We start from the raw sequence: 115,343 nt of genomic DNA, 5'->3' as shown, positions 1-115,343 counted from the left end.
GATTCCATCAAGCAATTTACAGGATTTGATATTACAGGAAAAAGCGAAGCCGAAATAAGAAAAGCTGCAGTAGATATAGGCATTGAAGTAGATGACACCATGGGCAAAGGCAAATTGATTGATGAAATTTTTGGTGAAAAATGCGAAGGCAACTACATACAGCCAACTTTCATTACCGATTACCCAAAGGAAATGAGCCCATTGTGTAAAGAACACCGTGATAATCCTGAATTGACTGAGCGTTTTGAACTTATGGTTTGTGGCAAGGAAATAGCAAATGCATATTCTGAATTAAACGACCCCATTGATCAACGTGAACGTTTTGAACATCAGTTAAAATTGGCGGCTAAAGGTGATGACGAGGCAACCGAATTTATTGACTATGATTTTTTACGAGCTTTGGAGTACGGTATGCCCCCAACTTCTGGGATGGGGATTGGTATGGACCGATTAATTATGTTTTTAACCAATAACCAATCTATTCAGGAAGTGCTGTTCTTTCCTCAAATGCGTCCAGAGAAAAAGGTTGTGGCTGTTAGCGAGGATGCCAAAGCCGTTTTTGAAATCTTAAAAAAAGCTGAAAAACTTGGACTTGACGATTTAAAAAACCAGTCAGGTTTATCAAATAAAAAATGGGACAAGACCATTAAGGAACTTACCAAAAGCAATTTAGCAAAAGTCGAAAAGACTGATGACGGACTTTTTGTCGGCGTAGTTTAGACTTTATTTATTCTGATTTTTCAGAAAGAAACGATATAAAAGGAATCGCTAAAATGCGGTTCCTTTTTTATTTCAAGGAATTTTCTATCCCATTTCGATATGTTTCAAATTCAATCAGGTTATTATGACCAGCACCTTCCACAGTTATAAATTTAGCTTGTGTTTTAGGGGCGACCTCAAACAATTTTTTGGCTGAATTAAAAGGAACAATATCATCATTCGTTCCATGAACCATCGTTATGGGGCAACTTACGTTCTTTACAAACTTAAACGTTGGAAATTTATATTTAAGCAGCATTTCAACAGGTAAAAAAGGAAATCGAGACTTCCCTACATCGACCATGCTGTAATAGGGCGATTCCAAGATAAGTTGTTTTGGTTTGTTTTTTGAAGCCAAATAAGTGGCTATTCCAGTTCCCAATGAACGTCCGTAGAGTGTTATTTCAGGTTCATCGTAATGTTTCAATAAGTAATCGTAGAACAACTGGGCATCATTATAAAAAGCCTTTTCACTTAACTTGCCAGTGCTTTTACCATAGGATCTGTAATCCATAATCAAAACGTCATACTTCTTTTCAACAAAAAATTCAGCTATTGTTCCCCAACGTGATAAATCGCCTGCATTGCCATGAAAATATAGTATTATACCTTTTGGGTTTTCAATCTTAAAATGAAGGGCATTCAGTTTTGCACCATCACTGGTCTCAAAATTCAATTCTTCAAAATTATAATTGAACTCAAATTGATAATTCTGTTCTAAGGTTGTGGGCAAAAACAATATTTTTTCCTGAAGAAAATACAATGATGCTGTTATCATAAAATAAATACCGAATAATACAAAAATTAGCCTTTTAAGCTTTCGCTTTAGTGGCTTTGGAGCTGTGTTTGACATGAATACTAGTGGTTGACAAATCGATATTTTGAGGTTTTGAATTAAGTATATCATGAATCATTTCATGGTAAGATTCAAAATTATTTAAATTTTTATGGCCACCCCCAATAACCGTATGCAGTTTTGTGAGTTTCGGATTGATTTTGGATAATTTTAAACTTGTTTTATACGGAATTAATTTATCGTTGGTTCCGTGGATGATATGAATGGGGCATTGCACATACTTGAGCCACTTGTATGTTGGAAGCGGATATTTTAACAAAACCGAAAGCGGCATAAATGGGGCATAACGTGCCGTAACTTTGGTCATGCTATAGTAAGGTGCATCTAAAATGAGCATTTTTGGATTGTTCATCGAGGCCAACTTTGCAGCAAAACCCGAACCTAAAGAACGACCATATAAAATAACACGGTCTTCGGTGGTTCGTTCTTTTATTCTGTTGTACACCTGCTGCAAATCGCGCTTAATGGCTTTTTGGGAGCGCTTACCCGTACTTTTTCCAAAACCTCTGTAATCAACCATCAGAACATTGTAATTATGGCGCGTAAAATCTACTGCAAATTTACCCCATCCTCTAATGCTTTTTGAATTTCCCTTCAGGTACAAAACAATACCCTTGGGTTCTCCCTTCGGTTTAAAAAGGAGTCCGTTAATAACCGCACCATCCCGGGTTTCCAAATTATACTCTTTGGTATCTTGGTTTTCGTAATAGAACTCAAAATCTTTTGGAAGCTTTTCAGGCTTAAATAACATATAGTCCTGCAAATAATACAAAGCCACACTTATTGCTATATAGGCAATCAATAAAACCCAAACAATATGTAACCAATACGGCATGTTAAAAACCTGTTAGAACACTAAGTTACAACAAAAGTTGAAAACAATTTTGGGAAGCTATAAAACAAAAAAAGCCATCCTTAGCAGGCTGGCTTTTTTTAAACAAACTAAACTTTAACTTTTTTGCACAATAATGAGAATATTGTGCTTAACTAAACTAACTATACAAAGAGACACAATATTTCTCATGTATAAAATTAATTTTGAAATATTTAACACTCACAGGAACAGTTTTATAACTTCATTAAGAGACGTTTATTAGAAGTGTTAATTTTTTAAGAATACAACGTAGCCAAAACTTAAATTTCTACTTTTGTGCGATGCTAAAAAAACTGTTTGTACTTTTTATTTGTTCAATCTACATAAATGGTTTCGCTCAAGAAAAAGATAGCCTATCTTATAAAAACGGCATAAGCAACCCAAGTCTTTTGGCAACACACCATTTTGGTATTTTCAGTTCAAGAATAAATGCTAATTTTAAATATTTACCATACAAAAAACCAAGGTTCAGCATTGATTACTCCAGCGGGAACAACTTCCATCCGTTTGTTGAGGCACATTACCCAAAAGATCCCGAGATAAGAGAACGACTCAGTCAAACCATATGGCACGACCGCCAGTTTACCTTTTTAGATCAAGAAACCACGCCAGCAGATTACATGAATATTTTAGTTGACGCAGTTATTAAGGAGTTTAGGTTAAATTTTGAAATCCCCATAAACAAAAGGCACGAACTAACTTTAAATTTCAGGTCTTATTTAATTACCAAAGGGAAATATCCTTTTTCATTTTTTACCGCCGACGAAAGCATCGAGTGGTTCCACTCCAATGTTGCTGGAGGTGAAGACCCTTATGGACGGCGTTATTATGGTCTAAACCAAGTTAACTTTAGATATCTCGACCGAAATGGAAACACCCTTGAACTGAGGCAGAACAATTTCTTTTTGGGCGGTATTGAGTTAAGCCATTATTACTACCCGCAACTTGCAATAAATGACTCCAAAAATATATTCATCAATTTTGGAAGCCATTTGGGGCTAAATACATCAAGATTCAATTCTTCCATGGATTTTGGTTTATCTGCCAATGCCATTAAAAAGATTGATCTAAAAAACAAATATGAACTCAATGTAGCCTTGGGAGCCAATGTTTTGAGAAAAAATATAGTCAATTTTAAAGAGGTTATAGATTTGGGAAACAACTCTTATTTGGGCACTTTTGAAACCAATTTAGAGATTACAAAATATACCAAAAAAGGCAATTATAATGCTTTTGGGGTAAACTTTCAGGCACAAAGCCGTTACAACAAAAAGGAAGAATTCGGGTATTTTAGGCTTTTAGGTAAATGGCGAGAAATCAATGGCGGTTGGCAAAACGGTGTTTACACCTTATATAGCACAATACAAAACTGGAATTTCGTTTACACCTATGGCAAACCCAATTTTCAGTTTTCCATTTATATAAAGGAAGATTTTGAAGTCAACAACGCCCCAGATTTCCAAACGGGCATCAGCATAAAATTACCTATTGTAAAGTAGCTTCTATAATCTCTTCATTACCATAAACGTTAACATCTAGTTAAAAGCTAATGGCCTTTAAACCTTTTCAAGTTTTTAAAGTCCTATTGGTATAAATCAAAAATATCAAAAAATGAAAAAGCTTTTAATTATTGCAATTGCTTTGGTTAGCATTCAAGGAATTGCACAGGAAGAGAAGAAACCACCAATGGCCAAAGACAAAATGCAACGTATGCAGGATTTAACCCCTGAGGAGGCTGCCACGTTACAAACAAAAAGAATGACTTTGCACTTAGATTTGAGCAAGTCGCAACAAGATGAGATTTACAAAATCAATTTGGACAATGCCACCAAACGAAAAGAAATGATGACAGCGTGGAAAGCCAAAAAGGAAAGTGGTGATATGGAAAAACCTTCAAAAGAAGAACGTCTTCAAAGAGAAAATGCGAGATTGGACCATCAGATTGCAGTGAAGGCAAAAATGAAGAAGATTTTGAATGATGACCAATATGCAAAGTGGGAAAAGAGTCAAGCAAGGATGGGTATGAAAGGAAATGAAAAAAAGCAAGAGTTAAGAAAAACGATGCGCAAAAAAAATATGCAAAAAGAGTAAAGTTGACTGATTTTAGTTTAGTTTGTTGATGAAAAGCGCATTTCTGAATTTTGAAATGCGCTTTTTTTATAAACTTTTAGCAACCCTTCTTACAGCAGCTATCGTAAAATCTAAATCCTGATAAGTTAAAGCATCTGTAATAAACCAAGTTTCAAATGCGCTTGGTGCAATATAAACACCTTCATTAAGCATCCCGTGAAAAAACTTTTTAAAGGTCTCATTGTTCCCTCTCGCTGCGGTATCAAAATCTATAACTTCAGCTTCATCAAAATACACCGAAATCATTGAACCTGTCTGATTGATGGTGTGTACCACCTTATTTTCATTTAAAACCTTAGCAATACCTTTATGCAGATATTCCGTTTTTTCAGCTAAACGATTAAAAATTTTGGCATCGTTGTCCAACTCCGTCAACATGGCCAAACCAGCTGCCATGGCCAAGGGATTTCCACTTAAAGTCCCTGCTTGGTAAACAGGTCCTAAGGGTGCCAAATGATTCATAATTTCATTTCTAGCCGCAAAAGCTCCAACCGGCAAACCGCCACCGATTACCTTTCCAAAGCAAACAATATCTGCATTTATCTTAAAAAGTTCTTGTGCCCCTCCCTTGGCTAATCGGAAACCTGTCATAACCTCATCAAAAACCAACAAAATATTGTTGGTATCGCAGAGCGCTCTTAAGTTTTGCAAAAAGCCTTCCTTTGGTGGAATACAGCCCATATTTCCTGCTACAGGCTCAATAATAATACAAGCAATTTCGTTTTTGTTGGCTTCAATTAATTCCTTTACATTATCAATATCATTATACTTAGCCAATAAGGTGTCCTTTGCCGTACCTTGGGTTACTCCCGGGCTATTGGGCGTTCCAAAGGTACTAGCACCACTTCCAGCTTGAATTAAAAACGAATCGGAATGCCCATGGTAGCAACCAGCAAACTTGATGATTTTATCCTTTCCTGTAAAACCGCGTGCCAAACGCACTGCACTCATACAGGCTTCTGTCCCCGAATTCACAAATCGAATTTTATCAATGTTCGGCACCATAGAAACTGCCAATTCGGCAATTTGGGTTTCAATTTCAGTGGGCATACCAAACGAAGTTCCTTTTTTGGCTTTTTCAATTACAGCATCCACGACCGATTTATGGGCATGGCCTAAAATCATCGGCCCCCAAGAATTGATATAGTCAATTAACCGATTATCATCTTCATCATATAAATAGGCACCTTTTGCTTCTTTTACAAAAATTGGAGTACCGCCAACACCTTTAAAGGCCCTTACGGGTGAATTTACCCCTCCGGGAATAACTTTTTCAGCTTCTGCAAACAATGCACTGCTTCTTTTATAAATCATTTTTTAATTGTTTGATACCGGTTTAACAACTAACACTTGCCCAATGCTAAGTGCCGTATCATTTAAACCATTTATGTTTTGAAGTTCTTTTACCGTGGTATTATATCTTTTTGAAATGGAATACAATGTATCTCCTTTAGAAACGGTGTAGGTAACAAATGCGTTCTCTACAACTTGAGGTTCATATTTTGTGTAAGAATCACCCAAAACGGCTTTGTCGTATTCATGCAAGTTGTAGCGTTCAATCAGGTCAATTAATTTTTGCGGATATTTTCTATCGGTAGCATAACCAGCCTCTTTCAATCCTTTTGCCCAACCTTTGTAATCTTCTTTCTTTAAAAGAAAAAGACCTGAATATCGCTTTCGTTCTGTTAAAAACAACGAATGGTCCCTGAAGGAATATTTAGCATCTTTATATTTTCGGAAGCATTCTTGTTTTTTATCATCGTCGTGATAGATTTTAGCCCCGGTCCACTCATGGCATTTTATGCCAAAATGGTTATTGGCTTCAACCGAAAGACGCCCACTTCCCGAGGCTGACTCCAATATCCCTTGGGCCAAGGTAATGCTGGCTGGGATTCCGTATAAAACCATTTCATTTTGGGCAACTTCTTTGTAATTATCAATATAGCGTTCAGTGTTACTAGCATAAACTTTTGGGGCTTCTTCTATAACTTCCTTTTGCTTATCAGTTCTATCTATTACTATCTGTCTTTCAGTGTCGTTACCTTTTTTGGTCACAATAGCCTTTTTAGATTTACAACTAAAAAGAAGACATCCAACACATAATAATACTATTATTCTGTTCATTAATTTGTGGTAATTATTGGTAAATTTTTCTTCTTCAAAAGAGCGTTCATACCTTCAATGCCTTGCAAACCTCCGGTATGAATGGCCAGTATTTTTGACCCTTTTGGAAAATATCCTTTTTTGGCCAAATCAAAGATTCCGAAAAGCATTTTTCCTGTGTAAACAGGATCTAGCTGTATATTATAATCGGCTTTGAATTGATTAATAAACGTGACTAAATCTTCATTTATTTTGGCATATCCCCCAAAATGATAGTCGGCAATCAATTTCCAATTGCTCTTGGTTACAAATTTACTAATATCTTGTTGTAAAAAGTTTCCTTTCAAAGCAGGAAAACCCAAAACTTGTTGACTAGGTTTTGAACAATTTATAAGTCCTGAAATGGTACCACCGGTTCCAACGGAACAACACACATAATCGAATTGCTTATCCTCATGCGTTAAAATTTCTTCGCAACCCTTTATAGCCAGAGGATTTGTTCCGCCTTCAGGAATTAAGTAAAAGTCTCCAAATTCTTCTTTTAACCTAGACAAAAAATCTTCCGAGGTTTTGTTTCGATATTCATCGCGCGAAACAAACTTAAACTGCATGCCATTTTGCTGGGCAAAACGCAACGTACTGTTTTCATTAATTTTATTCTTTAGCTCTTCACCTCTAATAATTCCAATCGTATGAAAACCAAACCTTTTTCCAGCAGAGGCCACAGCAGCAATATGGTTGGAAAATGCACCACCGAATGTTAGCAAGGTTTTAAAACATTCTTTTTTTGCTTCCTGTAAATTATACTTAAGCTTTCGGTATTTGTTGCCAGAAACGAACGGATGAATTTGGTCTTCCCTTTTTATAAATAGCTCAACTCCAAATTTCTTAGGTAATGCCAAATGCTTATTGATGCTATTTTCGAGTTTGAAATCCATTGCCACGAAGATAACCCAAAAATGCCCAAAATGATCTTTTGACTAGATACCCTGAATCCTTTTCATTGGCATAAGCTTCCCTCTCAAAAGAAATATTCCGATATGCAAAATGCCAATTTTTGTATTGTGCCAATCGCCAAAAAAATTCAATACCATAAAACAGATAAAAGGGAATAATCAACAACTCAATTTGCTGACGTAAATGGAGTTTTTCATGGTTAATCAATACTTTATCTTCCCTAAGTTGTTCATGCTTCAAAAAAACAAACGGAAAAATTGTCATTCCCATATAACCTCTGGGGACTAAATATTTAGAGACGAAAATCATATAAATTGAAAATCAAAAATCAATCCAATTTACTTTATATTTGCTTATATATGAAAAAAATTGTCCCGATTGAAGAAGGTGATTATTACATAACGCCCGAAGGTTACCGCTGTTTTACGGAACAGTATCATTTAAAACGTGGCTATTGTTGCGAAAGTGGTTGCAGACACTGCCCCTATGGATACGATAAAAGAACAAACAGTATAAAAAGTTAACTCCACCCATTTTTACCAGACCTTGGTACGATTATTGCTGCTTTTATTTAGTGAAAACGTATAAGAAAAAGCCTTTTTTGTCCTTAAAAAATTCATTCTAAGAACCATTAATTTTATTTGCTATGAAAAATTTTTTAAAAACCGTTCCAATTTTGGCATTACTAATTGTTGCTACTTCATGCAGTTCAATTAGAGTGGCTGCCGATTACGATAAAAATGCAACCTTTAACGATTATAAAACGTTCGCTTTTTTTAAAACGGGAATTGACAAGGCCGAAATTAGCGACCTTGACAAACGCCGTATTTTAAGAGCCATTGAAGCTGAACTTTTGGCCAAAGGCTATACTAAATCTGAAAATCCAGACTTATTAGTGAGTTTGTTTACCAAATCGCAACAACGTGTTGATGTTTACAACAATGCCTGGGGCTATGGTGCCTGGGGTTGGGGCGGATGGGGCCCATGGGGTGGCTACGGACCTGGCTGGGGTTGGGGCTGGAACCAACCAACTACATCGGTAAGCACACAAGGCACTCTTTACATTGACCTTATTGATGCCAATAAAAAGGAATTGGTATGGCAAGGCATGGGTACAGGCTACTTAAGTAAAAACATGGAGAAAAAAGAAGCACGCATCAAGGAATTTGTTGCCGAAATTATGGCGAAATATCCTCCTGGAGCACAACAATAAAATTTTAAAAGCAGCTTAAAGTTGCTTTTTTTTATGGAAAATATGGTTTTGCGTGGCCATTGTCAACTAGCCATTGGTTAACTTCCAGTCCGTCTTCCAAAATTATATTTGCCAAATATCGGCCGTATTTGCCCTGTTTATCTTTGTAAGAACGGATAGTGACTTCTTTGTCTAAAACCATTTCCCTTAAAATATCCCTGACTTTTATACCTTCTTCTTTTTCTGCTCCCCTTAATTCGGGCGTATCAATGCCATACAAACGAAGTTTCATTTCTTGAAAATGCAGAAAACCTAAATCTACAACGGCGGTTACTGTATCGCCATCGTAAACATCAATAATTTTTGCCTTATAATTGTACATAATTCACTTTTTAATTGTTCGTTTCTCTATTTATTAAATATACACAAATACTTAATCAATTTTAATATTATCCTATTTCGAACCATATTTTTAAATAATTCTTTGAAAAACAAAACATTTTATAAATATTCCGTATTTTTACTTATCACCTAAAGCAAATTTTGTCATGCCCGAGCATATAGAATCTAACCACATTTTAAATCGCCTACCCAAACACCTGAAGCAGTTTATTAAGCCACAGAATTACAAGTTATATTCCGCAATTGACCAAGCTGTTTGGCGGTATGTTATGCGGAAAAATGTCGATTTTTTAAGTACCGTGGCTCATAAATCGTATGTGGAAGGGTTGAAAAAAACAGGTATTTCTATAGACCACATTCCCAATATGTACGGCATGAACCGTATTTTGAAAGATATTGGTTGGGCAGCCGTGGCCGTTGATGGCTTTATTCCGCCCAATGCCTTTATGGAATTTCAGGCCTATAACGTTTTGGTCATTGCCAGCGATATTAGACAGTTAGAACACATTGAATACACTCCCGCCCCAGATATTATCCACGAGGGTGCCGGCCATGCACCGATAATTGCCAACCCCGAATATGCCGAATATTTAAGACGTTTTGGTGAAATTGGATGTAAAGCTATTTCCTCTGCCAAAGACTACGAACTTTATGAAGCTGTAAGGCATCTTTCCATTATAAAAGAAGCACCCAACACGAAAGAAGAAGACATTGCTTTCGCCGAAAAAAAAGTAGAAGAGCTTCAGCAAAATATGGGTAGTCCTAGTGAAATGGCACTCATAAGAAATCTACATTGGTGGACGGTTGAATATGGATTAATTGGCACCATTGATAATCCTGAAATTTACGGCGCCGGCCTTCTTTCTTCAATTGGGGAAAGTGCTCGGTGTTTGACGGATGACGTTAAAAAATTACCATACACAATTGATGCAGCCTATCAAGATTTTGACATCACCAAACCACAACCCCAACTTTATGTTACGCCCGATTTTGCCCTTTTAAGTTTGGTTTTGGAAGAATTTGCCAATAATATGGCTCTGCGTAAAGGTGGGCTCTCTGGAATTAACAAACTCATTGAATCTGAAGCTTTGGGTACGGTGGAATTGAGCACAGGTCTTCAAATTTCGGGTATATTTAAAGAGGTCATTGAAAATGAGGGGAACCCAATTTATATTCAAAGTGCGGGTAAAACGGCGTTGGCTTACAGAGAAAAGGAACTTGTTGGTCACGGAACCAATACCCATCCAAAAGGATTTGGTTCGCCAATTGGAAAACTGAAAGGCATCAATTTGGCTATTGAAGATATGAGTCCACGTGATTTAAGCGCTTACAACATTTACGAAGAAAAACAAGTTACTTTGGAGTTTGAAGGCGGTATTACGGTTTCAGGAGAAATCATTACAGGAAAACGCAATCTTCAAGGAAAAATAATTCTCATCAGCTTTAGCAATTGCACCGTAAGACACAACGAAACTATTTTGTTTAAACCTGAATGGGGCGATTACGATATGGCGATTGGCAAAGAAATTGTTTCAGCGTTTGCGGGCCCTGCAGATTTGAACAGTTTTGATTTAATGACCCATAAAATATCATCTCAAACCATTCATATGGAAAAATCAGGTGAGCGATTGGAACTCGAAACTTTATATCAACAAATTCGCGATTACAGAGAAGGTAAAAATCGAACAATATCAAGAACAAAAGTTTTGGAACAGCTTATTGAAAAACACCCAAACGACTGGCTTTTATCTGTTGAACTCTATGAGCTGGCCTATAAAGGGGACGAAAAAATGCTATGCGATAACATTTTAAAGCATTTGGAGACCATTAAGCAAAACAGACCTGAGGTTGGAAGATTGATTGATGATGGATTGGCTATAGTTAACTCAAAAGTAAAGGCTTAAAATTTATTTAAACCGCTTTAATGTTTCTTTCGTGAACTTACTCAAAACAAGTTTTCCGCTAATCTCGGCACGTTCTGCCAACAATTCGTCCCAATGTTGGGCATCTTTCCAAAATACTTTTTTCATTTCGGCAAGCGCTTCTGGATTATAACCAGATAACTTTTCAGTTAAATCTTTAACCGCTGTATCCAGTGCTTCGGTAGTTTCAAATATTTCCGAAAACAACCCCCTTTCTTTTCCGTATTCCGCAGAGAAAAAAGTTTCAGAATTTATGGTCATTTGTGACATTGAATTGGGACCCATTTTTCTGGATACCGCTGGCTCAATAACAAACGGACCTATGCCTATGCTCAATTCACTCAATTTTATTGAGGCATATTTATTGGCTAAACAATAATCTGTCGCTGCCGCTAAACCAACACCTCCACCAACGGCTTTACCCTGAACCCTCCCAACAATCAATTTTGGACATTTACGCATTGCATTTATTACATTAGCAAAACCCATAAAAAATTGTTTTCCTGTTTCGGCATCTTCAATGGCAATGAGCTCATTAAAACTGGCACCAGCACAAAATGTTCTGTCACCCCCACTTTTTAAGACAATTACTTTGATTTTGTCATCGGTTCCAGCACTAACGATTGTTTGTTCCAACTGGCTTAAAACATCACTGGGCATAGAATTCCTATTGGGATGAAAGAATTCAACATAACCAACTTTATTTTCAACTTTAAGCGTAACGTAAGGGGTTTCCATTTTTTGGCAGCCATTATTTAAGGGATGAATATACGTAAATTTTCAATGTACTTTAATGCAACTTATGTTACCGATGCTTTAAAATTTATTCGATTAATTTGCCGAAAAATTATTAATGGGATTATTAGATTTTTTATTTGGAAACAAAAATAATATGATAAAAGAATATCAAAACAGAGGCGCCATCATTATAGATGTTCGTACTCCAGGAGAATACAGCCAAGGAGCCATTAAGGGTTCAAAAAACATTCCGTTACAAAACATCAATTCAAAAATTGAGACTATTAAAAGTTTTAAAAAACCTGTAATTACATGTTGCGCTAGCGGTATGCGCTCTGGAAATGCGGCATCAATTTTAAAAAGTAATGGTATAGAGGCAGTAAACGGTGGCGGCTGGGTTAGCCTAAAAAACCAACTATAGCTTCAAGCCATCCAAAGATTCACGGGTATTTATAGGCTGGTTGTTGTACTGCAAGGTCCATCCCAACGAATTTGTGAGGATATAGAATTTTGACAGCTCACTAACCAAACGGTTTTTGGCGTTTTTCTTTAAATCTGAAGCCTCAATCTTTTTTTGCAACGATATCTTAACTTTGGCTTTGATATCGTTGTAATCTTTGGCTTCAAAAGGATTTAAAAAATCTGCTTGTATATCATAATACTCAAAATCTGGACTAATCTTTATCTCTTCCTCAGGTATATTTAAAATAGTGAGCGTTTTGTTGGCTTCGTCTATTTCGAAGTCAATTTTACTTAAATCATAAGCAATGGTTACATCGGCATTGACTACAACCAATGCTTTTTTCTCAGAAGTGAAATAATCTCCAAAAATTTCCTTTGAGTTTTTATAATTGAATACATCACTGAAATGTCCCTCCGTAACAACAAGTTTTCCAACATTGCTTATTTGCTCCTGAATTAGTGCACTGCTCTCCTGAAGGGTTATCTTATCTTCACGCTTATCGCCACAATACTTGAAAGTGAACAGAACAATTAGGGTAATTACAACACCAAAAAGAATTTTTCGCATACGCTAATTTAGAAATATTTTGAAAGGCTATTGCTATTTATCCTGTTAGAAATTTATTAAAGGTAGATGAAAAATGATTCAAATTGAGCCTATATAAAACAAAAAAACATTAGTTTACTTCGACATATGAAGCCTAACTAATGTAAATTAAATATTCAAAACTAATTCGTTGTAAAATTAATAATGAAGCCCCTTTAGGACATTATCCTGAAGTTACGAAATCATTAAATTAAATTGTTCTTTTTAGCTTTTTGGACGGCTTCCAACTTATTGTGTACTTGAAGCTTTTTATAAATATTTTCTATGTGCTTCCTTACCGTTCCGACCGAAAGAATAAGATTGTCTGCAATTAAATTATAGCTCAATCCTTTACTCAACTGCTCCAAAACCTCAACTTCACGTGTTGTAAGTTTTACATCATCTTTCTCTTTTGTGTCTTCAATTTCCAACGGATTCCTAAGCAACTTTAGTGTTTTTAGAGCAATTGACGGATTCATAGCGGCACCTCCATTTAAGGTTTCTAAAATTCCTGTATGTAAATCCTTTGCGTTAACCTCTTTAAGCAAATAACCATCAGCCCCAGCTTTTATGGCGTTGAAAATGTTTTCGTCATTATCAAAAACAGTTAGCATGATAATTTTAATGTGCGGATATTTTTGTTTTATTTTTTCTGTTGCCTCTATACCGTCCATAACTGGCATTTCAATATCCATTAAAATAACATCGACATTATGATCGGCCTCAAGTTTTTCCAAAAGTCCAGAGCCATTCATGGCCGCAAATTTTAAATTTAGGTCATCAAAAAAAGATAATTTTTCGGCCACTACGTTTACCAAAAATGTATTATCGTCTGCTATGGCTATTTTAATATTCATGTGAATTCTTTCATTTAACAAAGTAGCAAAATAGTTGTTCCCATATCTAAATTACTCTCAATTGTTATTTCGGCACCAATATCTTCGGCCCGCTTTTTTATGTTTTTAAGGCCGTTGCCTTGTGTTACAACCTGTGTATTAAAACCTTTACCGTCGTCGGTAACCTTAAATAGTATTCCTTTTTCCACTTTGTTAATATCAATTTCCACCAAAGAAGGTTCGGCATACTTAATGGCATTGTGGATAGCTTCTTGAAGAATTCTATAAATATTCATGCCTTGTACCGAAGTGAATTCAAAATCCTTTGAAATAGCATCATCTGTATTGAATTCAAATTTTATTTTTTGTGAAGACAAATCAGCCTTATCAATAAAATTAGAAATTCTGGCTTGTAAATCTTCCAAAGTGATTTCATCTTTATTCATTGCCCAAATGGTATCGCGCAATTCATATATGGTTTCTTTAGTGAAAGCACCGATATCTGTCAATTTGCTCGTTAGTTTTTCGTTGGCAATTTTAAATCCGTATTGCAAATTTTCTATCGAGGATATAATAAAAGTGAGCTGTGCCCCGATATTGTCATGCAAATCGCGTGAAATTCTAATACGTTGATCATGCAACCTGTTTTGGGTTTCAATTTTGGCCAATGCTATTTTTAACTCACTGTCCTTTTGCAATTGTTTGTTTTTAAGTTTTTGTTGCTTGTAGATCAAATAGCCAAGCAGCGACAACACCGAGACCAATATGCCCAAACCTATTAATTGGGTATTTTTTCTTGCTAGGTTTAATTCTTTTTCAGCCAATTCAGCCCGCTGGGTTTGAATCTCTGTTTCCTTGAGTTCGTTTTGGTATTGGGCTTCGAGTTGGTCAACGTTCTTTTTTACTTCTGAAGATGAGATTGAATCATTCACTTTGTGGTATTCCTCATAATAACCCAGCGCCTTTTCAAAGTTTTGTTGTTCTTTACTCAGTAAACTCAAAATGAGTAACACTTCTTTTTTTACATAAAGATTTTGGCTTTCCCCAGCCATCTTCAATGCCTCTAACAATTGCTGTTTTGCCAGATTAAATTGCTTGTTGTACCTGTATGCATCCCCTAAGTTTGTTCTGGCTACCATCTCTTTATCATAATCTTTTGATGCAACGGCTAGTTCCAAGGCCTTTTGGCCATAGGCAATACTACTTTCATAATTTTTTAATGTGCTTTCAACCAACGCCAAATTAACGTAGGCATTATTCTTGCCCCTAAGGTAGCCAGAAGAAACGCTTAATTTTAGGGCTTCTTGAAAATATTCCCTTGCCTTTAACAGCATAGAGGAATCTTTTAGTTTATCGCCCATGGCACGCTGATTGGCCCCCAAATTTAAATAGCTGCCAATGATATCTATTGGATTGCCTTCTTCCTTTTTTATTAAAAGCGATTTTAGCAAATACTCGTCTGCCTTTTCCAGTTCATCTAAATCTTTATAAACCAAACCAATATTGTTGTAAGATTTAGCCAAGCCAATTCTGTCATTCAATTCTTCGGCTATCTTTGCAGATTTTATATGCATCTCCAGTGCAGCTTTATAATTTCCCATAAACGACATACATATTGCAATGTTGTTATAGCTTCTGGACTTGGCATCCAAATTGGCTTCTTTTTCGGCTATAGCCAAGGCTTTCCTAAATTCATTGGCTGCTAAGTTGTATTCCGATTTGTGAAAGAGCAAAATTCCCTTGTTATTGTATAGTGACTTTTGTAGTTCCTGATTCTTTATAAATTCAAGGCTTTTTTCTGAAACGTCAAAATAGTAATCGGCCGAGTCAATCATAGTTTTATCAGTAAAAGCTTTTGCCATACCCAAATACCCTTTTAATAAAAGGGTATCGTTATTTATGATTTTAGCATTTTTAATGACTCGACGGAAGATTTGTAAAGAAGAATCTAAGTTGGTGCTCAAATATTCGATTCCTATTTTATAAAGAATATCATTTTTGGAATTTATGCCCTTAGTGGAATTATACTCGATTTGTAAACTATCAATGCTCTTTAAACTGTTTTGAGAGAAGATTAAATAGCTACACGTTAAAAAGATGATGGTCAATACCCTCTTCTTCATATAATTTTATTAAGGTATAATTATCAATTTTTGAACTGCCAACAAATCCTTGGTGATTTTAAAAAGCCTTTTCAATAGTAAAGCAGTTAAATTATCAAACACTTGAACTTTTTGACTGTTCAATTTAAGTTTTTGTGTTTGCACTTCCAAATCCTTCATTAAAATAGAATGTTCTTTGTCTGCTTTCCGTTTAAATGACATCATGTTAAAAAAAACCTTAACCGAAAAACACACCAGAATCAATGCCAACAAATGCAACCCGTTAATAAGCAAAATATCAAACTCCATTTTTGATTTTTCAATTCAATATCAATAATCCTAAAAGTAAAAAACACCAATAGCAAATAGGTTTTTGCATATTGGTGCCTTTTGATATGAACTGATTAATAGCAGGATTAAATTTAAACCAATATGTTGAACCTCAACTAAATTTTCGACAAAATGTTATAAAAAAAGATTAAGCGCAGTAGTGTTAATACCACACTTAATCATAAAAAATCTCAACAACAAGATTTATTTATTTAAATCGAAAGCGCTTATGTTATTTCCTTTGTCTTTGAAATAAAGAAAACCTGCAATATCGTCAACTTCGTACATAGGATCTTTATCTTTAATTACAATTTCGTTCAATGTTTTTCCTGAATCTTTATCTACTTTAACCAGTGCAACTCCATCATCTACTTTGGTTAAAATAAACGCAGAATTTGCCGTAGCCTTAGTAGCTTTAAAACGTTTTGCCATTTCCTGAAATCCTGCATCGGCAACATTGGCCCAACTTTCAGCTTGTTGTTCGTGATATTGAACCGAACTATTATAAGATGGAACACCCGCACCTTTCATATATCCGGCAGACGCTGAGTGGGAAATAGATGCCGAAGCCGATGCTAATGTCAATGCACCAACTATGGCAAGCCCAAAAGCACTTTTGCCCGGTGCACGATGGTACACATGCCAATTAGAGTCTCCTTGAAAGCCTAACATTTCTAAATTTTGTGAAGCGGTTAACAATATTCCATTATCCCTCACTTCAATTCCTGTTGGATCTTCTTTACCTTCAAATTTGGTTTTTCCAGCAATTAAATTGTACTCTCCAGTATTTCCATTCACTTCGTAAACACCATCCTTACAGGTAATAAGGAACCTGTCTCGAACTTTATCGTAAGTGGAAGCTATTGCTTCAGAATTCTTGTATTTAATGGCTTTGCCAAAAACCGATTCGCCGCTTGACATATCAATAATATCAGCATCAGTTTCAGATATATAAAGAAGCCCCGTTGGTACAGTTGCCATGATTTGTATTGCTGGTCCTGTATTTAATGGTTTTCTCCAACGTGGTGTACCGTCAAAGCCAATTTTATTGATGCCTCCATCCGAAACTCCAAAAAGAATACCATCATCCTCAACATAAAAATGATTGATGATGCCTTTGGTTTTTGGCGATTTATCCCATAGGTCGGCACCTGTATTCAAATCCAAAAGATATACTTTTGAGGTTCCTGAGCCTTTAAGTTTGCTCATAAGTTTACTTCCACCACTTAAAATATTGGTTACAATAGCCAATCCCTTATCCGTAAACTCTACCGTTGAAATAACTCCTTTTATTTTATTGCCGTCTGGCCACATGTCTGCACCGGTCTCAGCATTTATTTTATGAACTACTGTGTTGTCTCCCTTTGTTTGAAATGCATAAATCTCCTTAGAGTCTTCATTTGCAGCAATATTTGAGGCATTCTTTATGTCTGCCGTCCACTTAACAACACCTGTGCTTATTGAATAGCACTCAACATTTTTCATGCCTGGAATAACAATATTATCGCCCAAAATATCGGGCTCACCAACCATAGGATTTGCAGCTTTCCGCTCAAAAATATTTACGAGTTTTCCTGTTTTTAAATCATATAGACCAACTCCTCCTGTATACTTATTTCCTTCTTCCTTATGCATTCCATTAACTACAAACATCATCTCAGGCCCTAAGAAATACCTGCTGGTTACTCCGTTTTGCCAATTTTCTTCCTTTGAATCGAAAACAATCTTACCTTTTACTACATCAACAACAACGGTATGCATAAAAATACCGCGTGGCTTAATGATTACATAAGGTGTACCTGGAACAAACTCAAGGTTTTCCTCTTTAACTTTTTTAAGTCGCTCAAGCTTAAAAGACACTTCATGGCTATTGGGTCTTATTCCGGCCAATGCCTCTCCTGTTGATGCCAATAAAGTTCCAGATTCATGCAGTATTAGCCATTTTACTTGTCCATCAAAAGCATATTGGTAGTCTGGTGTAGTTTTTTGGGACCATCCTGCGTGGGCCAATAACATTATAGTTATCAGCATCACTATTTTTTTTAAATCTATCATTGTTGAATATTTTTATTTTGAATTAAGATTCAAGTTTAAACACTTAATTCTTTAATTATGTTGCGGTTTGTATTTCTAGATTAAATGCGCCTGAAGTGACATTTTTAATGGATTGGTCTCCATTTACATTTTTGCAGGTGAATGAAAAAGTCCCCTTAAGATTGGTAGCGGTTTCTTCATCAATGGTAATTGAACCTGCCAGTGTAGCATCAAAAGGCGCTTGCCATATTTCGGTTGTTGAAGCCATTGGATTACTTAAGTTCACAGCCGTTTCGGTGTAAGATGCTGTATTGGTAACCGCTACATTCGCCCCGGTAAACTCATAAGTTCCTGTACCAGTGTATCCAAAAATGGTCATGGCAAATGCGTTGCCATCACTATTAGATGCAATGATTACTAAATTCTTGACTGAGCCTGCATTTACAAGTGTTGCCGATGACGAAATCTCCATGGATTGATAAGATTTCCCGTCAACGGTTGCAGTTAAAGTCCCAGCGGCAGCAGTAGCGTCTCCTCCCCCTCCGTCATCACTTTTTGAACATGATGACCATGTTAGCAATGAACCCATCATTAAGACTAACACAATTCGTTTTAAATTTCTCATTGTTGAAATATTTGTTGATTAATAGTCCAACAAAGCTCAAACAATAAACAAATGGAATCAATACGATGAATTACGTATTTTTAAAACACAATTTGTGGGAATTGTCTTTGGATTTCTAATTTTTTAGCCTGCAAATTTTGAAGAAAGGCTTGGTGTACTGAGGAATTTACATTGAATGGTTTGTGCTGAAGCCCTTTTTGTATTGTATCAACTTCTTCCATAATTTTTAATGTTTTGGAAGACATCCAAACCTGCAGAAATCTTTCCCAAATATAATTTACTGCCGTTTGGTTGGGATGAATCATATCCTCTGAATAGAAACGGTAATCGCGAAGTTCGTCCATAACAATTTCATAGGAAGGGAAATAATGTGAATTACGATTGCCATTTGACGATTCTTGATTCAAAACTCGGTGAATGGCTGTTATTAAATGCGATTTGCTTTGTGTGTTTTCAACAAAGCCATCCTTTAAATGCCGTACAGGTGAAACTGTAAAAATTATGGTCGCTTCTGGATTGACACCTTTTATTGAATCAATAATGCCTTGCAAAGATTCGGCAACTTCTTCAACAGACAACAACTCTTTAGAAAATTGTTTTTGGGGAACTTTATGGCAATTGGCTACAATGGTACCAGATTCAATAAAACGGTAAACCCAGGACGTACCCAGTGTAATAATGATATGCGTTGCCTTTTGTATCCCTTTATTAGTCAGCGCAATTTGGTTATTTAATTCATTAAATAAGTCATCTTTTAAAGACGAACTCAGTCTTGAATGCGCGTCAAAACAATGCCATTGCTCGTTATGAAAAAAAATGTCCTTTTCTGAATATTTTTTCCCTTCAATAGCATAGGAAATCAAATTTTGGATGGCTTTAGGATGAAAAAGAATACCAAACGGATTTTGAAGATTTTGAAACTTAAAATAGTTTAGCTTACCTCCAATATTTTCCGTAAAGCACGACCCAAAGAGCAACACATTAGAATTGTAGTCTATTAAATGTTCAGACTGTTTTTCTAACGGTATTTGGGTTTGGAGTTTCATTTTGGTTTCTCGCTAAGACGCAGTGGCGCAAAGCAAAATCATAAATTGTTCACTATTCTTTTTATTCCATTCTTAATTAATACTTCATTAAAATTAATTAATAAACCTAATCTTAAATCTGTAATTTTCAAGTATGTTAATAATTGTTTTGAATGAACAGGTTCGATTTTTTGGATTGATTTAATCTCGATAATAACTTTATTTTCAACGATTAAATCTGCTCTAAAACCAAGCTCCATCTTAAGGTCTTTATAAAAAACCGGAAGCCCAAGTTGGCACTTAACATCCAACCCTTCTTGTTTAAGCTCATAAAACAAAACTTCTTCGTAAACAGATTCTAGCAGTCCTGGACCAAGTTCAACATGAATCCGATAACATTTATCAACAATAATAGTTGCCAGTTCATTTTCGGTCATATTCTTTGCGATTTTGCGTCTTCGCGAGATTATTTAATATAAGTGAGAGCCGCTTCTAATGCCACATCAATACCATCAGGATTTTTACCACCCGCAGTCGCAAAAAATGGTTGGCCGCCACCACCACCTTGGATTAGCTTGCCTAACTCCCTCACCACTTGCCCTGCATTCAAACCTTTTTCAGCAACCAATCCTTTTGAAATGTAACAGGTTAAAAGCGCCTTTCCATCTTGTTCACTTCCGAACAACAAAAACAAATTATTAAACTGGCTGCCCAGTTCAAAAGCGACATCTTTTAATCCTACAGCATCTAAATCTAATTTTTTGGCCAAAAATTGAACACCGTTAATTTCAGTCAACTCACTTTTAAGTTCACCTTTAATATTTTTAGCTTTATCTTTTAAAAGGCTCTCAATTTGCTTTTTTAAATTGGCGTTTTCTTCCTGTAAATTTTGAAGTGCCTTAACAGGTTCTTTTGCATTGTTGAGCAAATCTTTCATCTCAAAATACGCTCGGTTATTTTCAAAATAAAAGTCTTTAACGGCATCATTGGTTATAGCCTCTATACGTCGAATACCTGCCGCAACGGCGCCTTCTGAAACAATTTTAAAATGCCAAATATCTGAAGTGTTCTTAACATGTGTACCCCCACAAAGCTCGATTGATTTTCCAAAACGGATAGCCCGAACAGTATCGCCATACTTTTCACCAAATAAACTCATAGCACCTTCGGCAATAGCTTCTTCTTTTGGAATATTTCGCTTTTCTTCCAAAGGTAATTTCCCTTCAATCCTTCGGTTTACAAAATCCTCAACATCGCGCAATTCTTCAACTGTCAATTTTGAAAAATGCGAAAAATCAAAACGTAAATGTCGAGCATTTACCGCACTACCTTTTTGTTCCACATGAGTTCCTAAAACTTCCCGTAAAGCTTGGTGCAACAAATGTGTTGCCGTATGGTTGCATTCAGTTCTGTAACGAACTTTGGCATCAACCACCGCCTTAAATGTTTCGTTGATATGGTTTGGTAACTCTTTTGAAAAATGGATAATCACGTTATTTTCCTTTTTGGTGTCCAGAATGTAGATTACACCGCCATGACTATCTTCCAAATAACCTTTGTCTCCCACTTGGCCACCACCTTCGGGGTAAAATGGGGTGATGTTGAATACCAATTGGTACATATCTCCATCCTTTTTGGAAGTCACTTTTCGGTACCGAGTTATTTTAACTTTGGCCTCAAGCGTGTCATAGCCCACAAATTCTTCCTCAAAATCTTCGCTTAAAACCGTCCAATCGTCCGTGCTCATTTCACTGGCAGCTCGAGAACGATCTTTTTGTTTTTGAAGTTCTTCCTTAAATCCCTTTTCGTCAAGCTTCATTCCCTTTTCGGAAAGAATCAAAGCCGTTAAGTCTATGGGGAAACCATAAGTGTCATACAGTTCGAAAGCCTTTTCACCAGAAACAATATCACCTTTTGTTTCTTCAACAATACCATTTAAAAGCACTAAACCTTGATCTAAAGTTCTTAAAAAGGATTGTTCCTCTTCTTTAATGACACTTTCAACCAATACTTTTTGGGTTTTTATTTCTGGGAAAGCTTGTCCCATTTTCTCGCTCAACACATCAACCAATCTGTAAATAAATGGTTCCTTTTTGTCCAAAAAGGTAAATCCGTAACGCACGGCGCGACGTAAAATTCGGCGTATTACATAGCCAGCTCCTGTATTGCTTGGCAATTGCCCGTCTGCAATGGAAAACGCCACGGCACGAACATGATCGGCAATAACGCGAATGGCAACATCGGTCTTTTCATTTTTGCCGTAATTCTTGTTGGTAATAGTTTCAATCTCTCTAATTAATGGCGTAAAAACATCGGTGTCGTAATTGGATTGCACCCCTTGTAATACCATACATAAACGTTCAAAACCCATTCCGGTGTCTATATGCTTATTGGGCAAAACCTCAAGGCTTCCATTTGCTTTTCGATTGTATTGCATAAAAACCAGGTTCCATATTTCCACAACTTGTGGATGGTCTTTGTTTACCAAATCCTTTCCTGGAGTTTTGGCTTTTTCTTCTTTAGAACGGATATCAACATGTATTTCACTACATGGCCCGCATGGTCCTTGATCGCCCATTTCCCAGAAATTGTCTTTTTTGTTTCCTTTTAAAATGCGGTCTTCTGAAATGTATTTTTTCCAAATCTCAAAAGCCTCGGTATCCATGCCTAATTTGTCATCTTCACTTCCCTCAAAAACAGACACGTACAGAATATCTTTATCAATGCCAAAAACCTCTGTTAGCAATTCCCAAGCCCAAGCAATGGCTTCTTCCTTAAAGTAATCGCCAAAGCTCCAGTTCCCTAACATTTCAAAAAGCGTATGGTGGTAGGTATCGTAGCCAACCTCTTCTAAATCGTTATGTTTACCCGAAACACGCAAACACTTTTGACTATCAGTCAATCTGTTACTTTTTGGTTGCGCATTGCCTAAAAAATACTCCTTAAACGGCGCCATGCCTGAGTTTACGAACATTAACGTTGGGTCGTCCTTTAAAACCATGGGGGCTGATGGCACGATGGTATGCTTTTTATCTTCAAAAAAACTTAAAAACTTAGAACGGATGTCTTGAGACTTCATAAAATATAAAATATTCTCTTTTCGGTTATTTGGCTCTAATTACAAAACAATTTTTATCTTTACTCACCCTAATTTTGAATAACCAAACCAATTTCTATAATATTTTATTGGTTTGTTCGTTTTTTACAAAATTCGCGTTTTGCAACTAAAGTTTTCAAAGCGCAAAAATAGTATAATTTAAGAAATGAGTAAGGTAAAATATTACTACGATCCTGAAACACTTTCATACCGGAAGATTGAACGCAAAAAAAGAACAACTTTTAAGTATGCCTCTTTCTTTATTTTAGCTTCAGGACTTTTTGCCTTTATCTTTGTTTTTATTGCAGGCCAATATATAGAATCACCAAAGGAACGGGCTATGAAAAGAGAGTTGGAAAATGCCAAATTGCAATTTGAACTGCTCAACAAAAAAATGGATCAGGCCGAGGCTGTTTTGGCGAATGTAGCTGAGCGAGATAACAACATTTACCGAGTTTACTTTGAAGCAAACCCAATTCCGGAAGAACAACGTAGAGCTGGGTTTGGCGGTATTAACCGCTATAAAAGCTTAGAAGGCTTTGACAATTCTAAATTAATTATTGAAAGCAACAAGCGTTTGGATATTTTACAAAAACAAATAGTTGTTCAATCCAAGTCTCTAGATGAAATCGCCGTATTAGCTGCAGAAAAAGAAAAACTGTTGGCGGCCATTCCTGCCATTCAACCCGTAAGCAACGAAGACTTAACGCGCATGGCATCTGGCTACGGTATGCGATCGGATCCCTTTACAAAAGCAAGAAAAATGCATTGGGGTATGGATTTTACAGCACCGCGCGGAACTCCTGTTTATGCCAGTGGCGATGGTGTTGTTGTTAGAGCAGATAACCGTGCAACGGGTTACGGAAACCACATTCGCATTGACCATGGTTATGGCTACACTAGCTTGTACGCCCATTTATACAAGTATAATGTGAGAAAGAACCAAAAGGTAAGAAGGGGTGACCTTATTGGCTTTGTAGGAAGCACAGGACGGTCTGAAGCACCACATTTGCATTATGAGATTTTTAAGGATGACAACCGCATCAACCCAATTAATTTCTACTACGGAAGTTTAACAGCAGAAGAATTCAACAAACTACTGGAGCATGCTTCTCTTGAAAACCAATCTTTAGACTAATGCACATAGAATTACCAGAAAAACGATATTATAGCATTGGTGAAGTTGCCAAGGCCTTTGGAGTTAACACCTCATTAATTCGCTTTTGGGAAAAGGAATTTGATGTGCTAAAGCCTAAAAAGAACGCTAAAGGAAACCGAAAATTCACTCCAGAAGACATCAAAAACCTTAAGTTCATTTACCATCTTGTAAAAGAACGCGGTTTTACTTTAGAAGGTGCAAAAACACATTTAAAGGAAGAAAAAAAACAAGCCCTTAGCAATTTTGAAATCGTCAGCAAACTCGAGGAGATAAAAAACCAACTTATCAAAATAAAGGAACATCTTTAATCTTTGAAAAAAAATGTTTTTAAAACGTAACTTTTCAAAAAAGAATGTGTCTTATAGATAACTTTTAAAAACATCTTTAAACTAAATTATCATGAAGAAATTTTTACCATGGATTATCGTAGCCATAGTGGTCTTCGGAATCTATTCTTGGGGAAAAGGATTTAACAATACAGCTGTAGAATATGAAGCCAATGCAAAAACCGCTTGGAGCAATGTAGAAAGTGCCTATCAACGCCGCGCCGATTTAATACCAAACTTGGTGGCTACCGTTAAAGGTTATGCCGCGCATGAAAAAGAGACTTTGGAAGGTGTTATCAATGCACGCGCCCAAGCCACCAAAACCACAATTGATGTGAATGATTTAACGCCTGAAAAAATGGCGCAATTCCAGCAAGCACAACAAGGTCTAAGCGGTGCTTTGTCAAGGTTATTGGTTACCGTAGAACGCTACCCAGATTTAAAAGCTGATAAAAGCTTTCAAGAACTACAATCGCAACTTGAAGGCACTGAAAATAGAATTAACGTAGAGCGCAATCGCTACAACGACGCAGTTAACACATACGATATTTACACTACAAAATTCCCAGGAAAATTGTTGGCTGGCCTATTTGGTTTTGAAGAAATGGCCAGATTTAAAAGTGCTCCAGGCAGTGAAAATGTACCAAAAGTAGAATTTTAAATGTCTAAAATTGAAGATTTTTTAACTAAGGGCGAAGAACAAGAAATTGTTGAGGCCATAAGGCAAGCCGAGTTAAATACATCTGGTGAAATACGCGTGCATCTTGAAAAAACAGCCAAAGGCGATGCCACAAATCGTGCTTTGGAAGTCTTTCATTTTCTAAAAATGGACAATACCAAACTCCAAAACGGAGTGTTGATTTACGTTGCCGTTGAAGATAAAACCTTTGTAATTTATGGTGATGAAGGCATCAACAATGTGGTTCCAAAGGATTTTTGGAACAGCACCAAAGATGTTATCCAAGCACATTTTAAAAAAGGCCACTTTAAAAAAGGCTTAATTGAAGGCATTTTAAAATCTGGCGAGCAACTTAGAGCACACTTTCCATATTTGGATTCAGACACCAACGAACTATCAAACGAAATTTCTAAAGGATAAGTTTTATCATGGAGTTTTCAGTCTTCAGTTTTCAATCGCAGTATAAATCTTATAAAAGACTTGTTCTTTCTTTGTTCGTTGGTTTTTTGTTTTTAAACGTTTCCTATGGGCAGTTTGAAATTCCAGAAAAGCCAAGTTTTCAAACCAGTGTTTATGATTATGTTAGCTTGCTTTCTTCTTCGCAAAAAAATAGCTTAGAGCAAAAATTAGTAAAATATTCAGATACGACGTCAACCCAAATTGTTGTCGCCATTATTAATTCCACAAACGGTGAAAACATAAATTTTCTTGGAGCGGAATGGGGCCAAGCTTGGGGCATTGGGCAAGAAAAAGAAGACAACGGTATTTTAATTTTATTGGCCAAAAACGATAGAAGAATTGCCATAAACACGGGCTATGGCATTGAACATTTATTGACCGACGCCTTATCAAAACGTATTATTGAACGTGACATTATTCCGTATTTTAAACAAGGGAATTATTATGGCGGATTAAATAGAGGTGCTGATGCCATTTTTGAGGTTTTAAATGGTGAGTATAAAGGCACGCGTCAGTCCAGCAAAAACGATTTTCCTGTTGGGCTGATTTTCATACTGATTTTTATTTTTATCATCATCCTTATATCCATTTCAAAAAATAGGCGTGGCGGTGGTGGCAATCGTGGCCATCGCTCTGCGGGACAAGATTTGTTGGAAGCCATTATTTTAAGCAATATGGGACGCGGCAGTTACAGACGTGGTTCATCTGGTTGGGGCGGAAGCTCTGGCGGAGGTGGATGGACATCGGGTGGCGGTGGTTTCGGAGGCGGCTTTGGTGGAGGCGGCTTTGGCGGTGGAGGTGCTTCAGGTGGTTGGTAAAATTTATTTCTATCCAAAAAAATATACCCTTAACGGGTTGTTGGCAATAATTATGATTAAATGAGAAACTTCCTTGTATTATTAATGCTTTTTACTTTCAATAAACTGATTTCACAGGAAGTAATTGGTATGAAAGAAGTTTACATCGATAACAATTTGGTATATAAAGTCACTGATGACGGACTCTTTACAGGAATCGCTCAAGTAAAGCGGACAAATGGACACCTAGTTTATGAGGAAGAATTTAAAAATGGTGTTATTTTATTTAGCTACTTATATTTTAATGGAAAAGAAAAAAGACTTTCCTCCAAAACTAAATTCAATCCAAACAAACCCTATGTACTTTCAAAACGATATGAATATGATCTTCAGGGCGATATTTTTGAAATTTTCACTTACAATGATAATGGAATAAAAATACTGAAAGAACAATATACAAACGGGAAAATTTCCTATAGCTGTCAATATCTGGATAAGAAAAAAAACGGAATAGAATTAGGTTATCGGGACGGTGGTGAAAAAATGACTTTTCGTTGTGAGTACATTAATGGAAAAAAGAACGGAATAGAATATTGTCTTAAAGAGGATGGAACGGAAATCAGAAAACAATACAAACTTGGAAAAAGAATAAAATAACTATTGTCAACACCGTTTAAAAACAATTTCTTGGTTCCTACCTACTAGGAAAATCCTATGGATATTCCTATGGGTCGTTCCAATTTTATAAAGTTAGTCGCTTGTAAAATCGGCTAAACTTACTCAAACACGATAGCGTTGTAAAAAAACACCTCCCTAGCCCTCCTCAAGGAGGGAATAGCTACCTCGTAAAACGCCCAGTTACATTACCATCCAAAATTCTTGTAACTTCTTCAGTCGTTGCATAATTAACGTCGCCAACATAAGTATGTTTTAAAGCGCAGGCTGCACTGGCAAATTGCATGGATTTAAAATCGTCATAATTTTGCAAGCCATAAATCAATCCGGCTGCAAAGGCATCACCAGTACCAATGCGGTCTACAATATGGGTAATATCAAAATCCTCGGTTTCCCTAAACTCTTTACCATTCCACATCCTCGCCCTGATTTTATGCCAAGACGAATTGATGGATGTCCTTATTTTATCAAAAACCTTATCGATGGTCGGAAACGCTTCCATAAGTTTTTTACTGGCCTCAACAAATTCTTCATTTGTGTAGCCATAATTGGTATCTAAAACCTCATTAATTTCATTTATGCCACCTATAAAAACCGTTGAGCAATGCAGTAGTTCTGTTAAGGCCTCTCGAGGATTTGCACCGTACTTCCATAAACCACTTCTATAGGTCGGGTCTGCCGATACTTCCATACCTTTTTCCCTTGCCAATTTCAAGCCCGCCTTTAAGGTATCAAAAGCACCTTGGGTCAATGCCGGCGTAATCCCCGTCCAATGAAACCAACTACCTTTTCTAAGCGCCCTTTCCCAATCAACCATATTTGGCTTTATTTCAGAAAATGCTGAATGTGCCCGATTATATGAAATAGAACTTGGGCGCATCACGGCACCAACCTCCAAAAAATAAACACCTAATGGGTTTTTGGAGCGCACAATGGCCGTGGTATCCAAATCAAATTTATTGAGATAAGCTATGGCCGTATCTCCAATAAAATCATCCGAAATAGCCGTGATGTGCTTTACATTACCCCCAAAATTGGATATGGAAAGCCCCACGTTAACTTCAGTTCCTCCAAAATAAAATTCTAAGGTATTGGCTTGTATGAATTTTTTGTTTCCGAAAGGCGACAAGCGCATTAGCACTTCCCCAAAGGTTATAATCTGGCTCATATCTTGGTTGTTTGCGAATAAAAATAACCAATATACTCGATAATTAAACTATATTTTAAAATGATTTTCTTGTGAAGACGTTACTTCTTCCTCATATAAACACTCACCGGAACACCTGTAAAATCGAAATTCTCGCGAAGCTTGTTTTCCAGAAAACGCTTGTAAGGGTCTTTAACGTATTGTGGCAAATTACAAAAGAAAGCAAATTGTGGCTGTGGTGTAGGCAATTGCATGATGTACTTTATTTTAACAAACTTGCCTTTGTATGCTGGCGGCGGATAGTTTTCAATTAATGGCAAAAACACCTCGTTAAGCGTACTTGTTTTAATTTTTTTGGTTCGGTTTTTATAGACCTCAACTGCGGTTTCTATGGCTTTGTAAATACGTTGTTTGGTCAACGCCGAAATAAATACAATAGGTACATCAGTAAATGGTTCCATTTGTTTTCTGATTGCTTTTTCATAATCTTTAACCGATTTGTGGTCTTTCTCCACCAAATCCCATTTGTTAACCAAAACCACGACACCCTTCCTATTACGCTCAGCCAGCCAGAAAATGTTTTGCACCTGTCCGTCAAAACCTCTATTGGCATCTAAAACCAGTAAACACACATCGCAGTGTTCAATGGCACGAATACTGCGCATTACAGAGTAAAACTCTAAATCTTCTTTTACCTTCGACTTCTTTCTTATTCCCGCGGTATCAACCAAATTAAATTCAAACCCAAAACGGTTATATTTGGTATCAATGGAATCACGTGTAGTTCCAGCAATGTCGGTTACAATATATCTATCCTCACCTATTAAGGCATTTATAAAAGATGACTTTCCAGCGTTGGGGCGACCAACCACGGCAAATCTTGGTAACTCTTCTTCAACTACCTCTTCTTTTTCAGGCAAGGCTTCAACCAAAGCATCCAACAAATCGCCCGTACCGCTTCCATTTATACTGGCAATGGTGAAATATTCACCCAATCCCAATGCATAAAACTCTACGGCATCTTCGGCACGTTTGGCATTATCAACTTTGTTTACCACCAAAAAAACAGGTTTCTTAACTTTTCTAAGCAATTTAGCCACATCCTCGTCCATTCCGGTAACGCCAGATTCAACATCTACCATAAAAATTATGGCATCAGCCTCTTCTATCGCAATTTCAACCTGCTTATCAATTTCAGCTTCAAAAACATCATCGCTTCCCAATACATAGCCACCAGTATCTATTAAGGAAAACTCCTTTCCATTCCAATCGGTCTTTCCGTAATGACGGTCTCTAGTAACTCCACTTACGGCATCAACAATCGCTTCCCTACGTCGAATGAGACGATTGAAAAACGTTGATTTACCCACATTTGGCCTTCCTACTATAGCTACAATATTGCTCATGATATTTAATTAATGGTTTTTGGATAAGCTGACTGTCAACACGCTTACCTGAAAACTTGTGCAAAAATAGCAAATATCCTAATGCACCGTCCTTTTTATGAAGAATAATAAAATACCCAGAATTTTGAATAAAAAATAGTAATTTACTATCCTAAAACTAAATTAATGGCATTACCAAATGATATTGTTTTAAGGCCGCGCTTTAAGTTTGAACTCCCAAGAAGTAATGAAGCGGTTTTAAAGGACTTTGAGGAAGCCAAAACTGCACAATCTGATTTTATTGTTAGTAGAATTGACGACCATGTTTTTATAAAATTCCCGAAGGCAAAACAGCATTTTTGGTCACCACAATTGCATTTGGAAATTAATGAAGTAACCAAAGAATCTTGCATGCTTCATGGTTTGTTTGGTCCAAACCCAACTGTCTGGACACTTTTTATGTTCCTTCACTTTATTGTAGCCCTTGTTTTTGTGGCATTTGGCATTTGGGCATACTCAAATTGGTCTTTAAAACAAAGTTATGCCGTGCAATTGAGCGTTATGTTTTTGATGGTCGTTATCTGGATTGCATTATATTTTGCGGGAAGCATTGGCAAAGCATCCAGTAAAAAAGATATGCTTGAATTGAATGATTTTATGAATGGTGTTTTAGACAGAAAAGATTAATTGTTATACCCAAAACGTTTCAGCTGGTTTTGGTTGCTGCGCCAATTTTTGTTCACTTTTACATAAAGCTCAATGTGGATTTGTTTTCCAAAGAAGGTTTCCAAGTCTTTTCTGGCCTCAATTCCAACACGTTTTAACGCGCTGCCTTTGTGGCCAATAATAATCCCTTTTTGGGTTTCACGCTCTACCATTATTACCGTTCGCACCCTTATAATTTTTTCTTCCTCTAAAAACTCTTCAGTTTCAACCTCAACGGCATAAGGTATTTCTTTTTTATAATGAAGAAGGATTTTTTCGCGAATGGTTTCATTTATAAAAAAACGTTCTGGTTTATCTGTCAGTTGGTCTTTTGGATAAAACGGAGGTGATTCAGGAAGCAAATCAAGAATACGGTTAAACACTTCTTTTACGTTAAAACCTGTTAACGCCGAAATTGGAAAAATCTCGGCATTGGGAACTTTCTCTGCCCAAAGCTGAACTTGCTCTTCCAATTGCTCTTGATTGGATTTATCCATTTTATTCAACAACAATAAAATAGGAATTTTGGAACTGGTTATTTTATTAAAAAAGGCTTCGTCCTTCAGTTCTTGCTCACCAATTTCAACCATGTACAATAAAACATCAGCATCCTCAAAGGCGGATTTCACAAAATCCATCATGGATTCCTGCAATTCGTAAGCCGGTTTTATAATACCCGGCGTGTCGCTTAAAACCACTTGAAAATCATCTCCATTTACAATGCCCAAAATTCTATGGCGTGTGGTCTGTGCCTTTGAAGTGATAATGGAAAGTTTTTCACCCACAAAGGCATTCATTAAGGTTGACTTGCCCACGTTTGGGTTGCCTATAATATTTACAAAACCTGCTTTATGGCTCATTTACTTGATTTTACTTGCTGCAAATTTACAACTTGAAAAACTTATTCTTCCATAAAAATTGAAAACAAAAAAAGCAGAAAGATAAACTTCCTGCTTTTAAACTCATTTAATATATGGTATGTTACTTAACTTCTAAAAGTTCAACATCAAAAACTAATGTTGCGTAAGGCTTAATAACACCGCCCGGTCTTGGATTGGCACCATAAGCCAAATCCTGAGGAATAAAGAACTTGTATTTTGCGCCTTCTTTCATTAATTGCAAACCTTCTGTCCATCCCTTAATAACTTGGTTTACGCCAAACTCTGTAGGCTCACCTCTATCAACGGAGCTATCAAACACAGTACCGTCCAATAAAGTGCCATGATAATGTACTTTTACTTTAGAAGTTGCAGTTGGTTGTGCCCCTGTTCCTTCTTTTAAAACGATGTACTGCAAACCGCTTTCGGTAGTCTGAACGCCATCTTTTGTTTTGTTTTCAGCTAAGAATTTTTCGCCTTCTGCTTTATTTTTTTCACCTTCTTCTTTTCTTTTTGCCATTTCTTCCTGTTGTTTCTTTTGGAAGTACGCCCTAACTAATTGTTGTGCCTTAGCTTGGTCAATTTGAAGGTTTGTAGAATCAGAACCATTTATAAAACCTTGAATGAATAAATCGTTATCAAACTCATCAAAGCTCCTTTTAACATTATTAGCCACATCTAAACCGATAGCATAACTTACAGAATCCAACTCAGTTTTTAATGGTTCGTTCGATACGCCATTTTTGTTACATGATACCATAATCAGTACGAACGCCACTAGACTTAAAAATTTCATTATTTTCATTTTTTGAATTATTGTTTTTATAAAGTTGTTTTTTTCGCGATGCCAAATGTAACAAATTTAAAGTGAGTAAAAAAAGGAAAACCTTCCCGAATCCCGAGAAGGTTTTTAAGTTTAACAAGTTTTTAACGAAGGAATCTGATTAAAAACCTCTAACCTTTTTAACAATAGCCAAAGCATCTTTTACATCCTGCTCCAGTTTTGCATAATCTTTATTGGCAATGATTTCTTTTGAAATCAATTGAGAGCCCATACCAACACAAGTTGCACCAGCATCAAACCAACCTTTTAGGTTAGCTTCGTCTGGAGAAACCCCTCCGGTAGGCATAATGCTTGTCCAAGGTTGTGGCCCTTTAATACCTTTAATGAATTTTGGGCCGTATAAGTCACCAGGGAATAATTTAACAATTTCGCAACCCAATTCCTCGGCTCGTGCTATTTCTGTTAAACTTCCACAACCAGGAGACCAAAGTACTTTTTTACGGTTACAAGCTATTGCAATATCTTCCCTTAAAACAGGCGTAACGATAAAGTTTGCACCCAAAGCCATATAAAGTGAAGCCGCTGCACCATCAGTAACAGAACCAACACCCATTATCATACCAGGAAGTTCCTTTATGGCGTATTTTGTTAATTCCCCAAAAACTTCATGGGCAAAATCGCCGCGCGCGGTAAACTCCATTAATCTGGCGCCACCATCGTAACATGCCTTTAATACTTTTTTGCTTAAGTCAATATCTCCGTGGAAAAACAAAGGAATCATTCCTGTATCTTTCATAGCCTGAGCTACTTCTAATCTTGAAAATTGTGCCATTTTATATAAATGTTTATTTGTTGAATTGCTTATTTGTTGAACTGTAAACTGGCTTAACGACTTAACATCTCAACAACTAAACTATTAAATTTTTATCTAGCCACACGACCAGAAGCGTCGCCACCCATTAATTTTTCAACCTCGGCAACAGTTACCAAGTTAGCATCACCTTTTATGGTGTGTTTCAAGCAAGATGCGGCAACGGCAAAATCCAATGCATTTTGGTCATCTTCAGGATATTTCAATAATCCGTAGATTAAACCTCCCATGAATGAATCTCCACCACCTACTCTATCAACGATGTCTGTGATTTGATACTGACGGGTTTCATACATTTTCTTTCCATCATATAAAACACCCGCCCAAGTATTATGTGAAGCAGAGATAGAACCTCTTAAAGTTGTAATTACTTTTTTAGCTCTTGGGAATTTTTCCATCATTTGCTTACAAACTGACAAAAATGCTTCAGCTTTTACATCGTGTCCATGCGTTTGAACCGCAAGGCCTTCCGGTTTAATACCAAAGTGCATTTCCGCATCTTCTTCGTTACCCAAAACCACATCACAATATGATGTTAGTTCGGTCATTATTTGTTCTCTTTTTGCTGCATCGCAATATTTCCAAAGTTTTGCACGATAATTTAAGTCGGTTGAAATCGTAACACCCTTCTTGCTAGCCACTTTAACAGCTTCCAAGCAAACATCGGCTGAGCTTTGTGAAATAGCTGGCGTAATACCTGTCCAGTGAAACCACTCAACACCTTCAAAAATCTCTTCCCAATCAATCATACCAGATTGGATGGTAGACATTGAAGAATAAGCCCTATCATATACTACTTTACTACCTCTTGACACCGCACCAGTTTCTAAGAAATAAATACCAAGGCGATCACCACCCCAAACAATTTTATCTACACCAACGCCTCTTTTGCGCATTTCCATCATAGCACATTCACCTATATCGTTTTTAGGCAAACGCGTTACGAAGTCTACAGGCACACCATAATTGGCCAATGACACGGCAACGTTAGATTCTCCACCACCATAAACAACATCAAAATTGTCGGCTTGAGAAAATCTTAAAAATCCTTGAGGAGCCAAACGAAGCATAATCTCCCCAAAAGTTACTACTTTTTTCATCTTTTGAATTGTATTTAGTTTTAAATATTTTTAACTGGTTAAACGATTAAGCATATAGTTGAACAAAAATCAAAACCACACAAAGTATTTGATATTAAATAGGTTTTGATTATAAAATTTATCGCCCTATATTTGTTTAAACGATTAAGCAAAGATATAAAAAAATTGAATATTAAAAGAAAAACAACCATAAAAGATATTGCCAACGTCTTAAATATTTCTACTGCCGCGGTTTCTAAGGCTTTAAATGATGACTCACGTATCAGCGAAAAGACCAAGCAAGCGGTAAGACAGGTTGCCAAAAACCTGAATTATCAGCCCAACCATCTTGCTAGTGCCTTACGAAAAGGGAAAAGCAACTTGGTTGGGGTTATTGTGCCCCGAACCAACAGCCACTTTTTTTCTTCGGTTATTCAAAATATTGAGGAAGTGCTCAATAAAGAAGGGTACAATATTGTTATGACTCAGTCCAACGAGTCCTATAAAAAGGAATGCGATAATATTGATACGCTCCTATTCACGCAAGTTGATGGTATTATAGCTTCCATGGCGAATGAAACAATAGATTTGACCTACTATGAAAAAATTAAATCCAAAGGCATTCCTTTAATTTTATTTGACCGTGGTGAAAATGACCTCAACGTAGATTATATAGGCATAAACGATTACGACAGCAGTCAAATGATAGTTGAACATTTGGTCAAACAAGGATGCAAAAGAATTGCACACATAGGCGGTTATAGGCATACCCGAATTTTTAACAACAGAATAAGAGGCTACATTGACGCACTAAAAAAACACAATCTGCCACTCGACAACGAATTGCTCATTGAGAGTAGCCTGACCATTGAAGATGGCCGCAAAAAAATGACACAACTTTTGAGCTTGGAAACCAGACCAGATGCTGTTTACATAGCTAGTGACTACGCTGCTTTAGGTGCCTTGCAAATACTAAATGAGCAAAACATAAAAATTCCACAAGACATGGCTTTGGTAGGCTTTGGCAATGAGCCATTTACTTCAATGGTTACACCAAGCATTACCAGCGTAAACCAACATAGTGAAGAAATTGGAAAACAGGCTGCACTGAAATTTTTAGATTACACCAAAGAACCTGTTATTAAGCAATCTTTGAACAAAATTATCTTAGAAGCCGAATTAGTTGTTCGGGATTCTTCAAATATTGAAAAGGTTGAATAACGTTTACAGTTTTTCCAATAACATTAAGTTGTATGGGGAACTAATTTCTATTCTCCCATTTTGAACAGTTGAAGTTAAATCAGAATATGCATCACGTATTTCTTCTCCTTCCTTAAATACTTTCGAAACGTCAATAACCTTATTTCCCTTTTGGAGGTTTAAACCTATAATAACATTATCATCTAAACCGTTTTTTGAAAAGCTTCGAGAAAACACATAAGGATTCTCGGTTAACATTTGATGTATCCCTGCTCCAATTGAAGGATGATTTGCACGGAACTGCCCAAGTTTCTGCCAATGGGCCAAAATTTCAATCGTTTTGTCATTGTTTGCTATGGCATCCCAATTCATAAATGAACGCAACGTGGCATCACCTTCAGTATCTTCAATCACCAATGAACGTGCAGACTCATCACCGTAATAAACTTGGGATGTTCCGGGGCACAACAATAACTTTATTGCTGTTTCATAAGGTTTTTTACGAGCAGCATCAAATGGTTCGCCATCGTCATGGGAGCTTAAATAGTTTAACACGCCATAACCTTTTAATTCTGAATTCAAGATATCTGAATATTTCTTAAACATGCCTTCTATAGGTTGCTGGGCAGCATTCCATTTTATTTCAAAATTTATCAAACCCTGAAAAGCATCGTCAAAATAGTTCACCTTTTTATCTCCAAAATCAAAAGCCTTTCCTGCAGAAATGTTATAATTGTAAACCTCACCAACCAAATAAAAATTGTTATCATCCAAAACCTTTTCTGGGTTGTTCTTTTTGTAATTAGCAAAGGCAAAATCACATTGGTCTTTAAATTCTTGCCAAACATAGGGCTCTGTATGTTTCACTGTATCCACCCGATAGCCATCAATACCAAATTCTGTTATATAATCGGTTAGCCATTTCATGATGTAAAATCTTGGTGCCCTTGGGTAATTTGTTCGTTCAAAAAAAGCATCTAACTCGGCAATTTCTTGTTCGTATCGTCCTTCTTTCTTCCATTTTTCAATCAACTGCGGAGGTAAGTCAACAGGCTCATTACTTTCAGTCTTGATATCCGGAAGGTTTTTCACCAATGTACAGGTAACTGTGGATTCAAAAGAACTATAATCGCATTGTGGTTGGGTTCGCACCCATGTTTCTGGCCATACCGTATCATCATCAGTTACAGGCCCTGTATGGTTTATAACGGCATCCAATAAAATTCGAATACCATGTTTATGGGCTGTTTCAACTAATTCTAGCAGGTCTTCGTTTGTCCCAAAATTTGGATCTATAGCCGTCCAATCACTAGCCCAATATCCGTGAAAACCATAACTCATACCAGTGCCCTCATCTGTGCCCCCATGAATCTGTTCTACAATTGGGGTCATCCAAATGGCATTTATTCCTAAACCGGTAAAATAACCGTCTTTAATTTTTTGGGTTACACCTTTTATGTCACCTCCTTCAAAGCCACGAAGTTTGCCTGTTTCCCCAGTTCTGTTAAAATTTACATCGTTTGTTTTATCTCCATTGTAAAATCTATCTACTAGCAAAAAATATACATTGACTCCTTCCCATACAAAAGGGGTTCCCGTTTGTTTTGTCATTTCTTTTACTTCTTTTTCCTTGCAACTAAAAAAGAAGATAGCCAGTACCAAAAGCAGAAAGATTCTTCGCATGTTATTGAATTCTTAAAATGAAGGATTCCAATGGTTTTAATTGCATTTGAAGGCTGCCAACATTGTTTTCAACAAGTAATTGACCTAAGAATTGATGATACAACTGATCTTCAACTTGGTAAGTTCCATTGGTCATTCCCCATGACTCGATAATGATTTGGGGAATTTGCAGATTAAATTGTTGATGATTTACAGCATCAAAATTTGAAGCAATAATTAACTTTTCAGCTTCACTACAACGCACAAAGGAAAACACTTTGTCACCGTAATGTTCTGTATTTTTGCGGTTGAATAAATGGATATCTTGATATTTCCCTGCCAATGCAGAACTAGAAATAGTAAAGTTCAATAACCGTTTATAAAAATCCCTCAATTCCTTTTCGGATTCGGATAATTGACCACCGTCAAATTTCTTGTTGTTTACCCAACGCTGATGTGCCGGTACACCAACATAATCAAAAATGGAGGTTCTAGTGGGCGAACCAAAACCTGCATCTTCTGAACCGTCCTCCCCTACTTCCTGTCCAAAATAAATCATGGTCGGTGCTGTTGTTAAGGTAGCTGAAACCACCATAGCCGGCTTTCCTTTTTCAGCGTTCCCAGCAAAATCTGGACTTGCCAAACGCTGCTCGTCATGGTTTTCAAGAAAGTGCAGCATATGGTGTTCAATATCTTTAAGTTCGTCAAGAATAGGTGGAATATTATCTGTTTTACCGTTGCCCTGAATGATGTGCTTTATGGTATCGTATAATTGGACTTTATCATAGAGATAATCCATTTTGCCTTTTTTGATATAATCTCGGTACAAAGCCGGATTGTAAACCTCGGCCAACAAAAAGGCATCTGGGTTTTTCATTTTTATTGAAGAATTCATGAAACTCCAAAACTCCACGGGCACCATTTCTGCCATATCATAACGAAAACCATCAACCCCTTTATCTAACCAATACAAAGCAATATCGCGAAATTTTATCCATGAATTTGGAACTGGTTTATCTTGCCAAAACTCAAAATGCTTCTTATAGTTTTCATTTTCAAATCCATCTAGCAATTCATCAAAATCCTTACTGCCTTCAGGAGAAATACCGTAATTCACTTTAACAGTTTCGTACCAATCATTAAAATTTGGTTGCGATAAGCGCGACCCATTACCCGTCCATTTTGCAGGAGCTTCATCAAAATTCCCATCAGCCAACGGATTTTTTTCTCCTCCAAGGGGCACATAACCCCCTTCCCAATGAGGCACTTTAAAGGATTCGTCTGGGTTGTAATAGAAATTATTATTTACGTTGTAGGCGACGGAAGTATCATCATCCTCTCCAAAATCCCTCACCCCTTCAGGTTTGGAAATACTTTTATAATTTCGGGCCACATGATTGGGCACGATATCAATAATTACTTTCAAACCTATTTTGTGGGAGCGTTCAATTAAAGCCTCAAATTCCTCTAAACGGTTTTCAACATTTACTGCCAAATCTGGATTAACATTGTAATAATCCTTGACGGCATAAGGTGAACCGGCACGTCCCTTTACAACATCGGGGTCATCATTTGAAATGCCATATTTTGTATAATCGGTAATAACATTATGGTGCGGCACACCTGTGTACCAAATGTGGGTAACACCTAAATCCTTGATTTCCTCTAAAGCCCTATCTGTAAAGTCGTTAAACTTACCCACGCCATTTTCTTCAATGGTTCCCCAAGGTTTGTTGGTGGTATTTGTGTTTCCAAACAAGCGTGTAAACACTTGATAAACCACTAATTTCCCTTGAACTTTCTCTGTATTTTCTACAGTAGTTTTTGCTTCCTTTTTCCGCTGCCCACAACTAATAAAAAACATAAATAATCCGATAGTAATTATGATTGATTTTAAGTTAACGCCCATTAGCCATTTCCTTTTGTCGTTAGAATAACACTGCCTTTATCCTTTAATGAAAATGAACCTTTCCAAGTTTGGCTTTCTCCATTTATGATATCGTGCACTATTTTTCCATCGAGACCAATTTCTTTGAATCTACTTAAATCCAACTCAATTGGAACGTTATTTTTATTCATTATTTGAATGACAGTTTCATCATCAAAAATCCTGAACAACACATAAACGCCATTTTCTGGTGCAAAGTGAATGGTTTTACCTTCATGAATGGCTTGACTGTTTTTTCTATAATTCAGTATTTTTTTGAGGAACAACTGCATGTCTTTCTGCTCCAAGCTCAAGCCTTTACCCGTAAATGCATTTATGACATCACCTTCCCAGCCCCCAGGAAAATCTGTACGTACCAGACCGTGGTCTCCAGGGTTATCAAAATCGTTCATCAAAATTTCGGTACCATAGTAAATTTGTGGAATACGGGGCATTGTCAAAATATAGCTCAAGGCCATTTTGGTATTTTCAATATTGCCGTGTAATTGGGTAAATATGCGACTCATATCATGATTATCGGGAAAAACCATAATGTCCTTGGGGCTTGCATAAGCAAAATCGTTGGCCAAACCTCTATAAATCCCTATTAGGCCGGAGTCCCAAGATTCTTCATCATTCAGGCCTTTTACAATAGTTTCCTGCATTGCGAAATCCATGGGCGATTTCAAGTTGGAGTTATAGCCATCCCTATTGATATGCCCTTGCTGCCAATAGGCGATTAGCAATGGATTGGTCGTCCATTCTTCTCCAACAATACTGAAGTTTGGATATTCATTCATAATTGCTCCCGCCCATTTACTCATAAAATTTTTATCAGGATACGGGTAGGTGTCTTGCCTTATACCTCCAAGTTTAGCTGTTTCAATCCACCAAATACTGTTCTGGATGGTATACTTAGCCATGAATGGATTTCTTTGGTTTAAGTCTGGCATGGCCGAAACAAACCAACCTTCGCTCATGGCATTTTTATCTAATTGAGATGCATAAATATCTTGGTTTGTAGTGCGTCTGTGGTTTGTGGTAATACTTTTGCTACCATCCCAATTCTCAATGTTTTCAACATAACTGTCTTGATGGTTTATCCAATCTTTAAACGGCAAATCTTTCATCCACCAATGCTCTACACCACAATGGTTGGCCACTTGGTCCATGATTAATTTCATGCCCCTTTCAGACAATTTTTTAGACAAAGCCACATACTCTTCCAAAGTTCCATATCTCGGGTCAATTTCATAATAATCGGTAATGGCATATCCATGATATGAACTTTGGGGCATATCGTTTGTAAGCAGTGGACAAGGCCAAACTGCCGTAAAACCTAAATCTTCAATGTAATTTAAATGATTTGAAATACCCTCAATATCGCCACCGTGCCTGGCATAGTCATCTGTTCTATCAATGGATTTTTCCTTTAAATTTTCAACAATGTCATTCTCAGGATTTCCGTTTGCGAACCTATCTGGAGTTATTAAATAAATAACATCGCTACTGTCAAAACCCTTGTAATCTTCAGATGGCCTGTCCCTAGATTTTAACTCGTAGGTATACGCCAAATCATCTTCACCTTCCTTTTTAAAAATGATATTGAATTTACCTGCAATTGCGGTTTCTGACACGTTTAAATCGATGAACAAATAATTCGGGCTATCCGCTTTATGAACATTTACTACGGAAACACCTTCATATGAAATTTCAGGAGTCCATTCAGAAATGTTGGGATGTTTCACCATCAACTGCAATTCTGAATCCTTGAAACCAACCCACCAATTTGGTGGCTCAACACGTTGAATGTCGTATTTTTCGACTATTGAAGTTTTAGCATCAAACCCGTCGTTCATAGTGCTTTGTTTTTTGCAAGATAAATTTAACGTAATTACAAACACCAAAGCAATTAAAATGAAAGGTTTGGCATGTTTTTGTTGTTTTAAATAATCCATAATTGGTTTACTTTATTTAATTTCTTCAATACTAACGGCATACCCTCCGCCCGGAACAGATAATTGCACTAATTTTGATTTATTGGTTACGTTTTTGGTTTTAATAGTATAAGCCTGCGGATTGGTTTTATAATGGGCGTCTTTGGCATCGGCATAAATAGTGGCTTTATATTTTTTACCCGGTTCTAAAAAGCTCAATTTAATAGTTGAAGTTCTGGCATCAAGACCATTAACATTACCTATAAACCAATTGTTTGCACCTTTTTCTTTACGTGCCACCGTAATGTAACGGCCTGGCTCTGCCTCTAAATAAATACTTTCATCCCAATCTATGGCAACATCTATTATAAACTGAAAAGCATCTAAAAATCGATTGTAATTTTCTGGCAAATCAGCTGCCATTTGTAAAGGACTATACATGGTAACGTAGAGTGCCAACTGATTGGCAATGGTGCTGTTTACGTGGGAGTTATTATCCGGATTAAGTTTGCTAATGTCCATTTCAAAAACACCAGGGGTATAATCCATTGGACCACCAATTAAACGTGTAAAAGGCAAAAGCGTAACATGGTTTGGTTTTGAACCACCAAAAGCTTGAAATTCGGTACCTCTTGCCGATTCATTACCAATTAAATTTGGGTAAGTTCTGCAAATACCTGTTGGCCTCACTGCCTCATGGGCATTGACCATCACTTGATAATCGGCTGCCTTTTCTATGGCATATTGGTAGTGGTTTACAATCCATTGGCTATAATGATGTTCACCTCGAGGTAAAATATTCCCAACATAGCCACTTTTTACGGCATCATATCCGTTATCTTTCATGAATTGATAGGCCTTGTCCATGTGGCGCTCATAATTCCGTATAGAACCTGAAGTTTCATGGTGCATAATCATTTTTACCCCGTTGGATTTTGCATATTCATGTATTTCTTCCACATCAAAATCCGGGTAAGGCGTTACAAAATCAAACACATAATCTTTTGATTGCCCAAACCAATCTTCCCAACCTTCATTCCAACCTTCAACAAGCACACCATCAAAACCATGTTTTGCCGCAAAATCAATATATTCTTTTACGTGTGCTGTGTTTGCTGCATGCTTTCCGTTGGGTTTAACTTCCGAGAAATCTGTTTTTCCAAGTTGAACAGCAGGCAAATCATCTGTGTAAGCCCAAGAACTTTTACCGGTAATCATTTCCCACCAAACACCGACATATTTCACTGGTTTTATCCATGAAGTGTCTTCAATTTCACAGGGGTCATTTAAGTTCAACGTTATTTTCGAAGCAAGAATATCGCGGGCATCATCGCTAACAATAATCGTTCTCCAAGGTGTTTTGCAAGGAGCTTGCATATAGCCCTTGTCGCCTATGGCGTCTGGGGTTAAATGTGATTCAAAAATGAAATTTTCATCATCTAAATTAAGGTGCATACATGAATAATCAATAAGAGCCGCTTCATGTAAATTGATGTAAAGCCCATCATCTGTTTTCATCATCAGTGCCGTTTGAACACCCGTTGGAGAAAATTGTTCTTGCGACGCATTATCGGTTACAGCAGAATCAAATTTTTCTCGTATTTTAGATAATTTTGATTCTGTATAATCGTATTCCTGTGTATCGTAATCTCCTGGAATCCAAAAAGCTGTGTGGTTCCCCGTCATGGCAAATTGTGTTTTTTCCTCTTTAATCACAAAATACACAAGGTTTTCTTGGGTGGGAAATTCGTAGCGAAAACCTAAGCCATCGTTAAACAACCTAAAACAAATTAAAATTTTCCGTTCTGTTTCATTTTGTGTTAAGGTAACCGCCAATTCATTGTAACGGTTTCTTATTTCCTTCTGTTCTCCCCAAACGGGTTGCCAAGTTGAATCAAATGAAGTTGTTTCCGTACTTGAAATGGCGAAATCATCCATTAGTGACTTTTCATCGTCTTTAAGTATAAATCCTAATCGGCTAGATTTTATAACGGGTTTGCTTTTATATGACAAATTATAGGTTGGTACACCATTGGCCTCCAATGAAAACTGCATCATTAACTCGCCATTAGGAGATTTCAATTCTTGGGCGTTTCCAATAAATATGGAAAAAATAATCGCTATTGATAAAATAAATAATCTCATTCTAATTAGATTTTGTTAAACAGTTATCAAACTATTTGGGGTTATGGTTACGGGTAAATTATTCACCAATATTTGTAGTTCGGCATTACCTTCCAATTCAAACTTGGTATCATTTTGGCACACTTCTACCTTTAAAATTTGATTTCTAAAATTGACCTTAAACGAATAAGCATCCCATTGTTTTGGTATTTTGGGCTTAAACGACAATTTGTTGTCCTTAACACGCATACCTCCAAATCCTTCAACTATACTCATCCAAGTGCCAGCCATCGAAGTAATGTGTAGTCCTTCATGAACTTCTTTGTTATAATCGTCCAAATCTAAACGAGAGGTACGCAAATAGAACTTATAAGCTTGCCCCATCTTACCTAATTTTGCTGCTTGGATACTGTGTACACATGGTGATAATGAGCTTTCATGAACCGTAAAAGGCTCATAAAAATCAAAATGGCGTTCTAGTTGTTCTTCTGTAAAATGGTCTTCAAAAAAGTAGAAACCCTGTAAAACATCGGCCTGTTTAATGTAGGGTGATCGCAAAATATGATCCCAACTCCATTTTTGATTGATTGGGCGTTGGCTTTTATCTAAATCGGCCACGGTAATCAGTTCTTTATCTAAAAATCCGTCTTGCTGAAGATATACATTATGTTTTTCTGAAAACGGAAAATACATGTTGTCTGCTACTGCCTTCCACTCTGCCAATTCTAAAGTTGATAGCTTGACTTTATTCATAATTCTAGTAAAATCTGAAGCATATTCTTCTTCAACTTTACCGATATTTTCAAGTGCATAATTAATACACCATTGTGCTAAATAATTGGTGTACCAGTTATTATTCACGTTATTTTCATATTCATTTGGCCCCGTAACACCTAAAATAACATACTTATTTTTGGCTGTTGAAAAATTGGCTCGCTGATGCCAAAAACGAGCAATTCCGATTAAAACTTCGAGTCCTTTTTCAGGAATATAACTGTAATCACCTGTGTATCGACAATAGTTATAAATTGCAAAAGCAATGGCACCATTTCTATGTATTTCTTCAAAAGTGATTTCCCACTCGTTATGGCATTCTTCGCCATTCATGGTTACCATTGGGTAAAGGGCGGCACCATTTTTAAACCCTAATTTTTGAGCATTTTCAATAGCCTTTTCCAAATGATTGTATCTGTATTCCAAAAGGGTTCTTGCCACATTTTGGTCTTTGGTAGCCATATAAAACGGAATGCAATAGGCCTCGGTATCCCAATAAGTGCTTCCACCGTATTTTTCACCTGTAAACCCTTTAGGACCAATATTTAATCGAGAATCTCGGCCTAAATAGGTTTGGTTTAATTGGAAAATATTAAAACGGATACCTTGTTGTGCCTTAACGTCTCCAGAAATTGTAATATCAGACATGCTCCATATCAAATCCCAAGCTTTCTTTTGGTCTTCCAACAATGCATTGAAGCCTTTATTGGTTACCAATTTCAAAACCGCTTTTGCCGCAGTAACCAACTTAGATTTTTCATGGTTTCTATCTACAACATAACCTCCAAACTTATGGATGGTATAGGTTTCATTTTGTTTTACTTTATGCTTGTAGTAAAACGAAGCATAAGTTGCATCAGCCTTAAATTTAGGATCAATGACTAATGATTTTTCATCAATATAAATTTTGGATTCCATGAATGTACACGTATGAAAATCGGTTTTCATAGTTTTAGCCTCAATAAACGCTTGATGATTTTTATGGCTTACATTTCTTGTATCCCAAAACTTATCATCCCAATTGGTATCTTCGTTGGTAATTCCAGAATCTAAATACGGCTGAAAGGTAATTTCGGCATTTTCACTTAAAGGTTTGATTTGATATTGAATAGCGCCAACCTCATCTAAATCCAAGCTTAAAAAACGTTTGGCATTTACCTCAACCGTAATTCCATTTTTTAATGTGGCTATGAAACTTCTGGACAACCAACCTTCTTTCATGTTAAGCTCTCGCCTAAAATTTTCTACTTTTTTACACGTAAATAAATCGAGTTGTTCGCCGTTTATTTCAACGTTAATTCCTATCCAATTTGGTGCATTAAGCACTTTAGCAAAATACTCTGGATAGCCATTTTTCCACCAACCCACGCGGGTTTTATCTGGATAATAGACCCCTGCAATATAACTTCCTTGAAAGGTATCGCCAGAATAGAGTTCTTCAAAATTTGCACGTTGCCCCATGGCTCCGTTTCCTAAGCTGAATAAACTTTCTGATGATTTTACGCGTTTGGGATTGAACCCTTCTTCTATGATGGACCAGTTATCTGGTTTTATATAATCTTGATTCATATTTTTAAAGATATGAGAGCGTAGATTGCCTGCTTCAATTTGAGCGTTACGGCTCTATGAGCGAACTATTCATCTAAACCCTATGTTTCTTTTTGTTCTTTTCTGAAATTAATTTTTTGATGAAATCGGAAGTTACTTCCGTTAAATTTTCAAAATTGTAATCTGCCTCATGAAGTGTTTCTTCGTTGCCAATTCCTATAGATGTCATATTAGCTCTATTGGCGGCTTCAATACCTGCAATGGCATCTTCAAATACAATACAATTTTCTTGTGGAATATTTAACTTTTTAGCGCCGATTAAAAACACCTCGGGGTCTGGTTTCGCTTTTGAAACACTGTTGCCATCCACTATTCCAGCAAATCGTTCAAAAATCCCTACCTGTTTCAAAATAAGTGGGGCGTTTTTGCTGGCAGAACCCAACACATACTTTATTCCTAGACTGTCTAATGTATCAAGTAATTCTAGGGCTCCAGGCAAGATTTCATCAGCTTTCATTTTTGTAATAAATCCCAAATATTCTTCGTTTTTGGTTACGAGATATTCTTGTTTTTTTTCTTCGGAAAGCTTTATGTTTCCAATTTCCAATAAAATCTCCAATGACCTTACGCGACTCACACCTTTTAGCAGTTCGTTGTGTTTTTCAGTAAACTCAAAACCTAATTTATCGGCAAGATTTTTCCATGCCAAATAATGGTATTTTGCGGTATCGACTATAACACCATCCAAATCGAATATAACTCCTGTTTTCTGCATAGTTTTAAGATTGAATGATGTCATCAACATCTTTGACTTTATTAACTAAAGCTGCTGCGACAAGAAAACTTACACCACTTAATACCAATGCAAATATGGCTTGATTGCCATAAGCATATTTTACAAGTGGACCACCTATTAATGCATTGATTATTTGAGGTATTACAATGAAGAAATTGAAAATACCCATGTAAACCCCCATCTTTTTTGGCGAAATAGACCCTGCCAATATAGCATACGGCATAGCCAGAATACTAGCCCATGCAATGCCCACGCCAATCATAGAAACGATTAGCCAATCCTTATCGGGCATAATGTAAATGGATAAGAGCCCCAAACCACCAATGATAAGGGATATGGAATGTGTTTTCTTTCTGCCAATTCTTTGGGCAATATAAGGCAAAGCGAATGCGTAAATGGCCGACACCAAATTATAAACCCCAAAGAGAATGCCTATCCAATCACCTGCATCTTGATACATCGTGCTACTGCTATCTGTGTGGGATAGTCCATAAGTATGTTGCGCAATTGCAGGAGTGGCAAACACCCACATGCCAAACAAACCAAACCAAGAAAAGAATTGCACCCAGGCTAATTGTCGCATGGTTGTTGGCATTTTTTTGAAGTCTTCAAAAACATCCAGCAAACTAGATTCCTTGTTTTCAACAACCACATCTATATCAACAGATTTGGCCTTTTCTTTTTCAATTAGGGCCAATTCCTCTGGAGAATATTCTTTGGTTGTTAATACTGTTATTAAAATTGAAACAATTAAAACAGCTGCGCCAATAATGAACGATAAAATTAAATTAAATGGAATGGCTCCCTCTGAAGTTTGATTTGAAACGCCGAACCAATTGGTTAAGGCATATGGCAACCACGATCCAATTACGGCACCAAAACCAATGAGTGCTGTTTGTACGCTGAACCCTAAGGTTCTCTGGTCAGTTCTCAAATTGTCACCAACCAAAGCTCTGAATGGTTCCATCGCCACATTAAATGAGGCATCCATAATCATGAGCATTCCTGCACCCACCCACAAAGGTGGTAAAAATGCCGTGAAAATATCGGCTTGGGGCATTAACACCAGACCTACAGAGGCCAGTATGGCACCCACCAAAAAATAAGGTTTTCTTCTTCCGAAACGTCCCCAAGTATTATCACTGTAATGCCCAATAATAGGTTGAACAATCAACCCCATTAATGGTGCAATAATCCAGAACCAAGACAGTTCGTGAACGTCTGCTCCGAAAATTTGAAGTATCCTACTTGCGTTGGCATTTTGAAGGGCGAACCCCATTTGGATTCCTAGAAATCCAAAACTCATGTTCCAGATTTGCCAGAAACTTAATCTACGCTTTTCCATGAAATAGTATGTTTAGTTAATACTATTTGATAAGCGGTAAATACTTATCAAAACTTATGTGAGAAGTGAAAATATAAGTTTTGATTTCGCATCAAAGATATAAAAGAATTTTGGTTTTCCTAATAAATTTTTTTTAACGAAATTATTTAGTTGATTCTCTCTCAATAATTTCGGTCTCTATAACGACCTTTATGAAGTCACTTTTTTTATCGTTGTTTGTAAAGTATTGCTCGCTTTCGGCATCTTCAGCATCCAATCTGTCTATGAGTAAATTCGCGGCTTGTTCACCCATTTTTTGGCCATGCTGACTCACGGTAGTTAAACTAGGTGTAGCGTGTTTTGAAAGCACTCCATCTGTAAAACCTATGACCTGAATATCGTCGGGAACATGCATGCCCAATTTCTTGGCTACTTTCATTGCGGTTACGGCATATAATTCATTAACCGCAAAAACACCATCTATTTGCGGATTTGTTTGAAAGAATTGAGCAATTTCTGTCTCGAGAATCTCTAAATGATTTTCAACATTTAAGCTGTCGTCAATTTTTAAAATCAAATTGGAATCAGGCACAAAACCATTGGTTTCAAGGGCTTCAAGATACCCCTGTGTTCTCAATTTACCAACACTAACATAATCCATGGTGGTAATGAGTGCTATGTTTTTGCAATTATTTTCAATAAGCTTTTTTACGGCTTTAACGGCTCCATTAAAATCATCAACTATTACCTTATCGCACTCCACTTCACTTACAACCCTGTCAAACATCACAATGGGCATACCTTGGCTTATGGTGGCATGAAAATGATGGTAATCTTGCTTTAGCAAAGTTTCTTTGGAAATGGAGAGAATAAACCCGTCAATACTGCCATTGGCAAGCATTTCCATGTTGATTATTTCCTTGGCAAAGGATTCGTTGGACAACCCTACAATAACATTGTATCCCCTTCTATTGGCTACCCGTTCTATACCGCGAATTACGGTTGAAAAAAAATGGTGTACAATCTCGGGTATTAAAATACCGATAGTTTTTGTTTTTCGGTTCTTTAAGCTAAGGGCAATATTATTGGGCTTGTAGTTGTAAAGCTTAGCAAAGGCCTGTATTTTTTGGGTTGTATCCTCGCTAATTTCTTTGCTCCCACTCAGCGCTTTTGAAACCGTTGAAACCGAGACATCTAATTCCTTGGCAATTTGTTTTAATGTTATCTTCTTCTTCATCGCTAAAAATTCATTGTAAAGTAACAATTATTTGCATGTTTTTAAAACGATGGTAAAATATTTTTCCATACACCAAGTCATGTGTTTTTGCCAATATCCAGTCCAAATATTAAAAATTTATCAACACGAAAACGTTTTCGTTAAATATTTCGTAATTTAAAATTATTTCTTAACATTTTCTTTACATACGTTTGATGCGAGAAGTGAAAATATAACTAAACAATTTAATTCATTATTCAACAAAATTATATGAAAACAACTACTAAAAGTTTACTGTTTTTCCTGCTGATTTTGCCCGTTTTAACATTTGGGCAAAACAGTTTAAAAGGAACAGTAACAGAACAATCAACTTCTATACCGCTTCCGGGAGTAAATGTAGTTATTAAAGGTACCACAACAGGTACAGCTACAGATTTTGACGGGCAATACGTAATTGAAGTTAACAATGGTGATGTTCTTGTATTCACCTATGTAGGTTACCAAGCGCAAGAAATAACATATACCGGACAAGCTACGCTAGACATTCAATTAAGTGAAGACGCAGCGCAACTTGAAGAAATTGTGATTATTGGTTACGGTAGCGTTAAGAAGGAGGACTTAACCGGATCGGTTGACGTTGTATCTTCTGAAGATTTTAACCAAGGTGCCGTGGTATCGCCAGATCAATTACTTCAAGGTAAAGCGGCTGGTGTGAGGATTACAAGTGCTGGTGGACAGCCAGATGCCGCCCCAAACATTAGAATTAGAGGTGGTTCTTCATTATCCGGAAACAACTCTCCTTTAATTGTAATAGATGGCGTACCATTAGATAATGGTGGTGTTGCTGGTGTTGGCAACCCTTTGAGCTTAATAAACCCTAATGATATTGAAAGCTTTAGTGTGCTCAAAGATGCTTCTGCAACTGCTATTTATGGTTCAAGGGCGTCAAATGGTGTACTTATCATCACCACCAAAAAAGGAACTTCTGGCGAGGCTAAATTTAATTTTTCGGCCAGAACCTCATTAAGTAACATTAGTTCAAGGAATCAAATTGAAATCATGGATGGCGATACTTTTGTAAAATTCGCGCAAATGTATTACCCAGATGACCTCGCTGCATTGGGTGTACCTGTAGGTTCAGTAAACACTAATGAACCCAGTAGAACTATTACAGTTCAAGATAAAGACGGAAATTCTGTTCAACGCCAGATATACAATTCAGATTGGCAAGATGCCATTTACAGAACGGCCATTACTAAAGATTACAATTTTGGGGTAAGAGCTAATTTGTTCGAGAAAATCCCATTTAGAGCCTCTGTTGGGTACAACAATACCGAAGGTGTTGTAAAAACCAATGACTATGAAAGAATTACGGCGTCTTTGAGGTTATCTCCAAAACTCTTTGACGACCATTTAAAAGTGGATTTGAATGCTAAAGCTACTTCTGTAGACAAAAACGCCATAGATGATGGCGCTGCTATTGGTGGCGCAGTTTCAATGGATCCAACAAAGCCTATTTATGATAGCAACTCAATTTTTGGTGGCTACTACCAACAATTACGTGGAGCAGGTGAAGCCAATAGCCCAAATGCAAAAGCAGGATCCAGCAACCCATTGGCCGTGCTTCTGCAACGCTCAAGACCAGAAAAAGTTAAACGTTTATTAGGTAACCTGGAACTTGATTACAAATTTCATTTTTTACCTGAATTAAGAGCAGTAGTGAACTTGGGCTTAGAGGCCTCAAGAGCTGAAATTGAAGAACGATTTGCAGAAAACTCAGTAAACTCCTATACTCTGGTTCCAGACCCCAGTCAACCAAAAGGGACTTACATTTTCAATCCAGGAAAAAGTTTTGGTGAAAGACAACATATTACCAATACTACCATGGAGTCTTATTTAGCCTATAGAAAAGAGTTTGACCAATCGTTCCTCAATAACTTTGATATTCAGGCAGGTTATTCATACCAAAACTTTAAGAACGATGGCAATAAAGACGAATATGAAAACGACCCAGTAACTGGGGTTAGAATTCCGAATATTGACCCTTTAAATCCAAACAACAGATATTTCAACTCTTTAAATCTTCAATCGTTTTTTGGAAGGGCAAACATAAACTTAGGGAACAAATATCTATTAACTGCTTCCTTTAGAGCTGATGGCTCCTCATTCTTTACAGAAGAAAACCGCTGGGGATATTTCCCTTCAGCCGCAGTAGCTTGGAAAGTTAAAGAAGAAAGTTTTCTTCAAGATGTAAACTTTGTTAACGACTTTAAAATAAGACTTGGTTGGGGTGAAACAGGCCAACAGGATATTTCTGGACAAGTAGGTTTTTATCCATCAATTCCACTTTTTGAAATTGGTTCCCCTGAAAGTCAGTACATTTCTGGAGTAAATCTATACAATGCTAAGGAGTTCAACCCCGATTTAACCTGGGAGAAAACCACGACTTATAATGCCGGTGTAGATTTTGACTTTTTCGCCAATAGTGTCTTCTCAGGTTCCTTTGATATTTTTAAAAGAGAAACCACCGACTTGTTGGTACTAACCAACGTACCACCAGGACAAGCACTTAGTGATCGTGTTATACAAAACGTAGGTTCAACAGAAAGTAAGGGTTTTGAATTGAATTTAAATTTAAACCCAGTTCAAAATCAAAACTTCAATTTATCTTTAAATGGAAATTTATCGTATAACTATACTGAAGTTACAGACTTAAGTGGTGTAGAACAAATTACAGTTACCGATGATGCAGCCCGTCTAGACACAGGAACGGGAAACTTCCTTTTAAGGCATGCTATCGGAAGACAAGCTAATTCAGCTTACGTACTAAAACAAGTTTATGATACAGATGGGAAACCCATTTTAGGTTCTTTTGTTGATTTAAACGGTGATGGAAGAATTAATGAAGATGACAGATACTATAAAGCTATTCAGCCTAACTGGACTTTTGGATTTGGCTTTAATATGGACTATAAAAACTGGAACTTATCAGCCAGTTTCAGAGGCCAATTAGATGGATATATCTATAACTCCAGGAAATTAACACATGGCGAAATACAAAATGCCAAATCCTTGGACGGAACGTTCTTTAACAACACGTTAAACTTCTTTACAGGAGCTGCAGACCCTGTATTCACCAATATTTTAGACCCTGTTCAATATTCCGATTATTTTTTGGAAGGAGCATCATTTTTACGATGCGAGAATATTGTATTGGCCCATACACTTTCCAATGTTATTAAAAACGCAACGCTAAAAATTTATGGAGCCATCAACAATCCTTTCTTGATAACCAATTATTCAGGACAAGACCCAGAAAACTTTTGGGGCATAGACAAAAACTTTTATCCAAGAGCAACCGTTTATAACTTAGGTGTAAATATTGACTTTTAAACTATGAAAATGATGAAAAATAATATATTAAAATTTCTATTAGGTTTGGTGGTTTTAGGCACCCTAAATATTGGATGTACCAAAGATTTAGATACCGAGCCTTTAATCGAACTGTCTTTGGATGAACTTTTATCCCAAGACCCAAAAGCTGTAGAAGGAATTCTTTCACGCCTTTATGGATCTTTTGCCCTATCTGGGGCAGATGGAGCTGGAAGTTCTGACATTAGCGACGATGCGGGAGAATCTCCTTTTTTAAGAGGAATTATAAACTTACAGGATTTTGCTGCCGACGGCATGAAAAACCGTTGGGGAGATAATGGTTTAGACCAATTAACCACAACAAGCAATTGGACTTCTGAGAACAAATTCTTCAGATACCTGTACAACAGAATCTTCTTTACCATTCCTCAGTGTAACAACATGCTTTCCATTCTACCTAATGTAGATGTTGAAAACAAAGAGGTTATTACGTCTGAAGTACGATTTATCAGAGCTTTAGCAAATTTCTATTTGATTGATGTATTTGGTAAAGGGGTTTTGGCCACTGAAGAAAATTTTGGTCAAACTGAATCGCTTCCAGAAGCTTCAAGACAACAGCTTTTTGACTTTGTGGAATCTGAACTCCTAGCAATCGAACCTCTTTTACTGGACACAAACACCTATGGAAGAGCCACTAAAAGTGCAGCGCAAATGCTTCTAGCAAAACTTTACTTGAATGCAGAAGTTTACACAGGAACGCCAAGATACGCAGATGCAGCCACTTACGCCAGCAAAGTAATAAACGAAGGACCTTACAGCTTGGCAGACGATTTTGTAAGCATCTTTTCAGCGGATAACGACACATCGCCTGAAATTATTTTCCCTTTAATAGCTGATGCTCAAGTGAGTCAAAGTTACGGTAATACTACCTATATCATAAATGGGAATTTATCCGACGACACTATGAACCCAGCAGATTTTGGAAATCCTGGAGGTGGTACAAATGCCTGGGGTGGACATAGAGCCACAAAAGCATGGTATGGTCTATACGGTGATTTGAATACGTCAACCGATGACCGAGCTAAGTTATTCTGGACTGAAGGACACAACTATGAAATGGAAGATTATAAAACATGGACAGATGGTTATCCATCCATAAAATTCAGAAACACAAATTTTACTGGAACCTCTTTAATCTCAAGTTTTGTTAACACAGACTTCCCATTATTCAGGTTGGCAGACGCCTATTTAATGTATGCCGAATGCGCCATTAATAATGCAGCTGGAACAGACAAGAATATTGCCTTACGATATATTAATGATGTAAGAGGAAGATCTAATGCCACATTAATTCAAATGTCGGATATTGAGCCAATGGCAACTGGTCTAAAATTTATAATTGATGAACGAGGGAGAGAATTAAACCTTGAAGGCCATAGACGTACAGACTTAATACGTTTTGGTATGTTTACAGGAAGCTCCTATTTATGGCCTTGGAAAGGTGGCGTAAAAAACGGAGCGTCAATTCCTGCCACTTACAATGTTTATCCTATTCCTTCATCGGCCTTACAAGCCAACCCCAACTTAACGCAAAACCCTGGTTATTAAAAAACTAATTATCACTATTATGAAAAATATAAAAATTTTATCGTTACTATTAATTGCCGTAATCGGCCTTGTATCTTGCGAGCAAGATGACGAACTGGTATTTACCGCGGCTCCTGTTGGCGAATTCAATTTTGTCAATTCATTTCTTCCGAAATATGTATTAACACCACAAACAGCATCAAATATTGCTGAACGCTTTGTTTTTAATTCAGCTAACTTTGACGTACCGACAAATATCAATTACCAGCTACAATATTCCGTAATTGGTGATTTTACAGATGTGGAAAATGTAGGCGGTCAAGTATCTTCAACGGAAATCGCTTTAACAGTAGCTGAATTTTTAGGTATTGCCACTGATGCAGGTTTAGATAACGACCCCAACTCAGCAGAACCAAACGCAGGCACATTTTCCTTCAGAGTTAGAGCATATCCAGGTGATCCGAGTTCTACCACAGAACAGTTTTCGCCAACAGTTACCCTTTCAGTAGAACTTCCGAATATCGTTGTAGGTGGTGGTGCTTTTGAAGTATCCTCATGGGGTGTTGTAGGATCTGGTTACAATAACTGGGGTGATTTTGCTGATGCCAAATTTTACACTACAGGAACACCTGGTGTAATTGTTTCTTATGTGAATTTAGTTGATGGAGAAATTAAATTTAGAGAAAACAATACTTGGGTTGGTGATTTAGGTGATGCCAATCTGGATGGTATTTTGGATGCAGACCCAGAAAATAACATTGCAGTTACTGCCGGAGATTATAAAATTACCATAAATACCAACGACAATTCTTATTCAATAGAACCATTCTCTTGGGGTATTGTTGGAAATGGTTATAATAATTGGGGCGGAGCTGGTATAGATGCAAAACTATATTACGACCATACCACCGATACTTTCAAAGCCAGCGTTAAACTTTTTAATGGGTTCATAAAATTCAGACCTTTAAATACATGGTCAGGAGATATGGGTGATGCTAATCTTGATGGTATTTTGGACACTGATTCCGACAACAATATTCCCGTAACTGAAGGACATTATTTAGTTACAGTCGATTTCAAAGATAACAGCTATACTATTGAAGAGGCCACTGTATGGGGAGCTGTAGGGTCTGGATTTAATAATTGGGGCAATAATAGTTGGGACCATGACGGAGATGCAGGAACACCTGACGTACCTGTTTCTGATGCAGCTCTAACAGAGATTCAACCAGGCGTTTGGTTCGCAGAAAATATCACTTTGGTTGATGGCCAAATTAAGTTTAGACCAAACAATACGTGGAATGGCGACTATGGTGATGCAAACGGCGACAATATTCTAGACCAAGATGCAGATAACAATATTGACGTTACTGCTGGGAACTATGTAGTGAGCATCGATTTTAACGACCCATCTGGACCTGTATATTACTTAGGAAAAAGATAATTTGTCCATCCAAAATACAAGTACAACACTTGTAGTAATATAAATTTAACAAAGAGGTTGTATTGCTAAATAATACAGCCTCTTTTATTAAAATTTCTATGAAAATTAACCCAAAGTAACTCTTGATTTAACAGAGATACTTGATGGTAAAGAACATTTTCTTTAAAAAAATAGTCAAATGAAAAGAATTACTGCACTACTCTTGTTTTTGTCCACAATGTATATTAGTGCCCAAAAACAAGACGTAACTTATAGCATATCTCCCAACCCCTTTCAGCAAACCGATAACATTACCATAACTTTTGATGGAGACTCCATTGACGAAACTGCCTGGGGCGTTACGGACAACAAACTCTATCTTTGGGCATGGTCGTACGATACTAATCTAGCCAACCAACAAGATTGCCCTACCAATGGCTCCTGGACAGACTCAAACATTGCCAATGAATTGCATTACGAGAACAATGAATATTCCATTACTTTTAAACCTACCGAGTTTTTCATCAGAAATGATATTGGCAGAATTGGATTTCTTATAAAAGCCAAAGATGGCTCGGGCAACAAACAATCTGAAGATTATCTTGTAGATGTTGGTCTTTTTCAAGTAACATTAACATCACCTGCAAATCCAATCTCCATTTTAAATTCAGGAGATAACTTAAACATCTCAGCTTCAAACACCGGTGGTATTGCTGATTATACTCTAAAAGCCAACGGCAACACCATTAACACACAATCGGGCATTGAATCCTATAACTACACAGACACCAATATAACCGAGAACAAAAACTACACTCTTGAAACCACTATTTCAGGTGAAACAAAAACAAAAACATTTCGGGCAATAATTGATCCTGGCAGCAGCTTTGATATTATGCCACAAACCTATCTTGACGGGATAACTTATGATGAAAGTGACCCCACAACAGCCACACTGGTTTTGTATGCTCCAGGCAAAGATTTTGTATATGTAGCCGGTAGCTTCAACAACTACCAACCCGATGCAAGCTATGCCATGAAAAGGGATCCATCAAGAAATAATAAATTTTGGTTAACCCTAACCGGCTTGACCTCTGGCCAAATAGAAACCTATCAATATTGGGCGGTTGACAAAACACCTATGGCTAATTCACCAGCTTTGGTAAAAACGGCCGATCCTTATTCAACTTTGGTGTTATCACCATACGATGACCCTTGGATACCCGCTTCTTCCTACCCCAATCTGCCAACATATCCCCAAGGTCAAGAACGTGAGGTTACCGTATTGCAAACCAACAAACCAGAATACAATTGGCAAGTCACAAACTTTTCAAAACCTAAAAAAGAAGATCTTGTTATATATGAGGTTTTGATTCGTGATTTTGATGCAGATAGAAACTTTCAAGACCTTATCGACAAAATAGATTACTTTAAAAATCTAAATGTTAATGCCATTGAACTCATGCCTATTATGGAATTTGAGGGTAACGAAAGTTGGGGTTACAATACGGCCTTCCACATGGCATTGGACAAATTTTATGGCACCGAAGACAAGTTAAAAGAATTGGTAGATGTTTACCATCAAAATGGTATTGCAGTAATTTTGGATCTGGCACTAAACCATGCATTTGGAAGAAACCCAATGGTACGGTTATGGATGAACGACCCCGATGGCGATGGCTGGGGCGATCCAAGTTCGGAAAACCCGTATTTCAATACAAGTGCTAAGCATACCTACAGCGTTGGCTCAGACTTTAACCACTCCAACTCATTTACTAAAGTTTATGCGAAACGTGTTGTCAAACATTGGATTGAAGAATTCAATATCGATGGCTTTAGATGGGATTTAACTAAAGGGTTTACGCAAAACTGCCAAAACAACGAAGGCTGCACCAACGATTATAATGCAGATAGGGTTGCCATCCTAAAAGATTACGCGGATTATAGCTGGAGTTTGGATGCTGACCATTATGTTATTTTTGAACACCTCGGTACAGGATGGGATAACAACAACGACGGAAAAACATCATTAGATGAAGAAATAGAATGGGCCGATTACCGAGTTGATGAAGGTAAAGGAATTATGATGTGGAGCGAAATGTGGAATTCCTATAAGAATTTATCACAAGGAAAAACAGAAGATTGCAATAATCCACCAAATGCTAGAGACTTGAATATAGACAGAATGGGACATCTTTCGCATGGATTTACAGAAAAACGTTCTTTAGGTTATCCAGAAAGTCATGATAAAGACCGTATAATGTATGAAATGACAGAATATGGCGGATTAGATTGTTCGGGTTTCAGTTTAAACAACTCATTAACCAGAATGTCTGCTATTGGAGCTGTTTCTATTCCAATTCCAGGGCCAAAAATGATTTGGCATTTTGCAGATTTAGGCATGGATAATTCCATTTGGTTGTGTTCTGATGGGGTAACAGTGAATTCAGATTATGATGGTAATGATGATGGTGATTGTAAATTAAGCACAAAACCACAGCCGCAATGGTCTGAGAACTGGCTTGGAGATACTAATAGAAGACAAATTTATGATGATTGGTCTAGGCTAATTCAGTTAAAAATCCAGGAACCCGTATTTGAAGGCAATTATACTATTGAATCTGGTACATTAACACCCAAGATTTATGTTTTTGATGATGAACTATCATCTTCAACGCTAAAAAATGTAGTTATATTGGCAAACTTTGATTTTACGGATCAAAATATAGCACCAAACTTTCCGTACGCTGGGACGTGGTACGATTTAATGGACGAAACAGGAAACTCAACCATCGACGGTTCTACAACTTCAATTAATTTACCTTCAGGAGAGTTTAGAATTTATGGAAATCAAGTATCTACGTTATCGATAAAAAATCTCTCCGATAATAAAATCGGGGTTTACCCAAATCCGGTTAGAAATAGTTTTAAAATTAGCTCGAATGTTAACCTTGTTGAAGTGTATAGCATTACGGGTAAATTGCTTAAAAGCTTTAAAGGTAATTTTCAAAAAGACCAAAATTTTGATATTTCAGAATTGCCGAAAAGTATGTACTTAGTAAAAATAATGTCTAACTTAACAGAACAAAAGGTTATTAAACTCGTTAAGTTCTGATTAAGTAGTTTAGTTTGTTTAGAATGTTTAATAGCTGAGATGACAAGAAATCTCAGCTATTATCTTTTATTTTTGCGCTTTCAATAAAATTTAAAATAGTTAAAACCATTTCCAATATACTTATTTTCCAATTTTTAAGTGTGTTGATTTTTGGCTGCAAAAAGAACACCAAAGAGCTCAATAACAGAGCTGTTGAAAAAACAATGAAATAGCTGCTCCATTAGATATATTCTAGGTAAAATCCCTGTCAACAGGAACATGTGATAAAAGACAGCCCATTATTGTGCAATGTACCCTATTGCACCGGTTTCAGGATATCTGCCAAAACGGGGAACAAAATTTGATTCCACCCCAAACCATGTTGGATTTAGAATTGTTGCTAAACTTGGTATGATCAGCTAATAGCCAACAACATTTAGAACTACTCAGATAAAGGAATAGAAAGTTCCCAATCCCAAGTTTGATTAAGTCGTCTAGAAGTAAGTATCAATTCTTTAACAATAAAACTATTACTGTAAGGCTGTTTTTTAAATAACTCAAGGCAGTCATCCAGCATAGCTTTATTTTTAACTTTTGAAATTGTCATGTGCGGCGATTTTGAAATAAATATTTTTGGAACCACATCATTAAGTTCTTCGTTAAACAACGCACTGGTTTTATGAAAAAACTCACTTATGTCCTTGCTGTTATCAATCTCCAAAAGAAGCACATGTGCATTATAAAATGCATTAATCCCTAAAATATCAACAGTGAAATATTTTTCTTTTGAGAGTTTAGTAACAATATTGACCAACCTTTCTTCATATTTTGTTTCCATTCTAAAAAGCGCCATGGTAACATGTGGTTTAGAACTAGAATATTGATACTTTCCAAAAATATCCCTAAACTTCCCCTTCAACCCCAACACATGTTCATAAATAGGATTAGGCGGTACAATTCTTAAGGTGTATTCCCGGATTAATTGTTTCATTTTAATGTAAAAAATAATAAATACACTAAAAAAAACAACCATTTATTTTCTTTATTAAAGGTCAATAATATCACAAAAAATGCATACCTTAAATTACAATTTATAACGATGCACGAGCACCAAATATGAAACCTACTATAGCGCATCCCATCTTCATATTCTTATACCTTTTGGTTAAAGTTCCTCTTATGGCACAGACAATGCCCATGGTATATACGCCAGGACCAGCGAATCTAAATCCTGAGACTTTAGCCCAGATTTATTTTCTAAGAGAAGAGGGTGACGAATTTCCTGAAAATTGGTTGGCCGTAATTATTAACGATGATGCGGGGTTTTGTGTAAAAGCAAAGATGAATCACATTTATCGGGTACACACAAAACTTACGGGACCCACCCGATTACGAACAAAAATTAAAGATATTACCAAGGAGGTTATATTAGATCTGCAACCGAGTACAGATTACTATATAACCTTAAAACCTATACGCCAAACCGACCAAAGGATTGCTGGCCAAATAGCAGAACTGGAGCCTATCGAAGGCCTTAGGCGCTTACAAGCCTACAATAGCAACATACAAGACCGCTATTGCATTGTTCCCATGAATGGCAATCATGATTTTCGGGAAAACACCTGGAACGACACCATACATTGGTACGCCGGAAAAACACACGATTATCATTTTAAACCTTTACCCTCTTGGGAATTACTGTTACGAGACAAACAAAAAGTTGCCCTAGCTTTTAGAAATCCATTAATCTCCAGCACTTATTCTGAGGCCGCAGGTATTATGCCTTTGTCTTTAAAAAAATGCGCAAACATTGAAGCTTTTGAAAACTATTGCCAAACCGAGTTTATTGGTACCATATTAGACCAACAGCAGGACATTAATATCAATACAAGCTTAGTTCCTGTATCTTTGCCCGACGATATTAGCTATGCTCGAATGATTACAATAGAAAACCAGAACACCAGCACCATGCTCCCAAAAACACCTCTTTTAAACATGCGCTCTTGCTACATCGTTTTTTTCTGGATTGACCAAAAAGGCAAAGGATACACCGCAACCCTATACCTATCTGAACGTGGTCTTGCTGAAGAATTACACCCTATAGATACCTTAAAAAAACGTCTGCTTTGGGTGTGGGATAGTTTTAAATTGGTAAAGACAAATAAACATTAAAACAATAAGTTTTTGCTTAGATATGATTTTTCAGTTCACCAAATACCAAACTATCTATATTGTTCAATTGACTTTATAAAAAATAAGATAATATAATACCTCTTTGTGGTAATAATACTAACACGAAAAAGAATTTAGAAAATACTTTTATACCAATTTCTGGAATATGTAAACGAATAAAAATGAACAAGTCATTAATCAAACTTATTATACTAAGCAATTTAACAATAGCAACAGGACAAACAAAAACCGGTTACCCAATAACTCCAGTTCCTTTTACTTCTGTTAAAGTAAATGATGCCTTTTGGGGGCAACGTATTGAAGCTAGTAGAGAAACCACAATTCCCCTTGCTTTTGGAAAATGTGAAGAGACTGGCCGTTACGACAATTTCTTGATGGCAGCCAACCCCAGTGATAAACACAAAGCTGAGGGTTTTACTTTTGACGATACAGATGTTTATAAGACAATAGAGGGGGCAAGTTATTCAATGCAAACCCATCCCAATAGAAAATTAGAAAAATATATAGATAGCCTTATAAAGATTGTTGAAAAAGCACAAGAGCCCGATGGCTATCTGTACACGTTCAGAACCATGAACCCCAATCATGCACATGACTGGGCTGGAGATAAGCGTTGGGTAAAAGAGGAAGAATTAAGCCATGAATTGTACAATTTAGGCCATCTAGTTGAAGGCGCCGTTGCCCACTTTCAATCAACAGAAAAAAGAAATTTGCTTGATATAGCTATTGATTTCGCTGATTGTGCCATACGAGAAATTGGTAACGAACCAGGGCAAATTATGGTTGTCCCTGGGCATCAAATCACAGAAATGGCACTTGCAAAACTTTCAGTGGTAACTGGGGATAAAAAATATCTTGATTTCGCTAAATTATTATTAGATGAGCGTGGACAAACACATATAAAAAGTGAATACAGCCAATCACACAAGCCTGTTTTGGAGCAAGATGAGGCTGTGGGCCACGCTGTTAGGGCCGCCTATATGTATTCTGGTATGGCTGATGTTGCAGCACTGACAGGTGATGAAGGCTATATTCATGCTATAGATAAAATATGGGACAATATTGTATCAAAAAAACTGTACATAACTGGAGGAATAGGTGCAACGGGGCATGGAGAAGCTTTTGGAAAAAATTACGAATTACCAAATATGTCTGCATATTGTGAAACCTGTGCCGCCATTGGTAACGTATATTTAAACTACCGTTTATTTCTTCTTCATGGAGATGCAAAGTACTATGATGTTTTAGAGCGCACCCTTTATAACGGACTTATTTCTGGCGTATCGTTGGATGGCGGAAGCTTTTTCTACCCAAATCCTTTAGAGTCCATAGGTCAACACCAGCGACAAGCTTGGTTCGGTTGTGCCTGTTGTCCATCAAACATTAGTCGTTTTATTCCATCTGTACCAGGTTATATTTATGCTGTTGATGAAAATAATGTTTACATCAACTTATTTATGGCAAATGAATCAACCTTAAAACTAAACGGAAAATCGTTAAAAATTATTCAAAAAACTAATTACCCATGGAGTGGCAACGTTGCTATTGATGTTTCTACTGAACGAAAACAAGATTTCATTCTTAAAATAAGAGTACCTGGATGGCTTCAAAACGAAGTGGTTCCATCAAATCTATACAGTTACTCCGATAAAAAAGATTTAAAATTTTATGTAAAAGTCAACGGAAAAGAAGTTTTATCAAAAATTAATAAAGGGTATTTTAACATTAGCAGAACTTGGAAGAAAGGTGATAAAGTAGAAATTAATTTTGAAATGGAACCTCGAACTGTAAAAGCCCATTCTGCTGTTGAAAATGATAGGGGCAAGGTTTCTATTGAATGCGGGCCTCTTGTGTATTGTGCCGAGTGGCCAGATAATAATTTTGATATTTTTAGTATCATCTTAAATAAGAAACCTGAGTTTGAAATGGAATCCAAAAAAGATTTACTCTATGGCATAAACATGATTCATACCGGCGCACAAACGTTAAGCTACAGTGAAGACGGTAAAATTGTGGCCAAAGATGTAACCTTAAACATGATTCCTTATTATGCCTGGGCACACCGTGGCAGTGGAGATATGGCTGTTTGGTTGCCTATAGAATTAAACGCAACAAAACCAGCTATGGCTCCTTCTCTTGCTTCGGAAAGCAAAGTAGAAGCATCTCATAAAGTTAAACCAATTGTTGCTATTAATGACGGCTTAATACCACTTGACGCAGAAGATAGATCAATTCCCTATTACCACTGGTGGCCTAAAGAGGGAACTACAGAGTGGATTTCTTATACTTTCGACTCTAAAAAAACAGTAAGTCGTTCTACGGTTTATTGGTACGACGACAAACCTTGGGGTGGCTGTCAAGTGCCAGATTATTGGAAAATATATTACAAAGATTCTAATGATCAATGGCAACCAGTTGAAAATACTACAACCTATACAACCGAGAAAGGGCTACCAAATGAAGTGGTTTTTAAAACTGTAGAAACAACTGCCATAAAAATGGAAATTAAATTGGCCGAGAAAACTGCAGCTGGGATATTTGAATGGGAGATAGAATAACCAACATTTATAATGAACTCCTAAAATCTATGCAATCTGTAATGCGAAGGTGTAACTCCTTTTATTTGTTTAAACTTACGGTTAAAATTAGCTGTATTATGAAAGCCACATAGCTCTGAAATCGTAGAAATTGAATAGTCAGGTTTATTGAAGATGAGTTTGCATGCATTTTCAATTCTTATTTCTATTAAAAACTGAAAAAACGTTTTGTTAGTTCGCTTTTTAAAATATCTACAAAATGCATTTTTACTCATGTTGGCTATTTCAGAAATTTTTTCTAATGTTATGGGCTCCATATAATTTTCCATAGTGTAGTTAAAAACATCTTTCATTCGCTTTCCTTCATCATCAGTGTATTTCTTTTTGTAAACAAAAGATGATAAAGGAGATTTTTCCGCCTTAGTAATGTAATCTATTATCTTTAATAAGGTACTTATCCGTTGTACCTTATTTTGGCTCTTTAGCTTTAAAAATTGCTTAATAAGCTTTTTCTTTCTTGTTAATATCTTCATTCCATACTCTGATTCCTTAAAAAACCCATCAAAACTTTTTAGATCTGGCAAAGAAAAAAAATCCTTACCAAAGGAATTTCTATTAAAAAATAAAGTGTAAACAATTGTCTGTTCAGAAAAATTTAAATCTGTTCTGAAGACATGGGGCACATCACTACCTAAAACTAATATGTCACCAGGATAAAAATCGTTTACCGTGTCTCCAACTATTAGCGTTCCTGCTCCTTGTTCCACATAGCTAATTTGTATCTCATTATGTTGGTGAAGCTGGTTATACAACACTCTTAATCGGTCCTCTTGATATACCAGCGCTTCATTTTCTGGTTTTGGAATTTTAAAGGGAAGTACTTTCATATGCTAATAATTTTGCTAATATTATTAAATATTTTAGAATAAACCTTTTTAGAGGATAATATAATATTATTATAAGCTAATAATTGAACAGATGTAAGACAAAACATGGACTACTTTTGTACATATGCAAATTTAAAAACTATGATAAAATGGGAAGGCATAATGCCCGCAATGACAACTAAGTTTACGAGCGATGACACTTTAGACCTTGTAATGTTTGAAAAAAATATTAAACTCCAGATTGATGCAGGTGTACATGGAATAATTCTTGGCGGCACATTAGGTGAAGCAAGTACGCTTACCCATGAGGAAAAGGAAATTTTAATTAAAGAAACTTTATCGACTGTTGAAGGTAAGGTTCCCGTAATAATTAACATTGCAGAACAAAGTACTAAAGAGGCGATTAAAGTTGCCCAACACGCCGAAGCAATTGGTGCCGATGGTTTAATGATACTGCCTCCTATGCGGTATAAAGCAACAGATTACGAAACGGTGACTTATTTTGCTGAAATAGCAAAGAGTACCTTGCTACCAATAATGCTTTATAACAATCCTATTGATTATAAAATAATGATAACTTTAGATATGCTCGAAGAGTTAGCAAATCATAAGAATATTCAGGCCGTAAAAGAATCCACAAGAGATATTACAAATATTATTCGCATTAAAAATCGTTTTGGCGACCGTTTTAAAGTATTTACAGGTGTAGACACTTTAGGCCTAGAAAGTTTAGTGACTGGTGCTGATGGCTGGGTAGCTGGTTTAGTTTGTGCCTACCCTGCGGAAACTGTCGCTATTTACAATCTAGTTAAATCAGGTAGAATCAATGAAGCACTCGAAATTTATAAATGGTTTATGCCGTTGTTGGAACTTGATGTTAGTCCACAATTGGTGCAAAACATTAAATTAGCAGAAGTTGCCACGGGTATTGGTACAGAAAATGTAAGAGCTCCAAGATTACCATTACAAGGTGCAGAAAGAGAACGCGTTTTAAAAGTAATAGAAACAGCAATGGCCTCCAGACCTACGTTGCCAGACTATAAAAATATTTACGCATAAAAATGACATGATTACAGGCAAAAACCATATTGGGAACAAACTCAGTGCTAAAGGAACAATTAGCCATAAGACAATAAACCCTAAATTAAACATTCAAAACAAAACAGCATTTATTGAGGCTACTTCAGAAGAAATTGAGGAGGCTGTTACTTTAGCTAATGATGCGTTCAGGATTTACAGGAAAGTATCTGGGGAGAAAAAAGCTAAATTTTTAAATGCGATAGCCGAAGAAATTTTAGCACTGGACCAAGAGTTAATAGATACCTATACCATGGAATCTGGTTTACCTGAAGGGAGAGCAATAGGTGAACGAGGCCGAACAATCATGCAATTAAAATCGTTCGCAAATTTATTGGCTAACGAAGATTGGAAAGGCAATACCTTTGATTTGGCTATACCTGACCGAAAACCGTTCCCTAAAGCAGATATAAGAAAAACAGTAATTCCTATTGGCCCCGTTGTTGTATTTGGGGCAAGTAATTTTCCACTAGCTTTTTCAACAGCCGGTGGAGATACGGCTAGTGCACTCGCGGCCGGTTGTCCTGTTATTGTTAAAGCTCACGAAATGCATGCTGCAACCTCAGAGTTGGTAGCTTCTGCCATAATAAAAGCGGCGCAAAAAACAGGAATGCCAAATGGTGTGTTTTCACATCTTTCTGGTCGTGGCCCTGTAGTGGGTTCAGCATTAGTAAGCCATCCAAAAATAAAAGGAGTTGGTTTTACGGGAAGTATAGGTGCCGGTCGTTCTATTTTTAATTTAGCATCACAACGACCAGAACCTATACCGGTTTATGCAGAAATGGGTAGCGTAAACCCAGTTATAATAACTCCTAATGCTATAGCAAGTAGAAGCGAAGCTATTGCCAGTAGCTATGCCAGTTCCATAACATTGGGCTCAGGTCAATTTTGCACAAATCCTGGTTTGATTTTGACGATAGAAGATGAAAACACCGAAGAGTTTATTAAAACTCTAGCTGAAAAAACAGTGGGCATAGAAGCACAATGTATGTTGCATCCAAACATCAAGTTTGGCTTTGCAAAAAGCAGTGAAAGTGTTGTTTCCCAACCAGGTGTTACTACTGTTGCCAAACTTAAGGAAGAATTAAACAATAACTTTGCGGCATCCCAAATAGCTACCGTTTCAGGAACTGATTTTTTAGCAAATCCAAAAATTCATCAAGAAGTCTTTGGCCCTTTTTCAATTGTTGTGACAAGTAAAGACCAAAATCAATTAATTGAGATAATTGAAGTGTTAGAAGGTCAGTTAACAGGAACCATAATAGCCGAGAATAAAGACATTGAAACCCTATCTGATGTTGTTGAAGCATTAACCAATCGTGTTGGTCGTATTATTTTTAATGGCGTTCCAACTGGGGTTGAAGTCTGCCCAGCTATGCATCATGGCGGTCCGTACCCAGCTTCAACAGATGCAAAATTCACATCGGTTGGAACTGACGCCATTAAGCGTTGGGTGAGACCAATTAGTTATCAGTCATTTCCTTTGGAAATGCTTCCAAAAGGATTGCAAAAATAATATCTTACAAGTCCTAAATGCTAAAATTAATTAATGGCTAGAAAAACCTTTTTTTGTGTTGATGCACATACTTGTGGAAATCCTGTTCGCGTTGTTGCAGGTGGTGGACCCAATTTAGTGGGAGATTCAATGAGTGAAAAACGCCAGCATTTCCTTAAGGAGTTCGACTGGATTCGTAAAGGGTTGATGTTTGAGCCTCGGGGACACGATATGATGAGCGGGAGCTTACTTTATCCGCCTGCCAATCCAGAAAACGATTTTGGCATTCTGTTTATTGAAACTTCGGGTTGTTTGCCCATGTGTGGTCATGGTACCATAGGCACCATAACGATTGCCATTGAAGAAGGCCTAATTACTCCTAAATCGCCTGGTAAAATTAAAATGGAAGCACCTGCTGGTTTGGTTGAAATTGAATATCAACAAACCGGAAAGAAGGTAGATTGGGTAAAATTGGTTAACGTAAAATCATATTTGGCAGCGAAAAATTTAACGATTGATTGTCCAGAACTTGGCGAACTTAATTTCGATGTATCCTACGGTGGAAACTTTTATGCTATTGTAGATCCGCAAGAAAACTTTAGTGGTGTACATGACTTCACGGCAAGTAAAATTATTCAATACTCACAGGTTATCCGAAATCGAATAAATAAAAAATACCCCGACATGTTCATACATCCTGAAAACGATTCGATTAGGGATGTAAGCCATATATTGTGGACGGGAAACCCTATTGACCCAACATCATCAGGAAGAAATGCTGTTTTTTATGGTGAAAAGGCTATTGATCGGTCGCCATGTGGCACAGGCACTTCGGCTCGAATGGCCCAACTTTATGCTAAAGGAAAACTGAAACTTGGTGAACCCTATATTCATGAAAGTTTTATAGGCAGTAAATTCACTGGTAAAGTTGAAAAAGAAACAACGCTTAAAAACAAAAAAGCAATTATACCCAGCATACAAGGTTGGGCACAAGTAACTGGCTACAATAATATTATTATTGACGACGATGACCCATATGCCCATGGGTTTCAAGTTATTTGATACTCAAAAATATAAATATTGAATGAAAAAGGTAATTGTAATTGGAGGAGGAATCTCAGGTATGTGTAGTGCCTATTACCTTTTAAGAGAAGGATGTCAGGTTACGGTTATTGACAAAAGTAATTTATCAACTGGGGCATCATTTATTAATGCTGGGTATTTGTCGCCAAGCCATTTCATTCCGTTGGCCGCGCCAGGCATCATTACACAAAGTTTAAAATGGATGCTGAATAGTTCCAGTCCATTATATATAAAACCAAGAATCGATTTCGACTTTTTTAAATGGGCGTTGTATTTAAAAAAATCCGCAACTAAAAAAAATGTTGAAAGATTATCGCCTGTTTTAAAGGAATTAAATTTAAAAAGCCAAACCCTTTTTGAGGAAATGATTGATGATTTGGACTTTAAATTCCATTACGAAAAAAAAGGCGTTCTTATGGCTTATACAGAGACTGAAAGCGAAAAACACGAACTGGAAATAGCACATTGGGCCAAAGAAGAAGGTTTGGAGGTTGACTGTTTAAATAAAGATGAACTAAGCAAAATTCAACCCGTTTTATCAGACCATGTTATCGGAGCAGTCCATTACAAATGCGACTCCCACATGACTCCAAATAATTTCATTAGGGACTTGCGGACTTGGCTGGAAAAGAATGGTGTTATTTTTAAATCAAATCAAGAAGTATTAGATTTTTCAATAAAGAACAATAAAATTGTTTCAGTAATAACAGAACATGACGTTTACAACGCCGATGATTTTGTGCTCGCTAGTGGTTGTTGGACATCACCTTTAGCCTCCAAGCTAAATTTGAACATCCCAATTCAAGGAGGTAAGGGTTACAGCATGGATGTCCATAGGCCAACAGGCATTACCATACCTGCCATTTTGGTTGAAGCCAGAGCTGCCGTTACACCAATGGATGGTTTCACTCGTTTTGCAGGTACTATGGAATTTTCAGGAAACAATACCATAGTTAGAAAGGAGCGCGTTGAAGCTATTGCTAAAGCAGTAAAAAAATATTATAAAGATTTAGAAATTAATGAACAAGAACGCGCTGCCGCTACTTCGGGATTGAGACCTGTTTCTCCTGATGGTGTGCCATTTATCGGTAAAACCAATAAATACGCTAACTTAACAATCGCTGCAGGACACGCCATGTTGGGTTGGAGTTTGGGACCTATAACCGGAAAACTGGTTGCAGAGCAAATTTGCAATAAAAAATCATCGATAAGCTTAACCCCCATTTCTCCAAATCGTTTCAAAAAATAACAAAAACATATTGCATTGATGAAGAGGGATAAACTGTCCATTTATTTAGCGCTAGCCTTTTATTTGTCCAGTGTACTGGCTGTGTTTGCCCAAAGTGGCAATCAAATCTTGGATGGTATTGGAGAAACTGGATTAATTGCTCGATATGTGTTTGAAGGGAATTTAAAAGATTGGTCTAGAAACAATTTACATGCTGAAATAAAAGATGGTTCCCCTGAGTTTATAGAAGACACATTATTTAAAAAAGCACTTGCATTAAATGCTGGCAACAATACCTACATTTCTTTACCCGGCCAAACTTTAAATAGCATAGAATCATTGAGCGTTACAGGGTGGATTTTTTTTAAGTCTGATGCAGATAATCAATTTGTTTTAGATTTTGGAAAAGACAGCAGTTCACATGTTTCTTTAAAAACGACGGAAGACGGAACAGGTATTCAATCTGAAATTGTATCAGAAACAAAAGGTGTCTTTAAAACGGTATCAAAAAGTTTAAAGCCCAATGCATGGAATCATGTTGCTTTGGTTATTGATGTTTCTTCCGAAACCCTCATAACATACATCAATGGAAAACATGCAGCAGAAACCAAGTTGGATGACTTTGAATTGGAAAAGATCTTCAACACTCCAAATGGTAAAAATGAGTTATACATTGGCAAATCGTTAGCATCAAACATTGGAAATCTTGATGCAAGCTTGTATGATTTTCGTTTATACCGTATTCCGTTGAGCAATAGCCAAATCGATAATATCTTTCACAACTCATTGGGGCAAGAAAATCAAGTTAACGAACGCCATGAAGAAAACAACGATTTACAAGAATTTGCAGAAGATGAGCCTCAACTATACAATCAATATCTAACACGTGTTCCTGATATTGAAGTTGAAACCGTTGTTGGGTTTTTGCCACGTTTACCACGGACACTTGATGGAATATATATTAATGGCATTAATGGTCCAAAAGTACGAGTGATTTGGCCAGCGCCAATTGACAACAATGTGGTTTTACAACCAGGGAAATATACTGTATCTGGAACTATTGTTGGTTCAAAAATAGTACCCAAAGCGATTGTTACAGTTAAAACTGATAGTCCATCAATCACACCAAGTAAACTGCTTGAAACATTTAATTTGGATGCTGTTTCATTGGATTTAGATAGTCATGGCCACCAATCAAAGTTTATTGAAAACCGAGATAAATTTATCAAAACACTAGCTGAAACAAATCCCGATGATTTCCTGTACATGTTTAGAAATGCCTTCGGGCAAAAGCAACCAAAAGGCGCTAAACCATTAGGCGTTTGGGACACCCAAGAAACCAAATTACGTGGACACGCCACCGGGCATTATCTTACCGCCATTGCCCAAGCTTATGCAAGCACAGGTTATGATGAATTACTCCATATAAATTTTGGCAATAAAATGGAGCACATGGTCAATACACTCCATAAATTATATCAAATGTCAGGACACCCTAGGGAAGCAGGGGACAATTGTGTATCAGATCCTTCAGCCGTGCCCCCTGGCCCAGATAAAGCAAATTATGATTCAGATTTGAGTGAGGATGGTATCCGTACCGACTATTGGAATTGGGGTAAAGGATTTATTAGTGCCTATCCTCCCGATCAATTTGTCATGCTGGAACAAGGGGCAACTTATGGTGGACAAAAAAACCAAGTCTGGGCACCATACTACACATTACATAAAATCCTAGCTGGTTTGATGGACATCTATGAAGCAAGTGGCAATAAGAAAGCTCTTGAAATTGCAAAAGGAATGGGTGATTGGGTTCATGTACGTTTAAGCCTGTTACCAACAAAAACACTAATCCATATGTGGAATAGTTACATTGCTGGAGAATTTGGCGGGATGAACGAAGCCATGGCAAGATTATTCAGAATAACAAATGATTCTAAATACTTAGAAACAGCGAAACTATTTGACAATATAAATGTATTCTTTGGCGATGCAAACCACAATCATGGATTAGCTAAAAATGTAGATACTTTTCGTGGATTGCACGCCAACCAGCACATACCTCAAATTATTGGGGCTCTGGAGATTTATCGTGATTCAAATGCTTCTGAATACTACCGAATAGCAGATAATTTTTGGTATAAAACCGTAAATGACTATATGTACAGCATTGGGGGCGTGGCAGGCGCACGTAATCCTGCTAATGCAGAATGTTTTATTAGTCAGCCAGCAACTCTTTATGAAAATGGGTTTTCGGCTAGTGGACAAAATGAAACCTGTGCAACATATAATATGCTCAAACTAACTAGAGGTTTGTTTCTTTTTGAGCAATCGACTGATTTAATGGACTATTATGAGCGTGGTCTCTATAACCATATTCTAGCTTCGGTTGCAGAGGATAGCCCAGCAAACACTTATCACGTACCATTAAGACCAGGCTCAGTAAAACATTTTGGCAATCCAGATATGAAAGGGTTTACATGTTGCAATGGCACTTCACTTGAGAGCAATACAATGCTGCAGAATTCCATTTACTTTAAAAGCTCTGATAACAAGACATTGTATGTAAATCTATTTATACCCTCAACACTAAAATGGACTGAAAAGAAGGTAAGCATAACCCAAACCACTACTTTTCCAAATGAGGATTACACTAAATTAACCGTAAAAGGAAAGGGAAAATTTAATATCAATGTGCGTGTACCTACTTGGGCGTCCAAGGGTTTTTTTGTAACCATTAATGGCAAGAAAGAAAAAGTAAATGCCAAACCAGGAAGCTATATAAAATTAAGCCGTAAATGGAAAAACGGAGACACCATTGAACTTCGCATGCCCTTTCAGTTTCACTTAGAACCTGTTATGGATCAGCAAAATATAGCTAGTTTGTTTTATGGCCCGATTTTATTGGCCTCCCAAGAACCTGAACCGCGAAAAGAATGGCGTAAATTAACTTTTGATGTTAGTGATATAAGCAAATCTATTGAGGGTAATCCCAGAACATTTAAATTTACTATTAACGGCGTTGTTTTAAAGCCTTTTTATGACATCTATGGACGTCATTCAACTTATTTTGACGTTACCTTTAAATAAAACGGAATCAGAAATAAATCTCACTACATTGCTTTAAGTCCATCTAGCTCATAAAATATTCAAAGGTTGGTAAACCTATTAATTGTGTTAGAAATAAGTGGGTTATTTTGATTTTTCGGTGTTGTTAAAAATTTAGGAAACCCTGAGATTTGAAAATAAACTTTTTCATATTAATTGAATATACTCCATAAGGTTAAGCAACTGCATCAACTTTATAAAGCTATTAAAATGTTTCATAAGACTAATGAAAATGCACTATTTTATATCTTATAATACTCAAAAGAGGCTAATATTTACAGCTTATCAGATAATAATTGTTATTTTTTCACTATTTACAATGTCTATATTTGTATAAGTGTGTTCATTACACTACTATTTAAGCCACTACATAGTAATTAGCTGAAACAGAAATAACTGTAATGACAAAAAAAGTAACCATACTGCTTTTACATCTAGTTTTTTTTATTATTTCATGTAATAAAAAATTGGCTGAAAAATATGACTTACCTCAAGAGCATAAAAATATAGGAAACCCTATATTGCCCGGATATTATGCTGACCCAACAATTAAAAAATTTGGAGACGTTTATTATATATACGCTACAACCGACAATGAAATGCTAGCCTCAGGAGCACCTACCGTATGGTACAGTAAGGACTTAAGAAATTGGTACAATTATACCATGGAGGTGCCTTCACTTTCATTTGTTAATCTAAAAAACTATTGGGCGCCTGACATCATAAAAGGTAAAGACGGAAAGTATTATTTATACTTTGGAAACTGCCAATCTGGGTGTAACATATATGGTTATGTATCAGATACTCCAGTCGGTCCATGGGTCAAATTAAATGAAGATGGTACGCCTGTTATTGCGCATAACTTTCCTAAATCAGGGTTCCCTTCTTTGGACGCCCAATTTTTTTCTGATACTGACGGAAAAGTATATGCCTATTGGGGTACTTGGGTTCATTATAACGGAGGATATGCAGTTGGAGAACTGGACACAAGCACCATGAAAGATATTATTAATCCAAAGAATATTCCCTTGGATCAAACGCCAAATCCTTTTGAAGCTGTTTATGTGATGAAAAAGGGCGATAAGTATATTTTAATGTACTCTGGAGAATCTTGCCATAACGAAACGTACAAAGTACTTTACTCTTATGCCTGTTCTCCCTACGGCCCCTTTACTCCAGGAAAAAACAATCCGATACTCAGTACAAATGAGGACATGACAGTTCATGGGCCCGGCCACCATTCTATATTGCAAGAAGGCGATGACACCTATATCGTTTATCATAAGCACGATTACCCAATGACTAGAGGAGGTTTATCAAGACAAGTGTGCATGGATAAAATGGTTTTCGAAAACGATTCGACCATAAAAACAGTTGAACCAACACTAAAAGGGGTTTCCCAAATACATGATTTTGAAGTTCCGGAAAACTTAGCTTTCCAAACAAAAGCAACAGCTTCATCAAGTTACCACCTCAAATCATTGGAATATGATTACACTTACGAATCAAATTTTGCCATAGATGACAATAATGCTACGATGTGGAAAGCATCAAGCAATACCTTACCTCAAAATTTAACAATAGATTTAGGCTCAATAAAAGACATCAAAAGAGTAATGACACAATTTGAATTTGCAAGTTATTACTATCAATATACTATAGAATATTCAAAAGATGGAAAAGCCTGGCAAACCTTTGCTGATAATTCTAAAAATCAGACACCAGGCAGCCCAATGATTGATGATAATAATGCTAAAGCTAGATATATTAAATTAAATATTTTGGCAGTAGAAAAATCAGGCCTACTTGCCGCCGTATGGAACATTAAAGTGTATAATGACTTATTTGAAATACCTCTGAAATTAAAGAACAAGCCATCAACAAACTCCCCTGCCCCAACTACTTCCCATCAAAAAATTATTGATATTAATGCTGACGATATAAAAGTAAATACTAATACCCTTATACCCAATAGAGGAACACTTTCTGGATTTTTCAAGATAGAAGGCGAAGTGTCCATCTCATCCGACCCCGAAACAGGGTCTAAAGTATTTAATTTTACAAAAGGCGCTCTGATACTTGACCAATCTGTTCCTGAAAATCTATCCTGGAATGGCTCATTTACAGTAGCAACATGGGTAAAAAACCCTGAAATATCAAACCATAGTGAAATCATCGCTTCTTGGTGCAACCGTTTTACTTATGGCTTAGCTAATTCATACACTGCTTTAGCCTACAATAGTGGCACCTATGGTGCTGCCGCGCATTTAGATGGGCATTTTGATATGCACTACAATAGTTTGCCGGAAGCGAACAAATGGCATCACATTGTACTGACTTTTGATGGTGTTGTAGAAAAAATATATGTAGATGGTGTACTTGATAATGCCCAAAACATGCTTTTGTCATCCGCCATTGATAATGCCAAAATAATTATCGGAGCTTCAGATATAGGAGAACATTTTTCTGGTTTCATGGTGTCATTACAAATGTATGATTATGCACTGAATGAACAGGAAATAAAACAATTGAAACATAACACTAAATGGTTTTAACCGTTATCTTTCTGCCTGATTTTTATTAACTTATATCGAGAACATATCTGAATTTTAATAATAAGTGTTATATTTACACTTTTAAAAAATAAAAGAAAATTAAACCCCTATTTTTAGGATAATTTAAAAATAAATTGCTGGACTAAAAACATTACATGCTATGAATTTCTTAAAAAAAGCACTATTAATACCGCTTTCGCTACTCACTTTAAGTGGTTTTTCCCAAACCAATTTGGCACTATTGCCTTCCACTGAAGTCTCCACCTCCCATGTATCTCCATGGGAAAGTTTGTCTGCTGTAAATGACAACAATCCAATAATCAATTCAGCTGACAGAACTTATCCTATCTATGGAAACTGGAATGGCGACGGTGAATACGGCAAATACAACTGGGTACAATACTCATGGAACTATGCCCATGATATTTCTTCGGTATCTATTTATTGGTTTACGGATTATGGTGGATTGGCACAACCTACTGATGCTTATATAGAGTACCTCGATTGCGATGGTTCATGGGTAAACGGTGGTACCGTGGGTAAGTCATTGAATACTTTTAATACCTTAAGCGGGTTATCCTTTAATACAACAAGTATAAGGATTTACATGAAAAGTGGTACTTCCACTGGAATCGTTGAGTTTCGGGTGTATGGAACGGAAACGACGAATTGTGACCCTATTGCTATAATTCCGAAAGTGAATGTAAACAGTAGCACAGATCAAGAACAAAATTATGCTGTTATTGGCACTTCCGATTCCGTTGAATTTATACCAGAATTACCACAAGGTGTAACGGAATGTTATATGGGTTGGATAGGCCCCAATAATTTTCAGGCCAGTAGCCAAACAATAACTCTGTCTAGCTTAAGCAGCATTGATTCTGGAACGTATACCTATACTTATATTAATGATTGTGGTTCTACTACAACCCAAGACTTCTTCTTGACGGTTCAAGAAACTACTGCCGCATTTAATGGGTGGCCAGCATACGATCATCAAACACTTTATTATGATTGGAGTGCAGAATACCCTACTTTTCCAGAACCAACAAAAAATTTGATAGATGATTATCCAGGATACCCTGGGTGTAATGTAGATTATAGAGAATCATACGGAAGTTGGACTTATGTGCAGGGACCTGATCCTAATCCAGAAATTACTCCTATAGCTATAACCAATATGTTAAAACGTGTAGATGGTGATTTTAGATTTTTGATTGATAATATGGGATGGCCTCCAACCAAGTTATACCAGGCAGGCTATCGAGATATGATTTATTTATTGGGCTCTGGTTTATGTAATGATAGTCATGGTCAGTATGAACCAGGAGGATGGATGGGTACTATAAGCACTCAAGATGGAGAAGTATGGCATAATATAATTTTATCTTACATACCGGTTAAGGCTTTTGATCCTGCTACACCCGACCCATATCAATCAGGCGCTGTAGTTCATGAGGGAATCCATGCCCTTTATGCAGCTCTACCAGGATGCAGGGATGCAGCTTGGTTCCATGAGGGATCCAATGTTTGGCTACAAATGGTTTTGGAAATTGAAAAAGCTGGTGGTCAATTAAGTGCTTACGAGACCTCTGACTTAGGTTGGTTAAGTTCATCTAGTGTATTTGCACCATTTATGCCCATAGAGACTTATGGTGGTTGGTTAACCGATGGAACTTTTGCAGGGCCTGCAGCACAAGGTTTGGTTAGATCAGATGGAACATTAAGAACTAGAAATTTGTTTGGAGGCGTGCAGTACAGTACTATTTTCCCAACATTTTTAGGAGAAGTTGTTAATATTAAAAGTTTGCCGTGGGTTTGGAAATATGCCATAGGAAATGTATTGGAAGGGATTGCTGAAGGTAGCGGTGGAGCTCCTGGATTAGGAGACTTCAAAATGCGTCAACTTATTCAGGAATATAGAGCGCGATTGGCGTTATCCGATTTTAAACGCTTTACGAAGCCTCTCAAGAATATGATGAACTATTATTTCCAAACAAGAATTTATGCAGAACATCCTTCTTCAGTAGTACCCGAACCAGTTGCTGACTGGTATGCAACACCTTACGTAAAAATGACAAAAGATGCTGAAGGGTTTTTAATTCCAGATGAACTTACCTTACCTGGTTGGTCTGGCGCCAACTTCGTTCCAATTCATACAACAGGCAATAGTGCTACGGTGACTTTCCAACCTTTAGGGCAAAATATGTCCATGCAGTTATGTTACCGCACAAAAGCAGGGGCAACTTTTTATAGCCAGCCTGTTTATGGTGGTGATTGCACAATTTCATTTGATGGTGGTGCGCCAGCAAACGGAGTTATTTTTGCCGTCATATGTAATACGGATTATGTTTTTAGTGAAGAAGCAAGAACTAGTAGATTTGATTATAAACTGAAACTAGGAACTGGAGCTAGGCAAGCAGCCGATGTTAACCTACGATGGTTTAACTGGGAGGATACTATTGTAGATTCTTCATTATCCACTGATGATGTGTTCGCTACGGTTTCTCAGTTTGAAATTTATCCTAATCCTGCTGAAAGTTCATCTTTATTAAATTTAAAGTTTAGATATGAAAACCAAACGGATTATGATTTAAAAATTTCCAATATAAGTGGTCAGGCGGTTTACACAATGCTAAATTGTAAGTCGGACGAACAAATTCCCTTATCAAGCCTTTCAGAAGGACTTTATTTTGTAACAGTAAAAACCGCAACCTATCAACAAACCAAAAAGCTTGTGGTTAAATAAATTAAAATCATTTTGGTAAATTTTTAGGATTTAACAATTTATGAAATACTAAATTGTTAAATCCTATTTTTTAGTGTTACCTCGTTCTCTAGCCTAATAAGAAAATTAAAACCCAATTACAAAACACTCTTTATGGTAAAATCTGCCGCTTTTAATCCTTTACCACTTACTTTAAGATGAATATCTCCAACCTTGGTATTTGATTGTACCAAAACCACTAGTTTACCGTTAAAAAGTTTCATGGTGGGCAAATGGAACATTTCCAACGAGGTTGCATCTCCATTACAAGCGGCCCTATAGCTACCTTCACCTTTAACTTTAAACTTTAATTGATTATTTGCAGTTGGACAAGGAACTCCATTTTTGTCAACCACTGAAACGGTAACAAACGCCAAGTCTTCTCCATTAGCCTTTAATTGTTTTACATCAGGATCCAACACTATTTTATAGGGTTTTCCTGAGGTATGGATTTCTTTTTTATCTACAGGATTTCCTTCATCATCGAAGGCTACTACTTTTATAGTTCCTGGTTCATATTTAACATCCATCCACATTAAACGATACCGATTTTGTGGTGTTTCATTATTCTTTTTTTGAATGCCCATGCTCTTGCCATTAACGAACAATTCTGCACTGTTGTAACTAGTGTAGACAAAAACAGGTGTGGTTTCTCCTTCTCGACCTTCCCAATTCCAATGTGGCAAGACATGAAGGGTTTCTTCTTTAGTATTCCATCTGCTTCTGTAGAGATAAAATCGGTCTTTTGGAAGCCCAGCCAAATCATTTATACCAAAATAAGAACTGCGCGATGGCCATTTATCATCATAAGGGGTTGGCTCTCCTAAGTAGTCAAATCCCGTCCAAACAAATTCACCAATCACCCAAGGTTTGTCATCTTGCAGCACAAAATCATCATCAGGCAGATTAGACCAGCTGCAATATTCCAAATCATATGAAGAACACTGAAAATCATCGTATTGTTTCATACTTGCCTTTTCCACTGGAAATTTATAAACCCCTCTTGAACTGACTGTTGAAGCCGTTTCAGACCCCAAAATGAAACCTTGTGGGAACTTTTCAAAAGCTTCTTCGTACAAATGCACTCTGTAATTCAACCCAGGAATATCCAACAGTGCACCAAAGCCAGATTTCATGGTTTGGTCTACCCGATCCATACCTACGGTAACAGGTCGTGTCGGGTCTTCCCGATGAAAAATATCCTGAAGACGTTTAGCGCGTTTCACCCCTTCAGCTCCAAATTGGTCAGGAACCTCGTTTCCCGAACTCCACATGACAATACATGGGTGATTGCGAGTGGCATGGATTAAATTCACCAAATCCTTTTCCACATCCGTTTCAAAATATAAATGATATCCATTTTTTACTTTGGGTCTGGCCCATTCGTCAAAGCTTTCGGCTAAAAACATAAAGCCCATTTCATCACATAATTCCAACTGTTCCAACGAAGGCATGTTATGGGAGCTTCTAATGGCATCAACACCCATATCTTTTAAAATGCGTAATTGCCTGCGTAGGGCAGACCTGTTAATTGCCACACCAATAGGCCCTAAATCATGATGCAAACACACACCTTTGAATTTGCGTACGTTGCCGTTTAGGCTGAATCCTTTGTTTGCTTCGTACGCGATTGACCGAATACCAAATCTGGTTGTATACTCATCAATAAGTTCGCCATTTTTATATAGTTTGCTTACCGCCTTGTAGAGATATGGATTTTCAGGACTCCACAAATTGGGACTGGTAACCGGAATATTCTGCTCGAATTCGTTATTGAATATCGTAGAAGTCTTATTTGAAGCCACCTCACTTCCTTGGGCATCCAATATCGTGGTAAGGAGTTGGATATCGTTACCTGTAACCTTTGTTTTTACATTAACCTTGGCCAAATCTTTTGAAGCCTTAGGGGTAGTTATATAAGTCCCCCAATGGTTTATACTTTCCTTGTTTTTTACAATTAGCTGAACTTTTCGGTAAAGCCCCGCACCAGGGTACCAACGTGAAGATTCCCCAAGGTTTGCTATATGAACTGCCAAAACATTGTAATCGCTCTCAAGAAAATCGGTTACATCAAAATAAAAATAGTTGTAGCCATAATTCCATTCGCCAACTTTTTTCCCATTGATAAAAACTTTTGGCTGGCTCATTGCCCCATCAAAAGTCAACAAAACCTTTTGCTTTTCATTTAAGTTTGAAATATTAAATGTTTTACGGTACCAACCTTCACCTATATAGGGCAATGCCCCGGTTCTTCCAGTTTTTTCTGTTGGTATCTTTTCCCCGTTTTGTTCAATGGCCACGGTTTGTTTATCAATTTCTTTGTCGAAGGGACCGTAAATCGCCCAATCGTGAGGTACTGAAACTGTTTCCCATTTAGAATCGTTAAAATCTTTTTTAAAAGCCTCTTCTTTTTGTCCTTTATAAAATTTCCAATCTTGTTTTAGTTCAATAACCTGTCTGGTTTGAGCCAAAACATTTATAGAAATTAGGAGGATAAGGAAAATGGCCCTTTTTAAATACATCATTTGCTTATCGTTAAAATTTTAACCTGTTCAAACTTAATAAATAGTCATTTAATTTAACATTCTTTCTATGCCCATTTCAAGTCCAGATAATTCAGCCAAACCTTTTAAACGGCCAATAAGAGGATAACCAGGATTAGCCGATTTACCATAATCATCAAGCATTTTGATGCCGTGGTCTGGTCGCACTGGAATATTAAAATCTGAACGACCTTCTTTAATTCGGCGTTTTTGCTCTTCCAACAATGCTTTCATAATTGGAAACATGTCCACATCCCCATAAATGTGTCCTGTTTCATGGAAACAACCATCTGGGAGAAATACATTATTTCTAAGGTGAGTAAAATGAATTCTATCTCCAATAGATTTTACGATTGCAGTTAAATCGTTGGATTTATTTACCGAAAGTGAACCTGTACAGTAAGTCACCCCATTGGCAATTGAATCGTATTGTTTGCATATCCACTCCAAATCCTCTTGTGTGCTCACAATTCGCGGCAAGCCCAATACTGGGAAAGGTGGGTCGTCTGGATGGATGCAAAGCTTAACACCTGCTTCTTCGGCCACGGGAACCACGTCCTTGAGAAAAAGGCTTAAATGCTCACGTAAACGGGCTGCATCAATATCCTTGTAAGTATCAATAAATTTTAAGAAAAGCTTTTTGTAATCAGGTGATGAACCATCAACAACACCATCGATAAATCCTTGTGTCACTACAATGATGTTGTAGGCAAGCAATTCCTTTTCCTCTTCGCTCATTTCGTCAGCCAACTTTCTGGCCTTTTCAACTATATCAGCTGGATAATCTTTTTCTGCATTTGGCCTTTTAAGAATAAAGGCATCAAAAGCCACGAAAGTTGGAAAATCAAAAAACATAACCTCACCGCCATCATCTAATTTGTAATGAAGGTCTGTTCTCACCCAATCCAACACGGGCATAAAATTGTAGCAAATGCGGTCAATACCACATTTCCCCAAGTTTATAACGGATTGCTGATAATTATTAATCAGACGTTGATAATCATCGTTATGGGTTTTAATTCCTTCTGAAACAGGAAGGCTTTCCACAACACTCCAACGCATGTCATGTGCTTCTATTTGATTTTTTACCTTCATGATTTCCTCAACGCTCCAAACTTCTCCGTTTGGAATATGATGTAAAGCCGTTACAACACCTTCAACACCCATTTGGCGCAAATCTGCCAAGGAAACTTGGTCCTTTTGGCCAAACCAACGCCATGTTTTTTCTAAAGGCATATTCTTAGATTTTTAAATTAAACACCACTAAATGAGCTGAAACCACCATCAATAGGTAAAATTACCCCAGTGATAAACGATGCCTCGTCTGAACAAAGAAATTTAACAGCCCCGTTCAATTCTTTTATATCTCCAAAACGACCCATTGGCGTTCTTGCCAGCACCTTTTTACTACGTTCTGTATAGGAGCCATCTGGATTGATTAAGACTTTTCGGTTTTGATCACCTATAAAAAACCCTGGAGCAATGGAGTTGACCCGGATTTTTTCACTGAATTTTGTTGCCATTTCCATGGCCATCCATTGTGTAAAAATGTTTATGGCCGTTTTTGCTGTTGAATACCCCAATACCCTTGTAATAGCTGAATACGTTGCCATTGAAGAGATTGTTATAATACTACCCTCTCCTTTTTCTGCCATAGCTTCGCCAAAAACAAGACTTGGATAAACCGTACCGTTCATATTTAAACTATTGACCTTTTCAAAATCTTCAATCTTCATATCGAAAACGGTCTGCTCTTCGGTAAGCGTAGCCCCAGGAAGGTTTCCTCCAGCGGCGTTAATCAAAATATCAACTTTTCCCCATTTTTGAAGTAAATCATCTCGGGTTGACTTTAGCTCGGCAACATCCAAAACACTGGAAACAAAACCGAGTACGTCTCCACCCAATCCTTCTAGTTCTTCGACCCTCGCTTTTACATTTTCTTCCCTAATATCGAGAATAGCGACCTTAACACCTATTTCTACTAGGCTTTTAGCTATGCTTCCACCCAATACGCCACCGCCACCTGTTACAACGGCTACTTTATCTTTTAAATCAAACATATTTTTAGTTTTTTGGTTTTATTTTTTTATAATCTTGGAATTAATGATAAAATTCATTTACTGTTTCTTTTTCAATATCTACCCATTTTTTGTATCCGGCCTCGTTTAAGTGTACTCCGTCATTTGTTAGGCCTTTAGCAAGATAACCCAAATCATCCACAAATTCTGAATAAAAATCAATCAAGGCAAAATACCCTTTTTTACTCTCCTTATTAATTACCTTATTCACCTTCAATATATCTTCCTTTAGAAAATCTCTTCGGGTTGGCATAACCGTTCTTACGTAAATTTTTGTGTTTGGCAATCGATTATGCAGTGTCTTTGCTATTTTCGTAATATTCTTTCCAACATAATGGGCAGAAGGTATTATTTTATCGTATTTCATTCCTTTGGTGTCTTCTTTATAATGTATGTTGAACAAATCATTTATTCCAATTAAAATAAATATGGCTTTTGGTTTGTAATAAACAATTTCATCCAATCTTTTTAAAACCCCGTCAGTTACATCACCAGCTATACCTCTGTTTTTAATATTGGAGCCTCCAAATCTCTCGCTCCAATCACCGCCTTGTTGAGTTATACTATTTCCTATAAAAAAAACACATCCAGATGTGGGAATATCATTTTTAAAAACATTAATTCGTTTTCGATAGTTTTTAACAGTCCATTCATTATGGTACCTAGTTACTATTTCTGCGGTTGGAAAAAGATTGGCTGGTCTTTCCTCTTCAAAATTGTTTTGTTGAGAATATACACAGGAACAGACAAACAAAGATATAACTATAAGGACGCTTGGTTTCATTTTTATCGTACTTGCAATTTAATAAAAAACGACTATTGCATAGTTTTCGAGAAAGTAAATAATAAATATTTAGTTATTGCCAATCTTAGTTTCATTTGGCAGTTTATATGGCATAGAGTTACTTCCAGAAGTGTTTAAAACAAAGTAATCGAGCAATACTCCAGGATCTATCATGTAAATTTTTAGTGTTTGTTTGCCTTTGGTTGACAATGGAACTGTTATCTGTTTTGAAGCTTTGTTTCTCAGTACATTTTGTTTCCATTCTGGACTTCTTCCTTTAGTTTTGAAACCAACTATTTCAATGAGGTTGTTGTTCCACTGTATAGCAATCCTAACATCTCCATCGGTGTTCAAAGGGTGTGTTGGTATAGCTGTAAGGTTAAGCAGTGCAGTATCATTTAGCGTTTCGGTAAAAAACTCATATTTCAATACTGGCGCTTTTTCATGATTTAATATTGAAGCGGCACTTAAAGGCAGAGCTTGCATGACTGCCTTAGAATGCCCCAGGCCTTCCAGCCTCTTCCAGTTAAGTGTGTCTGAAGATGTGTTTTCCGAGAAATTTTCGGCATAAACAACAGCAAAACCATTTTTTTCTACAATATCGGTAGGATTTAAACCATCATAGCTTTTGGATATTAAAATTTGAACAGATTCTTCAGAAGAACCTTTTTGAATGGTGAATGAACCTGAGTTAGGCTCACCAGCTTTTTTCCAGTTATCCCAATTAATGGAAACATAAATTCTATCTTCCAGATAGTCTTTTGAAATATTAAAATTACCCGAAGTTTTAGTTACCTCTAACCAATTAGGAAGATGTTTGATTTGCCATGTATCTTCTTTCGCGTTTTTCTCTAAAAAAATATCGATAAAGTATTTTATTGAATCATTAACATAAAATGTGGGTAGGCGTTTCAACCCTTCAGACGTTTTAAGTGTATCTTCAATTGAAATTCCAATAGTTTGATCTGATTCCGGCCACTTGAGTTCAATTTCTGGATTGTCAAAAACTGGAAGGGTTCTGGGTTTCATATCCATTATGCCATTCCATTTTCCTTCTGATAATTCATTGTATTGTCTAGTTAATACCTCAATATTTTGGTAAGCTGTTTTGGACAATTCTTTATATTTTTCTGCACTTAGTCTACCTTGTTTTGCATAAGCCAATGCTTTATCACGATACAGAAATTTTTTATTGATGTTTGAGGCACCTTTTATAGGATACGCAACTAATTGTGTGAATGTAGATTTTAAATTATCTGACAATTGATCTTCAATGGCTTCAATTTCATTTTCTAAAAGGTTGAATTCAGCAATACGTTTTTCAATTTCATCTGCATTGTAAAAAGCATTATAATCTGTGTTGGAAATTTGTGTTGTTGGTTCTGTTTGGCTCCAACCCATAAATTCTGGACGACGCTCAAATGCCAATTGATAATAATCTGTTTTAATTTCAGCCATGGTTTTGCCATGCTCTTCACCAAATATTTTGGAAAAAAATGCTTGTTGATGCTCTTTTATAGATTCAGAATTCTCAAACTTTGAAGCATCGTAAGCTATATCTAAAAACAGTTGGATATCATATTCCAAGGGTTTAATGTCACCTACATTTAAAATCCAAATGTTCTTGTTGTTAAGATTGTAGGCCTTAATCATTTCTTCCCATATGAGGTAGGGATTTGTAGAACCCAACCATAGGTAATCGTGTGGCCTTCCCCAATAGGATGCATGATAATAAACGCCACTACCACCAGAACGTTTTTGCTCTTCGGCATTGCTTAACGATTTAATGTATCCGTAGTTGTCATCAGTCCAAACAAGTGTAACATCTTCAGGAACCTCAAGACCATTTTTATATAAATCCAATACTTCTTTGTAAACGGTAAAGGCTTGGGGAATTTTTGAAATGTCTTGATTAATATGCTTTTTTAACATTTCCCTTTGGTCTTTTAAAATCCCGTCCAATAAACCAACAGCTTCATCTTTGCTATTTACACCTTCCATGCCACTATCGTGAACACCACGCATGCCCATAGTATAAATAGCATCAATATTTTTAGCTTCTTCAACCCTGTTCTCCCAATAGCTGTAAATGGTATTTTTATTTGTTTTGTAATTAAAATCGCCATGTTTCTCTTTGCTCCACTCATCTACATTATTTCTTAGCATAGGCTCGGCATGCGACGTTCCAACAACAATATTGTAAGCCTGCGCCACTTGAATATTGTTTGGATAATGGAAAAAGGCTTTAGTACTTGGGTGCATAGCCGGCCAAATGGTATTAGCATTTAGGCGCAAAAGAAGCTCAAAAATTTTGGCGTAGGTTTTTGGCCCAATGTCACCTGTTTCGGGTTCAAAAGTTTTTGCAGCCCATGGCTGTAAGCCCCAATCTTCATCATTTAAAAAAATCCCCCTGTATTTTACTGTAGGTTCTTTACTGTATAAATCTGCTTGGGCCAAAGTCAGTTCCTCTTGTTTTTCAATAGGCACATCAGCCCACCAATACCAAGGAGATACACCCATTTGTTTTGATAGATTAAAAACACCATAAGCTGTGCCTCTTGGATCTGTTCCTGCAACAACAAAAGCCTTCTCTATTTTATCGTTTGGATTTAAAATAGTTTTGTAGCAATAACTTTCCCATTGATTTTTAAAATTTGAATTAATCTCAGCTTTTTCAAAAAAATGACCTACCAAGTCTGATTCAATACCACCTATTACTATAACATTGCCTTTGGCATCATTAATATTGGAAATAACTTCTGGACGATAACCTGTAATTTTAAAAACATCATCTGCAAACAGGTAAGCTGTTATAGAATCCAAATCACCCATAGTCTTGTTATATAAAATAACCGACTTATTAGTTGAGGTAAAAATCTCAAATGTGTCTTTACTGGGTTTATTGGCGTGAACGTCTTTACAAGAATTTAATGCTAAAAAAGAAATTAATAGCAAAAAACAAAATTTGTCTTTCATTTAATCTTTAAGTTTAGTTGTAACTTTTAAAATAAGCATTAAGTAAGGTAGTTAAATGGGGTTTTATGGTTTATGATGGCGCATACTTTTGGCAATGAACATATATATTTGGCTAATTTAAAACTTTAATGACCAAAAAGAGATTTGCTAATACAAATCTCTTTCATTAAACTAAAACTAAGTAAATGGAGACATATTACAAGCCTCCAATATTTTATTGCACAATGTGCTATTTTAAATTTGTTCTTTATAACAACCAACAGAAGTTAGCAGTTATGTTTAGCTGGCTTTATCAAAATTAATCAAACTTCAAGTTTTGTTTTTATAATATAGTCCCAAAAAATGTAGAATTCTGTTGAATACTGATATTTTTACGTATTCCGTTTAAGAATATTTTCAACTATAAATGATTAAGTAATTGATTTAGGTAATCTTTAAATACAAATAAAAAGGTGCGTGAATTAAATTCACGCACCTTTTAATGGATTACTATCTAAATAAACTACTTACTAAATTTTTACTTCAATAATAACTTGAAAGATTTTTGACCTTCTGAAGTTTTAACTGTACCTACATAAAGGCCAGATCTAAATTCAAAACTTTCGTCAGCATTAACTTTGAAAGACTTAACCAAAGCCCCAGTTATACTGTAAATATTTACTTCTGATGGCAACGTAACGTTGCTAACAAGTATTCTGTTACCAATAGCTTTAACGTTTGTTGAAACTCTAGAGCTGATATCGTCAACACTAGCAGTTGCAGAGGCATATAGGATAGTGTCAGTTCCGTCAAATTCAATTACAATGGCCTTACCAGCAGCAGGAACGATTAAACCACCATCAACTAAACTTTGAAGTTGAAATCTGTAATCTACCGCAGGTATGGTTAAAACACCTTCATCTACATTTAATTTACTACCAAAATCACCATTAATAGATATATCATAAGCATTGATATTACCACTATTAAGGTTTATAATACCATAGCTAGAAAATTGTGGGTAAGCCCCAAGTCTCAAAGTTGCGCTCTCAACAACTAATGTTCCACCGTTAATGTCGATAGTTGCATTTTGTCTTTCAGATACCGAAAAGTTATTGGCTACTCTAAATTCACAACCAGCATTAATTGTGTAAAAAGCTGGTGCACCAGTACTGCTACTTCCAATCCATGCACTTCTTCTTACATTAACCACTGCCCCGTTCTCAATACTTACATTTGCCCCACCTAAATAGTGGTCTGGGCTAGAGTAAGGTGAACGCGCAAATACTACTGATGATTGAATAGTAAATGAAGCACCAGGACGAACAACATAAGTTCCTAATGTATCAATAGTAGCGTCGTTTAAAATACAAGGATTTGCGGTATCAATATCACAACGTGTGTAGATGCTATTCGCAGAATCATATACTGGTACTGAAAAAAATTCCCAGTTAAGCCCATTTGAGAAATTAGTGTCTTCAGCACCTGTCCATTTTTCACTTGTTCCGAGTTGTGCATTTACGCTATTAAAAGCAAAAACCAATGCCAATGTTAAAATTGCGTTTTTAAGTAATGTTTGTTTCATTGTTTAAATATTTATTTGTTAGTATATAATTGATTCTTAATTTTTAAAACATTAAATTTGATATTACGACCTTTAAATTGAGTAAGCCTATTACACAAATTGTGTTTTTCAAAATTACTGCACAAGCAGTTTTATGGCATGATATAGTAATCCAAAAAAATGTAGAAAACAGTATTTTATCCATACCACCATTTGCTATGTTTTATGCTTTTCTAATTTTTGACGAATTGTATGCTCTGTGTTCCTAAATCTCATTCATGTCAGGATGCCACAGGATAATCCAACAAGGTCCGTTAATTAATTTTGTAATTAGTTTATATGATGATTAATATGAGGAACGGCTGGTGTTTATTGTTTTTTTCAATAAGTCTATTTTTAAATGCTCAAAACCTTCAGATTGAAAAACTGAATGTCACTAACGGATTGCCCGATAATTCGATTAGAAAGATTATTCAAGACGACAAAGGTTATCTGTGGTTCGGTACATTAAATGGGCTTAGCAAATATGATGGCAATAATTTTAAAAACTATTACGCAATACCTGGAGACACAACAAGCCTTTCAAATAGTAGAATAGAATCTATGTTTGAAGACAAAAAAGGCTTTGTTTGGTGCTGGTCAGACAACTATAATTTACAGAGAATAAACCCAATCACAAACAAAGTTACGGACATTAAAAGAACCTTGTTTGACAATAAAATCGATATCATTTATTTTAGACCAGTTTCTAATGGCGATATTTGGGTTTGGGGTAATTTTGGATATGCCAAAATTGAATATACCGATGGCACAAATTTAAAGGCCACTTTGTTTAATAATCACAACGAAATTCATTTTTTATATGAAGGATTTGATAGAGATATCTGGATAGGAACTGAAAAAGGATTAGTTAAAATAGACACAAACGATAAGGTAGCCATAAACTATAAAGATAAAAGCTTTATCTCGTTCAATAAATTTGAAAACAAATTATGGTTTGGAACTGATTCTGGTGAGATTGCCCAATACTCAAAGAACAACAATAAATTTACCTTAACACCCCTTGAATCTATTGATGAAAAATTTACAGGTAGCCCAATATATGCCATAAACCAAGTTAATGTAAACAGGGTACTTTTTTTAACAGAAAATAGGCTTTTGGATTTAGACATCAATAAAAATTCCATTTCTAATGTTTATAACTCTGGCTTTAAAAGTTTCGACAGGTTTTTAAACGACTCTTATAACAACACTTGGATAGTTTTTAAACAAACAAGAGGTATTTACAGATATTCCATTGAACATAAGGAAATACAATATTATTCGCTAAACTCTAAAGAACGTAATTTTTTAGGAGACCCTGATAAACACCAAATTTTAGAAGACAGCAACAAAGATATTTGGGTTGGCATTCATGGAGGTGGACTATTTCTGTATAATAGAAATGATAATGAATTTATAAACTATAGGGCAGATGAAGAAAAAATTGAAAGCATATCCTCAGATATTGTATTAAGTCTTTTTGAAGACTCATCAAAAAACCTATGGGTTGGAACCATGTACGGCGGTTTGAACAAAATCAATCTTACTAAAGAGGATTTCATTTGGCACCACCCATTAAATACAACCACAAACCCCTATGAAAATGAAATTAGAACGGTGGCAGAGACCCAATCTGGAAATCTCTGGTTGGGAAGTAAGGGTGGAAAAATATTTTTCTATGAAAATAATTTACTAAAGCACACATTTCCGGATGACCTAAAGGGCAAGAACAAGGAAATTTTAAGCGATTTAAATGTGTATAGTTTGTTTATAGACCACGATGAAAATCTTTGGATTGGCACTAAAGGAAAAGGCTTGTTTGTAATTAAGAACATTAACAATACAAATATTGACGCATTGGAGGTTATGCCCTACAAGATAGGGTCTTTACAAAAAATCTATGCCATCACACAAGATAGTTACAACAATTATTGGATTGGGTCTCATGGTAATGGTTTGGGGGTTATTAAAAATCCATTTAAAAACCCAAAACATTTAATATATAACACTGAGTTAGTGAGTAATTATATCAGGTATTTATTTACAGATAGTGACAATAATTTATGGATTGCAACTAATGAGGGCATAAACTTACTTACCAGTGACCAATTAAATGCTGAAAACAGAAGTTTTATACCAATAAAGCATATTAAAGAAAACAAATCCTCTCTGAGTTTCAATGCTGTAGACCATATTTTTCAGGCATCAAACAATACTTTTTTTGTATCTACAATGGGGGGCGGTGTAAACATTTTGGATTACCCTAATTTTAAAAACAGAAATTTTGAATGGCAAAAATTAGACGTTTCAAATGGCTTGTCTTCAAATAAAGTGTTTTCAGTTCAAGAAGACCGTGATAACAATATTTGGATTTGCAATAGCTTGGGTGTAGACAAGTATTATGCAGACACAGGTAGAATTGACAATTTTTTAAACGAGAAGAATTTAAGCACCAGCTATTTTTCCGAAGGCTGTTCTGCTACACTGAAAAATGGCAATTTATTGTTTGGAAATCATAAAGGGTTTATCACTTTTAATCCAAGGCAAATTGAAAAAGATACCACAGCTTATCCTATAGTATTGTCTAAACTTATTGTTAATGGCAATGAACAAATACCCAATAAATCTGGTTTAATTAAGCACAATATAGAATATGAAGAAGGTATAAAGCTTGCATACAATCAAAACAATATTGAATTTAATTTTTCTGTTCTGGATTTTAAAAACCCGAACAAAAACAAGTATTCCTATAAGCTTGAAAATTACGACGACAACTGGAGCACACCATTGGCAAACAATAAGGCTATTTACCAAAATTTGCCCCATGGAGATTATACTTTCTTGTTAAAAGCCACAAATAGTGACGGAGTAATGCTATCAGAAACCAAAGAGTTTAATGTTACGATAACACCTCCTTTTTTTAAATCTACCGTAGGTTATTTAACTGAGGCCATTTTGCTTGGCATTATGTTTTTTGGTTTTCTTTATTTGTATAAAAGGCAACTATCGGCAAAACAAGAGATTGCTTTCTCTAATAGATTGAATGATAAAAAGTTAGAATATTACACAAATATTTCTCATGAATTTAAAACCCCGCTCACTTTAATTTCCTGTCATTTGCAGGACATTTTGAATAATGACAACATTTCAACCGAAGAAATAAAATCTCTAAATGGCGAAATTCAAAAAAACAGTTCCTATTTGTTAAATTTAGTTGAGCAAATTCTGGATTTTAGAAAAATTAGAGAAGATAAAATGAAGCTTCTTCTAATAAACACAGACCTTAATGACTTTATAAAAGATATACATTCCCAATTTCTTCCTTTAGCCAATAAAAATGGCGTGAATTTAAATTTAGATATCCCAGATAAAAGTATTTATGGAGATGTTGACATAAGGGTATTAAAGAAAATTGTTTACAATTTAATGTCAAATGCCATAAAGTTTACCCCGTCTGGAAAAACCGTTCAAATTATCCTAAAACCTATTGATGACAACAAACGAATTGAACTTAAAATTAAAGACGAGGGCGTTGGTATTGCTAAAAAAGACCAAAAACAATTATTTGAGCGCTTCCATAAAAGTGCAAATAGTTCAGGGCTTGGTTTAGCCTATGTTAAAGAACTTGTAGACACACATAAAGGTTTAATTACCTTGGAAAGTGAATTGAATACCGGAACTTGTTTTACTATAGAGTTGCCAATAACTAAAGCCCATTTTTCCGAAAATGAAATAGAATTGGATGACTATACTTCTATTGACAGCTTGACAGAAGCACAGCCAAATGACCCTGAAGAGGCTTATGAGGCAACAGAGAAAGAGGCTGGCATTGCCGATTCTATTTTAATAATTGAAGACAGCAATGATATGCGCCTGTATTTGGAAAAAAAGTTTAAATACTTTTCCAAAGTATTCACTGCCAAAAATGGCAAAGAAGGTGTTGAACTGGCTATAAAAGAAATTCCAGGAATCATTATTTGTGATTTAATGATGCCGGTTATGGATGGTATTGAGGTTGTAGAAACACTAAGGGATAATTTTAACACATGCCACATCCCAATTATACTTCTTACAGCAAACTCATCACAGCAAAAGAAACTTGAAGGCATTAAAACAGGAGCCGATGATTACATCAACAAACCTTTTGATATAAATCATTTAAAGGTTAAGGTCGATGCCCTAATAGCCCAAAGAAAAAAAATAATTGATAGTTTTAGCAAAAATCCTGAGTTGTCCATTGAAATTTTAACAGATGATGAAGAAAACAAAAACTTCGTTAAAAGTTTAAAGAAAGTCATAGAAGATAGTATGGGCGAGGCTAATTTCTCAATAGATTCCACAGCTGCAAAACTTGGGCTGAGCCGGTCTCTTTTCTACACAAAAATGAAAGAAGTTACGGGAGGCACGCCTAATGAATTTATCAAAACCGTTCAATTAAAAAAGGCAGCCCGATTACTTGAAGAAACCAACTATCCAATTCCGGAAATTAGTTTAATTTGTGGGTTTAACGATCATAGATATTTTGCTAAAATATTTAAAAGCTACTTCAATAAAACACCAAAACAATATCAATTAGACCGTAAAAAAAATAAGGTTAAAAAAGAGTATCAACAAAATTAGCTTGGTAACTGGATTTTAAATCATCTTTGCTTCATCAAAAAACTGTTCTTAAACCAAAGAACAGTCTATTAACTTTTTGAAAATAAGGTAGTCCGACTGTTTTCTACATTTATTTGGATTATCCAATCCGCTTTAACTAAATGTCGTACTTAATTTTGAAAAAAGATTGCCCTATTTGGGTTTATTAGACTTTTATGTTTACCAACAAAAACTAATTTATTGATGATACATATTACCCAAAATAACCATGACAAAAGGGTTTGCTATGGTTTCTGTGATGCTAGTTTTCTTGTAAGGAAAATGACATTCCTCTTGTTTATTTTAATTTTTTCAATTTCATACGCCCAAACTGGACGGCAAATGGAAGCCTTAGATCGTGGCGTATTGGCAATTAGGCCAAGTAGTGGTAGTAATCAGGTTTTGGTAAGCTGGCGAATTCTGGGAACTGAATATGCCCTACCAGATGTTGCTTTTAATGTTTACAGGGGCTCCGACTTGTTAAATCCTTTAAACCCAACACCAATTACCGGCGCAACCAATTATGTTGACACAACGGCAGATGATTCAACTACATACAGCGTTTCTGCTGTTATTAGTGGGCAAGAGAAGGAACTTTCAGAGCCTGTTGGTTTATGGACCGATATTTATAAATTGGTTCCGTTAACTGCAAAACCCCCAAGTGGTGTAACTCCTACAGGAAGTTCATACGATTATGATGCGAACGATGCTTCGGTTGGTGATTTGGATGGTGACGGGCAATATGAAATTGTGTTAAAATGGATGCCTTCAAACTCTAAAGATAATTCCCAAAGTGGCTATACGGGAAACACCTATTTACAAGGATTGGAGTTGGACGGTACGGTTATGTGGACCATAGATTTAGGCATCAACATTAGGTCTGGCGCACATTACACCCAATTTATGGTATATGATCTTGATGGAGATGGAAAAGCCGAAGTGGCCTGTAAAACTTCTACTGGCACCACTGATGGCGTTGGGAATATTATTGGTAATGACCCAAACCCGCCTAGCTACAGAAACCGCAATGGCTATGTTCTTGTAGGGCCTGAATATTTCAGTATTTTTAATGGTGAAACCGGTGCTTTTATTGTTAAAGAAGAACCGTACTATCCGCCCAGAGGAAACGTAAGTGATTGGGGAGATAGTTATGGCAATAGGGTAGATAGATTTTTAGCCTGTATAGCCTATTTGGATGGCGTACACCCGAGTTTAGTTTTTACCAGGGGCTATTATACTCGAACAGTAATGGCTGCTTACGACTTTAGAAACGGCCAATTAGTAGAACATAACAACCCTGGCGAACCAGCAACTACCAGATGGGTATTTGATTCAGATATTGAAGGCAGCCAATATGAAACCCAAGGAAACCACAGTTTGGCGGTAGGAGACGTTGATGGAGATGGAAAAGATGAAATTGTTTTCGGTTCTTTAATTGTTGATGATGATGGTTCTCCTTATAATTCCACAGGATATGCCCATGGTGATGCAGCCCATTTAGGTGATTTTGACCCCACCTCACCTGGGTTAGAATATTTTACTTGTCACGAGGCTGCGGGTTACAATGCCCATACTATTTTAAATGAAAATGCAAATGGATTTGGTGATTTGTGGACGAGTATAAATCCTAGAGTGGATTTTAAACACTTGAATTTAAACACTATATCTTGGCAATTAAATCAGACATCTGGCACTGCAGATATAGGGCGTTGCCTAGTCGCCGATATTGATGAAACAAGTCCGGGTGCTGAAGCATGGGCCGCAGATGGAGCTGGAATTCGTAAAATTGATGGGACACAGCTCACAGCATCATACCCTATATCAAGTGGTAGCAGCCAGTCTATAAACATGGCCGCTTGGTATGACGGTGACGTATTAAGAGAATTGGTTGACCAAACGGTCATATCAAAATGGAATGCCGCGACCCAAACTACTGGTCGGGCGCTTACTGCTTATGATTACGATAGATTAAGTTTAAGTAGTAATAATTCAACTAAATCCACTCCTTGCTTAATAGCCGATATACTTGGAGATTGGCGCGAAGAAATCATTTGGCGAAATAGTGACAGTAATTATTTGGCCATTTTTTCTTCCAATAGCCTACCAACTGAACGCATTTATACCTTAATGCATGACCCTGTTTACCGCAATAGCATAGCTTGGCAAAATGTGGCATACAATCAACCGGCCCATACTGGCTTCTTTCTAGGTTGGGATATGGATCCAGCACCAGTGCCAGATATCTATCTGCAAGAAACGTTATCGGTAAATGACATTGGATTAAATAATGATTTTAAAATAAAAGTTTACCCCAACCCATCTAATGGTGAGATTTTCTTAGAAGGAATAGACCAAGGTAAGGTTTCAATTTATAACACCATTGGTAAATTGGTGTTCAAAGCTGACCTTTCTAATTCTAAAACTATGAATTTAAGAGGTAATCCTCCTGGCTTGTATCTGGTTAAAGTTAACCACGAAAATATGGTAAAAACATTCAAGGTTATTTTAAAATAGTCTTACACTATAAATTAAAAGAAGTTAACATGTTATGTGAATTTATAGAGATAAAGTAGCCAGATAGCATTTTAAACGTTCCCAGAATTCAAGGCTATTTTCAAACTTTTAATATATAAAATTCATGACTAGTTTAAAACAAACAACAAACGCTCAATATTAACAACAAAATAACAACAAACTAATTTTTTATGAACCAAATTTTTTTTAAGAATTGTATTTATGCCTTAGTGATGCTTTTTGGGTTATCTGTAAATGCCCAAGGAAAATCAATTAGCGGGCAAGTATCCGATCCCAGTGGAATGCCACTGGCAGGAGTAAACGTTATCATCAAAAATACCACCACGGGTGCACAAACAGATTTTGATGGCAATTTTACACTAAACGCAAATCAAGGAGATATTTTAGTGTTTTCTTATATTGGAATGACAACAGTTGAAATTCAAGTGGACTCTCGATCAACCTATAATATTATTATGGAAGAAGATGCCGCACAACTTGATGAAATTGTTGTAATAGGTTATGGAACTCAGAAAAAATCTGATGTTACCGGGGCATTGGCAAGTGTTGGCGCCGAAGAACTCATGGTGCAACCCGTAAGAAACCCTTTGGAAGCTTTACAGGGTAAAGCGGCCGGTGTGGATATTACCACTTCAGAACGCCCTGGTACCATAGGAAGTATCCGAATTCGTGGACAAAGATCTATAACTGCAGAAAGTGATCCGCTATATGTAGTGGATGGTGTGCCTTTGTTATCAGCTTCTGCTATTGAAACACTAAACCCTCGTGATATCGAATCTATAGATATCCTAAAAGATGCTTCTGCAACGGCCATTTATGGTTCTCGTGGTGCCAATGGTGTAGTGATTGTAACCACCAAGCAAGGTAAGGTTGGGCAATTTAGATTAAATTATGCTGGAACAGTAACCACATCAACTATTGTAGACCGGGCTCCTTCAATGAGTGCTGAAGACTATATTCAATACCGAAGATGGGCAGCATATAACTTCAACTCTAATGTTTTTCCACATCCAGACACTCCAGATCAGAGTCGTGATAGATTATTGTTTAACAGCCCAATAGATAATCAAACATCCAGAGACAATGTACTTAAAGGATGGGAAGATGGCACTTGGGATCCTTCTAAAGTAACCAATACAGATTGGACTGATTTTGTAACACAAATGGGTGTTGTACAAGAGCATAGCATTAGTGCAAGTGGTGGGACAGAAAAAATGAAGGCCTATGGCTCTTTTGGTTACTTGGATAACGAGGGTACCCAAAAAGGGCAATGGTACAAACGCTATACTACAAAATTGAGTGCCAATATACAAGCAACCGATTGGTTTACCTTAGATGGAAATCTAAATATCTCTTGGAGTGAACAAGATTATGGGTTTTCAAATTTTGGAACCAGCAGTTCACGCCCAAATGCCATTTATAATGCCGCTAAATCCATTAGCAATTTTGCGGTGCCTTACGATGAAAATGGAGATTTAGTGATAAATCCTGGTGGTGAAAATACGGTTTTTACTATTATGGAAGAATGGAACAAATCAACCCAACAATCCCAAACCTTAAGGGCTTTAGGAAATTTATCTGCAACTTTTGATCTTGGAAAAATTATTACGCCTTTAGAGGGCCTAAGTTATAAACTAAATTTTGGGCCTGATTTTAGACACTCAAGAGAAGGTATCTTTCAAGATGCCAGCTCTGCCCTTAAATTAAATTCAGACGGTACAGAAGGCATTAACTATGTTAGGTTGAGCAATCGTAGGGATTTCTCTTGGACTTTAGATAATATGTTAACCTATAACCGTACATTTAACGATGTTCATAATTTTGGTGCTACTTTGCTTCAAACGGCTTCATCATGGAATATTGAAACCTCGTCCATATCTGGAAATGGAATTGCCTTACCAGGTTCGCTTTGGAATGCCATGGAAGGCATTGACCTAAGATCAGATATTGCTGCGGCAGGTATAGGATCGGGCATTAATGAACGTCAATTAACATCCTACATGGCACGTTTTAATTATGGTTTCGACAACCGTTATTTGCTGACTGTATCTGGACGTTGGGATGGTGCTTCCCAATTGGCAGACGGATTTAAATGGGACTTTTTTCCATCAGCAGCACTGGCTTGGAAAATCAACAATGAGAAATTTATGGAAAATGTAGATTGGGTGCAAGAACTCAAACTACGATTAGGCTTTGGTACATCAGGTAATGCAGGAGTATCACCTTATGGCACAAAAGGAACGATCAGAGATTTTTATCTTCCTTTTAATGGATTACCAAATGAATTGGCTTACGGATTTAATGAGCCTTATTATTTTAGAGATCCAGTAGGTATGGCTAACCCTCTTTTAGGTTGGGAAAAAACAACGCAATACAATCTAGGTATCGATTTTTCATTATTCAATAGACGCTTAAGTGGTAGTATCGACACTTATAAATCTTACACCGATGATTTGTTACTAACCGCCAGAATTTTACCTGTAACAGGATATAGCTCTACTGTTGCCAACATTGGAAAAACAGAAAACCAAGGTGTTGAAGTCACCCTAAACGTTACGCCAATAGAAACTAAAGGAGGATTTTCTTGGGATGCCAATTTAAATGCCGCATGGCAAAAAGATGAAATAGTGGAATTAGCTAATGGCAAAAATGATGATTTTATAAATGGATGGTTTATTGGTGAATCTATTTCTGCCCGATTTGGCTATGACAATCTGGGCATTTGGCAAGATACCCCTGAAGACTTGGCCGAAATGGAATTATGGAATGCCAATGGCTATGATTTTACACCTGGTAATGTACGGCCAAAAGATCAAAACGGAGACTATGAAATGTCTGATGAGGACCGTGTTATTTTAGGAAATGGTAATCCTAGATGGACCATTGGTTTTAATAATAATTTTGTATACAAAGGGTTAGAACTTGCCTTCAATGTTTACGGCAGATTAGGTTACACAGCATCTTTAGGAGGACAATCATTAACCGGACGTGGCAATCAAATACAAATAGATTATTGGACACCGGATAATCCAAATGCGGAGTTTCAAAAGCCAATTCTTGGTCAGGCCACTTCTGGTTCTCAGGATGACTTTTCTGGACTGTTGGGTATAAAAAAAGGAGGGTTTGTAAAAATCCGTACCATTTCTATAGGCTACAATTTCCCTAAAGATTTATGCAATCAAAACGGTCTTTCAAATCTTAAAATTTATGCTCAGGCAGTAAACCCCGGTAACATTTACCAAGCTCTAGACTGGTATGACTTTGACGTTAATTCATCAGCATTCAACAGAAGTTTTGTAGTCGGTATTGATTTAGGAATTTAATATTTATAATAGATTTTGATGAATAACATAAAATTGATAAAAATGAAAAGAATAAAAAATATAAAATTTGGTCTTTTGGTAATGGCTGTCCTATCATTATCATCTTGTTCCAAAGATTTTCTTAATGAAGAAGATACTACAAGATTGACAACAGACTATTTTGAAACCGAAGAAGGTTTAATTGATTTAACAGAATCATTATACGGAAACATTAGATGGCATTTTGGATTTGAGTGGGCCTATGGTGTTACCCTTTATGGTACGGATGAGTTTACTAACGGAAATGACTTGACCAATGAAATGTGGAACACCTACGACAACCGATTTGGCCCGGTAGGAGCTTCAGTAGAAACAGGTGCAGCAAACCGTAACGCCACATCACCTGCAGACCTTTTTAACCAATTATACTATGGTATAGCATCTGCCAATACCATAATTGCCAATGCTGACATCATTCAAGATGAAGAAATAAGAAACCGCTGTTTGGCACATGCTTATTTTTTAAGGGGATATAACTATTACCGCTTGACCGCTCAATATGGCGGTACGGTACTTCAGACCGAACCAGTTATTGGGGCAGTTCGTTATTTTCCTAGAGCAACCGATGAGGAATGTTGGGAGCAGGTAATATCCGATTTCAGAAATGCCTATAATCATTTTGCAGGAGAAGTTTTCACCTATGGAAAAGGTGTTACTTGGACCAAAGCCACTGCTGCACATTTCTTAGCTAAAGCACTATTGTTTCGTTCATCAGAACGAAATGATTCTTGGAACAGTTCTTACATAGAAGCAGATTTGCAAGAAGCTATAGATGCCTGTACTTATGCTATTGGTGCCCGTGGACCTCTTACACCAAACTACAGCGATTTATATGCTAATTGGACAGGTATTGATTGCGACATTGAACAATTAGATGAAATTTTGATGGCTGCCCCACATAATGGTGATGATGCCACCGTTGGGCGTTTTGGTAATAGAACCTATAGTTACTTTTCCCCTCAGTTTTCCAACTTTGGCGGTGGCTGGGTAAGACGTGGAGTTTGGATTGGAAGCATGGATTTCCAACGTTGTCGCCCTACTGAGTACACCTATGGTGTATTTGATCATGTGAACGATGCACGTATGTGGAAAACCTTTAAAACCGTTTATGGCACCAATACAATTGTAAATCCTAACCGAGGTGTACAATTAGGAGACCCTAGTGTTGTGATGATCTTAAACACAAAAGACGACAACACTTACGACAATTATACTTTTGGAGCATATAGCCAAAACCCAAATTGGACAGATGACCAAGGTCGTTTACCAGAATGGCGCTTAGGTTCCAGGCAAACATCTACATCTGGAGCTTTAACCAGCACAATAGGACAATATTCACCTAACTCTTTGGTGCTTTACCAAAATGGAGAATATGTAGCTCCTAATTTCAAAAGCCAACCTATATGCAACTTTTTTGCTGGTATCAATAAAACGGATGACGGGTCACGCTTTTCGGAAAGAGGTGATGCCCACCGTGATGTTACCATGGCAAGATTGGCTGAAACCTACCTTTTAAGGGCAGAATGCTATGTACGTCAAGGTCAATACGGCAATGCCATGAACGATATTAATGTGGTACGTGGAAGGGCGCAATGGAAAAATGGAGAAAACAGATCATATTATGTTGATGGTTCAGTAGCCTTTGAAAATAATGCTTTAAATGTAAATAGTGCTGCAACTAACTATATCAATTCAAATTTAAATATGAACACCTATTATTTGTCTAACCCAAATGTTGCGGTAACTACAGCAGCCTCAGATTTGCAATTGACATCATTTCCAGGCAATTTGCCTGCAGAAGATGAAGCAGTGCTTTCTATGATTGGGGCTTCCAGCGATTATGAACGTGCGTTACATTTTATACTTAATGAGCGTACACGCGAATTATTAGGAGAATGGCAAAGATGGGAAACCTTATCACGTACTAAAACACTAATTACGCGCACCAAAGCATTTAACCCAGAAGCAGGCCCGGGCATAACACAAAACAAACATGAACTTCGCCCCATTCCTCTATCATTTATTGAAGGCGTACTTAACCCTGATGGCTCAAATTTGTCAGACGACCAGAAGGCAGCATGGCAAAACCCTGGATATTAGATTTTTGAAATATTATGAAATCACCTAAATTTGATTTTTAGGTGATTTCTTTTTTTATGAAAATGGTTCTTTATAAAAATATAATTGTATTAGTTCTTTGTTTTATCTCCACTTCAGGGGCTATTACCCAGAATAGTGTAAACCAGACTTTCTTTTTTGGAACGGCCCAAAATGAAAACACTGCTACAGCCATTTCTAAAGCATTATCTTATAATGAGGATCTAGGCTACGGATTTGATTTTAATACTGCAAAAAATGTATTACTTACAAAAAATGCTTTAACCGCTAAAAACCCCATTTATTTTTCGATAAAAGTGCCAGAGGGTTTCTATAAAATAGATATTGTTTTAGGAAGCAATATATGCTCTGAAACAACTGTAAAAGCAGAATCGAGAAGATTAATGCTGAAGCAGATTAAACTTAAGAAAAAGAAAACTGGGCACTATTCGTTTATTGTTAATGTTCGCTCTCCAAAAATCAATAATGAAACCATTATTCGTCTTAAAGACAGGGACAAAAACCAATTAAACTGGGATGATAAACTGACTCTCGAATTTTCAGGGGCTTCAGCATTAAAAAGTTTAAAAATAACACCTGTAACAGATATAACAACAATATTCTTAGCTGGCGATTCCACAGTAACCGACCAAGATTTAGAACCATGGGCATCTTGGGGGCAATTCTTTACCAATTATATATCTGATAAAGCAGTTGTTGCCAATTATGCTGAATCTGGCTCAACGTTAAGTGGATTTAAATCTGCCAATAGACTTGAGAAAATTTTATCCTTGATAAGGCCCGATGATTATCTTTTTATAGAGTTTGCCCATAATGACGAAAAACAGAAAGGAGACGGCATTGGTCCTTGGAAATCATATTCTAATTTGTTGAAAGAATATATTACCAAAGCAAGGGAAAAAGGCGGAAAACCCATTTTATGTACACCAACCCAACGTCGTGCTTTTAATGATGACGGTTCTCTAAAAGAAACCCATGGCGATTTTCCAGCTGCCATGAGACAGGTTGCCACTGAAATGAATGTACCTTTAATCGACCTCACTAAAATGACAACATATATGTACGAAAGCTGGGGCGCAGAACAATCTCGAAAAGCGTTTGTGCAATATCCTGCCAATACCTTTCCAAACCAAACCAAAAAGCTTGAAGACAATACGCACTTTAACAGTTTTGGGGCCAATGAAATAGCAAAATGTGTGGTTCAGGGCATAAAGGATTTGAATTTGGACATGGCAAAATATTTAAAATCGGACATTCCAAAATACAATCCTAAAAAACCAAATAACATAGATGATTGGAATGTACCAATGAGCCCAAGGTTTGAAATTCATAAACCAGATGGTAACTAGTCTATTTATTTAAAGGATAATGACATAACCCATTTTACAAAAAATGCCTTTAAATAAAAATCCAATTGTTTAATTAATGAAAAAAATAACAACAATTTACGACATCGCAGAAAGACTAAACCTTACTGCATCCACCGTATCAAGGGCTCTAAACGGCAGTAATAAAATTAGCGAAGCCACTCGACAGCTTGTAAATGATACAGCAGCTGAGATGAATTACCAGCAAAATTTTTTTGCTAAAGCCTTGAAAACTGGAAGAAGCTTTAATGTAGGAGTGATTGTTCCCCGAATTGATATTGATTTTTTTGGATCGGTTATAAGAGGCATTGCAGAAGAGTTAAATCCATATGGTTATAATGTAATAATTTCTCAAACATATGACAATGGACAATTGGAAGAAGAAAACATCAATTCATTGTTGAATATCCAAGTTGACGGTATTTTTATGTCTATTTCCAATTCCGATGTTGACAATACCAAAGTCTTTGATGACACATCAAAAAAAAATGTTCCCTTTATTTTTTTCGACAGAAAAAAAGACATAAAAGGCATAAGCACCATTACCGTTGATGATTACAAAGGTGCCTACTTGGGAACCAAACATCTTATAGACCAAGGATGTCAACGCATTGCATATTTCACAAACAACCATTTATTGCAAATATTTAAAAATAGGTTTTTAGGCTATAAACAAGCTCTTGAGGATCATCACATTGAATTTGATGAGAGCCTGATAGTAGAAGTCCCCCTAAGTGTGATAGAGGGTAGAAAAAAGACCAAACAATTATTACAAAAAAAACAACCACCAGATGCCATATTTGCTGTGCATGATTACCCAGCGTTAGGAGCCATTCAGGAAATAAAGGCAAATGGACTGAGAGTTCCTGAAGACATATGTGTGGTCGGATTCAGTAATGAACCATTTACACAATTCATGGAATTACCAATAACCACTATTGACCAATCTCCCCTAGAAATGGGGCGTATAGCTGCTAAAATATTTTTAGAAAATATTAAAAACAAATCAAAAAAGATTAAGTCTGAAAAACATGTAGTTTTAACACCTGAGTTAATCATAAGAAAATCTTCTCTTCGAAGTAATATAAACACCAACTAGCCATGAAAGTTCTTAAAAAATCTTTGCTATTCTTTATGTTAGCAATTGTTTCCTGTCAATTAAAACAGGCTCAAATAAATACTACCGAAATACATGTGAAGGCACCTTTTGACATGCCTTCCATTAAAATTCCCGATTTCAGTAATTGCAAGCAATTTCTAATTACCGATTTTGGCGCTATTGAAGGAGACAAAGAACTAACTTCCACGGCCATATCAAAAGCCATTGACGAGGCTAACAAAAATGGTTGCGGCACCGTTGTAATTCCAGAAGGTGAATGGTTAACAAAAAAAATACACCTTAGAAGCAATGTAAACCTACATTTAAATGAAAATGCTGTTTTGCTTTTTTCTGAAAATCCAAAAGATTATTTACCAGCCGTTTTTACAACTTGGGAAGGGATGGAATGCTATAATTACTCCCCTTTGGTTTATGCTTATGATTGTGAAAATGTTGCCATAACTGGTAACGGCACATTAAAAGCAAAACTAGATGTTTGGAAAATATGGTATAAACGCCCCAGAGCACACATGAACAGTTTAAAGCGACTTTACAATTTAGCATCTTATAACAAACCTGTTGAAGAACGACAAATGGTAAACGACTCGGCCAACTTCCGTCCGCAGTTTATTCAATTTAACCGAAGCAAAAATATTCTCTTGGAAGGGGTTTCTATTGAAAACAGTCCATTTTGGACCATACACCCATACCTATCAACAAATGTGGTAATTAGAGATGTTAAGGTTAAAGCACATGGTCACAACAATGATGGTGTTGATCCAGAGATGAGCCAAAATGTACTCATCGAGAATTGTATTTTCGACCAAGGAGACGATGCCATAGCCATAAAATCTGGAAGAAACCAAGATGCTTGGCGACTTAATACGCCTTCAAAAAACATTATTATGCGCAATTGTATCATGAAAAATGGCCATCAATTAGCAGCAATAGGCAGTGAACTTTCTGGAGGCATTGAAAATGTTTATGTTGAAAATTGCAACGTTGTTGATGGTGCAAAAATGTTTCATCTTGTGTTTATAAAAACCAATGAACGCCGTGGAGGTTATGTGAAAAATATTTTCGTTGAAAACATTGATGCAGGAAGTATAGAAATGGGCGTTTTAGGCATTGAAACCGATGTACTGTATCAATGGCGAAATCTAGTGCCTACAATCGAAAAAAAGCTTACTCCAATAGAGAATATTCATTTAACCAATGTAAGGGCAAAAAGCTCACAATACCTGTCAAAAATATTAGGTTCAGAAGAGCTTCCTATAAAGGATATATATTTAAATAATGTGACTGTTGATTCACTTTCAAAAGAAAAACACATTCATGAAAATGTGTTGAACTTTGAAGAGAAATAATAAACTGAAGAAGAATTATTCCATCCAAAAGGAATAATTCTTCATTTAACAGTCATTTCTTTTCTGTTTTTTCTGCTTTGTCCATTGCAACAATTCGACTTTAAAGTATTTCAAAATGTAATCAGTTTTTGTGGAGCCCAATTATGAACGCATACCTCAGGGTTTTAAGCAATAAAAGGTTTATAATAGTTATTTTTAAGCTGGTATTTCAATTAAGATAATCAATATTAACAATATTATTTATTGCAAAGGCCTGTTTTTAGGTTTGGACGTTTTGTCCCCCAATTTTTGTTGATACTTACCCTATAGTTTTGTGGCTTAGTAATTTTCTTTGTAGTCAGATTTTTTTTGATTATCTTATATAACTTTTTTTTAAATCAACCATAAAGAATTAAGAGTTTCTAAAACTTTAATCCAAGGTTTTTAAAAAACAACACTAACTAAACACAATTACGCCATGAGGTTAAAAATTTTAATTTCAACGCTCCTTTTGGGCTTATTTTCATTTAACTATGCCCAAACAACAGATTTTACAGATCAAATTATCAATCCTAGTTTTGAAACTGGAAACGGCAATGGCTGGACTTGGGCCTACGGCGCCACATGGCTAGGCCCTAATACTGACGGTGATGCTACTAAAGACGGCAACTACATTAACGGAATTTGGAACGGTGCCTTTGACAACAACCAGTGCACACAAACAATTTCTGGATTACCAGCCGGTAATTATACGGTAACTTGTTTGATGACCGTTAGCAATAATCGATTGACAAACCAGCGGTTGTTCGCATCAAGTGGAGCCACAACGCAATCAGTTCTATTTGAAGCCGAATCCAGTTACAGTGGAGCTAACCTTGCTGTTTTAGGCGCTTCAGAAAACTACACATTTGCAGGTTGGACAACGTCTGCTGCTGAAAATGGCCCCTTTCAATTAATGAGCATTGATATTGATGTAGCAACAGGCCAAGATTTAACAATTGGTGTTAGAACCAGTGGCACTGTAAATTCACAAGGATATATATTTCCAGGGGTAAACTCCGATGCCGGATTTTTCAAATTTGATGCTTTTACCTTAACAGGAAATTTTATTCCCACAACTTCATCTGATGCAACCTTATCAAGTATTACCACTTTAATAGGTACGTTAGTCCCCGATTTTAGCCCAACCATATTGTCGTACTCAGTACTCGTACCTGATGGAACACCTAGTGTTGATGTAGATGCAATTACTACCGATGTAAATGCCCAAATCACTTCTGGAACAGGCAAAATAATGTTGGTGAATGGTGTGGGTTCAACAAATATATTAGTGACTGCAGAAAATGGTTCAACAACTAAAACATATACGGTAACTTTTAAGGAGGAATGTTATTCTCCTACATACCCTTCCAAGACTAATCTGGTAGTTGATCCATTATTGAATGATGGAACAGCTTTTGGAGGTTGGGGCAACCATGGTGTTACCACAGACAAAAGTTATTGTGGAATTTACAGTGGTTATGCTGGTGATAATTGTTCAGGCTCTTTAGATGTTGTTTTGACCGGAAAAATTACTGCAAATACATCATATAGAATTAAAGCTCAAACATATGTGTCTACTGGCACATTCCATTTAGGCTTTTGGGGGCTAGACATTGCAACAAATGAGTTTAACACATCTCTAACTGGACAATGGGAGACTATGGATTTTGTAATTACTACAGGCCCAAATGCCAATCCCAGTGATGCCGGAATGTATTTTAATGCTTGTGGATTAAGTGGAACAGGAGCATTTATTGATAACTGGGAAATATATGAAGTTGATAACGATGCAACCCTATCCGCTTTGTCTTCAAATGTTGGGTCTTTATCTCCTAATTTTAGTTCAAACCAAACGTCTTATGAATTAGTCGTTCCAGAAGGAACGACGGAAGTCATATTAACAGCTAGTGCTAATAGTACTAATTCAGAGGTATCGGGAGATGGTTTAGTAACATTGACAGATAGTGCTGGATTGGCTAACATTGTGGTTACCGCTGAATCTGGAACAATTATAACTTATACTGTAAAAATCATTAACGGTGGTTTACCTGTAATTACACTTTTAGGTGATGCCAATATTACAATAGAATTAGGAACTAACTACGTTGATGCAGGAGCAACTGCCACAGATAGTCTTGATGGAGACCTTACATCTAGCATTGTTGTTGGAGGAGATACGGTAGACATTAATACGGCTGGCGTTTATGTAATTACTTATAATGTTACCGACAGTAATGGGAATGCAGCTCAACAAGTTACTAGAACGGTTAATGTTGTACCCGAGGCGACGGCACAAACCCCTCTCCAAAAAAATCTCTTCCCACTAACAAAAATTGAATTATTGGATGGACCTTTCAAGGCTTCTATGGACCTCAATATACAAACACTTCTAAATTATGATGTAGATCGTTTGTTGGAGCCTTTTTTAACCGAAGCTGGATTGACCCCAAATGGAGAACGTTTTCTTAATTGGGAACCTCTAGCAGGCCATGTCGGCGGTCATTATTTGTCTGCCTTAGCCATGCATTATGCGGCAACAAATAACCCACAAATCAAATCCCGCATGGATTATATGGTTAGCGAACTAAAAAGATGCCATGATGCTAATGGCAATGGCTATGTAGGAGGCGTTCCTAACAGTAATGCAGTCTGGAATAGTGTTAAGAATAAGGATTTTTCAAGTTTTTGGTCCGCATGGGTTCCTTGGTATAATATCCATAAAACATATGCTGGCTTAAGAGATGCTTGGCTATATAGTGGAAATTTAGATGCAAGACTCATGTTTTTAGATCTTTGCGATTGGGGAATCGATATCATTTCAGGCTTAACAACTGGAGAGATGCAGTCTATGCTCAATTCTGAATTTGGCGGAATGAATGAGGTTTATGCAGATGCATATGAAATGACGGGTGATGCAAAGTATCTTGATGCTGCTAAAAAATTTACCCATAATTATTTCTTCGATTCCTTTGTTAACAATATAGACAATCTGGACAATCAACATGCCAATACGCAGATTCCTAAATTTGTCGGGTTTGCAAGTGTGGCGCAATATGATGATACCGCTACAAATTATGAAACGGCCGCCGATAATTTCTGGAATGCGGTTGTAGATAATAGAACTGTGGCTTTTGGAGGGAACAGCCGAAGAGAGTTTTTCCCTGCCGCAGCCTCATATATCGATTTTATGATAGATAGAGATGGGCCTGAAAGTTGCAACACGTACAATATGTTAAAGTTAGCTTCACAATTGCACATGCAGAATCCCAATGTTAAGTATGCCGATTATTACGAAACAGCACTTTTCAATCATATACTTTCTACACAACACCCCGATCATGGTGGCTATGTATATTTCACGCCTATGCGCACCAATCACTATCGTGTATATTCGGCGCCTGATCAAGCCATGTGGTGTTGTGTCGGAACTGGAATGGAAAATCACGGCTTACATGGAAAATTTATATATAGCCATGACCAAGACAAACTTTATGTAAACTTATTTGTAGCTTCTAAATTAAAATGGGAGGAAAAGGGTGTAACCATTACGCAATCCACTAACTTTCCCTCTGATACAGAAACCACACTAACCATTGATGGCTCGGCAACTATAGAATTCATGCTCAGATATCCAACTTGGGTAACCGAAGGTGAACTAGAGCTTTTCATAAATGGAACACCAACAGCAGTAACAGCTGTGCCTGGTGAATATATAAGCCTCAATAGAACATGGAATACTGGTGACGAGATAAGGATTAACATGCCAATGCATTTGAGTTATGAACGATTAGCCAATGTTACTGATGACTATCTGGCCTTTAAATACGGCCCTATTCTTCTCGGTGCGAAAACGGATTCACCTGATCTTACCGGTCTTGTTGCAGATGATGGAAGATGGTCGCACATAGCTTCCGGCAAATTATATGGTAATTTTGAGTCTCCTTTTGTGGTAAGTAAAATGGATACCATTTTGACAAGCTTTCAAAAAGTTGAAGGTGAATTTATGAAATTTAAAGCTTCTAATTTATTTCCACTTGAAAAATATAAAGATCTTACATTTGAACCTTTCAATCAAATCCACGATTCACGCTATATGATGTACTGGCTGACTCTTGACCCTGATAATGCAGACCAGATAATTGCCGAAATTCAAGCTGCCGAAGAAGAACAACTTCTTCTTGATGAGAGAACTGTAGATTATGTCTCAACGGGTGAGCAACAACCAGAAGTAGATCATAGAATTCAAGAAGAAAGCTCAAGTACTGGAATTCATGAAAATGAATATTGGAGGGATGCTTCTAATGGTGGTTATTTCAGCTATGAACTAGCCACAGAAGGACTCACTAATTTAACACTTTGGGTGAAGTATTGGGGAAATGAAGGTGGTAACCGAACCTTTGATATTCTCGTGGATGATGTAGTTATTGCAACAGAAAATATTGTGGGTAAATGGAATGTTGACGAATTTGTTAATGTAGAGTATGCTATTGACCCAAGTTTATTGGCAGGTAAAAGCTTTATTACCGTAAAGTTTCAGGCCATACCAGACAATCTTGCGGGGGGAGTATTTTACATTAGATTATTGAAAGAGGCAAGTTTGAACGTTCAAAAAAAAAATAAGGCGACCAAGATAATATACCCAAACCCGACTTCTGACATTATTAATATCAAAGGTGTCAGTGAAGGCCTTATTCAAGTTTACAGTAGCATTGGCACTCTATTAGTTCAAAAAAATGCTAAAGACACACAAAGCATTAATTTGAGTGAATATCCAGCTGGAATTTACTTCATGAAAATCAAGGAAGGAAATGATGTAGCAACATTTAAAGTTATTTTGAAATAAACTTTTTACCAGATTATATTAATGTTCCCAATTTTGTTTGGATTGCAAATTTTAGAAAAAGAAAGAAAAAGTTTTTCGGAAATTTTATTCTTTACGAATTACAAAACACTTTATTAATAATTACCGTTTATTAGTAATAAATATAGCTTCATGAAGCAACACATATTATTTTATATCTCAGTTTTTTGCATAACTAATGTACTACATGCTCAATTAACGGTTAACTATAAACAAAATGAAATTCCAATTAACTCATTTAAAAAAATCACTGGCTATATAGGTGAACGGATTGACGCAAATACAGAAATGTCCATTAAAGCATTTGATATTGAAAAGTTCACTTCAATGGTAGAAGAAAAAACCCATAGAGACTGGTGGTGGATTGGCGAGCAACCAGGGAAATGGCTGGAATCTGCTGTTTTGGCATCAACGTATTCTAATGATTCAACCCTGTTTAGCAAGGCGAAACAGATACTTGATAGGTTTAAAATAGCTCAGGAACCTGATGGCTACCTCGGTATTTCCGACCCAGCTATATTGTCACCTCAAAAACCTCTCAGGGGCATGGATCCATATGAACTTTATTTTATGTTACATGCTCTGATTACAGCCGGACAACAGTGGGATGATACGGAAGCATTGGAAACAGCAACAGGCTTAGCAGATTATTTTGTAAAACATATAAATGAAGGTAAGGCTGAATTTTGGCCAACAAATTTGCGCCCTCCCGAAAATCACCATGCTATCGCTCAAGGCACTTCCGAAATTGCTGGACATAGTGTTCATTATAGTTTAGAAGGAACATTACTAATTGATCCTGTTTTGCGACTATACGAAATTACTGGAGACCACAAATATCTTAATTGGGCCAAGTGGGTAGTAAATAATATTGACAAGTGGAGCGGTTGGGATACCTACTCCAGACTGGATTTAGTGGCAGATGGTAAAATGGGCATTGATGAAGTGCAACCTTATGTACATTCACATACATTTCAAATGAATTTTCTTGGATTGTTACGCTTATATCAAATAACAGGTGATTCAAATATTTTAAAGAAGGTTAAAGGTGTTTGGGATGATGTATATTCCCGTCAAATGTACATAACTGGTGGAGTAAGCGTTGGTGAGCACTATGAAAAAAACTTTATTAAACCACTTACCGGAAATGTAGTAGAAACATGTGCAACCATGTCATGGATGCAATTAACACAACAATTACTTTTGCTTACTGGAAATCCTAAATATGCCGATAATATTGAGAGGCTACTGTTTAATCATGTGTTTGCTTCACAGGCGTTTGATGGTGACTGCTATAGATACCACACACCACCCAATGGCGTAAAACCTTATGAATATTTTCATGGCCCAGACTGTTGTTCTAGTAGTGGTACGCGCATTGTTTCAATGTTACCATTATTTTTCTATGCAGTTTCCGATAAAGCCATTTATATAAATCAATATGTTGCCAACGAGGCAGAAATTGAGTTGTCCGACAACCATGTTGTTAAATTAGGACTAAAAACGGACTATCCTGAAGAAGAGACCATACAGATATCACCCGTTTTGGATAAGTCATTGTCATTTACTTTGAATCTGAGGATACCCGAATGGTGCATCCATCCTGAGATTTCTGTAAATGATGTTAAAATAAAAAATATTTCTTCTGGGACTTATGCAAAAATTAATCGTAAATGGAAAACATCTGATGTTGTTAAAATAAAATTTCCAATGCCGTTGAACTGGATTGAACATGAAAATTTTTCAAAAATTACTATTAGCCGACTGCCGGGCGGAGAACTTATTTTTAATGAAGACAAGTCAAACAAAGCTTCTGCGCCCTATGCGCTAACTCGTGGCCCAATAGTTTATGCCGTGGATGATTTATGGTGGCAAGGAAAGAGCAAACCCATATATGTGGCAGATGAAGTAGCTTACGTTCGAAAAAGTACTTCAGAACTAAAACCAAAAGAATTGCCCGAACATCTGCTAGGGCCAGCTTATGAAGTTAAGGTTAAAACGGTGACTGGAGATCAATTAAAAACGTATGCCATTCCATTTACAAATGTTGGCCTATGGTACAAGTTTGATGAACCTAAACCAGACAAACATAGTAAATCCTATTCATATGCTATTTGGCTTCAAGATTATAAAAGCGAAGATTTCAAACTTCAAACTGAAAAGTACAACAATCTAATGAAGGAATATATTAACGCATTAGATTATATAATTTTAGGTTATAACGAATCTGAAAAGTCACACTCATTAGATGGAGAAATGGTTAGCAGAGGAACATTCAACCAAAAAAACTATATAGACGCAGGAAATTATATAAGTTTTATAATGAATGTTTCGACATCCAAGCCTTCACAATTGGCACTTACTTACTGGGGAAGTGATGAAGCAAGAACATTCGACATCTTTGCAAACGACCAAATGATTGGAAAAGAAACCCTAAACAAAAACAAACCAAACGAGTTTTTTGAAGTAGTTTATGACATCCCTTTTGAATTAGTAAAGGATAAAACTGATGCTTTTGGACAAAAGGTAAAAACTGTAACCATAAAAATTAAAGCAAAACCTGGCAGTATAGCAGGTGGAGTATTTGGCATCAAAACTATTGAATCAACTGATTAAAATTCAAAATTCAGACCACCTAGTTAAATAACATCAAACAATATATACTTTAAAAACCACATCTTTAATTAATCTCGCTAAACGAATTATTTTTTACTTAGAATTTGAGTAAAATTGTATGACATGTATTTTTGTTCAGAGCGTACGATTAAAATGATTTTTGGACTTACTTTATTAGCTTTATAAAAAACCTATACAATGAATAACGGTATTAATTACCAGTTTACCAAAATTTTTGATAGAAGCGTTATTGGTGTTTCTATCTTGTTTACATTATCCATTTCACTCACTTCATGGGCTCAATTAAGATTAGATTCTTTTAAACCAGGTGAACTTTGGCCAGATACAGACGGAAAGCACATTAATGCCCATGGGGGTGGCTTTCTTTATAGTAATGGGACATATTATTGGTACGGCGAACACAAGGGAAAGGAAAGCAGTGCGCAAGTTGGCGTTAGGGTTTACAGCTCAAAAGATCTTTACAATTGGAAAAATGAGGGCGTAGCGCTGAGCGTGAGTCATGATTCAAATTCTGAAATAGTACCTGGATGTGTCATTGAACGCCCTAAGGTAATTTTTAATGAAAAGACCAATACCTATGTTATGTGGTTTCATCTTGAACTTAAAGGACAAGGTTACGCTGCTGCAAAAACGGCGGTAGCCACCAGTAACAATCCTGTTGGCCCTTTTAAGTTTTTAAAATCTTTTCGTCCAAATGCAGGTTATTGGCCCGTAGGGTTTCAAAAAGAACTTAAAAATAAAACTTATGGCAAAGAATACGAAAAGTGGTGGACACCTGTTTGGAAACAAGGTTTGGATGAAGGGATGTTTGTAAATCGAGATCTTGAGAAAGGACAAATGTCTAGGGATATGACATTGTATGTTGATACAGATGGCAAAGCTTATCATATCCATGCTTCGGAAGAAAATCAAACCCTTCATATTTCTGAACTCACCGATGACTTTTTGGATTTTACAGATAGATGGGCCCGTATCCTCCCAGGAGGACAAAATGAAGCTCCTGCTATTTTTAAAGAAGGCAAATATTATTATTTAATCACATCAGGTTTAACCGGATGGGAACCGAATGCAGCCAGATCATTTAGAGCTACTAGCATTTGGGGCCCTTGGATTGCCCTTGGCAACCCTGCCATTGGGATAGAGTCTGAAGTTACATTTAGGTCACAAAGCACCTATGTACTTCCGGTTTTTGGCAAACCATCAGCTTATATCTTCATGGCAGACCGATGGAACCCCAAGAACCATATTGATGGAAGATATATTTGGTTACCAATTACACTTACAGATGACAACAGATTGATTATTGAATGGATGGACGAATGGAATTTAGATTGGTTCAACAAAATTTAAAATAGTGAAAACCACCGCCCATATCATTTGTCTCTTTTTAGTTGTGCTGATTTTTGGCTGCAAAAAGAACAGCAAAGAGCCCAACAACGGTGCCATTGAATCTAATAATGGAATAGTTGCACCTGAAGGCATGGTCTGGGTTAAAACTAAAACCTTCACGCAAGGTGCCAAAGAAGGCGATAAATATGCCATGCCAAGGGAAAAGCCCGTACACTCGGTAACCGTTGATGGTTTCTTCATTGATGCTACCGAAATTACCAACAAACAGTTCAAGGCATTCGTGGATGCCACCAATTATGTTACCGTGGCAGAGCGGCCTGTTAACTGGGAAGACATGAAAAAAGAATTGCCAGAGGGCACTCCAAAACCACATGATTCTATTCTTCAGCCAGGTAGTTTGATTTTCAACAAGAACGTCAACAAAGTGGCCACAATGGGCGACTATTCGCAGTGGTGGACATGGAAAATCGGTGCCAATTGGAAACATCCAGGAGGACCTGACAGCACCATTGAGGGCAAAGATGATTTTCCTGTGGTGCATATTGCGTTTGAAGATGCCATGGCTTACTGTAAATGGGCAAACAGAAGATTGCCCACTGAGGCCGAATGGGAGTCCGCCGCTCAGGGCACCGAAACGGATAAAATTTTTACTTGGGGAAACGATTACGAAGTTTTGAACCAAAAGGCCAATACATGGCAAGGTGTCTTTCCGGTTAAAAATGAGTCAAAAGACGGCTTTCCGTTTATAGCCCCCGTAAAATCCTATGAACCCAATAGTATTGGACTTTACGATATGATGGGAAATGTTTGGGAGCTTACCAGTGATTTATTCAACGTGAACTACTACAAGCAATTGGACATTTCAAAACCCATAGTTAACCCCAAAGGTGCAGAAATTGGTTTTAGTCCAGACAACCCATATCAACAGGAACATGTTATAAAAGGCGGCTCATTTTTGTGCCATGCCTCATATTGTGCCAGTTTTAGGATATCCGCCAAAATGGGAACAAGCTTCGATTCCAGCTCGGACCACGTGGGCTTTAGAACCGTTGCTACACCAGATATACTGGGCAAATAACAAGTTTATTGAAAAACCTTTGGCATCACGGATTTTAGGCAAGGAACCAATCGTGTTCCAAATCGTGTTCATTTTGAACCTCCAAGGTAATGAAATCGAGAAAATCTTCTATAAAAAAACGGTTTAGCGAAAGCTAAACCGTTGATTACGTTGTTTTTAAACTTTGTAGCGGGAACTGGACTCGAACCAGTGACCTTCGGGTTATGAGCTTGATAATTTAACCCTTTTTTACGCTATTTCGCTATATTTTAAATAAAACCGTGTACGTAATTGTGTACTCTGATTTCTAATTAATTTCTATCCAAATATAAACAATTATTTATAAATTAAAACTCGGACAAACAACACTTTACAATTATGGATAACAAAATTTCTATTAAACAAATTCTTGTAGATTTAATATCTATTTGGCCACAAATTCAAAAAAAGCACAAAGGTTCAGAATTATATGCGGAATTAATATCATACTTAAGCAAGGAAAACTATTATGGTGATGAAGATATCCCTTACCCTACATTAAAACAAATTGAAGCCAATACAAAGCTAGGTAACTACCAAATTCGAAAACAACTAAAAGACCTTTATGAAGAAGTTCTAGAATACCCCTATAAAACCACACTTGATTTTAGCAAGGTTGAAATCTATTTTCATGCAGAATATTTCAAAACTTACACTACCTTTAAAACATATAACTTAAAGAACTTACCAAGAGTAGGTGAAAACCTAAACCTACCTTTTCTAGAAGCCAAAATGGGCATCAAATTCTTTTATGTAGAAGACATTAAGCATGTCTTCACAAGAAATATTCATACTATAGACATTTCGATAAAGGGTGGTTTCTATAATTCTTACTGGTATTACAGAAAACATAAAGCACTTGAGTATGGAGAAATTGGAATGTTAGAACAATATGACTTAAATGAATATGAATTGAAGAAAAAAGTAGGCCTTATGTATTGATATCTTAAACTATTTGTTAAAGGAAAAATCTCCTAACGCATCATCAATAAAAAACCTAAGTTTCTGCTTTATTTCATCAATTTCATTCTTAGACAAGTGATTTTCTATTTGATTATTAAACAATATACGCACCATTTTACTAAACCTAAAAACGCGATCAGCAATTAGTAATGTTTCTTCATATATCTCTTTCGTAATAGTTTCCTGCGGTAATATTAAACCATCTCTATAGTTAACATAAAAACCATTGTTTTTCATTTCATTAAACCCTTCAAGCCTTTCTATCCGGTTGGTTGCTTCCAAAAATGGTTTTGCAGAACTAATTATATCGATAGCTCCATTTATTAAATCATCAAACCAGCTAAGTTTTGTTTTTAAGAACTTGGCTGGTATTCTATCATGATACTTCATTGCGGACTCGAAAAGCCCAGAACCCATTTCTATTAATTGGATAATTTGATGCCTAATTTTATGATCTTTAAAAAACTTGCCTGCCTCCTTAAGCTTGTAAACATTATAATTTTCGCTATGTAAACAAACCAAAATAGATTTAATTACCTCCTCGGTGCTTAACACCAATAAGGATGTTGCAGAACTGTATGAGGCCTTATTTTTTGCTAGTAACATTGCGTCGCTTTTTAACTGTAACGCATTTTTATATATAGAAAAGTGAACATCTTTTGATTCTTTTGAAGATAAATTAATAAACGTTTTCATTTAATTATTTTAATAAAAATGTGGTCTTAGTTTACAGACGACTTTTGGTAACATCAGGCAATATCCGGAAAGAAAAAAGCCATTATTATACCGGTAATAAAAATGTATTCTTTAATTTTCACAATACATCCGGCAACATCCGGCAATATCCGGAAAGAAAAAAGCCGTTATAATACCGGTAATAAAAATGTATTCTTTAATTTTCACAACACATCCGGTAACATCCGGTAATTTCCGGAAAGAAAAAAGCCGTTATAATACCGGTAATAAAAATGTATTCTTTAATTTTCACAACACATCCGGTAACATCCGGTAATTTCCGGAAAGAAAAAAGCCGTTATAATACCGGTAATAAAAATGTATTCTTTAATTTTCACAACAC

General features: G+C 36.5%; 80 protein-coding genes (1 of these 80 running past the window's edge). 40 read left to right on the top strand and 40 right to left on the bottom strand.

Annotated elements, in window-relative coordinates:
- Nucleotides 1-720, top strand: the end of a protein-coding gene (gene lysS, locus WJN01_RS14380) for a lysine--tRNA ligase (protein ID WP_445197857.1). The gene continues 969 nt to the left of window position 1, outside the view; 720 of the gene's 1,689 nt are visible here — the last part of the coding sequence; its start codon lies beyond the left edge, outside the window; its stop codon occupies nt 718-720.
- Between the two features lie 67 nt (nt 721-787).
- Here the strand turns inward: lysS and WJN01_RS14375 are convergent, their stop codons facing one another.
- Nucleotides 788-1,537, bottom strand: a complete 750-nt coding sequence (locus WJN01_RS14375) for an alpha/beta hydrolase (RefSeq protein WP_445197856.1) — start codon at nt 1,535-1,537, stop codon at nt 788-790.
- Between the two features lie 34 nt (nt 1,538-1,571).
- Nucleotides 1,572-2,450 (bottom strand): alpha/beta hydrolase, encoded by an 879-nt coding sequence (locus WJN01_RS14370; protein ID WP_445197855.1) that lies wholly within the window; start codon nt 2,448-2,450, stop codon nt 1,572-1,574.
- Between the two features lie 320 nt (nt 2,451-2,770).
- On the opposite strand from WJN01_RS14370, the gene WJN01_RS14365 reads away from it, so the two are divergent.
- Together WJN01_RS14365 and WJN01_RS14360 are read left to right on the top strand one after the other, a co-directional pair.
- Complete coding sequence (locus WJN01_RS14365) at nt 2,771-3,988, top strand: hypothetical protein (protein ID WP_445197854.1); 1,218 nt, start codon at nt 2,771-2,773, stop codon at nt 3,986-3,988.
- A gap of 112 nt (nt 3,989-4,100) precedes the next feature.
- Entirely contained in the window at nt 4,101-4,580 is a 480-nt protein-coding gene (locus WJN01_RS14360) for a DUF4890 domain-containing protein (RefSeq protein WP_445197853.1), read from the top strand.
- A 66-nt stretch (nt 4,581-4,646) separates the two neighbouring features.
- Here WJN01_RS14360 and hemL read toward each other — a convergent pair whose 3' ends face one another.
- Genes hemL through WJN01_RS14340 form a run of 4 tightly spaced genes read right to left on the bottom strand, consistent with a single transcriptional unit; the run spans nt 4,647 to nt 7,949 of the window.
- Nucleotides 4,647-5,933, bottom strand: coding sequence for a glutamate-1-semialdehyde 2,1-aminomutase (hemL, locus tag WJN01_RS14355; protein WP_445197852.1), 1,287 nt, complete (start codon nt 5,931-5,933; stop codon nt 4,647-4,649).
- A 3-nt stretch (nt 5,934-5,936) separates the two neighbouring features.
- Entirely contained in the window at nt 5,937-6,743 is an 807-nt protein-coding gene (locus tag WJN01_RS14350) for a glucosaminidase domain-containing protein (protein WP_445197851.1), read from the bottom strand.
- Nucleotides 6,743-7,660 carry a 1-aminocyclopropane-1-carboxylate deaminase/D-cysteine desulfhydrase gene (locus tag WJN01_RS14345; protein ID WP_445197850.1) on the bottom strand — a complete coding sequence of 306 codons (918 nt, stop codon included), beginning with the start codon at nt 7,658-7,660 and terminating at the stop codon, nt 6,743-6,745. Before WJN01_RS14345 ends, WJN01_RS14350 begins: the two co-directional genes overlap by 1 nt.
- Nucleotides 7,638-7,949: a hypothetical protein gene (locus WJN01_RS14340; protein WP_445197849.1), complete on the bottom strand. Its 312-nt coding sequence runs from the start codon at nt 7,947-7,949 to the stop codon at nt 7,638-7,640. The genes WJN01_RS14345 and WJN01_RS14340 overlap by 23 nt, the downstream gene beginning before the upstream one ends.
- Nucleotides 7,950-8,038: 89 nt before the next feature.
- On the opposite strand from WJN01_RS14340, the gene WJN01_RS14335 reads away from it, so the two are divergent.
- Both WJN01_RS14335 and WJN01_RS14330 read left to right on the top strand, forming a co-directional pair.
- Nucleotides 8,039-8,203 (top strand): C1orf53 family protein, encoded by a 165-nt coding sequence (locus WJN01_RS14335; protein WP_370480011.1) that lies wholly within the window; start codon nt 8,039-8,041, stop codon nt 8,201-8,203.
- Between the two features lie 122 nt (nt 8,204-8,325).
- Nucleotides 8,326-8,892 (top strand): DUF4136 domain-containing protein, encoded by a 567-nt coding sequence (locus tag WJN01_RS14330; protein ID WP_445197848.1) that lies wholly within the window; start codon nt 8,326-8,328, stop codon nt 8,890-8,892.
- A 31-nt stretch (nt 8,893-8,923) separates the two neighbouring features.
- Here WJN01_RS14330 and WJN01_RS14325 read toward each other — a convergent pair whose 3' ends face one another.
- Nucleotides 8,924-9,253 (bottom strand): thermonuclease family protein, encoded by a 330-nt coding sequence (locus WJN01_RS14325; RefSeq protein WP_445197847.1) that lies wholly within the window; start codon nt 9,251-9,253, stop codon nt 8,924-8,926.
- A 166-nt stretch (nt 9,254-9,419) separates the two neighbouring features.
- On the opposite strand from WJN01_RS14325, the gene WJN01_RS14320 reads away from it, so the two are divergent.
- Nucleotides 9,420-11,177: an aromatic amino acid hydroxylase gene (locus tag WJN01_RS14320; protein ID WP_445197846.1), complete on the top strand. Its 1,758-nt coding sequence runs from the start codon at nt 9,420-9,422 to the stop codon at nt 11,175-11,177.
- Nucleotides 11,178-11,180: 3 nt separating this feature from the next.
- Here the strand turns inward: WJN01_RS14320 and WJN01_RS14315 are convergent, their stop codons facing one another.
- Entirely contained in the window at nt 11,181-11,933 is a 753-nt protein-coding gene (locus tag WJN01_RS14315) for an enoyl-CoA hydratase/isomerase family protein (RefSeq protein ID WP_445197845.1), read from the bottom strand.
- Between the two features lie 115 nt (nt 11,934-12,048).
- On the opposite strand from WJN01_RS14315, the gene WJN01_RS14310 reads away from it, so the two are divergent.
- A complete protein-coding gene (locus WJN01_RS14310; RefSeq protein ID WP_370480003.1) occupies nt 12,049-12,354 on the top strand; it encodes a rhodanese-like domain-containing protein in 306 nt (101 codons plus the stop codon).
- Here WJN01_RS14310 and WJN01_RS14305 read toward each other — a convergent pair.
- The 9 genes from WJN01_RS14305 to alaS all read right to left on the bottom strand — a co-directional run bounded on the left by WJN01_RS14305 (nt 12,349) and on the right by alaS (nt 23,012).
- Nucleotides 12,349-12,963: a DUF4230 domain-containing protein gene (locus WJN01_RS14305; protein WP_445197844.1), complete on the bottom strand. Its 615-nt coding sequence runs from the start codon at nt 12,961-12,963 to the stop codon at nt 12,349-12,351. The two genes, WJN01_RS14310 and WJN01_RS14305, sit on opposite strands and share 6 nt — an antisense overlap.
- Nucleotides 12,964-13,187: 224 nt before the next feature.
- Nucleotides 13,188-13,838, bottom strand: coding sequence for a response regulator (locus WJN01_RS14300; protein ID WP_445197843.1), 651 nt, complete (start codon nt 13,836-13,838; stop codon nt 13,188-13,190).
- Between the two features lie 14 nt (nt 13,839-13,852).
- The gene (locus WJN01_RS14295) at nt 13,853-15,940 is read right to left on the bottom strand and encodes a tetratricopeptide repeat-containing sensor histidine kinase (RefSeq protein WP_445197842.1); all 2,088 of its coding nucleotides are present in this window, start codon (nt 15,938-15,940) and stop codon (nt 13,853-13,855) included.
- A gap of 9 nt (nt 15,941-15,949) precedes the next feature.
- Nucleotides 15,950-16,228, bottom strand: a complete 279-nt coding sequence (locus WJN01_RS14290) for a hypothetical protein (RefSeq protein ID WP_445197841.1) — start codon at nt 16,226-16,228, stop codon at nt 15,950-15,952.
- A 225-nt stretch (nt 16,229-16,453) separates the two neighbouring features.
- Nucleotides 16,454-18,304 (bottom strand): PQQ-binding-like beta-propeller repeat protein, encoded by a 1,851-nt coding sequence (locus WJN01_RS14285; protein WP_445197840.1) that lies wholly within the window; start codon nt 18,302-18,304, stop codon nt 16,454-16,456.
- Nucleotides 18,305-18,359: 55 nt separating this feature from the next.
- The gene (locus tag WJN01_RS14280; RefSeq protein ID WP_445197839.1) at nt 18,360-18,908 is read right to left on the bottom strand and encodes a DUF6252 domain-containing protein; all 549 of its coding nucleotides are present in this window, start codon (nt 18,906-18,908) and stop codon (nt 18,360-18,362) included.
- An 80-nt stretch (nt 18,909-18,988) separates the two neighbouring features.
- Entirely contained in the window at nt 18,989-19,954 is a 966-nt protein-coding gene (locus tag WJN01_RS14275) for a GSCFA domain-containing protein (protein ID WP_445197838.1), read from the bottom strand.
- Between the two features lie 38 nt (nt 19,955-19,992).
- Nucleotides 19,993-20,370, bottom strand: coding sequence for a GxxExxY protein (locus WJN01_RS14270; protein WP_445197837.1), 378 nt, complete (start codon nt 20,368-20,370; stop codon nt 19,993-19,995).
- A 29-nt stretch (nt 20,371-20,399) separates the two neighbouring features.
- A complete protein-coding gene (gene alaS, locus WJN01_RS14265; protein ID WP_445197836.1) occupies nt 20,400-23,012 on the bottom strand; it encodes an alanine--tRNA ligase in 2,613 nt (870 codons plus the stop codon).
- A 184-nt stretch (nt 23,013-23,196) separates the two neighbouring features.
- Here alaS and WJN01_RS14260 point away from each other — a divergent pair, with 184 nt between their 5' ends.
- From WJN01_RS14260 to WJN01_RS14235, 6 genes are all read left to right on the top strand, one after another.
- The gene (locus WJN01_RS14260; protein WP_445197835.1) at nt 23,197-24,168 is read left to right on the top strand and encodes a M23 family metallopeptidase; all 972 of its coding nucleotides are present in this window, start codon (nt 23,197-23,199) and stop codon (nt 24,166-24,168) included.
- On the top strand, nt 24,168-24,497 hold the full coding sequence (locus WJN01_RS14255) for a MerR family transcriptional regulator (protein ID WP_445197834.1): 330 nt from the start codon (nt 24,168-24,170) through the stop codon (nt 24,495-24,497). Before WJN01_RS14260 ends, WJN01_RS14255 begins: the two co-directional genes overlap by 1 nt.
- Nucleotides 24,498-24,588: 91 nt before the next feature.
- Entirely contained in the window at nt 24,589-25,176 is a 588-nt protein-coding gene (locus tag WJN01_RS14250; protein WP_445197833.1) for a LemA family protein, read from the top strand.
- Complete coding sequence (locus WJN01_RS14245; RefSeq protein WP_445197832.1) at nt 25,177-25,614, top strand: TPM domain-containing protein; 438 nt, start codon at nt 25,177-25,179, stop codon at nt 25,612-25,614. It abuts the gene before it with no gap.
- Nucleotides 25,615-25,622: 8 nt separating this feature from the next.
- Complete coding sequence (locus WJN01_RS14240) at nt 25,623-26,471, top strand: TPM domain-containing protein (RefSeq protein ID WP_445197831.1); 849 nt, start codon at nt 25,623-25,625, stop codon at nt 26,469-26,471.
- A gap of 60 nt (nt 26,472-26,531) precedes the next feature.
- Nucleotides 26,532-27,107, top strand: coding sequence for a toxin-antitoxin system YwqK family antitoxin (locus WJN01_RS14235; protein ID WP_445197830.1), 576 nt, complete (start codon nt 26,532-26,534; stop codon nt 27,105-27,107).
- A 181-nt stretch (nt 27,108-27,288) separates the two neighbouring features.
- On the opposite strand, the gene WJN01_RS14230 is transcribed toward WJN01_RS14235, so the two are convergent.
- Both WJN01_RS14230 and der read right to left on the bottom strand, forming a co-directional pair.
- A complete protein-coding gene (locus WJN01_RS14230; RefSeq protein ID WP_445197829.1) occupies nt 27,289-28,293 on the bottom strand; it encodes a sugar kinase in 1,005 nt (334 codons plus the stop codon).
- Nucleotides 28,294-28,373: 80 nt separating this feature from the next.
- Entirely contained in the window at nt 28,374-29,678 is a 1,305-nt protein-coding gene (gene der, locus WJN01_RS14225; protein WP_445197828.1) for a ribosome biogenesis GTPase Der, read from the bottom strand.
- Nucleotides 29,679-29,843: 165 nt separating this feature from the next.
- Between der and WJN01_RS14220 the strand changes: the two genes are divergently transcribed.
- Nucleotides 29,844-30,344: a GTP-binding protein gene (locus WJN01_RS14220; RefSeq protein WP_445197827.1), complete on the top strand. Its 501-nt coding sequence runs from the start codon at nt 29,844-29,846 to the stop codon at nt 30,342-30,344.
- Here the strand turns inward: WJN01_RS14220 and era are convergent.
- From era to WJN01_RS14200, 4 genes are all read right to left on the bottom strand, one after another.
- A complete protein-coding gene (gene era, locus WJN01_RS14215) occupies nt 30,341-31,222 on the bottom strand; it encodes a GTPase Era (RefSeq protein WP_445197826.1) in 882 nt (293 codons plus the stop codon). The genes WJN01_RS14220 and era overlap by 4 nt on opposite strands.
- Nucleotides 31,223-31,343: 121 nt before the next feature.
- A complete protein-coding gene (gene bamJ / locus WJN01_RS14210) occupies nt 31,344-32,036 on the bottom strand; it encodes a BamJ family beta-barrel-assembly machinery protein (protein WP_445197825.1) in 693 nt (230 codons plus the stop codon).
- A 148-nt stretch (nt 32,037-32,184) separates the two neighbouring features.
- The gene (locus tag WJN01_RS14205; protein WP_445197824.1) at nt 32,185-32,856 is read right to left on the bottom strand and encodes a bifunctional 4-hydroxy-2-oxoglutarate aldolase/2-dehydro-3-deoxy-phosphogluconate aldolase; all 672 of its coding nucleotides are present in this window, start codon (nt 32,854-32,856) and stop codon (nt 32,185-32,187) included.
- Between the two features lie 92 nt (nt 32,857-32,948).
- Entirely contained in the window at nt 32,949-33,995 is a 1,047-nt protein-coding gene (locus WJN01_RS14200) for a PfkB family carbohydrate kinase (protein WP_445197823.1), read from the bottom strand.
- Between the two features lie 165 nt (nt 33,996-34,160).
- On the opposite strand from WJN01_RS14200, the gene WJN01_RS14195 reads away from it, so the two are divergent.
- On the top strand, nt 34,161-35,195 hold the full coding sequence (locus WJN01_RS14195; RefSeq protein ID WP_445197822.1) for a LacI family DNA-binding transcriptional regulator: 1,035 nt from the start codon (nt 34,161-34,163) through the stop codon (nt 35,193-35,195).
- A gap of 3 nt (nt 35,196-35,198) precedes the next feature.
- On the opposite strand, the gene WJN01_RS14190 is transcribed toward WJN01_RS14195, so the two are convergent.
- The 8 genes from WJN01_RS14190 to WJN01_RS14155 form a co-directional block, all read right to left on the bottom strand.
- A complete protein-coding gene (locus tag WJN01_RS14190; RefSeq protein ID WP_445197821.1) occupies nt 35,199-36,857 on the bottom strand; it encodes an alpha-amylase family glycosyl hydrolase in 1,659 nt (552 codons plus the stop codon).
- Between the two features lies 1 nt (nt 36,858).
- Nucleotides 36,859-38,745, bottom strand: a complete 1,887-nt coding sequence (locus tag WJN01_RS14185) for an alpha-amylase family glycosyl hydrolase (protein WP_445197820.1) — start codon at nt 38,743-38,745, stop codon at nt 36,859-36,861.
- Nucleotides 38,745-40,721, bottom strand: coding sequence for a glycoside hydrolase family 13 protein (locus tag WJN01_RS14180; protein ID WP_445197819.1), 1,977 nt, complete (start codon nt 40,719-40,721; stop codon nt 38,745-38,747). The genes WJN01_RS14185 and WJN01_RS14180 overlap by 1 nt, the downstream gene beginning before the upstream one ends.
- A 12-nt stretch (nt 40,722-40,733) precedes the next feature.
- The gene (locus WJN01_RS14175; RefSeq protein ID WP_445197818.1) at nt 40,734-42,845 is read right to left on the bottom strand and encodes a glycoside hydrolase family 97 protein; all 2,112 of its coding nucleotides are present in this window, start codon (nt 42,843-42,845) and stop codon (nt 40,734-40,736) included.
- A gap of 15 nt (nt 42,846-42,860) precedes the next feature.
- Entirely contained in the window at nt 42,861-45,167 is a 2,307-nt protein-coding gene (gene mdxK, locus WJN01_RS14170; protein ID WP_445197817.1) for a maltose phosphorylase MdxK, read from the bottom strand.
- A gap of 73 nt (nt 45,168-45,240) precedes the next feature.
- A complete protein-coding gene (pgmB, locus tag WJN01_RS14165) occupies nt 45,241-45,921 on the bottom strand; it encodes a beta-phosphoglucomutase (RefSeq protein WP_445197816.1) in 681 nt (226 codons plus the stop codon).
- 4 nt (nt 45,922-45,925) lie between these two features.
- On the bottom strand, nt 45,926-47,287 hold the full coding sequence (locus WJN01_RS14160) for an MFS transporter (RefSeq protein WP_445197815.1): 1,362 nt from the start codon (nt 47,285-47,287) through the stop codon (nt 45,926-45,928).
- A 142-nt stretch (nt 47,288-47,429) separates the two neighbouring features.
- A complete protein-coding gene (locus WJN01_RS14155) occupies nt 47,430-48,503 on the bottom strand; it encodes a LacI family DNA-binding transcriptional regulator (RefSeq protein WP_445197814.1) in 1,074 nt (357 codons plus the stop codon).
- Nucleotides 48,504-48,752: 249 nt separating this feature from the next.
- Here WJN01_RS14155 and WJN01_RS14150 point away from each other — a divergent pair, with 249 nt between their 5' ends.
- The 4 genes from WJN01_RS14150 to WJN01_RS14135 all read left to right on the top strand — a co-directional run bounded on the left by WJN01_RS14150 (nt 48,753) and on the right by WJN01_RS14135 (nt 57,979).
- Complete coding sequence (locus WJN01_RS14150) at nt 48,753-51,875, top strand: SusC/RagA family TonB-linked outer membrane protein (RefSeq protein WP_445197813.1); 3,123 nt, start codon at nt 48,753-48,755, stop codon at nt 51,873-51,875.
- Nucleotides 51,876-51,884: 9 nt separating this feature from the next.
- Nucleotides 51,885-53,462 (top strand): RagB/SusD family nutrient uptake outer membrane protein, encoded by a 1,578-nt coding sequence (locus WJN01_RS14145; protein WP_445197812.1) that lies wholly within the window; start codon nt 51,885-51,887, stop codon nt 53,460-53,462.
- A gap of 19 nt (nt 53,463-53,481) precedes the next feature.
- A complete protein-coding gene (locus WJN01_RS14140; protein WP_445197811.1) occupies nt 53,482-54,885 on the top strand; it encodes a SusF/SusE family carbohydrate-binding protein in 1,404 nt (467 codons plus the stop codon).
- A gap of 178 nt (nt 54,886-55,063) precedes the next feature.
- The gene (locus WJN01_RS14135; protein WP_445197810.1) at nt 55,064-57,979 is read left to right on the top strand and encodes an alpha-amylase family glycosyl hydrolase; all 2,916 of its coding nucleotides are present in this window, start codon (nt 55,064-55,066) and stop codon (nt 57,977-57,979) included.
- 421 nt (nt 57,980-58,400) lie between these two features.
- Here the strand turns inward: WJN01_RS14135 and WJN01_RS14130 are convergent, their stop codons facing one another.
- Nucleotides 58,401-58,949 carry a 2'-5' RNA ligase family protein gene (locus tag WJN01_RS14130; protein ID WP_445197809.1) on the bottom strand — a complete coding sequence of 183 codons (549 nt, stop codon included), beginning with the start codon at nt 58,947-58,949 and terminating at the stop codon, nt 58,401-58,403.
- Between the two features lie 125 nt (nt 58,950-59,074).
- Here WJN01_RS14130 and WJN01_RS14125 point away from each other — a divergent pair, with 125 nt between their 5' ends.
- Both WJN01_RS14125 and WJN01_RS14120 read left to right on the top strand, forming a co-directional pair.
- Nucleotides 59,075-60,130: a hypothetical protein gene (locus tag WJN01_RS14125; protein ID WP_445197808.1), complete on the top strand. Its 1,056-nt coding sequence runs from the start codon at nt 59,075-59,077 to the stop codon at nt 60,128-60,130.
- 182 nt (nt 60,131-60,312) lie between these two features.
- Nucleotides 60,313-62,709, top strand: a complete 2,397-nt coding sequence (locus WJN01_RS14120) for a glycoside hydrolase family 127 protein (protein WP_445197807.1) — start codon at nt 60,313-60,315, stop codon at nt 62,707-62,709.
- A gap of 20 nt (nt 62,710-62,729) precedes the next feature.
- Here the strand turns inward: WJN01_RS14120 and WJN01_RS14115 are convergent, their stop codons facing one another.
- Nucleotides 62,730-63,575 (bottom strand): AraC family transcriptional regulator, encoded by an 846-nt coding sequence (locus WJN01_RS14115; protein WP_445197806.1) that lies wholly within the window; start codon nt 63,573-63,575, stop codon nt 62,730-62,732.
- 141 nt (nt 63,576-63,716) lie between these two features.
- Here WJN01_RS14115 and WJN01_RS14110 point away from each other — a divergent pair, with 141 nt between their 5' ends.
- The 7 genes from WJN01_RS14110 to WJN01_RS14080 all read left to right on the top strand — a co-directional run bounded on the left by WJN01_RS14110 (nt 63,717) and on the right by WJN01_RS14080 (nt 76,867).
- Nucleotides 63,717-64,634, top strand: coding sequence for a dihydrodipicolinate synthase family protein (locus tag WJN01_RS14110; protein WP_445197805.1), 918 nt, complete (start codon nt 63,717-63,719; stop codon nt 64,632-64,634).
- Between the two features lie 7 nt (nt 64,635-64,641).
- A complete protein-coding gene (locus WJN01_RS14105; protein ID WP_445197804.1) occupies nt 64,642-66,168 on the top strand; it encodes an aldehyde dehydrogenase (NADP(+)) in 1,527 nt (508 codons plus the stop codon).
- Nucleotides 66,169-66,201: 33 nt separating this feature from the next.
- Nucleotides 66,202-67,209, top strand: a complete 1,008-nt coding sequence (locus tag WJN01_RS14100; RefSeq protein ID WP_445197803.1) for a 4-hydroxyproline epimerase — start codon at nt 66,202-66,204, stop codon at nt 67,207-67,209.
- A gap of 22 nt (nt 67,210-67,231) precedes the next feature.
- Nucleotides 67,232-68,479 (top strand): NAD(P)/FAD-dependent oxidoreductase, encoded by a 1,248-nt coding sequence (locus WJN01_RS14095; RefSeq protein ID WP_445197802.1) that lies wholly within the window; start codon nt 67,232-67,234, stop codon nt 68,477-68,479.
- Between the two features lie 18 nt (nt 68,480-68,497).
- A complete protein-coding gene (locus WJN01_RS14090; protein ID WP_445197801.1) occupies nt 68,498-71,545 on the top strand; it encodes a beta-L-arabinofuranosidase domain-containing protein in 3,048 nt (1,015 codons plus the stop codon).
- A 419-nt stretch (nt 71,546-71,964) separates the two neighbouring features.
- Nucleotides 71,965-74,118, top strand: coding sequence for a family 43 glycosylhydrolase (locus WJN01_RS14085; protein WP_445197800.1), 2,154 nt, complete (start codon nt 71,965-71,967; stop codon nt 74,116-74,118).
- A gap of 160 nt (nt 74,119-74,278) precedes the next feature.
- Nucleotides 74,279-76,867: a T9SS type A sorting domain-containing protein gene (locus tag WJN01_RS14080; RefSeq protein WP_445197799.1), complete on the top strand. Its 2,589-nt coding sequence runs from the start codon at nt 74,279-74,281 to the stop codon at nt 76,865-76,867.
- A 116-nt stretch (nt 76,868-76,983) separates the two neighbouring features.
- Here WJN01_RS14080 and WJN01_RS14075 read toward each other — a convergent pair whose 3' ends face one another.
- From WJN01_RS14075 to WJN01_RS14050, 6 genes are all read right to left on the bottom strand, one after another.
- Nucleotides 76,984-79,407: a DUF4982 domain-containing protein gene (locus WJN01_RS14075; RefSeq protein ID WP_445197869.1), complete on the bottom strand. Its 2,424-nt coding sequence runs from the start codon at nt 79,405-79,407 to the stop codon at nt 76,984-76,986.
- Nucleotides 79,408-79,458: 51 nt separating this feature from the next.
- Nucleotides 79,459-80,664 carry a mannonate dehydratase gene (uxuA, locus tag WJN01_RS14070; RefSeq protein ID WP_445197798.1) on the bottom strand — a complete coding sequence of 402 codons (1,206 nt, stop codon included), beginning with the start codon at nt 80,662-80,664 and terminating at the stop codon, nt 79,459-79,461.
- A 17-nt stretch (nt 80,665-80,681) separates the two neighbouring features.
- Complete coding sequence (locus WJN01_RS14065) at nt 80,682-81,488, bottom strand: SDR family oxidoreductase (protein WP_445197797.1); 807 nt, start codon at nt 81,486-81,488, stop codon at nt 80,682-80,684.
- A 40-nt stretch (nt 81,489-81,528) separates the two neighbouring features.
- Nucleotides 81,529-82,290 carry a GDSL-type esterase/lipase family protein gene (locus tag WJN01_RS14060; RefSeq protein WP_445197796.1) on the bottom strand — a complete coding sequence of 254 codons (762 nt, stop codon included), beginning with the start codon at nt 82,288-82,290 and terminating at the stop codon, nt 81,529-81,531.
- Between the two features lie 69 nt (nt 82,291-82,359).
- The gene (locus tag WJN01_RS14055; RefSeq protein WP_445197795.1) at nt 82,360-85,266 is read right to left on the bottom strand and encodes a glycosyl hydrolase 115 family protein; all 2,907 of its coding nucleotides are present in this window, start codon (nt 85,264-85,266) and stop codon (nt 82,360-82,362) included.
- A 517-nt stretch (nt 85,267-85,783) separates the two neighbouring features.
- The gene (locus tag WJN01_RS14050) at nt 85,784-86,830 is read right to left on the bottom strand and encodes a T9SS type A sorting domain-containing protein (RefSeq protein ID WP_445197794.1); all 1,047 of its coding nucleotides are present in this window, start codon (nt 86,828-86,830) and stop codon (nt 85,784-85,786) included.
- A 318-nt stretch (nt 86,831-87,148) separates the two neighbouring features.
- Here WJN01_RS14050 and WJN01_RS14045 point away from each other — a divergent pair, with 318 nt between their 5' ends.
- The 12 genes from WJN01_RS14045 to WJN01_RS13990 all read left to right on the top strand — a co-directional run bounded on the left by WJN01_RS14045 (nt 87,149) and on the right by WJN01_RS13990 (nt 114,244).
- Entirely contained in the window at nt 87,149-91,471 is a 4,323-nt protein-coding gene (locus WJN01_RS14045; protein ID WP_445197793.1) for a hybrid sensor histidine kinase/response regulator transcription factor, read from the top strand.
- Nucleotides 91,472-91,831: 360 nt separating this feature from the next.
- Nucleotides 91,832-94,003, top strand: coding sequence for a rhamnogalacturonan lyase family protein (locus WJN01_RS14040; protein ID WP_445197792.1), 2,172 nt, complete (start codon nt 91,832-91,834; stop codon nt 94,001-94,003).
- 191 nt (nt 94,004-94,194) lie between these two features.
- Nucleotides 94,195-97,347 (top strand): SusC/RagA family TonB-linked outer membrane protein, encoded by a 3,153-nt coding sequence (locus WJN01_RS14035; protein ID WP_445197791.1) that lies wholly within the window; start codon nt 94,195-94,197, stop codon nt 97,345-97,347.
- 42 nt (nt 97,348-97,389) lie between these two features.
- Complete coding sequence (locus WJN01_RS14030; RefSeq protein ID WP_445197790.1) at nt 97,390-99,486, top strand: RagB/SusD family nutrient uptake outer membrane protein; 2,097 nt, start codon at nt 97,390-97,392, stop codon at nt 99,484-99,486.
- Between the two features lie 41 nt (nt 99,487-99,527).
- On the top strand, nt 99,528-100,853 hold the full coding sequence (locus tag WJN01_RS14025; protein ID WP_445197789.1) for a rhamnogalacturonan acetylesterase: 1,326 nt from the start codon (nt 99,528-99,530) through the stop codon (nt 100,851-100,853).
- A gap of 76 nt (nt 100,854-100,929) precedes the next feature.
- Nucleotides 100,930-101,970, top strand: coding sequence for a LacI family DNA-binding transcriptional regulator (locus WJN01_RS14020; RefSeq protein WP_445197788.1), 1,041 nt, complete (start codon nt 100,930-100,932; stop codon nt 101,968-101,970).
- A gap of 2 nt (nt 101,971-101,972) precedes the next feature.
- Nucleotides 101,973-103,337, top strand: a complete 1,365-nt coding sequence (locus tag WJN01_RS14015) for a glycoside hydrolase family 28 protein (protein WP_445197787.1) — start codon at nt 101,973-101,975, stop codon at nt 103,335-103,337.
- 457 nt (nt 103,338-103,794) lie between these two features.
- A complete protein-coding gene (locus WJN01_RS14010) occupies nt 103,795-108,201 on the top strand; it encodes a beta-L-arabinofuranosidase domain-containing protein (RefSeq protein WP_445197786.1) in 4,407 nt (1,468 codons plus the stop codon).
- 150 nt (nt 108,202-108,351) lie between these two features.
- Entirely contained in the window at nt 108,352-110,835 is a 2,484-nt protein-coding gene (locus WJN01_RS14005) for a beta-L-arabinofuranosidase domain-containing protein (protein WP_445197785.1), read from the top strand.
- A gap of 198 nt (nt 110,836-111,033) precedes the next feature.
- Nucleotides 111,034-112,206 (top strand): glycoside hydrolase family 43 protein, encoded by a 1,173-nt coding sequence (locus tag WJN01_RS14000; protein ID WP_445197784.1) that lies wholly within the window; start codon nt 111,034-111,036, stop codon nt 112,204-112,206.
- Nucleotides 112,207-112,210: 4 nt separating this feature from the next.
- Complete coding sequence (locus WJN01_RS13995; protein ID WP_445197783.1) at nt 112,211-113,284, top strand: formylglycine-generating enzyme family protein; 1,074 nt, start codon at nt 112,211-112,213, stop codon at nt 113,282-113,284.
- Between the two features lie 357 nt (nt 113,285-113,641).
- Nucleotides 113,642-114,244, top strand: a complete 603-nt coding sequence (locus WJN01_RS13990; RefSeq protein ID WP_445197782.1) for a hypothetical protein — start codon at nt 113,642-113,644, stop codon at nt 114,242-114,244.
- 9 nt (nt 114,245-114,253) lie between these two features.
- Here the strand turns inward: WJN01_RS13990 and WJN01_RS13985 are convergent, their stop codons facing one another.
- Nucleotides 114,254-114,961: an AbiV family abortive infection protein gene (locus WJN01_RS13985; RefSeq protein ID WP_445197781.1), complete on the bottom strand. Its 708-nt coding sequence runs from the start codon at nt 114,959-114,961 to the stop codon at nt 114,254-114,256.
- Nucleotides 114,962-115,343 lie beyond the last annotated feature (382 nt).

The sequence above is a fragment of the Tamlana sedimenti genome, from assembly GCF_038148895.1.
Classification (GTDB): domain Bacteria; phylum Bacteroidota; class Bacteroidia; order Flavobacteriales; family Flavobacteriaceae; genus Tamlana.
This window is presented reverse-complemented; position numbering and strand designations above follow the sequence as displayed.

What these genes read in the sequence shown, in the direction of transcription:
- WJN01_RS14375 (WP_445197856.1), bottom strand. Translation starts at nt 1,537, where the DNA reads ATGATAACAGCATCATTGTATTTTCTTCAGGAAAAAATATTGTTTTTG.
- WJN01_RS14370 (WP_445197855.1), bottom strand. Translation starts at nt 2,450, where the DNA reads ATGCCGTATTGGTTACATATTGTTTGGGTTTTATTGATTGCCTATATA.
- WJN01_RS14365 (WP_445197854.1), top strand. Translation starts at nt 2,771, where the DNA reads ATGCTAAAAAAACTGTTTGTACTTTTTATTTGTTCAATCTACATAAAT.
- WJN01_RS14360 (WP_445197853.1), top strand. Translation starts at nt 4,101, where the DNA reads ATGAAAAAGCTTTTAATTATTGCAATTGCTTTGGTTAGCATTCAAGGA.
- hemL (WP_445197852.1), bottom strand. Translation starts at nt 5,933, where the DNA reads ATGATTTATAAAAGAAGCAGTGCATTGTTTGCAGAAGCTGAAAAAGTT.
- WJN01_RS14350 (WP_445197851.1), bottom strand. Translation starts at nt 6,743, where the DNA reads ATGAACAGAATAATAGTATTATTATGTGTTGGATGTCTTCTTTTTAGT.
- WJN01_RS14345 (WP_445197850.1), bottom strand. Translation starts at nt 7,660, where the DNA reads ATGGATTTCAAACTCGAAAATAGCATCAATAAGCATTTGGCATTACCT.
- WJN01_RS14340 (WP_445197849.1), bottom strand. Translation starts at nt 7,949, where the DNA reads ATGGGAATGACAATTTTTCCGTTTGTTTTTTTGAAGCATGAACAACTT.
- WJN01_RS14335 (WP_370480011.1), top strand. Translation starts at nt 8,039, where the DNA reads ATGAAAAAAATTGTCCCGATTGAAGAAGGTGATTATTACATAACGCCC.
- WJN01_RS14330 (WP_445197848.1), top strand. Translation starts at nt 8,326, where the DNA reads ATGAAAAATTTTTTAAAAACCGTTCCAATTTTGGCATTACTAATTGTT.
- WJN01_RS14325 (WP_445197847.1), bottom strand. Translation starts at nt 9,253, where the DNA reads ATGTACAATTATAAGGCAAAAATTATTGATGTTTACGATGGCGATACA.
- WJN01_RS14320 (WP_445197846.1), top strand. Translation starts at nt 9,420, where the DNA reads ATGCCCGAGCATATAGAATCTAACCACATTTTAAATCGCCTACCCAAA.
- WJN01_RS14315 (WP_445197845.1), bottom strand. Translation starts at nt 11,933, where the DNA reads ATGGAAACCCCTTACGTTACGCTTAAAGTTGAAAATAAAGTTGGTTAT.
- WJN01_RS14310 (WP_370480003.1), top strand. Translation starts at nt 12,049, where the DNA reads ATGGGATTATTAGATTTTTTATTTGGAAACAAAAATAATATGATAAAA.
- WJN01_RS14305 (WP_445197844.1), bottom strand. Translation starts at nt 12,963, where the DNA reads ATGCGAAAAATTCTTTTTGGTGTTGTAATTACCCTAATTGTTCTGTTC.
- WJN01_RS14300 (WP_445197843.1), bottom strand. Translation starts at nt 13,838, where the DNA reads ATGAATATTAAAATAGCCATAGCAGACGATAATACATTTTTGGTAAAC.
- WJN01_RS14295 (WP_445197842.1), bottom strand. Translation starts at nt 15,940, where the DNA reads ATGAAGAAGAGGGTATTGACCATCATCTTTTTAACGTGTAGCTATTTA.
- WJN01_RS14290 (WP_445197841.1), bottom strand. Translation starts at nt 16,228, where the DNA reads ATGGAGTTTGATATTTTGCTTATTAACGGGTTGCATTTGTTGGCATTG.
- WJN01_RS14285 (WP_445197840.1), bottom strand. Translation starts at nt 18,304, where the DNA reads ATGATAGATTTAAAAAAAATAGTGATGCTGATAACTATAATGTTATTG.
- WJN01_RS14280 (WP_445197839.1), bottom strand. Translation starts at nt 18,908, where the DNA reads ATGAGAAATTTAAAACGAATTGTGTTAGTCTTAATGATGGGTTCATTG.
- WJN01_RS14275 (WP_445197838.1), bottom strand. Translation starts at nt 19,954, where the DNA reads ATGAAACTCCAAACCCAAATACCGTTAGAAAAACAGTCTGAACATTTA.
- WJN01_RS14270 (WP_445197837.1), bottom strand. Translation starts at nt 20,370, where the DNA reads ATGACCGAAAATGAACTGGCAACTATTATTGTTGATAAATGTTATCGG.
- alaS (WP_445197836.1), bottom strand. Translation starts at nt 23,012, where the DNA reads ATGAAGTCTCAAGACATCCGTTCTAAGTTTTTAAGTTTTTTTGAAGAT.
- WJN01_RS14260 (WP_445197835.1), top strand. Translation starts at nt 23,197, where the DNA reads ATGAGTAAGGTAAAATATTACTACGATCCTGAAACACTTTCATACCGG.
- WJN01_RS14255 (WP_445197834.1), top strand. Translation starts at nt 24,168, where the DNA reads ATGCACATAGAATTACCAGAAAAACGATATTATAGCATTGGTGAAGTT.
- WJN01_RS14250 (WP_445197833.1), top strand. Translation starts at nt 24,589, where the DNA reads ATGAAGAAATTTTTACCATGGATTATCGTAGCCATAGTGGTCTTCGGA.
- WJN01_RS14245 (WP_445197832.1), top strand. Translation starts at nt 25,177, where the DNA reads ATGTCTAAAATTGAAGATTTTTTAACTAAGGGCGAAGAACAAGAAATT.
- WJN01_RS14240 (WP_445197831.1), top strand. Translation starts at nt 25,623, where the DNA reads ATGGAGTTTTCAGTCTTCAGTTTTCAATCGCAGTATAAATCTTATAAA.
- WJN01_RS14235 (WP_445197830.1), top strand. Translation starts at nt 26,532, where the DNA reads ATGAGAAACTTCCTTGTATTATTAATGCTTTTTACTTTCAATAAACTG.
- WJN01_RS14230 (WP_445197829.1), bottom strand. Translation starts at nt 28,293, where the DNA reads ATGAGCCAGATTATAACCTTTGGGGAAGTGCTAATGCGCTTGTCGCCT.
- der (WP_445197828.1), bottom strand. Translation starts at nt 29,678, where the DNA reads ATGAGCAATATTGTAGCTATAGTAGGAAGGCCAAATGTGGGTAAATCA.
- WJN01_RS14220 (WP_445197827.1), top strand. Translation starts at nt 29,844, where the DNA reads ATGGCATTACCAAATGATATTGTTTTAAGGCCGCGCTTTAAGTTTGAA.
- era (WP_445197826.1), bottom strand. Translation starts at nt 31,222, where the DNA reads ATGAGCCATAAAGCAGGTTTTGTAAATATTATAGGCAACCCAAACGTG.
- bamJ (WP_445197825.1), bottom strand. Translation starts at nt 32,036, where the DNA reads ATGAAATTTTTAAGTCTAGTGGCGTTCGTACTGATTATGGTATCATGT.
- WJN01_RS14205 (WP_445197824.1), bottom strand. Translation starts at nt 32,856, where the DNA reads ATGGCACAATTTTCAAGATTAGAAGTAGCTCAGGCTATGAAAGATACA.
- WJN01_RS14200 (WP_445197823.1), bottom strand. Translation starts at nt 33,995, where the DNA reads ATGAAAAAAGTAGTAACTTTTGGGGAGATTATGCTTCGTTTGGCTCCT.
- WJN01_RS14190 (WP_445197821.1), bottom strand. Translation starts at nt 36,857, where the DNA reads ATGCGAAGAATCTTTCTGCTTTTGGTACTGGCTATCTTCTTTTTTAGT.
- WJN01_RS14185 (WP_445197820.1), bottom strand. Translation starts at nt 38,745, where the DNA reads ATGGGCGTTAACTTAAAATCAATCATAATTACTATCGGATTATTTATG.
- WJN01_RS14180 (WP_445197819.1), bottom strand. Translation starts at nt 40,721, where the DNA reads ATGGATTATTTAAAACAACAAAAACATGCCAAACCTTTCATTTTAATT.
- WJN01_RS14175 (WP_445197818.1), bottom strand. Translation starts at nt 42,845, where the DNA reads ATGAGATTATTTATTTTATCAATAGCGATTATTTTTTCCATATTTATT.
- mdxK (WP_445197817.1), bottom strand. Translation starts at nt 45,167, where the DNA reads ATGAATCAAGATTATATAAAACCAGATAACTGGTCCATCATAGAAGAA.
- pgmB (WP_445197816.1), bottom strand. Translation starts at nt 45,921, where the DNA reads ATGCAGAAAACAGGAGTTATATTCGATTTGGATGGTGTTATAGTCGAT.
- WJN01_RS14160 (WP_445197815.1), bottom strand. Translation starts at nt 47,287, where the DNA reads ATGGAAAAGCGTAGATTAAGTTTCTGGCAAATCTGGAACATGAGTTTT.
- WJN01_RS14155 (WP_445197814.1), bottom strand. Translation starts at nt 48,503, where the DNA reads ATGAAGAAGAAGATAACATTAAAACAAATTGCCAAGGAATTAGATGTC.
- WJN01_RS14150 (WP_445197813.1), top strand. Translation starts at nt 48,753, where the DNA reads ATGAAAACAACTACTAAAAGTTTACTGTTTTTCCTGCTGATTTTGCCC.
- WJN01_RS14145 (WP_445197812.1), top strand. Translation starts at nt 51,885, where the DNA reads ATGATGAAAAATAATATATTAAAATTTCTATTAGGTTTGGTGGTTTTA.
- WJN01_RS14140 (WP_445197811.1), top strand. Translation starts at nt 53,482, where the DNA reads ATGAAAAATATAAAAATTTTATCGTTACTATTAATTGCCGTAATCGGC.
- WJN01_RS14135 (WP_445197810.1), top strand. Translation starts at nt 55,064, where the DNA reads ATGAAAAGAATTACTGCACTACTCTTGTTTTTGTCCACAATGTATATT.
- WJN01_RS14130 (WP_445197809.1), bottom strand. Translation starts at nt 58,949, where the DNA reads ATGAAACAATTAATCCGGGAATACACCTTAAGAATTGTACCGCCTAAT.
- WJN01_RS14125 (WP_445197808.1), top strand. Translation starts at nt 59,075, where the DNA reads ATGAAACCTACTATAGCGCATCCCATCTTCATATTCTTATACCTTTTG.
- WJN01_RS14120 (WP_445197807.1), top strand. Translation starts at nt 60,313, where the DNA reads ATGAACAAGTCATTAATCAAACTTATTATACTAAGCAATTTAACAATA.
- WJN01_RS14115 (WP_445197806.1), bottom strand. Translation starts at nt 63,575, where the DNA reads ATGAAAGTACTTCCCTTTAAAATTCCAAAACCAGAAAATGAAGCGCTG.
- WJN01_RS14110 (WP_445197805.1), top strand. Translation starts at nt 63,717, where the DNA reads ATGATAAAATGGGAAGGCATAATGCCCGCAATGACAACTAAGTTTACG.
- WJN01_RS14105 (WP_445197804.1), top strand. Translation starts at nt 64,642, where the DNA reads ATGATTACAGGCAAAAACCATATTGGGAACAAACTCAGTGCTAAAGGA.
- WJN01_RS14100 (WP_445197803.1), top strand. Translation starts at nt 66,202, where the DNA reads ATGGCTAGAAAAACCTTTTTTTGTGTTGATGCACATACTTGTGGAAAT.
- WJN01_RS14095 (WP_445197802.1), top strand. Translation starts at nt 67,232, where the DNA reads ATGAAAAAGGTAATTGTAATTGGAGGAGGAATCTCAGGTATGTGTAGT.
- WJN01_RS14090 (WP_445197801.1), top strand. Translation starts at nt 68,498, where the DNA reads ATGAAGAGGGATAAACTGTCCATTTATTTAGCGCTAGCCTTTTATTTG.
- WJN01_RS14085 (WP_445197800.1), top strand. Translation starts at nt 71,965, where the DNA reads ATGACAAAAAAAGTAACCATACTGCTTTTACATCTAGTTTTTTTTATT.
- WJN01_RS14080 (WP_445197799.1), top strand. Translation starts at nt 74,279, where the DNA reads ATGAATTTCTTAAAAAAAGCACTATTAATACCGCTTTCGCTACTCACT.
- WJN01_RS14075 (WP_445197869.1), bottom strand. Translation starts at nt 79,407, where the DNA reads ATGTATTTAAAAAGGGCCATTTTCCTTATCCTCCTAATTTCTATAAAT.
- uxuA (WP_445197798.1), bottom strand. Translation starts at nt 80,664, where the DNA reads ATGCCTTTAGAAAAAACATGGCGTTGGTTTGGCCAAAAGGACCAAGTT.
- WJN01_RS14065 (WP_445197797.1), bottom strand. Translation starts at nt 81,488, where the DNA reads ATGTTTGATTTAAAAGATAAAGTAGCCGTTGTAACAGGTGGCGGTGGC.
- WJN01_RS14060 (WP_445197796.1), bottom strand. Translation starts at nt 82,290, where the DNA reads ATGAAACCAAGCGTCCTTATAGTTATATCTTTGTTTGTCTGTTCCTGT.
- WJN01_RS14055 (WP_445197795.1), bottom strand. Translation starts at nt 85,266, where the DNA reads ATGAAAGACAAATTTTGTTTTTTGCTATTAATTTCTTTTTTAGCATTA.
- WJN01_RS14050 (WP_445197794.1), bottom strand. Translation starts at nt 86,830, where the DNA reads ATGAAACAAACATTACTTAAAAACGCAATTTTAACATTGGCATTGGTT.
- WJN01_RS14045 (WP_445197793.1), top strand. Translation starts at nt 87,149, where the DNA reads ATGATGATTAATATGAGGAACGGCTGGTGTTTATTGTTTTTTTCAATA.
- WJN01_RS14040 (WP_445197792.1), top strand. Translation starts at nt 91,832, where the DNA reads ATGGAAGCCTTAGATCGTGGCGTATTGGCAATTAGGCCAAGTAGTGGT.
- WJN01_RS14035 (WP_445197791.1), top strand. Translation starts at nt 94,195, where the DNA reads ATGAACCAAATTTTTTTTAAGAATTGTATTTATGCCTTAGTGATGCTT.
- WJN01_RS14030 (WP_445197790.1), top strand. Translation starts at nt 97,390, where the DNA reads ATGAAAAGAATAAAAAATATAAAATTTGGTCTTTTGGTAATGGCTGTC.
- WJN01_RS14020 (WP_445197788.1), top strand. Translation starts at nt 100,930, where the DNA reads ATGAAAAAAATAACAACAATTTACGACATCGCAGAAAGACTAAACCTT.
- WJN01_RS14015 (WP_445197787.1), top strand. Translation starts at nt 101,973, where the DNA reads ATGAAAGTTCTTAAAAAATCTTTGCTATTCTTTATGTTAGCAATTGTT.
- WJN01_RS14010 (WP_445197786.1), top strand. Translation starts at nt 103,795, where the DNA reads ATGAGGTTAAAAATTTTAATTTCAACGCTCCTTTTGGGCTTATTTTCA.
- WJN01_RS14005 (WP_445197785.1), top strand. Translation starts at nt 108,352, where the DNA reads ATGAAGCAACACATATTATTTTATATCTCAGTTTTTTGCATAACTAAT.
- WJN01_RS14000 (WP_445197784.1), top strand. Translation starts at nt 111,034, where the DNA reads ATGAATAACGGTATTAATTACCAGTTTACCAAAATTTTTGATAGAAGC.
- WJN01_RS13990 (WP_445197782.1), top strand. Translation starts at nt 113,642, where the DNA reads ATGGATAACAAAATTTCTATTAAACAAATTCTTGTAGATTTAATATCT.
- WJN01_RS13985 (WP_445197781.1), bottom strand. Translation starts at nt 114,961, where the DNA reads ATGAAAACGTTTATTAATTTATCTTCAAAAGAATCAAAAGATGTTCAC.